107 protein-coding genes (2 of these 107 cut by a window edge) are annotated in these 113,390 nt (G+C 69.1%); 69 read left to right on the plus strand and 38 right to left on the minus strand.

Features of this window, described 5'->3' with window-relative positions:
• Positions 1 to 1,546: the 3' portion of a transglycosylase domain-containing protein gene (locus ACFORO_RS41820; protein WP_377870373.1), read on the plus strand. The gene continues 278 nt to the left of window position 1, outside the view; 1,546 of the gene's 1,824 nt are visible here — the last part of the coding sequence; its start codon lies beyond the left edge, outside the window; its stop codon occupies positions 1,544 to 1,546.
• A 1-nt stretch (position 1,547) separates the two neighbouring features.
• Here ACFORO_RS41820 and ACFORO_RS41825 read toward each other — a convergent pair whose 3' ends face one another.
• Entirely contained in the window at positions 1,548 to 2,357 is an 810-nt protein-coding gene (locus ACFORO_RS41825; protein WP_116206493.1) for an ABC transporter ATP-binding protein, read from the minus strand.
• 116 nt (positions 2,358 to 2,473) lie between these two features.
• Here ACFORO_RS41825 and ACFORO_RS41830 point away from each other — a divergent pair, with 116 nt between their 5' ends.
• Positions 2,474 to 3,802, plus strand: coding sequence for an aminotransferase-like domain-containing protein (locus ACFORO_RS41830; RefSeq protein WP_377870372.1), 1,329 nt, complete (start codon positions 2,474 to 2,476; stop codon positions 3,800 to 3,802).
• 373 nt (positions 3,803 to 4,175) lie between these two features.
• Positions 4,176 to 4,412: a hypothetical protein gene (locus tag ACFORO_RS41835; RefSeq protein WP_377870371.1), complete on the plus strand. Its 237-nt coding sequence runs from the start codon at positions 4,176 to 4,178 to the stop codon at positions 4,410 to 4,412.
• Here ACFORO_RS41835 and ACFORO_RS41840 read toward each other — a convergent pair.
• On the minus strand, positions 4,409 to 6,370 hold the full coding sequence (locus ACFORO_RS41840) for an SDR family oxidoreductase (protein ID WP_377870370.1): 1,962 nt from the start codon (positions 6,368 to 6,370) through the stop codon (positions 4,409 to 4,411). The genes ACFORO_RS41835 and ACFORO_RS41840 overlap by 4 nt on opposite strands.
• 64 nt (positions 6,371 to 6,434) lie before the next feature.
• Complete coding sequence (locus ACFORO_RS41845) at positions 6,435 to 6,671, minus strand: hypothetical protein (protein ID WP_037810157.1); 237 nt, start codon at positions 6,669 to 6,671, stop codon at positions 6,435 to 6,437.
• A 183-nt stretch (positions 6,672 to 6,854) separates the two neighbouring features.
• Here ACFORO_RS41845 and ACFORO_RS41850 point away from each other — a divergent pair, with 183 nt between their 5' ends.
• Positions 6,855 to 8,099, plus strand: coding sequence for an NAD(P)/FAD-dependent oxidoreductase (locus ACFORO_RS41850; RefSeq protein WP_377870369.1), 1,245 nt, complete (start codon positions 6,855 to 6,857; stop codon positions 8,097 to 8,099).
• Here ACFORO_RS41850 and ACFORO_RS41855 read toward each other — a convergent pair.
• A complete protein-coding gene (locus ACFORO_RS41855) occupies positions 8,053 to 9,249 on the minus strand; it encodes a Bcr/CflA family multidrug efflux MFS transporter (protein WP_377870421.1) in 1,197 nt (398 codons plus the stop codon). The genes ACFORO_RS41850 and ACFORO_RS41855 overlap by 47 nt on opposite strands.
• A gap of 856 nt (positions 9,250 to 10,105) precedes the next feature.
• Here ACFORO_RS41855 and ACFORO_RS41860 point away from each other — a divergent pair.
• The 6 genes from ACFORO_RS41860 to ACFORO_RS41885 are packed head-to-tail and all read left to right on the plus strand — an operon-like array spanning position 10,106 to position 16,606.
• Entirely contained in the window at positions 10,106 to 10,960 is an 855-nt protein-coding gene (locus ACFORO_RS41860; protein ID WP_354737386.1) for a fumarylacetoacetate hydrolase family protein, read from the plus strand.
• Position 10,961: 1 nt separating this feature from the next.
• Positions 10,962 to 12,263 (plus strand): enolase C-terminal domain-like protein, encoded by a 1,302-nt coding sequence (locus ACFORO_RS41865; protein ID WP_354737384.1) that lies wholly within the window; start codon positions 10,962 to 10,964, stop codon positions 12,261 to 12,263.
• Positions 12,260 to 13,018 (plus strand): SDR family NAD(P)-dependent oxidoreductase, encoded by a 759-nt coding sequence (locus tag ACFORO_RS41870; protein ID WP_377870368.1) that lies wholly within the window; start codon positions 12,260 to 12,262, stop codon positions 13,016 to 13,018. The genes ACFORO_RS41865 and ACFORO_RS41870 overlap by 4 nt, the downstream gene beginning before the upstream one ends.
• A 39-nt stretch (positions 13,019 to 13,057) precedes the next feature.
• Positions 13,058 to 14,098, plus strand: a complete 1,041-nt coding sequence (locus ACFORO_RS41875) for a sugar ABC transporter substrate-binding protein (RefSeq protein ID WP_162834768.1) — start codon at positions 13,058 to 13,060, stop codon at positions 14,096 to 14,098.
• Entirely contained in the window at positions 14,095 to 15,597 is a 1,503-nt protein-coding gene (locus ACFORO_RS41880; protein WP_377870367.1) for a sugar ABC transporter ATP-binding protein, read from the plus strand. The genes ACFORO_RS41875 and ACFORO_RS41880 overlap by 4 nt, the downstream gene beginning before the upstream one ends.
• Positions 15,590 to 16,606 (plus strand): ABC transporter permease, encoded by a 1,017-nt coding sequence (locus ACFORO_RS41885; RefSeq protein WP_377870366.1) that lies wholly within the window; start codon positions 15,590 to 15,592, stop codon positions 16,604 to 16,606. Before ACFORO_RS41880 ends, ACFORO_RS41885 begins: the two co-directional genes overlap by 8 nt.
• A gap of 1,028 nt (positions 16,607 to 17,634) precedes the next feature.
• On the opposite strand, the gene ACFORO_RS41890 is transcribed toward ACFORO_RS41885, so the two are convergent.
• Positions 17,635 to 18,351: a FadR/GntR family transcriptional regulator gene (locus ACFORO_RS41890; protein ID WP_377870365.1), complete on the minus strand. Its 717-nt coding sequence runs from the start codon at positions 18,349 to 18,351 to the stop codon at positions 17,635 to 17,637.
• A gap of 74 nt (positions 18,352 to 18,425) precedes the next feature.
• Between ACFORO_RS41890 and ACFORO_RS41895 the strand changes: the two genes are divergently transcribed.
• Genes ACFORO_RS41895 through ACFORO_RS41905 form a run of 3 tightly spaced genes read left to right on the plus strand, consistent with a single transcriptional unit; the run spans position 18,426 to position 20,556 of the window.
• Positions 18,426 to 18,758, plus strand: a complete 333-nt coding sequence (locus tag ACFORO_RS41895; RefSeq protein WP_354737375.1) for an L-rhamnose mutarotase — start codon at positions 18,426 to 18,428, stop codon at positions 18,756 to 18,758.
• Complete coding sequence (locus ACFORO_RS41900) at positions 18,755 to 19,729, plus strand: aldo/keto reductase (RefSeq protein ID WP_377870364.1); 975 nt, start codon at positions 18,755 to 18,757, stop codon at positions 19,727 to 19,729. The genes ACFORO_RS41895 and ACFORO_RS41900 overlap by 4 nt, the downstream gene beginning before the upstream one ends.
• On the plus strand, positions 19,726 to 20,556 hold the full coding sequence (locus ACFORO_RS41905; RefSeq protein WP_377870363.1) for an amidohydrolase family protein: 831 nt from the start codon (positions 19,726 to 19,728) through the stop codon (positions 20,554 to 20,556). The genes ACFORO_RS41900 and ACFORO_RS41905 overlap by 4 nt, the downstream gene beginning before the upstream one ends.
• A gap of 101 nt (positions 20,557 to 20,657) precedes the next feature.
• Here ACFORO_RS41905 and shbA read toward each other — a convergent pair whose 3' ends face one another.
• Complete coding sequence (shbA, locus tag ACFORO_RS41910; protein ID WP_354737369.1) at positions 20,658 to 21,314, minus strand: RNA polymerase sigma factor ShbA; 657 nt, start codon at positions 21,312 to 21,314, stop codon at positions 20,658 to 20,660.
• A gap of 325 nt (positions 21,315 to 21,639) precedes the next feature.
• Positions 21,640 to 22,056 (minus strand): GtrA family protein, encoded by a 417-nt coding sequence (locus ACFORO_RS41915; RefSeq protein WP_377870420.1) that lies wholly within the window; start codon positions 22,054 to 22,056, stop codon positions 21,640 to 21,642.
• 1,716 nt (positions 22,057 to 23,772) lie between these two features.
• Here ACFORO_RS41915 and ACFORO_RS41920 point away from each other — a divergent pair.
• Entirely contained in the window at positions 23,773 to 24,078 is a 306-nt protein-coding gene (locus ACFORO_RS41920) for an iron-sulfur cluster biosynthesis protein (RefSeq protein WP_354737367.1), read from the plus strand.
• 218 nt (positions 24,079 to 24,296) lie between these two features.
• Here the strand turns inward: ACFORO_RS41920 and ACFORO_RS41925 are convergent, their stop codons facing one another.
• On the minus strand, positions 24,297 to 25,424 hold the full coding sequence (locus tag ACFORO_RS41925; RefSeq protein ID WP_377870362.1) for a glycerate kinase: 1,128 nt from the start codon (positions 25,422 to 25,424) through the stop codon (positions 24,297 to 24,299).
• Positions 25,421 to 26,368: a 2-hydroxyacid dehydrogenase gene (locus ACFORO_RS41930; RefSeq protein WP_377870361.1), complete on the minus strand. Its 948-nt coding sequence runs from the start codon at positions 26,366 to 26,368 to the stop codon at positions 25,421 to 25,423. Before ACFORO_RS41930 ends, ACFORO_RS41925 begins: the two co-directional genes overlap by 4 nt.
• Before the next feature lie 433 nt (positions 26,369 to 26,801).
• Between ACFORO_RS41930 and ACFORO_RS41935 the strand changes: the two genes are divergently transcribed.
• The 22 genes from ACFORO_RS41935 (at position 26,802) to ACFORO_RS42040 (ending at position 50,643) form a co-directional block, all read left to right on the plus strand.
• Positions 26,802 to 27,611 carry a CoA transferase subunit A gene (locus ACFORO_RS41935; protein ID WP_377870360.1) on the plus strand — a complete coding sequence of 270 codons (810 nt, stop codon included), beginning with the start codon at positions 26,802 to 26,804 and terminating at the stop codon, positions 27,609 to 27,611.
• Positions 27,608 to 28,363 carry a CoA-transferase subunit beta gene (locus ACFORO_RS41940; protein ID WP_377870359.1) on the plus strand — a complete coding sequence of 252 codons (756 nt, stop codon included), beginning with the start codon at positions 27,608 to 27,610 and terminating at the stop codon, positions 28,361 to 28,363. Before ACFORO_RS41935 ends, ACFORO_RS41940 begins: the two co-directional genes overlap by 4 nt.
• Positions 28,360 to 29,541, plus strand: coding sequence for a thiolase family protein (locus ACFORO_RS41945; protein WP_354737357.1), 1,182 nt, complete (start codon positions 28,360 to 28,362; stop codon positions 29,539 to 29,541). The genes ACFORO_RS41940 and ACFORO_RS41945 overlap by 4 nt, the downstream gene beginning before the upstream one ends.
• Positions 29,542 to 29,556: 15 nt before the next feature.
• Complete coding sequence (pcaH, locus tag ACFORO_RS41950) at positions 29,557 to 30,291, plus strand: protocatechuate 3,4-dioxygenase subunit beta (protein WP_377870358.1); 735 nt, start codon at positions 29,557 to 29,559, stop codon at positions 30,289 to 30,291.
• Entirely contained in the window at positions 30,288 to 30,839 is a 552-nt protein-coding gene (gene pcaG / locus ACFORO_RS41955) for a protocatechuate 3,4-dioxygenase subunit alpha (protein ID WP_377870357.1), read from the plus strand. Before pcaH ends, pcaG begins: the two co-directional genes overlap by 4 nt.
• Before the next feature lie 29 nt (positions 30,840 to 30,868).
• The gene (gene pcaD, locus ACFORO_RS41960; RefSeq protein WP_377870356.1) at positions 30,869 to 31,648 is read left to right on the plus strand and encodes a 3-oxoadipate enol-lactonase; all 780 of its coding nucleotides are present in this window, start codon (positions 30,869 to 30,871) and stop codon (positions 31,646 to 31,648) included.
• A complete protein-coding gene (gene pcaC / locus ACFORO_RS41965; protein WP_354737349.1) occupies positions 31,645 to 32,046 on the plus strand; it encodes a 4-carboxymuconolactone decarboxylase in 402 nt (133 codons plus the stop codon). Before pcaD ends, pcaC begins: the two co-directional genes overlap by 4 nt.
• A 10-nt stretch (positions 32,047 to 32,056) precedes the next feature.
• Positions 32,057 to 32,863 (plus strand): IclR family transcriptional regulator domain-containing protein, encoded by an 807-nt coding sequence (locus tag ACFORO_RS41970; protein WP_377870355.1) that lies wholly within the window; start codon positions 32,057 to 32,059, stop codon positions 32,861 to 32,863.
• Between the two features lie 9 nt (positions 32,864 to 32,872).
• Positions 32,873 to 33,463 (plus strand): nucleotidyltransferase family protein, encoded by a 591-nt coding sequence (locus tag ACFORO_RS41975; RefSeq protein WP_377870354.1) that lies wholly within the window; start codon positions 32,873 to 32,875, stop codon positions 33,461 to 33,463.
• A 328-nt stretch (positions 33,464 to 33,791) separates the two neighbouring features.
• A complete protein-coding gene (locus ACFORO_RS41980) occupies positions 33,792 to 34,670 on the plus strand; it encodes an AAA family ATPase (protein ID WP_377870353.1) in 879 nt (292 codons plus the stop codon).
• A 1,012-nt stretch (positions 34,671 to 35,682) separates the two neighbouring features.
• The gene (locus ACFORO_RS41985) at positions 35,683 to 36,798 is read left to right on the plus strand and encodes a vWA domain-containing protein (RefSeq protein WP_377870352.1); all 1,116 of its coding nucleotides are present in this window, start codon (positions 35,683 to 35,685) and stop codon (positions 36,796 to 36,798) included.
• On the plus strand, positions 36,791 to 37,903 hold the full coding sequence (locus ACFORO_RS41990) for an XdhC/CoxI family protein (protein ID WP_354737339.1): 1,113 nt from the start codon (positions 36,791 to 36,793) through the stop codon (positions 37,901 to 37,903). Before ACFORO_RS41985 ends, ACFORO_RS41990 begins: the two co-directional genes overlap by 8 nt.
• Positions 37,904 to 38,378: 475 nt before the next feature.
• Positions 38,379 to 38,903 carry a (2Fe-2S)-binding protein gene (locus tag ACFORO_RS41995; protein WP_354737337.1) on the plus strand — a complete coding sequence of 175 codons (525 nt, stop codon included), beginning with the start codon at positions 38,379 to 38,381 and terminating at the stop codon, positions 38,901 to 38,903.
• Positions 38,903 to 41,341 carry a xanthine dehydrogenase family protein molybdopterin-binding subunit gene (locus ACFORO_RS42000; protein ID WP_377870351.1) on the plus strand — a complete coding sequence of 813 codons (2,439 nt, stop codon included), beginning with the start codon at positions 38,903 to 38,905 and terminating at the stop codon, positions 41,339 to 41,341. Before ACFORO_RS41995 ends, ACFORO_RS42000 begins: the two co-directional genes overlap by 1 nt.
• Positions 41,338 to 42,192, plus strand: a complete 855-nt coding sequence (locus ACFORO_RS42005; protein ID WP_377896757.1) for an FAD binding domain-containing protein — start codon at positions 41,338 to 41,340, stop codon at positions 42,190 to 42,192. The genes ACFORO_RS42000 and ACFORO_RS42005 overlap by 4 nt, the downstream gene beginning before the upstream one ends.
• 133 nt (positions 42,193 to 42,325) lie before the next feature.
• Entirely contained in the window at positions 42,326 to 43,045 is a 720-nt protein-coding gene (locus ACFORO_RS42010) for an SRPBCC family protein (RefSeq protein ID WP_377870349.1), read from the plus strand.
• A 221-nt stretch (positions 43,046 to 43,266) separates the two neighbouring features.
• Complete coding sequence (locus ACFORO_RS42015) at positions 43,267 to 44,481, plus strand: GGDEF domain-containing protein (protein WP_354737749.1); 1,215 nt, start codon at positions 43,267 to 43,269, stop codon at positions 44,479 to 44,481.
• A 38-nt stretch (positions 44,482 to 44,519) separates the two neighbouring features.
• Entirely contained in the window at positions 44,520 to 45,575 is a 1,056-nt protein-coding gene (locus ACFORO_RS42020; protein ID WP_377870347.1) for an NAD(P)-binding domain-containing protein, read from the plus strand.
• Between the two features lie 355 nt (positions 45,576 to 45,930).
• Entirely contained in the window at positions 45,931 to 47,574 is a 1,644-nt protein-coding gene (locus ACFORO_RS42025) for a discoidin domain-containing protein (RefSeq protein WP_377870345.1), read from the plus strand.
• A 9-nt stretch (positions 47,575 to 47,583) separates the two neighbouring features.
• The gene (locus ACFORO_RS42030; RefSeq protein WP_377870343.1) at positions 47,584 to 48,819 is read left to right on the plus strand and encodes an MFS transporter; all 1,236 of its coding nucleotides are present in this window, start codon (positions 47,584 to 47,586) and stop codon (positions 48,817 to 48,819) included.
• Positions 48,816 to 49,760, plus strand: a complete 945-nt coding sequence (locus ACFORO_RS42035) for a hypothetical protein (protein WP_377870341.1) — start codon at positions 48,816 to 48,818, stop codon at positions 49,758 to 49,760. Before ACFORO_RS42030 ends, ACFORO_RS42035 begins: the two co-directional genes overlap by 4 nt.
• A gap of 67 nt (positions 49,761 to 49,827) precedes the next feature.
• Positions 49,828 to 50,643, plus strand: a complete 816-nt coding sequence (locus tag ACFORO_RS42040) for an alpha/beta fold hydrolase (RefSeq protein WP_377870339.1) — start codon at positions 49,828 to 49,830, stop codon at positions 50,641 to 50,643.
• Here the strand turns inward: ACFORO_RS42040 and ACFORO_RS42045 are convergent, their stop codons facing one another.
• Genes ACFORO_RS42045 through ACFORO_RS42060 form a run of 4 tightly spaced genes read right to left on the minus strand, consistent with a single transcriptional unit; the run spans position 50,644 to position 54,327 of the window.
• Positions 50,644 to 51,420 (minus strand): ATP-binding cassette domain-containing protein, encoded by a 777-nt coding sequence (locus tag ACFORO_RS42045; protein ID WP_344285946.1) that lies wholly within the window; start codon positions 51,418 to 51,420, stop codon positions 50,644 to 50,646.
• Positions 51,417 to 52,445 (minus strand): ABC transporter permease, encoded by a 1,029-nt coding sequence (locus ACFORO_RS42050; protein WP_377870337.1) that lies wholly within the window; start codon positions 52,443 to 52,445, stop codon positions 51,417 to 51,419. Before ACFORO_RS42050 ends, ACFORO_RS42045 begins: the two co-directional genes overlap by 4 nt.
• Positions 52,442 to 53,434 carry a sugar ABC transporter substrate-binding protein gene (locus ACFORO_RS42055; protein ID WP_377870335.1) on the minus strand — a complete coding sequence of 331 codons (993 nt, stop codon included), beginning with the start codon at positions 53,432 to 53,434 and terminating at the stop codon, positions 52,442 to 52,444. Before ACFORO_RS42055 ends, ACFORO_RS42050 begins: the two co-directional genes overlap by 4 nt.
• Before the next feature lie 20 nt (positions 53,435 to 53,454).
• Positions 53,455 to 54,327: a sugar phosphate isomerase/epimerase family protein gene (locus ACFORO_RS42060; RefSeq protein WP_377870333.1), complete on the minus strand. Its 873-nt coding sequence runs from the start codon at positions 54,325 to 54,327 to the stop codon at positions 53,455 to 53,457.
• Positions 54,328 to 54,435: 108 nt separating this feature from the next.
• Between ACFORO_RS42060 and ACFORO_RS42065 the strand changes: the two genes are divergently transcribed.
• Both ACFORO_RS42065 and ACFORO_RS42070 read left to right on the plus strand, forming a co-directional pair.
• A complete protein-coding gene (locus ACFORO_RS42065) occupies positions 54,436 to 55,446 on the plus strand; it encodes a LacI family DNA-binding transcriptional regulator (RefSeq protein WP_377870331.1) in 1,011 nt (336 codons plus the stop codon).
• The gene (locus ACFORO_RS42070) at positions 55,443 to 56,444 is read left to right on the plus strand and encodes a Gfo/Idh/MocA family protein (protein ID WP_377870329.1); all 1,002 of its coding nucleotides are present in this window, start codon (positions 55,443 to 55,445) and stop codon (positions 56,442 to 56,444) included. The genes ACFORO_RS42065 and ACFORO_RS42070 overlap by 4 nt, the downstream gene beginning before the upstream one ends.
• Position 56,445: 1 nt before the next feature.
• Here ACFORO_RS42070 and ACFORO_RS42075 read toward each other — a convergent pair whose 3' ends face one another.
• A complete protein-coding gene (locus tag ACFORO_RS42075; protein WP_377870327.1) occupies positions 56,446 to 57,042 on the minus strand; it encodes a TetR/AcrR family transcriptional regulator in 597 nt (198 codons plus the stop codon).
• A gap of 61 nt (positions 57,043 to 57,103) precedes the next feature.
• On the opposite strand from ACFORO_RS42075, the gene ACFORO_RS42080 reads away from it, so the two are divergent.
• The gene (locus ACFORO_RS42080) at positions 57,104 to 57,763 is read left to right on the plus strand and encodes an SDR family NAD(P)-dependent oxidoreductase (protein WP_377870325.1); all 660 of its coding nucleotides are present in this window, start codon (positions 57,104 to 57,106) and stop codon (positions 57,761 to 57,763) included.
• A 53-nt stretch (positions 57,764 to 57,816) separates the two neighbouring features.
• The gene (locus tag ACFORO_RS42085; RefSeq protein ID WP_377870323.1) at positions 57,817 to 58,320 is read left to right on the plus strand and encodes a GNAT family N-acetyltransferase; all 504 of its coding nucleotides are present in this window, start codon (positions 57,817 to 57,819) and stop codon (positions 58,318 to 58,320) included.
• A 357-nt stretch (positions 58,321 to 58,677) separates the two neighbouring features.
• Here ACFORO_RS42085 and asnB read toward each other — a convergent pair whose 3' ends face one another.
• Complete coding sequence (asnB, locus tag ACFORO_RS42090; RefSeq protein WP_377870321.1) at positions 58,678 to 60,519, minus strand: asparagine synthase (glutamine-hydrolyzing); 1,842 nt, start codon at positions 60,517 to 60,519, stop codon at positions 58,678 to 58,680.
• A gap of 424 nt (positions 60,520 to 60,943) precedes the next feature.
• Here asnB and kdpF point away from each other — a divergent pair, with 424 nt between their 5' ends.
• The 6 genes from kdpF to ACFORO_RS42120 are packed head-to-tail and all read left to right on the plus strand — an operon-like array spanning position 60,944 to position 68,669.
• Entirely contained in the window at positions 60,944 to 61,045 is a 102-nt protein-coding gene (gene kdpF, locus ACFORO_RS42095; RefSeq protein WP_037358287.1) for a K(+)-transporting ATPase subunit F, read from the plus strand.
• A 1-nt stretch (position 61,046) separates the two neighbouring features.
• Entirely contained in the window at positions 61,047 to 62,708 is a 1,662-nt protein-coding gene (kdpA, locus tag ACFORO_RS42100) for a potassium-transporting ATPase subunit KdpA (RefSeq protein ID WP_377870319.1), read from the plus strand.
• Positions 62,705 to 64,798: a potassium-transporting ATPase subunit KdpB gene (gene kdpB / locus ACFORO_RS42105; protein WP_377870318.1), complete on the plus strand. Its 2,094-nt coding sequence runs from the start codon at positions 62,705 to 62,707 to the stop codon at positions 64,796 to 64,798. Before kdpA ends, kdpB begins: the two co-directional genes overlap by 4 nt.
• A 1-nt stretch (position 64,799) precedes the next feature.
• Positions 64,800 to 65,411 (plus strand): potassium-transporting ATPase subunit C, encoded by a 612-nt coding sequence (locus ACFORO_RS42110; protein ID WP_377870316.1) that lies wholly within the window; start codon positions 64,800 to 64,802, stop codon positions 65,409 to 65,411.
• Between the two features lie 4 nt (positions 65,412 to 65,415).
• Positions 65,416 to 67,974 carry a sensor histidine kinase KdpD gene (locus tag ACFORO_RS42115; protein WP_354737294.1) on the plus strand — a complete coding sequence of 853 codons (2,559 nt, stop codon included), beginning with the start codon at positions 65,416 to 65,418 and terminating at the stop codon, positions 67,972 to 67,974.
• On the plus strand, positions 67,971 to 68,669 hold the full coding sequence (locus tag ACFORO_RS42120; protein WP_354737292.1) for a response regulator: 699 nt from the start codon (positions 67,971 to 67,973) through the stop codon (positions 68,667 to 68,669). Before ACFORO_RS42115 ends, ACFORO_RS42120 begins: the two co-directional genes overlap by 4 nt.
• A gap of 67 nt (positions 68,670 to 68,736) precedes the next feature.
• Here ACFORO_RS42120 and ACFORO_RS42125 read toward each other — a convergent pair whose 3' ends face one another.
• Positions 68,737 to 69,426, minus strand: a complete 690-nt coding sequence (locus ACFORO_RS42125) for a hypothetical protein (protein WP_377896758.1) — start codon at positions 69,424 to 69,426, stop codon at positions 68,737 to 68,739.
• 159 nt (positions 69,427 to 69,585) lie between these two features.
• Between ACFORO_RS42125 and ACFORO_RS42130 the strand changes: the two genes are divergently transcribed.
• The 5 genes from ACFORO_RS42130 to ACFORO_RS42150 all read left to right on the plus strand — a co-directional run bounded on the left by ACFORO_RS42130 (position 69,586) and on the right by ACFORO_RS42150 (position 75,486).
• Entirely contained in the window at positions 69,586 to 69,882 is a 297-nt protein-coding gene (locus ACFORO_RS42130; protein ID WP_354737288.1) for an acylphosphatase, read from the plus strand.
• Between the two features lie 179 nt (positions 69,883 to 70,061).
• Entirely contained in the window at positions 70,062 to 73,664 is a 3,603-nt protein-coding gene (smc, locus tag ACFORO_RS42135) for a chromosome segregation protein SMC (RefSeq protein WP_377870419.1), read from the plus strand.
• 137 nt (positions 73,665 to 73,801) lie between these two features.
• Positions 73,802 to 74,350 carry a hypothetical protein gene (locus ACFORO_RS42140; RefSeq protein ID WP_377870312.1) on the plus strand — a complete coding sequence of 183 codons (549 nt, stop codon included), beginning with the start codon at positions 73,802 to 73,804 and terminating at the stop codon, positions 74,348 to 74,350.
• Between the two features lie 167 nt (positions 74,351 to 74,517).
• On the plus strand, positions 74,518 to 74,859 hold the full coding sequence (locus ACFORO_RS42145; protein WP_354737284.1) for a beta/gamma crystallin domain-containing protein: 342 nt from the start codon (positions 74,518 to 74,520) through the stop codon (positions 74,857 to 74,859).
• Positions 74,860 to 74,997: 138 nt separating this feature from the next.
• Positions 74,998 to 75,486 carry a hypothetical protein gene (locus ACFORO_RS42150; RefSeq protein ID WP_377870310.1) on the plus strand — a complete coding sequence of 163 codons (489 nt, stop codon included), beginning with the start codon at positions 74,998 to 75,000 and terminating at the stop codon, positions 75,484 to 75,486.
• Positions 75,487 to 75,642: 156 nt separating this feature from the next.
• Here the strand turns inward: ACFORO_RS42150 and ACFORO_RS42155 are convergent, their stop codons facing one another.
• On the minus strand, positions 75,643 to 77,208 hold the full coding sequence (locus ACFORO_RS42155; protein ID WP_377870308.1) for a sodium:solute symporter: 1,566 nt from the start codon (positions 77,206 to 77,208) through the stop codon (positions 75,643 to 75,645).
• Positions 77,209 to 77,217: 9 nt separating this feature from the next.
• A complete protein-coding gene (locus ACFORO_RS42160) occupies positions 77,218 to 78,432 on the minus strand; it encodes an anhydro-N-acetylmuramic acid kinase (protein WP_377896759.1) in 1,215 nt (404 codons plus the stop codon).
• 140 nt (positions 78,433 to 78,572) lie between these two features.
• Here ACFORO_RS42160 and ftsY point away from each other — a divergent pair, with 140 nt between their 5' ends.
• From ftsY to ACFORO_RS42175, 3 genes are all read left to right on the plus strand, one after another.
• Positions 78,573 to 79,928, plus strand: a complete 1,356-nt coding sequence (ftsY, locus tag ACFORO_RS42165; protein WP_377870304.1) for a signal recognition particle-docking protein FtsY — start codon at positions 78,573 to 78,575, stop codon at positions 79,926 to 79,928.
• A gap of 187 nt (positions 79,929 to 80,115) precedes the next feature.
• Positions 80,116 to 80,238, plus strand: coding sequence for a hypothetical protein (locus tag ACFORO_RS42170; protein WP_377870302.1), 123 nt, complete (start codon positions 80,116 to 80,118; stop codon positions 80,236 to 80,238).
• Positions 80,235 to 80,720 (plus strand): GNAT family N-acetyltransferase, encoded by a 486-nt coding sequence (locus tag ACFORO_RS42175; RefSeq protein ID WP_377870300.1) that lies wholly within the window; start codon positions 80,235 to 80,237, stop codon positions 80,718 to 80,720. Before ACFORO_RS42170 ends, ACFORO_RS42175 begins: the two co-directional genes overlap by 4 nt.
• Here ACFORO_RS42175 and ACFORO_RS42180 read toward each other — a convergent pair.
• A complete protein-coding gene (locus tag ACFORO_RS42180; protein ID WP_377870299.1) occupies positions 80,713 to 81,477 on the minus strand; it encodes an IclR family transcriptional regulator in 765 nt (254 codons plus the stop codon). The two genes, ACFORO_RS42175 and ACFORO_RS42180, sit on opposite strands and share 8 nt — an antisense overlap.
• A gap of 108 nt (positions 81,478 to 81,585) precedes the next feature.
• Between ACFORO_RS42180 and aceB the strand changes: the two genes are divergently transcribed.
• Together aceB and ACFORO_RS42190 are read left to right on the plus strand one after the other, a co-directional pair.
• Positions 81,586 to 83,160, plus strand: coding sequence for a malate synthase A (aceB, locus tag ACFORO_RS42185; RefSeq protein ID WP_377870297.1), 1,575 nt, complete (start codon positions 81,586 to 81,588; stop codon positions 83,158 to 83,160).
• The gene (locus ACFORO_RS42190) at positions 83,160 to 84,356 is read left to right on the plus strand and encodes a DUF6986 family protein (RefSeq protein ID WP_377870296.1); all 1,197 of its coding nucleotides are present in this window, start codon (positions 83,160 to 83,162) and stop codon (positions 84,354 to 84,356) included. The genes aceB and ACFORO_RS42190 overlap by 1 nt, the downstream gene beginning before the upstream one ends.
• A 19-nt stretch (positions 84,357 to 84,375) precedes the next feature.
• On the opposite strand, the gene ACFORO_RS42195 is transcribed toward ACFORO_RS42190, so the two are convergent.
• On the minus strand, positions 84,376 to 84,795 hold the full coding sequence (locus tag ACFORO_RS42195; RefSeq protein WP_377870294.1) for a nuclear transport factor 2 family protein: 420 nt from the start codon (positions 84,793 to 84,795) through the stop codon (positions 84,376 to 84,378).
• A 133-nt stretch (positions 84,796 to 84,928) separates the two neighbouring features.
• Here ACFORO_RS42195 and htpG point away from each other — a divergent pair, with 133 nt between their 5' ends.
• Positions 84,929 to 86,827 carry a molecular chaperone HtpG gene (htpG, locus tag ACFORO_RS42200; protein ID WP_377870292.1) on the plus strand — a complete coding sequence of 633 codons (1,899 nt, stop codon included), beginning with the start codon at positions 84,929 to 84,931 and terminating at the stop codon, positions 86,825 to 86,827.
• 61 nt (positions 86,828 to 86,888) lie between these two features.
• Entirely contained in the window at positions 86,889 to 88,229 is a 1,341-nt protein-coding gene (locus tag ACFORO_RS42205) for an 8-oxoguanine deaminase (RefSeq protein ID WP_377870291.1), read from the plus strand.
• Positions 88,230 to 88,262: 33 nt separating this feature from the next.
• Here the strand turns inward: ACFORO_RS42205 and ACFORO_RS42210 are convergent, their stop codons facing one another.
• Together ACFORO_RS42210 and ACFORO_RS42215 are read right to left on the minus strand one after the other, a co-directional pair.
• Entirely contained in the window at positions 88,263 to 88,727 is a 465-nt protein-coding gene (locus ACFORO_RS42210; protein WP_377870290.1) for an RICIN domain-containing protein, read from the minus strand.
• 83 nt (positions 88,728 to 88,810) lie between these two features.
• Positions 88,811 to 90,205 carry an FtsW/RodA/SpoVE family cell cycle protein gene (locus ACFORO_RS42215; protein ID WP_377870289.1) on the minus strand — a complete coding sequence of 465 codons (1,395 nt, stop codon included), beginning with the start codon at positions 90,203 to 90,205 and terminating at the stop codon, positions 88,811 to 88,813.
• 162 nt (positions 90,206 to 90,367) lie between these two features.
• On the opposite strand from ACFORO_RS42215, the gene ACFORO_RS42220 reads away from it, so the two are divergent.
• Positions 90,368 to 91,054, plus strand: coding sequence for a DUF998 domain-containing protein (locus tag ACFORO_RS42220; protein ID WP_377870287.1), 687 nt, complete (start codon positions 90,368 to 90,370; stop codon positions 91,052 to 91,054).
• Here the strand turns inward: ACFORO_RS42220 and tatB are convergent, their stop codons facing one another.
• From tatB to ACFORO_RS42255, 7 genes are all read right to left on the minus strand, one after another.
• A complete protein-coding gene (gene tatB / locus ACFORO_RS42225; RefSeq protein ID WP_377870285.1) occupies positions 91,055 to 91,417 on the minus strand; it encodes a Sec-independent protein translocase protein TatB in 363 nt (120 codons plus the stop codon).
• A gap of 36 nt (positions 91,418 to 91,453) precedes the next feature.
• The gene (locus tag ACFORO_RS42230; protein ID WP_377870284.1) at positions 91,454 to 92,062 is read right to left on the minus strand and encodes a TetR/AcrR family transcriptional regulator; all 609 of its coding nucleotides are present in this window, start codon (positions 92,060 to 92,062) and stop codon (positions 91,454 to 91,456) included.
• On the minus strand, positions 92,059 to 93,405 hold the full coding sequence (locus ACFORO_RS42235) for a nucleobase:cation symporter-2 family protein (RefSeq protein ID WP_377870282.1): 1,347 nt from the start codon (positions 93,403 to 93,405) through the stop codon (positions 92,059 to 92,061). The genes ACFORO_RS42230 and ACFORO_RS42235 overlap by 4 nt, the downstream gene beginning before the upstream one ends.
• 25 nt (positions 93,406 to 93,430) lie before the next feature.
• The gene (gene pucL / locus ACFORO_RS42240) at positions 93,431 to 94,321 is read right to left on the minus strand and encodes a factor-independent urate hydroxylase (protein WP_354737236.1); all 891 of its coding nucleotides are present in this window, start codon (positions 94,319 to 94,321) and stop codon (positions 93,431 to 93,433) included.
• Between the two features lies 1 nt (position 94,322).
• Entirely contained in the window at positions 94,323 to 94,640 is a 318-nt protein-coding gene (uraH, locus tag ACFORO_RS42245) for a hydroxyisourate hydrolase (protein ID WP_377870280.1), read from the minus strand.
• Positions 94,637 to 95,122, minus strand: coding sequence for a 2-oxo-4-hydroxy-4-carboxy-5-ureidoimidazoline decarboxylase (uraD, locus tag ACFORO_RS42250; RefSeq protein ID WP_354737232.1), 486 nt, complete (start codon positions 95,120 to 95,122; stop codon positions 94,637 to 94,639). The genes uraH and uraD overlap by 4 nt, the downstream gene beginning before the upstream one ends.
• Positions 95,123 to 95,214: 92 nt before the next feature.
• A complete protein-coding gene (locus ACFORO_RS42255; protein WP_354737230.1) occupies positions 95,215 to 95,691 on the minus strand; it encodes a helix-turn-helix domain-containing protein in 477 nt (158 codons plus the stop codon).
• Between the two features lie 108 nt (positions 95,692 to 95,799).
• Here ACFORO_RS42255 and allB point away from each other — a divergent pair, with 108 nt between their 5' ends.
• Entirely contained in the window at positions 95,800 to 97,128 is a 1,329-nt protein-coding gene (gene allB, locus ACFORO_RS42260; protein ID WP_377870277.1) for an allantoinase AllB, read from the plus strand.
• 4 nt (positions 97,129 to 97,132) lie between these two features.
• Positions 97,133 to 98,152 carry an allantoicase gene (gene alc, locus ACFORO_RS42265; protein ID WP_377870275.1) on the plus strand — a complete coding sequence of 340 codons (1,020 nt, stop codon included), beginning with the start codon at positions 97,133 to 97,135 and terminating at the stop codon, positions 98,150 to 98,152.
• A gap of 85 nt (positions 98,153 to 98,237) precedes the next feature.
• Here alc and ACFORO_RS42270 read toward each other — a convergent pair whose 3' ends face one another.
• From ACFORO_RS42270 to ACFORO_RS42280, 3 genes are all read right to left on the minus strand, one after another.
• Positions 98,238 to 100,322, minus strand: a complete 2,085-nt coding sequence (locus ACFORO_RS42270; protein WP_377870274.1) for a WXG100 family type VII secretion target — start codon at positions 100,320 to 100,322, stop codon at positions 98,238 to 98,240.
• The gene (locus tag ACFORO_RS42275) at positions 100,319 to 100,651 is read right to left on the minus strand and encodes a type VII secretion target (RefSeq protein WP_354737222.1); all 333 of its coding nucleotides are present in this window, start codon (positions 100,649 to 100,651) and stop codon (positions 100,319 to 100,321) included. The genes ACFORO_RS42270 and ACFORO_RS42275 overlap by 4 nt, the downstream gene beginning before the upstream one ends.
• Before the next feature lie 137 nt (positions 100,652 to 100,788).
• Entirely contained in the window at positions 100,789 to 100,965 is a 177-nt protein-coding gene (locus tag ACFORO_RS42280; RefSeq protein ID WP_167545671.1) for a hypothetical protein, read from the minus strand.
• A gap of 70 nt (positions 100,966 to 101,035) precedes the next feature.
• Between ACFORO_RS42280 and ACFORO_RS42285 the strand changes: the two genes are divergently transcribed.
• From ACFORO_RS42285 to ACFORO_RS42295, 3 genes are read left to right on the plus strand one after another with little or no spacing between them, the layout of a single operon-like run.
• Positions 101,036 to 101,200, plus strand: a complete 165-nt coding sequence (locus ACFORO_RS42285) for a ribbon-helix-helix protein, CopG family (RefSeq protein WP_354737220.1) — start codon at positions 101,036 to 101,038, stop codon at positions 101,198 to 101,200.
• A gap of 1 nt (position 101,201) precedes the next feature.
• The gene (locus ACFORO_RS42290; protein WP_354737218.1) at positions 101,202 to 101,528 is read left to right on the plus strand and encodes a VOC family protein; all 327 of its coding nucleotides are present in this window, start codon (positions 101,202 to 101,204) and stop codon (positions 101,526 to 101,528) included.
• Positions 101,525 to 102,346 (plus strand): class I SAM-dependent methyltransferase, encoded by an 822-nt coding sequence (locus ACFORO_RS42295; RefSeq protein ID WP_377870271.1) that lies wholly within the window; start codon positions 101,525 to 101,527, stop codon positions 102,344 to 102,346. Before ACFORO_RS42290 ends, ACFORO_RS42295 begins: the two co-directional genes overlap by 4 nt.
• Here the strand turns inward: ACFORO_RS42295 and ACFORO_RS42300 are convergent.
• The 4 genes from ACFORO_RS42300 to ACFORO_RS42315 form a co-directional block, all read right to left on the minus strand.
• Positions 102,339 to 102,833 carry a DUF6228 family protein gene (locus ACFORO_RS42300; RefSeq protein WP_377870270.1) on the minus strand — a complete coding sequence of 165 codons (495 nt, stop codon included), beginning with the start codon at positions 102,831 to 102,833 and terminating at the stop codon, positions 102,339 to 102,341. The genes ACFORO_RS42295 and ACFORO_RS42300 overlap by 8 nt on opposite strands.
• A 30-nt stretch (positions 102,834 to 102,863) precedes the next feature.
• A complete protein-coding gene (locus tag ACFORO_RS42305) occupies positions 102,864 to 103,340 on the minus strand; it encodes a CoA-binding protein (protein ID WP_354737212.1) in 477 nt (158 codons plus the stop codon).
• Positions 103,337 to 104,623: an O-acetylhomoserine aminocarboxypropyltransferase/cysteine synthase family protein gene (locus ACFORO_RS42310; RefSeq protein ID WP_377870269.1), complete on the minus strand. Its 1,287-nt coding sequence runs from the start codon at positions 104,621 to 104,623 to the stop codon at positions 103,337 to 103,339. The genes ACFORO_RS42305 and ACFORO_RS42310 overlap by 4 nt, the downstream gene beginning before the upstream one ends.
• An 89-nt stretch (positions 104,624 to 104,712) precedes the next feature.
• A complete protein-coding gene (locus ACFORO_RS42315) occupies positions 104,713 to 105,567 on the minus strand; it encodes a putative RNA methyltransferase (protein WP_377870268.1) in 855 nt (284 codons plus the stop codon).
• Positions 105,568 to 105,741: 174 nt separating this feature from the next.
• Between ACFORO_RS42315 and ACFORO_RS42320 the strand changes: the two genes are divergently transcribed.
• The 4 genes from ACFORO_RS42320 to ACFORO_RS42335 all read left to right on the plus strand — a co-directional run bounded on the left by ACFORO_RS42320 (position 105,742) and on the right by ACFORO_RS42335 (position 110,320).
• Positions 105,742 to 107,109, plus strand: coding sequence for an ammonium transporter (locus ACFORO_RS42320; protein WP_344285998.1), 1,368 nt, complete (start codon positions 105,742 to 105,744; stop codon positions 107,107 to 107,109).
• A complete protein-coding gene (locus ACFORO_RS42325; protein ID WP_043827775.1) occupies positions 107,106 to 107,444 on the plus strand; it encodes a P-II family nitrogen regulator in 339 nt (112 codons plus the stop codon). The genes ACFORO_RS42320 and ACFORO_RS42325 overlap by 4 nt, the downstream gene beginning before the upstream one ends.
• 3 nt (positions 107,445 to 107,447) lie before the next feature.
• On the plus strand, positions 107,448 to 109,757 hold the full coding sequence (locus ACFORO_RS42330; RefSeq protein ID WP_377870267.1) for a [protein-PII] uridylyltransferase: 2,310 nt from the start codon (positions 107,448 to 107,450) through the stop codon (positions 109,755 to 109,757).
• Between the two features lie 185 nt (positions 109,758 to 109,942).
• The gene (locus tag ACFORO_RS42335) at positions 109,943 to 110,320 is read left to right on the plus strand and encodes a hypothetical protein (protein WP_377870418.1); all 378 of its coding nucleotides are present in this window, start codon (positions 109,943 to 109,945) and stop codon (positions 110,318 to 110,320) included.
• Positions 110,321 to 110,519: 199 nt separating this feature from the next.
• Here ACFORO_RS42335 and ACFORO_RS42340 read toward each other — a convergent pair whose 3' ends face one another.
• The gene (locus ACFORO_RS42340) at positions 110,520 to 110,972 is read right to left on the minus strand and encodes a MarR family winged helix-turn-helix transcriptional regulator (RefSeq protein WP_377870266.1); all 453 of its coding nucleotides are present in this window, start codon (positions 110,970 to 110,972) and stop codon (positions 110,520 to 110,522) included.
• A 9-nt stretch (positions 110,973 to 110,981) separates the two neighbouring features.
• Complete coding sequence (locus ACFORO_RS42345; RefSeq protein ID WP_377870265.1) at positions 110,982 to 112,775, minus strand: ABC transporter ATP-binding protein; 1,794 nt, start codon at positions 112,773 to 112,775, stop codon at positions 110,982 to 110,984.
• 208 nt (positions 112,776 to 112,983) lie between these two features.
• Here ACFORO_RS42345 and ffh point away from each other — a divergent pair, with 208 nt between their 5' ends.
• A protein-coding gene (gene ffh, locus ACFORO_RS42350) for a signal recognition particle protein (RefSeq protein ID WP_354737598.1) crosses the window boundary here: on the plus strand, positions 112,984 to 113,390 show its start. The gene runs 1,135 nt beyond the window's last position; 407 of the gene's 1,542 nt are visible here — the first part of the coding sequence; it begins with the start codon at positions 112,984 to 112,986; the stop codon falls past the right edge of the window.

Raw genomic sequence — 113,390 nt, forward strand, 5'->3', positions numbered from 1 at the left:
GCTGCGCGACGCCATCGTCGCCACTGAAGACCCGACTTTCTGGGCCAACTCCGGCTTCGACCCGACCGGGATCGGCCGCGCGTTCCTGACCGGCGTCGGCGGCGGGTCCGGGATCACCCAGCAGTACATCAAGAAATCGACCGGCGACGAGGATTCGACGCTGTCGCGGAAGATGCAGGAACTCGTGCTCGCCACGAAGATCACCCAGCAGCAGAGCAAGGAACAGATCTTCGAGAGCTATGCCAACATCATTTCCTTCGGCCGCGGCACTTTCGGCCCGGCGGCGGCGATGAACGCGTTCTTCGGCCGTCCGCTCGACAACAGCATCACCTGGAGCGAGGCCGCGTTCCTGGCCGGGATGATCCAGTCGCCGTCGGTGCACGATCCGGCGGTGTCCGGCGACGAGCACGCGGCGAAACGCTGGCGATACGTACGCGACAAACTGGTCGAGCGCGGGTATTTGAAGAACGCGGATGGCATGGCCTATCCGGGCGCGGAGATCAAGCCGCCCGCGGAAACGCGAGTGAGCCTGAATTACGACCAGTACCACCTCAAACAGCGAGTGCTCGCCGAACTGGAGACTGCTGGGTTCTCGATTTCCCGGTTGCAGCAAGGGAATCTGACTGTCCAAACCACACTCGACCCAGGGCTGCAGAACGCCGCGCACACCGCGCTGAGCGACCGGCTGAAGGGCGAACCGGCGGAGTTCCGCGGCGCTTTGGTGGCGGTTGATCCGACGAATGGCGCGGTGCGCGCGTACGACGGCGGCAACAACGGCGTCCGGGATTATGCGGCAACTGGGCACGCGCTCGGCTCCGCGTTCTACCCGTTCACCGCGGCGGCCGGGTTGAAGAACGGGATGTCGCTGGAGGAGAAAGTGGCTGCTCCCAGGGAGATTCAGTACCTGGGCGAGAAATTCGAGTATCCGCCGAAGTGCCCGCAGCCCTGCACGTTGCGCAGCGCCTTGACCTCAGGTGCGGACACGCCGTTCATCACGGTGTCCAAGAAGATCGGCGTCGACGAGGTGAGCGCGGCGGCGCGTTCGGCGGGGATCCCGGACGAGGTGGACGGCACACCGACCATGCGCGAGCAGGACGGCGTCACGATCGGCTCGGGCATCGTCGTCGGCCGGTATCCGATGCGGCCGCTCGACGTGGCCGGGGCGTACGCGACCTACGCCGCCAACGGGATGCGCTCGGCGGTGCACCTCGTGGACAAGGTGCTCGACCGGTCGGGGAAAGTCGTGTGGCAGCACGAAAACGAGCCGGTGTCCGCGGTCCCGGCGGAGGTGGCGCAGGACGTGACCTCGGCGTTGCGGACGACGCTGCCGGACGGTCGCGCGGCGGCCCTGCGCACTGGCGAGTTCGAACGCGGCAATTCGCGCGACAACCAGGACGCCTGGGCGGTCGGCTACACGCCGCAGCTGGCGACGGCGGTGTGGCTCGGCTCCGACGACGACCGCAAGCTGCTCGACGCGGAGGGCAAGAAGGTGACGGGTTCGGCAGTGCCCGCCGACGTCTGGCGATCCTTCATGGCCCGCCGGTGAATCAGGCGGCCCGGCGGCTGACCTTCGGAATCACCATCGGACTCCCGCTCTCCGGGCATTCCATCACCCGGCACGGCAGTTCGAAGATCCGCTCGACGTTCTCCGCCGTCACGACCTCCTCCGGCGTCCCGGTGGCCAGCACCTTCCCGTCGCGCATCGCGATCAGGTGGGTCGCGTACCGGGCCGCGTGGTTGAGGTCGTGCAGCACCGCGACCAGCGTGCGGCCCTGCTCGCTGTGCAGCGTCGCGCAGAGGTCGAGGATGTCGAGCTGGTGCGCGATGTCCAGGTACGTCGTCGGCTCGTCGAGCAGCAGCAGGTCGGTCTGCTGAGCGAGCGCCATCGCCATCCAGACGCGCTGGCGCTGCCCGCCGGACAGCTCGTCGACCATCCGCTCGGCGAGGTCGTCGACGCCGGTCGCGCGCATCGAATCGGCGACCACCGTCGCGTCGTCACGGGACCATTGGCGCAGCAGTTTCTGGTGCGGGTACCGGCCGCGCGCGACGAGGTCGGCCACGGTGATCCCGTCCGGCGCGATGGAGCTTTGCGGCAGCAGGCCGAGCCGGCGTGCGACCTCCTTCGCGCCGTAGCTGGTGATCACCTCGCCGTCGAGGTAGACCGAGCCCGCGCGCGGCTTCAGCATGCGGGCGAGCGCGCGCAGCAGGGTCGTCTTGCCGCAGGCGTTGGGACCGACGATGACCGTGAACGACTTGTCCGGGATGACCACGCCGAGCCGTTCGGCGACCGTGCGGCCGTCGTAGGCCAGGGTCAGGTCCTCGGCGTGCAGGCGGGTGTCTTCGCTCGTCAGTGCCACACAGGTAAGGCTAACCTAGTGACCCCCGTTCGGGGAGTTCCGTGGGTCGCATTAGCGATGAGTGACCGGCCGGTGCCATGATGCGTCCGGGAGAATCCCGGCAGAGCGAGGGTGGGATGGACGACTACCGCGTCGTCGCGGACGAACTCGCCGCCGACATCGAAGCCGGCCGGCTGCGCCCCGGTGACCGGCTGCCGCCGCAGCGCCGGTTCGCGCGCGACCGCGGCATCGCCGGCTCCACCGCGGCCCGCGTGTGCGGCGAACTCGTCCGGCGCGGCCTGGCGGTCGGCGAGGTCGGGCGGGGCACTTTCGTGCGCGCCGCGAAGCCCGGACCGGAACCGGCGCTGTCCGAGCCCGGCGACGCGCGCGTCGACCTCGAGCTCAATTTCGCTGTGCTGCCAAGCCAATCGGCAAAGCTCGCGCAAGCACTCGAACCCGTGCTGCGCGCGGACGTCTTCACCGACGCCCTGCATCCGCTCGGCGCGGCCGGCACCAAAGCGGTCCGCGAGGCAGCGGTCGCGATGCTCGCCCGCGGCACTTGGCAGCCGGATCCGGACCAGGTGCTGGTGGCGGGCAACGGACGGCAGGGGATCGCGGCCGCGCTCGCCGCGTTCGTGCCGACCGGCGAGCGGCTCGCGGTCGAATCCCTGACGTACCCGGTGGTCAAAGCCGCCGCGACCCGGCTCGGCATCGAACTGGCGCCGATCGAAACCGACGCGCACGGCCTGGTCCCGGCCGCGCTCGCGGCAAGCGCTCCGGTGCGGGCGCTGTACGTCCAGCCGACCCTGCACAACCCGCTCGGCACCACGATGCCGCCGCAACGCCGCGCCGAACTGGCCGCGACCGTCCGAGGTCTGGACCTGCCGGTGATCGAGGACGGCATCTACACCTTCCTCCGCCCGGACACCGAACCGCTCGCCGCGCTGATGCCGGAGCGGACGGTTTTCGTGGACAGCCTGTCGAAACGCGTCGCGCCCGGCCTCACCGCCGGATTCCTCGTGGTCCCGCCGCGGTGGGTCGCGCGGCTGTCGAGCGCGATCCGGTCCGGCGGCTGGGCGGCGTCGCGCTTCTCCGTGGAAGCGGCGCGGCGATGGATCACCGGCGGCGTGCTGGCAGAGGTCGAAGCAGCGAAGCGCGCGGACGCCGGGGCGCGGGCGAGGATCGTCGCCGACCGCCTGGCGGGCTTCCAGGTGTACGGCGACGCCTCGGCTTACCACCGATGGTGGGTGCTGCCGGACCAGTGGCGCGCCGAGACTTTCGTGGCCGCCGCCGCGCGCCGGGGAATCGCGTTGTCCCCGGCGGCGGCGTTCTCGGTGGTGCCGGGACACGCACCGAACGCGGTGCGGATCGCGGTGTCCGCGCCTGCGGAGGAGACGTTGGGGAGTGCGTTGGAGGTGCTGGCGTCGCTGGCCAGCGGGGTGCCGGAGGACGCGTTGGTGGAGTAGGGCGCGCGGCTGGCATTTCGGTACCGGAAACAGCCCCATGCCGGCGTCGGTTACCGGTACGATCGGCGCGGAACGCAGTCCTGCCGATCCAGAGAGAACTGCTACGTGACTGATGTTCGGCTACTCGGTCGCGATAGTGTCGGCTCCCAGACGGAGTCAGCCTGACGGCAGCGGCTCGTCCCAAGGTCCGCCCGCGTGATCGGCGGCTACGCAGGCGTGCGGCCAGGTACGACGATTAGCTAAGATCAACTGAGGATCCTGTCGGTGACGGGAACCCTAGCCGAGGAGACCTTAGCTCGTTCCAGTGTGATCACTGGTCGAGCTGAGGCACGTCCGAATCGCCTTCTCGACCACGAGGCGAAGGGCGATCGGAGTGTCAATCGGACCAAGCGAAGTCGCGGCCATTGCCGGCGCGGTCGGTTTGGCGCTGTCGCGTGTCGCGCGGCACTACTTCCGGTGGAAGACCGCGAAGGCGTTTGTCGAAAAGGCGAAGCCCGAAGACATAGCCAAGATCGCGGAAGCGATGCACCCCGAGATCCCGATCCGCGCGAGCCGACGTCGGCGAACTCCGCCGGCCGCCTCCCGCGGCACTGAGGAATCGAGCGGCTAAGCCTTCCGCCGCCACACCAGCCGCGCCAGTGTCCCCGCCACTGCTGCCGGAGCGGGCTGCCGGGGCCGCTTTTTGGCTTCTGGCGCGGATTCCGGCATCACCCGGTACACGAGATGCGCCGCGAACCGGGCGAGGTCCGGCGTGGCCAGCGAGGCCAGTTCCGCGGCCCGGCCCTCCGGGAGGCTCAGGATCTGCGGCCGCCGCTCGATCGCCTTCACCACCAGCGCCGCCGCGCGTTCCGGCGAACTCGCGGGCAGCCCGCGGTACGACCCGGTCGGCGCGATCATGTCCGTGCGCACCAACGGCATCCGGATCGACGAGAACGTGACGCCGTCGGACAGCGTCTCGCGCCCGGCGGTCAGGCTGAACTCCTCGAGTGCCGCTTTTGAGGCCAGGTAAGCGGAAAACCGCGGCGTGTCGGTCTGCAGGCCCTGCGTCGTGACGTTCACGACGTGGCCGAACCGGCGTTCGGTCATCGACGGCAGCAGTCCGAGGATCAGCCGAACTGGGCCGAAGTAGTTGATGGCCATGGTGCGTTCGTAGTCGTGGAACCGTTCCGTCGACAGCTGCACCGAGCGTCGGATGGACCGTCCGGCGTTGTTCACCAGAACGTCGACCGCACCGTGGTCGGCGAGGACGGCTTTCACGAGACCGTCGACTGCGTCGCCGTCAGTGAGGTCGCACGGGTACGTCGCTGCTTCGCCGCCTGCTGCGGTGATCTCGCTACGCACGTCTTCGAGTTCTTCGACGCGCCGCGCGACGAGAAGCACCTTCGCGCCGCGACGCGCGACAGCGAGCGCCGAAGCACGACCGATGCCGGACGAAGCACCGGTAATGAGGACAACGCGTCCTTCGAGCCCTGGACGGCGAGCGTGGTCCGGGTCGAGATGCGCGCGCCAGTAGCGGTATAGCGGTTCGGCGTAGTCGCGAAGCTCGGCAAGGTGGACGCCGCTGCCGTACAGCTCCGAAGTAGTGCGCGCGGTGTCGAACTCCACCTCCATGTTCAGATGGGGGAGTACTTCGAGCGGGATTCCCAACTCGGTCAACACTGCTGCGCGCGTGGCACGCCCAGTCGGCAGGCGATCCACAGCGGTCGCGAGGCGGGACGCTGTGCTGCGAAGCAGACCAGACGGCACTGTCGTGCGTACGCGCGGCGCTCCGGCGACGCGGGCGAAGGCGTTGTAAACCTCGTGCAGCTTCTGCGGTCGCGGCGAAGCGAGGTGATACGTACTGCCCGAAGGCGCTTCGCGGTGCATGAGGTTTTCCATCGCGGCGACGACGTAGTCGACCGGGACGAGATTGGTAGCCCCGAAGTCGGGCGCGACGAGCGGCAGTTGCTTCGGCAGCGCGGCGAGGCGCGAGATGGCGGGCAGGAAGTAGTAGGGACCGTCGATCTTGTCCATCTCGCCGGTGCGCGAATCGCCGACGACCGCCGAGGGCCGGTAGACGCGGAACGGCACGCCGGACTGTTCGCGGACCAGCTTCTCGGCCTCGAACTTCGTGGCGTGGTACGGAGAACTGAAGGACTGCCCGAGGTCGAAGTCGGTTTCGGTGAACCGGCCGGAGTGATCGCCCGCGACCGCGATGGACGAAACGTGGTGCAGCAGTCCCGCCCCGGCGGCCGCGGCGAAGGCGAGCAGGTTCCGGGTGCCCTCGACGTTCGCGGCCCGGTTCGCCGCGTCGTCGGCGGTGAAGTCGTAGATCGCGCCGAGGTGGACGACGTGATCGACCCCGTCGTAGCCGGCCGGGTCGAGGCCGAGCAGCGGTTCGGTGAGATCGCCGACGGCGGGGACCAGGCGGTCGGCATGCGGCCAGTCCCGCGCGATCCCGGCGAGGCGGTCGCGCGAGGTGTTGCGGACGAGCACGTGGACGGCGGTCGTGTCCCGCCGCGCGAGCAACCGGGCGACCAGGCGCTTCCCGAGGAAGCCCGTCGCGCCCGTGACGAAGTAGGTGGTCATGGCCGGCACCTTTCGGGGTCTGCGGGTGCCGACTCTACCTACTCATGAGTAGGAACGGTAGTTGTCAGTCGGTTCCGGTGCGTCGCGCCGACGTCGCGGTGGCCACCACGGCGTCGCGCAGGGCCGCGCGCAGCCGCCCGACCTCCAGCGGTCCCAGCACCGCCGCCTCTCCCGGCGGTGCGACCAGCACGACTTTGTCGTCACTGCTCACGAACACCGTCACGTCCCGGCGCCTGCCCGCCAGGTCCCGGCACCCGACCGTCCACTCGTTCCGCACCGCACTGTCGTCCCGCGCTGTCACGACCCTCGCCCTCCGATCACGTAGCACCCGTGTCCTTCGTGCGGGGGTGTGACCGGGCCCTCCGGGGCCTCTTACGCCGGTTCACCCGAATTGCCTACTGGCCGGTTTTCCACGGGGTGTGACCGGCCGGATACCGGAGTAGCGTCGGCGACCGCACGCTGCGGGCACTCCTCAGGAGGACGGATGTCGGAACCTCGGAAGATCGTCGTCGTCGGATCCGGACTGGCCGGTGCCACTGCGGCCGCGACAGTCCGGGAACGCGGTTTCGACGGCGACGTCCTGCTGCTCGGAGCCGACACGCACCGGCCGTACGAGCTGCCGCCGCTGTCGAAGGCCGTGCTGCTCGGCAACGCCGAGGAACCGGACTGGGTGCGCGACGAGGGTTATTGGGACGAGCACGACATCCGGCTGCTCTCCGGCACCACGGCGACCCGAGTCGAACTAGGCGCACGCCTGGTCCTCGACGACGCCGGTGGCGAACACCGCTACGACCGTCTCGTCTTAGCGACCGGCTCGCGCCCGCGGACGTTGAAGGTGCCTGGCGGCGACCTGCCGGGCCTCTACACGCTTCGCACTCTCGACGACGCACTGCGGCTGCGCGCGGCCTTCGAAGCGGCGAAGCGAGTACTGATCGTCGGCGCCGGCTGGATCGGCACTGAAGCCGCCGCTGCCGCGCGTACGCACGGTGCCGAGGTGACTGTGGTCGCTCCGGAGAAGCTGCCACTCGCCAACGTCCTCGGCGACGAGGTGGCCGGAGCGTTCTACCGCCTGCACGAAGAGCACGGCGTCCAGTGGCGTCTCGGCGAAGGAGTCGCAGCGATCACTGGCGACACAGCAGCGACCGGCGTCCGACTGACGAGCGGCGAAGAGCTGTACGCCGACGTTGTCCTCATCGCGGTCGGCGCGGCCCCTCGCGTCGACCTGGCACACGCCGCTGGCCTGGAGCTGGCAGACGACGGTGGCGTCGACGTCGATGCGGGTCTGCGTACAGCGGCACCTGACGTCTACGCGATCGGTGACATCGCTTCGGAGTTCCATCCGCGCTACGGCCGCCGCGTACGCGTCGAGCACTGGGCGACAGCGCGTACGCAGGGCGAGCACGTCGCGGCCAACCTCTTTGGCGCGAATGAGCCGTACTTGAACAGCCCGTACTTCTTCTCCGACCAATACGACCCGGACCGCGGCGGCCCGGCGATCGGCTGCGAGTACCGCGGCCTGCCCGTCTTGGACCGGGACCGCGTCGTGGTGCGCGGCGACCTCGCGGCTTACGACTTCACGGCTTTCTGGGTGACCCCGGACAACGAGGTTTCGGCCGCGATGAACGTCAACCAGTGGGACGACGGGGAGGCGCTGCAGAAGCTGGTCGACGAACGAATCGCGGTCACCGACGACCAGCTGCGGAGCGGGAACCTCGCCGATCTGGGCTGACCGCCAGCGTCGCGAACGACAGCAAGGCGAGCACCCCGAACCCGGCCATCGTGGCGGTCATCGGAACCGCCGTGCCCGACCCGCCGAGCCCGACCAGCGGCGTCGCGATCCCGCCGATCGCGAACTGCAGCACGCCCAGCAGCGCGGACGCCGATCCCGCCGTGCGCGCGTGCCCGGCGAGAGCGAGCGAACTGGCGTTCGGGCTGATGATGCCGATGCAGGAAACCATGAGCAGCAAAGGAATCAGCAACGCTGGCAAGGGGAGTCGCAGGACGGCTGCCGCGAGGGTGATGAGGCCGGAAATCGTCGACACCGTCAGCCCCGCGCGCAGCAGCGTCCGCTCCGGGAGCCGTCCGACGAGCCACCCGTTGAGCTGCCCGGCGAGCACGATGCCGACACCGTTGAGCCCGAAGACGACGCTGTATTCCTGCGGACTCAGGCGGTAAACGTCCTGCAGCGCGAACGACGAACCCGAGATGTACGCGAACAGCGCGGCGAAATTCAGCCCCGCGGTGAGCGCGTAGCCGAGAAACGTGCGATCGGTGAGGAGCCGTCCGTACGTGCGAAGCACCCCGCCCAGCCGCGCCGGATGCCGACGCTCGACCGGCAACGGCTCCGGCAGCGCGAACGCGACCGCGGCGAGCAGCAGCGCACCGAACCCGGTGAGAACGACGAACACGCCGCGCCAGGACGTGAACGTGAGCAACTGCCCGCCGAGCACCGGAGCGAGAATCGGCGCGAGGCCGTTGACGAGCAGGAGCAGCGAGAAGAACTTCGTCATCGCGGTGCCGGTGTAGAGATCACGGACGGCCGCGCGGGCGATCACGATTCCCGCCGCCGCGCCGAGCGCCTGAACACTCCGCGCCGCGATCAGCAGTTCCACGCCCGGACTCGCCGCCGCCGCGACCGACCCGGCGATGTACAGCACGAGCCCGACCAGCAACGGCCGCCGCCGCCCGAAGGAATCCGACAACGGCCCGGCGATGATCTGCCCGACCGCCAGCCCGACGACGAACGCGGTGAGCGTCAGCTGGACGGTGGTGTCGGAGGCCTGGAAGTCGCGCGCCATCCGGGGGAGGGCGGGGAGGTACATGTCGATGGAGAGGGGGCCGAAGGCGGAGAGGCCGCCGAGGATGAGGAGACGTCGGATCTTGCCTTGGCCGGGGTGCTCGGGGAGGGTGGCGGTGTGTTCGACGTGCTCCGTGCTGGACCGGTCCGCGGCGGAGTGATCGGCCGGGGAGTGATCCGGCGTGGTGTGGTCCGCGGTGGAGTGATCCGCCGCGGGACGATCAAGAGCTGCCTGATCGGCCGCCGAATAATCCGCCGCGGAACTCTTCGTCGCGAGCAGCCACCCGCCGTCCGGCAACGGCACTGCCCGCTCAGCGGCACACCGCTCGTCGTCCGCGCTGATCTTCGGGGTGCCAACCGCGCCGGGACTGTCCCGGCGATCTCGCCGAGTCTCGTCGTCGGTCTCGTGCGCCTCGTCCTTGTCGCCGATGTCCTGCCGACCGTCTCGATGTCCGGGCGGGTTTTCGCCGCCGATCTTGCGCATTCCGCTCTCGTCATCGATGTCCTGCCGACTCGCCGCGTCGGGGCTGTCTCGATGTCCGGGCGGGTTTTCGCCGCCGCTCTCGCGCACTCCACTCACGTCACCGATGCCTTGCCGCCCCGCCGAGCCGGATCCGTCTCGGGAACCTCGCCCTTCCGCTTCCCCCGATCCGCCGCTGCCAGCCCTCAGTTCGCCGCTTTCCCCCGCGCCACGCGAAGCCGAACCCCCAGCCGCCCTCCGCTGCGGTCCAGTCGCCTCTTCCGGTCCCATCCGCGCCGCACCGTCTCCCTCGTCGTGGCGGGACCTCCCCGCCAGGACGAGTGTCCGTTATCCACCCGGCGGCCCGGTGATCGGATCAATTTCCGCACCAAATCCCGCTTCCCTCTAGATCTGCCGCCCACCCATGCGCTATACATCGGATGTATCGCGAAGCGGGTGTCGAGAGAGGGGTTCGTCCGTGCGGTTTGTGCGTCTCGGGGCAGCGGGGGCTGAGCGTCCGTTCGTCCGTGCCGGTGACGGCACCCTCCACGACCTCTCCGGGGTCACGCCGGACATCGACGGCGCGTTCCTCGCCGGCGACGGGCCGGCGAAGGCCGCTCAGGCGCTCGAGGCCGGGGAACTGCCGGTCGTCGACGGGGCCGGGCTGCGGGTCGGCGCGCCGATCGCCGCGCCGGGCAAGATCGTCTGCATCGGCATGAACTACCGCCGCCACGCCGAGGAAACCGGCGCTGCCGTGCCGACCGAGCCGGTGCTGTTCATGAAGGCTCCCGACGTGATGGTCGGACCGTTCGACGAGGTGCTCGTCCCGCGCGGTTCCACGGCCACCGACTGGGAGGTCGAACTCGGCGTCGTCATCGGGAAAACCGCGCGCTATCTGGAAAGCGCGGACGAGGCGCTGGCGCACGTCGCCGGGTATGTCGTGTCCAACGACGTCTCCGAGCGCGACTTCCAACTGAACCGCGGCGGCCAGTGGGACAAGGGCAAGAACTGCGAGACCTTCAACCCGCTCGGCCCGGAACTGGTGACCGCCGACGAGGTCCCCGACCCGCAGGCGCTCGGCCTGCGCACCTGGGTCAACGGCGAGAAGGTGCAGGATTCGTCCACAAAGGACATGGTGTTCGGCGTCGCCGAGATCATCCACTACCTGAGCCAGTTCATGGTGCTGCGTCCCGGCGACCTCATCAACACCGGCACTCCGGAGGGCGTCGCGCTCGGGCAGCCCGAGCCGAAGCCGTACCTGCGCGCGGGCGACGTCGTCGAGTTGGAAATCGACGGCCTCGGCAAGCAGCGCCAGACCTTCGGGCAGGCCTGAAATGGCGAAAATCGTGGCCATGGAGGTCCGGGACGTCCGCTTCCCGACGTCGCGCGACCTCGACGGTTCGGACGCGATGAACCCGGATCCCGACTATTCGGCGGCTTACGTCGAACTGCACACCGACGCCGGACCGGACGGTTACGGCCTCGCGTTCACTATCGGCCGCGGCAACGACGTGCAGGCCGCTGCGATTCGCGCGCTGGCGCCGCATGTGGTCGGCCGCGAGGCGCCGGAAGACGCGGAAGCACTCGGCGCACTGTCGCGGGCCCTGGTCGGCGACTCGCAATTTCGTTGGCTGGGCCCGGAAAAAGGCGTGGCACACATGGCGATCGGCGCGATCGTCAACGCCGCGTGGGACCTCGCCGCGCGCCGGGCCGGACTGCCGCTGTGGAAGTTCGCGTCGCGGATGACGCCGGAGGAGCTGGTGTCCCTTGTGGACTTCCGCTATCTCTCGGACGCGCTCACCGAACAGGAAGCGCTCGACATCTTGCGCGCTGCCGAATCGGGTAAAGCCGAACGAATCGCGAAGCTGGAGGCCGACGGATACCGCGCGTACAGCACGTCGGCGGGCTGGCTCGGCTATTCCGACGCGAAACTGGTGCGGCTGGCCGAACAAGCCGTCGCCGACGGTTTCGAAATGATCAAACTGAAGGTCGGCGGGAATCTCGAAGACGATGTCCGGCGGATGAAGCTGGCTCGCGAGACTGTCGGCGCGGACATCCGGATCGCTGTCGACGCCAACCAGCGCTGGGATGTCGCGACGGCGGTGTCGTGGATGACCGCGCTCGCACCGTTCGATCCATATTGGATTGAAGAACCGACCTCGCCGGACGACGTCCTCGGCCACGCGGCCATCGCGAAGGCACTCGCGCCGATCAAGGTCGCCACTGGTGAGCACGTCCAGAACCGCGTGGTGTTCAAACAATTGCTGCAGGCTGGTGCGATCGACGTGCTCCAGTTGGACGCCGCGCGCGTCGGCGGAGTGAACGAGAATCTCGCGATCCTCTTGCTGGCGGCAAAATTCGGTGTTCCGGTGTGCCCGCACGCCGGTGGTGTCGGGCTGTGCGAACTGGTGCGGCATCTGTCCATGTTCGACTTCGTGGCAGTGTCCGGTTCGGACGAAGACCGCAGCATCGAATGGGTCGACCACCTGCACGACCACTTCACCGACCCGGCTGTCGTGCGCGACGGCCGCTATCTCGCTCCGGCCGCACCGGGCTTTTCCGCGCGCATGCACGACGCTACGCTGCGCCGGTTCAGCTTCCCGGACGGTCCTGAATGGACGGAGAACGCGCAGTGAGCGAATTCGACGGCCTGGTCGCCGCGGTCACCGGCGGCGCCTCGGGCATCGGCCTGGCCACGGCGAACCTGCTGGCCCAGCGCGGCGCGCGGGTGGCGGTGCTCGACCTCAAGACCGACGAGGTTCCCGATCCGCTGACCGGATTCCGCTGCGACGTGACGTCCGACGCCGAGGTCCGTGCCGCCGTCGACGCGGTGGCCGAACGCTTCGGCAGGCTCGACATCCTGGTCAACAACGCGGGAATCGGCGCGCAGGGCGACGTCACCGCGAACGACGACGACGAGTGGCACCGCGCGTACGACGTGAACGTCGTCGGCATGGTGCGCACCGCCCGGGCTGCCTTGCCGCACTTGAAAAGCTCGCCCGCGGCGGCGGTCGTGAACACCTGCTCGATCGCCGCTTGGGCCGGGTTGCCCGCGCGGGCGCTGTACTCGGCCACGAAGGGCGCGGTGCTGTCGCTGACCCTCGCGATGGCCACCGACCACCTGCCGGACCGGATCCGCGTCAACTGCGTGTGCCCCGGCACCGCGGACACCCCGTGGGTCGGCAGGCTGCTCGACACCGCCGCGGACCCGTCGGCCGAACGGGAGGCGCTCGCCGCCCGCCAGCCGATGGGGAGGCTGGTGACCGCGGACGAGGTCGCGAACGCGATCGCGTACCTGGCCAGCCCGCTTTCGGCATCGACTACCGGCACCGCGCTCGCGGTGGACGGCGGCATGTACGGCCTGCGCCCGCGCGGACCCGTGCAGAACTGATCTGCTCAGCCAACAAGGCCTGTCATCAAGGAGGATGCGGTGCGTACGAAGGTGATCCGGCTGGCCGCCGCGGTGGCCGCCTGCGGTTTGGTGCTCGGTGCGTGCGGGTCCACTAAGGACAAACCGGCGGCCGCGGCGAGCGGCGGCGGCACCGGCAAGGTCGGGGCGACGCTGCCCCTGCTGACCTCGCCGTTCTGGCAGGCCTACAACAAGTACGTGCCGCAGATGGCGAAAGAGCAAGGGCTCGACGCGCTGCCGACGGTGAACGCCGACAGCGACCCGGCGAAGCTCATCACGGACATCGGCACGCTGCTGAACCAGGGCGTGAAGGGGCTCGTCGTCACGCCGCTCGACTCGGCCGCGGTCGTCGCCGGGTTGAAGCAGGCGGAGAACAAGGGCGTCCCGGTGGTCGCGGTGGACGTCGCGCCGGAGAGCGGCAAGGTCGCGATGGTGGTCCGCGCGGACAACAAGGCGTACGGAACCAAGGCGTGCGACGAAATCGGCAAGCGTGTGAAGAGCGGCAAGGTCGTGCAGGTGATGGGCGACCTCGCGTCGGTCAACGGCCGCGACCGGTCGGCGGCGTTCCGCGAGTGCATGAAGCAGAAGTACCCGGACGTCAAGGTGCTCGAGGTCGCTGCCGAATGGAAGGCGGACAAGGCGTCGTCCGGTTTGGACAGTCTGCTGACCGCGAACCCGGACATCAAGGGCGTCTACATGCAGGCGGGCGGCGTTTACCTCGCGCCGACCGAGCAGGCGCTCAAGCGCAAGAACCTGTTCTTCCCGGTCGGCGACCCGAAGCACGTGGTGCTGGTGAGCAACGACGGCATCCCGCAGGAGCTCACCGCGATCCGCAACGGCGAACTCGACGCGACCGTTTCGCAGCCTGCCGACGCCTACGCCAAGTACGGCATGTACTGGCTCAAGAAGGCGATGGCGGGCGAGACGTTCAAGCCGGGCCCGACCGACCACGACTCCACGATCGTCGAAATCAGCCCCGGCATCCTGGAAGACCAGTTGCCCGCGCCGGTCGTGACCAAGGACAACGTGGACGACAAAGCGCTGTGGGGTAACAACCTGTGAGCGCGCCGGTAGTGCAGGCGGACGGCGTCGGGAAGCGGTACGGGCCAACCGTAGCGCTGCACGATGTCAGCCTCACCGTGCGGCCCGGCGAGTCACACGCACTCGTCGGCCGCAACGGGGCGGGAAAGTCCACGCTGGTGTCCATCCTCACTGGACTGTCCGAAACGGACACTGGCAGTGTTTCCTTCGGTGGCGTCCGGGCTCCTTCGCTGTCCAAACAGGACGACTGGAAGGCGCGCGTGGCGTGTGTGTACCAGCACGCGATGGTGGTGCCGCAGCTGACGGTCGCGGAGAATCTTTTCCTGAACCGGCAGGCGCAGGGCGGGTTCTCGATCGGCTGGAAAAAGCTGCGTCGTCAGGCGCGGGAACTGCTGGACTCGTGGGACGTCCGGGTCGATGTGGACACTCCGGCGGGCGATCTGTCCGTTGAGGACCGTCAGTTCGTCGAAATCGCTCGTGCGTTGAGTTATGGCGCCCGGTTCATCGTGCTGGACGAACCGACCGCGCAACTGGACAGCCAGGCCATCGAACGGCTTTTCGACCGCATGCGGCAGATGCAGGAGAACGGCGTCACGTTCCTGTTCATCTCGCACCACCTGCACGAGGTTTACGAGGTGTGCCAAGCGGTTACCGTCCTGCGCGACGCCCGGCACGTGCTCACCGCGCCCGTCTCAGAGGTCAGCCGTGCGGCGTTGGTCGACGCGATGACGGGGGAGCAGGGCGGCCTCGCCGTGCGCGACGCAGCCACCCGCGACCCGCTGGCGGTGGACGCCGAAGAGGTGCTCACTGTCGACGACCTTTCCGGCGACGGTTTCCACGACGTTTCGCTGAAGGTCCACCGTGGCGAGGTCGTCGGCCTCGCTGGCAGCAACGCGAGCGGCAAACACCAGGTAGCGGAAACGGTATACGGCTTGCGCGCTCCCACCTCCGGAACCATTGCTGTAGATGGAAAGCGTCTGCCGTCCGGCGACATTCCCGCCGCCCTGCGCGCAGGCATCGGCTGTGTCCCACGGGATCGACACCACGAAGGTCTCGTCCTGGAACACTCCATTATGGACAACGCGACGCTGTCCGTGCTCGACCGGATGGGCCGCGGCGGCCTGGCGTCCCCGAAGATCCGCCGGGAACGCGGATCGTGCGCCCTGACCGCTTACGACATCGTGGCCGCCAGCCCGGACCAGCCCGTTTCTGACTTGTCCGGTGGAAATCAGCAAAAGGTAGTGCTCGCCAGGGCTTTGGAGAGCGACCCGCGCGTGGTGGTGCTGATCAATCCCACCGCGGGAGTGGATGTGAAGTCGAAGGAGGCGCTGCTCGCGGTCGTGGACCGGGTGCGGGCCGAGGGGAAGGCGGTGCTGCTCGTGAGCGACGAGCTGGACGATCTGCGCCTGGCCGACCGGGTGCTGGTGCTGCGCGCGGGTGCGGTGGCCGCCGTCCACCAGGCCGGCTGGTCCGACGGGGACCTGGTGGCGGATATCGAAGGAGTCGGGCTCCATGACTGACCTGATGAGCGACCCGCAGACGGCGCTGCCCGCGGTGCGGGCGAAGCGCCGGAAGTCGGCGTGGCTGCGCGAGCTGGCGCTGCTGCCCGCGCTCGTGGTGGTGTTCGTGATCGGCGGGCTGATCAGCGACACGTTCTTCACCTTCGACAACATCATCAGCATCCTCTCCGCGGCGGCCGCGCTGTCGCTGGTCGTGCTCGGCGAGTCGCTGGTGCTGCTGACCGGCAAGTTCGACCTATCGCTGGAATCCACGATGGGCATCGCCCCCGCGATCGGCGCGATGCTGGTCATCCCGGCGGCGTCGTCCGGCTTCGGCACCGAATGGCCGTCGGCGCTCGGCCTGGTGGCGATCCCCGTGGTGGGTGCGTTGATCGGTTTCGTGAACGGCTTCCTGATCGTCAAGCTGAAGCTGAACGCGTTCATCGTGACGCTGGCGATGCTGACGGTCCTGCGTGGTACTCAGATCGGCACGACGAACGGCAAGACGCTGTTCGACCAGCTGGACGCGTTCACCGCGCTGGCGACGACGACGTTCGCCGGACTGCCCATGTCGGTGTGGCTCGCGGCGGTGCTGTTCGTGGTCTTCGGGCTGGGCCTGCGCTACCACCGAGTCGGCCGCTCGCTGTACGCAATCGGCGGCAACCGCGAAGCCGCGCGGGCCGCGGGCATCCGGGTGGACCGCATCTCGTGGGCGGTCTTCGTGGTGGCCGGGGTGCTGGCTGCCATCGGCGGCCTCGCGTACACGGGTTACGTCGGCGCTCTCGGCGCTGACCAGGGCGATGGCCTGATCCTGCAGGTCTTCGCCGCGGCCGTGATCGGCGGTGTTTCGCTGGACGGCGGCCGGGGGACTTTGGTCGGGGCGCTGACTGGGGTGCTGTTGCTGCAGTCGGTGGACAGCCTGCTGCGCATCGCCCAGGTTCCGGCGGAATGGCTGAAGGCGATTTACGGCGGGATCATTTTGATCGCGTTGATCATCAGTCGTTATGCCGGCGGAAAGCCCCAGACCTGATCAGCGGAGGTTCGGTGATCATCCGACCTTCTCGGCGCATCGGCCCGGCGGGCGGTCTGGCGGGCGGTGCGGGAGCCGGTCTGGTGGGCGGTGCGGCAACTGACCCGGTGGGCGGTCTGCGGGATCGCAACCCGGCGGGTGGTCCGGCGGGTGGCCTGGGGAGTGCCCCAGTGGGTGGTCCCTTGGCCGGCACCGTGGGCGGCTCGACGGTTGGTGTGGTGGTTCGCTCAGCGGGGAGGCCGGTGAAGGGCCCCTTCGCGGACTCTGAGTCTCTCGGCTTTTTCTTGACCGCCCGCGCGGCCAGTTCAGCTTCCGCGGCACTCGCCCTCTCCGCCGTGTCTTGGGCGATGAAGGGTCCCTTCACAGCCCAAGAGCCAGAGCCGGTGAAGGGTCCTTTTACTGCCCAAGAGCCGGAGTCGATGAAGGGACCCTTCATCCCGCCGCTTGGAGAACGAGTCCCCGCCGCTTCAGCCGGGCTTGCGCGATGGGTCCCGCCACCCCGGTCGGGTTGGCGCCTGGCGGCCGCTGTCTGGCCAGAGGCGCGAAAGTCCCCCTCGCTCCCGCCGTGCGTGCGTGACGGGTCCATCCGCGTCGCCCGTCATGGGGTGAGGGGTCCCGTCACTCCCGCAGTGCAGGAGCGAAAGTCCCCTTCACTCCAACCGAACGCGAGTGACAGGTCCCTTCACTCCGACCGGCAAGGAACGAAGGGGCCCGTCACTACAACAAACCGCGCAGAGACCGCTGCCATCGCAGTCCAATCAGAAGTCACCGCAGTCCGCGTCCGGTCCGGAACTGCCGCTGTTCCTGCCCGGTCCAGACCGGCCGCCACTTGCGGCCGGTCAGAGAACGCTGCACTCCGCGTCCGGTCCGGAACCGTCGCCGTTCCTGTCCAGTCGGGAACTGCTGCCGTCTCCGGTCGGTTAGAAGTCAGTGCAGTCCGCGTCCGGTCCGGAGCCGCTGCCGTTCCTGCCCAGTCAGGAACCGCCGCCATCTCCGGTCGGTCAGGGAAAGCTGCACTCCCCGTCCGGTCAGGAAGCGGCGGGCTCGGCGTCATCGCCAGCCGCAGCGTCCTCGACCAGGGTGCTGCGCAGCCATTGCTCCACTCCGGCCACGTGCACCGTCGCCCACGAGCGGGCCAGTTCTGGTTCTCGCGCGGCGATCGCGTCGTAGATCGCGGCGTGTTGTTCCCGGGTTCGGGCTACCGCGCCTTCCTGGGTGAGGCCGCGCCAGATCCGGGCGCGTGCCGTCGGGCCGGAAAGGCTTTCGAGCAGCGAGCACAGCACCGGATTGCCCGAGCCGTCCGCGATTTTGCGGTGGAACTGCAAATCGTTGGCCACCAGCGCCTCGACGGTCGGCGAGTCCTCCAGTTCGCCGAGCAGCGCACCGAGTTGGGCGACGTCCTCGTCGCGCATGTGCAGCGCTGCCATCGCGGTGGCCGCGGGCTCCAGAATCCGCCGCACGGCAAGGAAATCGAGCACGGTGTCGTCGCGGTGAAAATCGACGACGAAGGTCATCGCGTCGAGCAGCAGGTTCGGCTCCAGGCTGGTGACGTACGTGCCGTCGCCCTGGCGCACGTCCAGGACCCGGATCAGGCACAGCGCCTTCACCGCTTCCCGCAGCGAACTGCGGGACAGCCCCAGCCGCTGCGCGAGCTCGGCCTCCTTGGGGAGCCGGTCGCCCGGGGCCAGCTCGCCCGAAATGATCATGTCCTTGATCTTGTCGATCGCGACATCGGTGACGGGCATCGGGACCGCCCTCCCTGCAGAGACCTCGGATGTTTACCCCCTACAGCGTGCCACGACTCCCGTCAGGAGGAACGATGACCCACGGCCCGGCGCCGCAAACGGTCGCCTTGCGCACCCGGCTCAAGCCCGGAATGGAGAAAATCTACGAGGAGGTGCACGCGGTGATCCCGGGAGATCTGGACGCCGCACTGCGCCGCGCCGGGGTGCGCTCGTGGCGGATCTGGCGCGACGGGCTCGACCTGTTCCACTTCGTCGAGGTGGACGATTTCGAGCAGATGCGCGCGAAACTCGCCGACGACCCGGCTGACATCGCGTGGCAGAAGCGGATCAACGCACTCCTCGACCTCGACCATTCCGACGTCGCGCACGGCCTCGGGCTGGTGTGGCAACTACCGGCGGAGGCGTGACCGTGGACCTTCCCCCGCTGGGACTCGGCGGCGCGCAGCTGGGCAACCTCTACCACGCGGTGCCGGACGAAATCGCCGCGGCGAGCGTCCGGCGGGCATGGGACGAGGGGATCCGCTACTTCGACACTGCGCCGCACTACGGGCTCGGACTGTCCGAGCGTCGGCTCGGGGCCGCGCTGGCGGCGTATCCGCGCGCCGAATACGTCCTGTCCACGAAAGTCGGACGGGTGCTGGAACCGCGCGCGGTGGCACCCGGGGAACGCGACGACCAGGGCTTCGACGTCCCCGGAACTTACCGCCGCCGCTGGGATTTCAGCCGCGACGGGGTGCTGCGTTCGCTGGAGTCGAGCTTGGACCGGCTGGGTCTCGACCGCATCGATCTCGTGTACGTGCACGATCCGGACGATCATTTCGAGGAAGCGGTTTCCGGCGCGTTCCCGGCATTGCTGGAGTTGCGCGAGCAGGGCGTCGTGGGCGCGATCGGGGCCGGGATGAACCAGGCGCCGATGCTGGCGGAATTCGTGCGCCGGTTCGATCTCGACCATGTCCTGATGGCCGGTCGCTACACCTTGCTGAACCAGCCGGCGTTGGACGAGTTGTTGCCGCTGTGCGTCGAACGCGGCGTTGGCGTCGTGGCGGGCGGGGTGTTCAACGGGGGAATTCTCGCCACTGAACAACCCGGCACTATTTACGATTACACGGCCGCCCCTGCGGATCTCGTGGAGAAAGCGCAGAAAATAGCGGAAATCTGCGCGCGGCATGGCGTTTCGCTGCCCGAGGCCGCGCTCGCGTTGCCGCGCACGCACCCCGCGGTGGTGTCGGTGGTCGTCGGCGCGCACGACGCCGAGCAGGTGTCGCTGAACGTTCGCCGGGCAGCGGCGAATATCCCGGCCGTACTGTGGGACGACCTCGCCGCCGCTGGCCTGCTGCGGTCGGCCGCTCGCCCTGTCGTGTCCGGAGGAACCCAGTGATCGATTCGCACCACCACTTGTGGGATCCGGCGCGCCGCGAGTACCCGTGGATGTCCGGCGACGCGCTGGCTCCGATCCGCAAGCCGTACACAGTCGACGATCTGCGCACGGTGACCACCGCGGCGGGAGTCCACGCCACGGTGCTGGTGCAGACCGTCTCGGACGAGGCGGAAACCGAGGAGTTCCTGGCCACGGCCGCGTCCGAGCCACTGGTGGCAGGCGTGGTCGGCTGGGTCGACCTCGCCGCCCCGGACGTGTCCGACCGGCTCGCCCGGCTGCGCGAACTCGGGCCGCTGGTCGGCATCCGGCACCAGGTCGAGGACGAACCGGACCCGGAGTGGCTGCTGCGTCCGGAAATCCTGCACGGCCTGAGCGCGGTCGGCACCGCAGGCCTGGTCTACGACCTGCTGGTGACACCGGCGCAGCTCGACGCCGCCCGGCAGGTCGCCGAACGCTTGCCGGAGCTGCGACTGGTCCTCGACCATGCCGCGAAACCTGGCATCGCGGCCGGCGAATGGCAGCCGTGGGCAAACGGCGTCGCATCGCTGGCCGCGCACGAGAACGTGCACTGCAAGCTGTCCGGCTTGGTGACGGAAGCCGACTGGCGCGCATGGCAGGTTGGCCATTTACGCCGCTACGCAGACCACGTTTTCGAGTCGTTCGGCGCGAACCGGGTCATGTTCGGCTCCGACTGGCCAGTGTGCGAACTGGCGGCAGCGTACGAAGTCGTACTGGACGCGGCGGTGTCGCTGACCGGAGTGCTGAGCGACCCAGAACGGCTGGACGTCTTCGAACACACGGCGGCACGCGTTTATGAATTGAGCTGAGAGATGCGGCGGGCTAAATCCAGAGTGCCGTGCGGAACAGAGCCTGTCGACCTATTCCGCGGTCCGCGGCGGCGTTCCAGCCGTTCGAGTGACGGAACGGTTCAGAAGTCCTGGCCCTGCACCATCTCGCGCAGCTTGGACAACGCACGGTGCTGCGTGACGCGGACGTTGCCGGCCGATATGCCCAGCGTTTCAGCCGTCTCGTTCGCGCTGAGGCCGACGACGATCCGCAGCGCCAGGATCTCCTGCTGCAACGGGGCGAGGCGGGTGAGCAGCTCCTGCAGGCGGCTGCCGAGGTCGAGGCGCAGCGCGTGCGATTCCGGCTCGTTGCCGCCCGCGAGCGGGTGTTCGGGCAGTTCGGGCACCGGCTCGGAACGGTCGCGCGCGACGGCCCGGTAGGCGTCGGCGACCTTGTTGGCCGCGATCGCGTGCACGAGGTAGAGGAACGAGCCGCCGCGGTCCTGATAGTCGGGAAGGGCCTTGAGCACGGCCATGCAGACGTCCTGCGCGACGTCGTCGGCGGCGAGGTAGGAGAGGTCGCGGCCGCCCATCCGGGCCCGGCAGTAGCGGGCGACAACGGGGCGGAGCACGTGCAGCAGGTCGGCGATCGCGGCTTGATCGCCCTGCCCCGCGGCGCGTACGAGAGGGTCGAGGTCTTCCTTGGTGAGACGTCCGCCGGACCGGGGCAGGGCCGCAGGGCTCACGTAGCCCGCGACGCCGGACACCGCAGTACGGGACGTCTTCGACGGTGCTGTCATGGTCGTCTCCCCGGCAACCCTGCGACCGTCGCTGTCTTGGGGTCAACACTCTGTGATGTTGCGGTCGCAGGTACTCCAATCGAACGGGGGGAGCACTGCGATCGTTGCGACGCTCCGTAACCTTAAGCGGCCGGAGGCCGACCGTCCACATTTCAACTACGAATACCCCGTTAGCAGCAGTGGTCTTGACACAAACGAGACCAGCCGACGCACAGTACGAATCCGGCCTCGCAGCATGTGCGGATGTCCGATTTGATGCGTCACGAAGAGTGATGCCCGGGTAGCACAACAGAGAGTGGTCGCACTGCGGGTAGAACGGGTTCCACTACCGTTGGTGATCTTGTGGCGCGTCCGTTCGCCGCGTCCGGGCGAAAACCCACCAGCGCAGAACGGCGAACCGCACGACCCCGCCGACGAAACTGGCCGCGAGAAGCACGGCGGTTTGCTGCCTGGCGGAGGGATACGCGACGACGGCGTCGAGGGCCGCGAGGACGGCCGATCCGTAGCCGGCGTAGAAGGCGAACGTGACGAGATCCTGGAGATGCCGCTTGCCCGCGCGGCTGCTCCGTTTGGCGAACGTGACGCGCCGGTGGAACTCGGTGTTGCCGACCGTCGTGATCGCGAGCGCGGCGAGATTCGCCCATTGCGCGCCGATCTCCGGGCGGAAGGCGAGGAAGAGGACGGCCTGCAGCCCGGTGGTGACGACACCCGCGGCCAGATACCAGGCCGCATGACCCCCGATCTCGCGGCGGCCGGCGGTGCGGTCGGCGGAGTGGTTTTGCCGATTATCGGCAACGGTCGCGGGTGCTGGATGCGGAGCTGGGATGGCGGACGGATTCGGGTGAGGCCCGTCGGGGTTGGCTCCGGCTACGAGATCCGTTGCGGATCGGGGCGGATGGGTGGCTTCGGCGGCGGTGTTGTTGGCGGACTCTGGCGGATGCAGGTCGACGTCGCCAGTTGCCGCCTTGTGGTGAGCGCCGTTCGGATTAGCCGTTGCGTGGCGACTGGTGCGCTGGGTGCTGACACCCGGGTGTGGTGGTTCGGCGTTGTCGGTTGACGCTTCGCGGTGGGCACTGTCGGGATTAGCCGTTGAGTGGCGACTGGTGCGCTGGGTGGTGCCGGAGCGCTGAGGTTCGGCGTTGTCAGTTGCCGCTTCACCGGGGGCGCTGGCGGGGTTAGCCGCTGGGTGGCGATTGGTGTGTTGGCTGCTGGCGTCCGGCTGCCGTGGTTCGGTGTTGTCGGTCGCTGCTTCACCGTGAGCGCTGTGCGGATTGGCCGCTGAGCGGCGACTGGTGATCGCCGACAACAGTGGTTCGACACCGCCCGTTGCCGGTTGGCGGCGATTCGCGTTCGCGTCGGTCACCTGGTCGTGGCTGTCGAGTTCGTCCCCGGGGCTGGGCGACAGCGAGGATCCAGGGACAGTTGCCGTTGAATGGCGATTCGTGCTTGCGTTCGCCGCTAGGTGGCGACGGGCGCTCACGTCTCCGGACTCTGGCTCGAGTGGACCAGCGTCACCATCGGTTGTCCCGAGATCGTCGGTGCTCGGATTCGCCGTTGAGTGGCGACGGGCGTCGTCTCCTCGACGGTCGGCGTTGGAGTCCGGTGCGGTGCGGTGGTTGAGCTCGTCGGCGAGCGCGGCCGGGTAGAGGTGGTCGGCGGTCTCATCGAGGCTTGAGGACCGGCCTGAGGGCTCGTCGAGCGCGCGGTATTCCGGCATGGCGTCGATCGCGTCGTCGCCCAGCGGGTCGTTGCTGGCGGCGTCCGGGCCGGGGTTGCGCCGGGGGCGGGTTCCGATCCGGCCGCGCGGCATCCACCTTGTGGTGGTCATGGTTCCGACGCTAGCTCCGCTCAGCCCGCTTACGCCCTGGCAGACCGCAGGAACCGCTGTGATTCCGACGACAGCCGTTCGGCCCGTTTCACCGGAAGCCGCCTCGGGTAGCTCACCACGAACAATCCGGACTTTCGGGAGGTGCCCGTGAGCGATTCCGGTGACGACGCTCTCCTCGAGAGTCAAGCACCCGGGGCGGACAGTTCCCGTGTCGACCCGTTCCGCGCGCCTGCGCCCAGAAGCGCGGTGCGTGCTGGGACAGGCTCTGCCGAGGTCCGTCAGAGTCAGTGTGCGGGGCAGCTGCCGGAGGTTCGGCCGCCGGTGGCTGGAGGGGTCGTCGAGGGATCAGTCAACGCTGGCGAGCTGGCCAGAGCGGGCGAGGCCGGGGCTGGCTGGCCCGCGGATCCCAGACCGGGCGAGCGGGTCGACCACGGGGGCTGCACGGTCGCCGACGCGATCCGGTCGGCTATGGCCCGAAGAGCCTGATCTCAAACGTATTTGTGACAGGTTCCACCGTCGCGGCAACGCCTCTCGCGCTCACACTGCGCGACGGTCGTGCCGCCTTTAGCGTGAAAAACCACCCTGCAACCGACCGCGCGCATCCGACTGCGACGAAGGGAAGGCCGAAAGATGCTGACCGTTACCGAAGCCGCCGCCGAGGCGATCACCGCGCTGACCGCTGACCAAGGCACTGGCTCCGAAGAAAGCGGCCTGCGCTTCGCGCTGCAGAGCATGGAAGGCGACGGCGCCCAACTGGCGCTGTCGGTAGCCCCGGCCCCGGAGGACGGCGACCGCATCGTCGGAGCCGACGGCGGGGCGAAGGTCTTCCTCGAGCCGCAGGCAGCCGCGTTGTTGGACGACAAGGTCCTCGACGTTCAGCAGGACGACACCGGCGACGTCGCCTTCGCCGTCCTGCCCCAGCAGCAGTCCGCCTGACGGCTGCGCAAGCGTTCGGCCACGGGGTTCGCGCGGCGGTGTCCGTCGGCTGATCCCGTGTGCCGTTCGCCGGAACTGCCGGATGTCTCGGGGCGTCCGGGTCCGGCGAGTCGATCCATGGCCGATCCCTGGGTGGCACCGCCGTCCAAGACACGGGTTGTCCAAGACGGCTGAGTTGAGTAGAAGCGCTCCTGCGGTTAATCGTGGGAGCGCTTTGCTTACTTAGTGCGCAGCCAGTCCTGAACCAGCACGGCGGCCCGTTCGCGCAGCAGTTCCGCGGCGTGGGCGCGGGCGTGGTCCAGCGACGGCGCGTGGTCGATCAGCGCGCTGCTGCCCACGACTCCCAGGCTGGCCAGCGCGTCCGCGTCCAGCTGGATCCGTCCGGCGAGCACCAGCAGCGGGATGCCTGTCCGCCCGGCGCGAGCCGCGATGCCTGCCGGGGCCTTGCCGGACAATGATTGTTCGTCCAGCGAACCCTCGCCGGTGATCACCAGATCCGCGCCGGTCAGTGCTTCGTCGACGCCGGTCAACGCGGCGATCAGGTCGAAGCCGGACTCGACCGTCGCGCCGAACGCGGCGATCGCGCCCGCCGCGACACCTCCGCCAGCCCCGGCTCCAGACAGGTCGGACACGTCCGGCGTGCCAGCCCGCACAAGCGCCTTCGCCCAGTGCGCCAGTGCTTCGTCGAGCGCTTGGACGTCCTCCGGGTCGGCACCCTTCTGCGGGCCGAACACGGCCGCCGCCCCGTTCGCGCCAAGCAGCGGATTCGTCACGTCTGTCGCGACTGCGACCGGCACCGAGCCCAGCCGTTCCCGCACCGGGCCCAGATCGACGCGCGCGACCTGCGCGAGCGACCCGCCGCCGAGACCGACCGGCGCACTGGACGCGTCGAGGACGGCAGCACCCAGCGCGGCCAGCATCCCGGCGCCACCGTCGGTGCTGGCGGTGCCGCCGACGGTCAGCACGAGCCGCCGCGCTCCGCGGGCGAGGGCGTCGTTCAGCAACTCGCCGACGCCCCACGTGTGCGCGGCGAGCGCGACTTCCCGGCTTGGCGTCACGAACTCGATGCCGCACGCACGCGCCGATTCGACGTAGGCCGTGCCGTCGAGCAGCACGTACCGCGCCTCGACCGGTTCGTCGAGCGGACCGCGCACCGACAGCCGCACCATCGAGCCGCCCGCGTTCTCGAGCACCTCCAGCGTTCCTTCGCCGCCGTCGGCGACCGGGCACGCGGAGATCTCGGCGTCCGGCAACGCATCGCGCACGCCGTGCGCGATCGCTTCCGTCACCTCGACCGCGGTCAGGCTTCCCTTGAACTTGTCCGGTGCGATCACGACCCGGGTCATCGGCCCACCTCCGTCAGCGGCTCGGCTCCGGCGAGCACCGAGACGACGTTGCGCGCGGCCAGCACCGCCATCGCCGTGCGCGTTTCCACCGTCGCTGATCCGAGGTGCGGCGTCAGCACCACGTCGTCGCGCTCCAGCAGCCGTGGCTCGACGTCCGGCTCCTTCTCGAACACGTCCAGCGCCGCGCCCGCGATCTCGCCGGCTTCGAGCGCGTCGGCCAGCGCCGACTCGTCGACCACCGGACCGCGCGTGGTGTTCACGAGGTACGCACTCGGTTTCATCGCCCGCAGCGCGTCCGCGCCGACGAGGTGCCGGGTCTCGGGAGTCAGCGGGCAGTGCAGCGACACGAAGTCGGAACGCCTCAGCAACTCGTCGAACGCCACGAACTCGCCGTCGAAGTCCGGCTTCGCCGACCGTCCGGAGTAGACGACCCGCATCCCGAACGCCGCCGCCCTCGTCGCCACCGCGCGACCGATCTGCCCGAGCCCGACGATGCCGAGCGTCTTGCCCTGCAAGCCGGACCCGAGCAGGAAGCCGAGGTGGAACGACCACGGCTGCCGCGCGCGCAGCAAACGTTCGCCTTCGCCGAGTCGCCGCGAGACGGCCAGCAGCAGTCCGAACGCGAGATCCGCGGTGGCGTCGGTGAGCACGCCTGGCGTGTTGGCGACCACGACCCCGCGGTCCGCCAGTGCACTGACGTCCACGTTGTCGTAGCCCACCGCGACGTTCGCGACGACCTTCAGCTCGGGACCCGCCGCGTCCGCGACCGAGCCGTCGATCCGGTCGTGCAGCATCGACACCACCGCGGCCGAGCCGGCGACGAACTTCCGCAGTTCCTCGGGCGTGAGCGGCCGGTCCTCCGGCGAGATTTCGACTTCGCCTGCCTCGCCGAGCACCTGCACGGCCTCGTCCGGGATCCAGCGGGTGACAGCGATCTTCGGCATGCCGAGCAGCCTAATGCCGACTGTGCCGCCCGAGCGAGGTTCGCGGCGCGCTCACCGCCGGACACCCGCCTGAGCTGCGACGGAGCGTCCAACCGCGACAGAACGCCGCCGAGGTGGACAGTGCCCGAATTCCGCATTGCGGTACCACGCAACGAAATTCCGGTCTGCCGCCGACCGCGCCGCTCGGTGCCGCCGCGAAACCCGTTCGCCGACTCCCAGCGCACCGTGTTGTCTTATCGCATCACCTCATTCCTCTCGAAGCCCGCAAACCTTGCGTTGTCTTGTGCCGTCTGTCCGGACGTCCGCTTCACCCTTTGGCACTCCCGCGGGCGGCCGGACCGTGCTATGTTCATATGAAGAACTTCTGTGCGCTATGCGAACACGCTAGCACGGAAACGGCGGAAGCAGGAAGATCCAGACGGAAGGGCTCGTGATGGCAAGGGTGCTGTCGCTCGGCGAGGCGATCGCCGAGCTGGTGCACGACGGAGACACCGTCGCTCTCGAGGGCTTCACGCACCTCATCCCCGTGGCGGCCGGGCACGAGATCATCCGTCAGGGCAGGCGGAACCTCACGCTCGTGCGGATGACGCCGGACATCGTCTACGACCAGCTCATCGGCGCGGGCTGTGCGAGCAAGCTGATCTTCTCGTGGGGCGGCAACCCCGGGGTCGGCTCGCTGCACCGGTTCCGCGACGCGGTGCAGCACTCGTGGCCGGTGCCGCTCGAGATCGAGGAGCACAGCCACGCGGGCATGGCGAACCGTTATGTCGCAGGCGCTTCCGGGCTGCCGTTCGCCGTGCTGCGCGGCTACACCGGCACCGATCTGCCCGCGCAGACGGACACGATCAAGCCGATCACCTGCCCGTTCACCGGCGAGCAGCTCACCGCGGTGCCCGCGCTGAACCCGGACGTCACGATCGTGCACGCGCAGCGCGCCGACCGGGCGGGCAACGTCCAGCTGTGGGGCATCGCGGGCGTGCAGAAGGAAGCGGTGCTGGCGGCGAAGCGGTCGCTGGTCACCGTGGAAGCGGTCGTCGACGAGCTGGAGCCCCGGCCGGGCGCGCTGGTCCTCCCGTCCTGGGCGGTCACCGCGGTGGCCGAGGCGCCGCGCGGCGCGGCGCCCTCGTACGCCGCCGGGTACTACGAGCGGGACAACGCGGCGTACCAGGCGTGGGACGAGATCGGCCGGGACCGCGAGGAATTCGCCAAGTGGCTGAACGACTTGACCGGGGTGAAGGCATGAGCGAGTACACCGCTGACGAGATGATGAGCGTCGCGGCGGCGCGCGCGCTCGGCGAGGGCATGTCGTGTTTCGTCGGGATCGGATTGCCCAGCACGGCGGCCAATCTGGCCCGCCGCACGCACGCCCCGAACCTCACGCTGATCTACGAATCGGGTTGCCTGGGCGCGAAACCCAGCAGGCTGCCGCTGTCGATCGGCGACGGCGAGCTGGCCGACACCGCCGACGCGGTCGTGAGCGTGCCCGAGGTGTTCAACTACTGGCTGCAGCCGGGCCGGATCGACGTCGGGTTCCTCGGCGCGGCGCAGCTGGACAAGTTCGGCAACATCAACACCACGGTCATCGGTTCCGACTACCACGATCCGAAGGTGCGCCTGCCCGGCGCGGGCGGGGCTCCGGAGATCGCCGCGTCCTGCAAGGAAGTGTTCGTCGTGCTGCGGCAGAGCAAGCGCACCTTTGTGGACAAGGTCGACTTCGTGACGTCGTTCGGCCACGGCTCCGGGCGCGGCGACCGCGAACGGCTCGGCCTGCGCGGAGCCGGGCCGACGCTCGTGGTCACCGACCTCGGTCTGATGCGGCCCGATCCGGAAACCGCGGAGCTCACGCTCACCGAACTGCACCCCGGGATCGAGCTGGACCAGGTCGTGGAAGCGACGGGGTGGACACTGAAGGCGGCCGCGGATCTCAAGACCACCCCCGCGCCCACTGAACGCGAACTGACCCTGCTCCGTGAACTGAAGAAGGCCGGCGAATGAGCGACGCTTACGTACTCGACGCGATCCGCACTCCCTTCGGGCGCTACGGCGGCGCTCTCTCCGGGGTGCGCCCTGACGACCTGGCTGCGGGCGTCCTGCGCGCGCTGGCCGAGCGCAACGGCCTCGATCCGTCCACTGTGGACGAAGTGCTGCTCGGCGACGCCAACGGCGCGGGCGAGGACAACCGGAACGTGGCGCGGATGGCCGCGCTCCTCGCGGGCTGGCCGACGTCGGTTCCCGGTGCGACGGTGAACCGGCTGTGCGGGTCCGGCGTCGAGGCGACCATGCAGGCGAGCCGGGCGATCCAGGTCGGCGACGCCTCGCTGGTGGTCGCGGGCGGCGTCGAGTCGATGAGCCGCTCGCCGCTGGTGATGCCGAAGCCGGACAAGGCTTTCCCGGCGGGCAACCAGACGCTGTACAACACGGCGCTCGGCTGGCGGATGGTCAACCCGGCGATGCCGTCGCAGTGGACCGTTTCCCTCGGCGAGTCCACCGAACTGCTCGCCGAGCGTTACGGCATCAGCCGGGACGAGCAGGACGCGTTCGCCGCGCGCAGCCACGTGAACGCCGCACGGGCGTGGGACGAGGGCTTCTACGACGACCACGTGGTTCCGGTGGAAGGCGTCGAGCTCACCCGGGACGAGGGCATCCGGCCGGACTCCACGCCCGAGAAGCTCGCGAAGCTGAAAACCGTGTTCCGCAAGGAAAACGGGACCGTCACGGCGGGCAACGCGTCGCCGCTCAACGACGGTGCGTCGGCGTTGCTGCTCGGTGACGCGGCGGCGGCCGAGCGGCTCGGCACGACGCCGCTGGCCCGGATCGCCGGTCGCGGTGCCGCGGGAGTCGACCCGGACGTGTTCGGCATCGGTCCGGTGCGGGCGGCGGAGATCGCGCTCGAACGGGCGGGCATCGGCTGGAGCGACCTCGCCGCGGTGGAACTCAACGAGGCGTTCGCGGCACAGTCGTTGGCCTGCCTGAAAGAATGGTCGAAGCTCGACCCGGAGATCGTCAACGGCAACGGCGGGGCCATCGCGATCGGGCACCCGCTCGGTGCTTCCGGCGGCCGGATCATCGGCGCGCTGGCGCATCAGCTCCGCCGCACCGGCGGTCGCTGGGGCCTCGCGGCGATCTGCATCGGGGTCGGCCAGGGTCTCGCTGTAGTGCTCGAGAATCGCTGAGAAAGGGGAGGCATCGTGGCCACACCGACCGACCGGCGCCTGCCGCAGTACCGGCCTGATCCGGACGGCACCCACCCGCCGCTCGACTACGCGCCGTACCGTTCCACCGCGTTGCGGCATCCGACGCAGCCGCTGGTCCTGCTGCCGCAGATGCTCACCGAGGTCACCGGTCCGCTGCTCGGCCCGGGGCGGCTCGGCGAGTTGGACAACGACCTCACCCGCCAGCACGCGGGCGAGCCGCAGGGGCAGCGGATCATCGTCACCGGCAGGCTTCTCGACGGCGACGGGCGCCCGATCCGCGATTCGCTCGTGGAGATCTGGCAGGCCAACGCGGGCGGCCGCTACCGGCACACCGGCGACCGCTGGCCGTCCCCGCTCGACCCGAACTTCGACGGGCTCGGCCGCACGCTGACCGACGGCGACGGGCGCTACGAGTTCACCACCGTCAAGCCCGGCGCGTACCCGTGGAAGAACCACGACAACGCGTGGCGTCCCGCGCACATCCACTTCTCGGTGTTCGGCTCGGCGTTCACCCAGCGGCTCGTCACCCAGATGTACTTCCCGGACGACCCGCTGTTCTCGCAGGACCCGATCTTCAACTCCATTCCGGACGAGAAGGCGCGGCAGCGGATGATCTCCCGGTTCGACCTCGACCGCACCGAGGAGGAATGGGCGCTGGCCTTCCAGTTCGACATCGTGGTGCGCGGACGGGAACAGTCGGTGTTCGAGGACGAGGAGGAGGACGAGTGAGGCTCGAAGGCACGCCCTCGCAGACTGTCGGGCCGTATCTGTCCATCGGGCTGCCGTGGGACGACGGGCCGTTCGTGGTCCCGGAAGGCACCGAAGGCGCGGTGTGGATCCGCGGCGGGGTGTACGACGGCGCGGGCAACCCGGTTCCCGACGCGATGATCGAGACGTGGCAGGCGGATCCGGAGGGCGGGTTCGACCACCCTGACGATCCGCGCGGCAAGCCCGGCGATCCGTTCCGCGGGTTCGGCCGATGTCCCACCGATGCCGAAGGCCAGTACCGGATTCTCACGGTGCTGCCTGGAGTCGTGCCGGACGCGTCCGGGGCTCCCCAGGCACGGCACATCGACGTGTCGGTGTTCGCTCGCGGGCTGCTCAACCGGGTCGTCACGCGCATTTACTTCGAAGACCAGGACAACGCCGGCGACGCCGTGCTGGCGAGTGTTCCCGAGGAACGCCGGGACACGTTGCTGGCCAAGAAAGACGGCGCCGACTATCGGTTCGACGTGCGTTTGCAAGGCGAAGGCGAGACGGTGTTCTTCGCGGTCTGACCGGCCGTGTCCATTGTGGAGGTTCAAGCGTGAGCAGTGTCCGGGTGCACCGGGTCGTCGAGGGCCCGGCGGCGGGTCCGGTGGTGGTGTTCTCCAACTCGATCGGCAGCGACCACCGGATGTGGGAGCCGCAGGTCGCGCCGTTGACCGAACGCGGATTCCGCGTGGTCCGGTACGACACGCGCGGCCACGGGTCGTCGCCGGTGCCGCCCGGGCCGTACGAATTGGCCGATTTGGGCGGCGACGTGCTGGGGCTGCTCGACGACCTCGGCGTCGAGCGCGCGCACTTCGTCGGCCTGTCGCTCGGCGGGATGACCGGGATGTGGCTCGGCGTCCATGCTGCGGAGAGGTTCGCGAGCCTCACGCTCTGCTGCACGTCAGCGCTGCTCGGACCGCCCGAGATGTGGGCCGATCGAGCGCGTCTCGTGCGGGCCGAGGGCACTGGGGCGGTCGCGGAAGCGAGCGTCGGGCGATGGGTGACGCCGGGTTACGCGCAGGCGCATCCGGACCAAGTCGCGTACCTGCGCGAGATGGTCACGGCGCAGCCCGACGAAGGGTACGCAGGCTGCTGCGAGGTGATCGAGCGGATGGACCTCACCGGAGACCTGCCGAAGATCTCCGTCCCGACGCTGGTGATCGCGGGCACCGACGACCCGTCGACGCCCGCCGAGCCGCACGGGCGGGTCATCGCGGACGGCATCCCCGGTGCCCGGCTCGAGGTCGTCGCCTCCGCCGCGCACCTGGGCAGCTACGAACAGCCGGACGAATTCACCCGGCTGATCCTCGAGCGGATCACGGAGGAACAGTGACCGGAGACCGCTACGAGGCGGGCATGCGGGTGCGCCGCGAGGTGCTCGGCGACGAGCATGTCGACCGGGCGGCCGCGCGGACCACCGAGTTCAGCAAGCCGTTCCAGGAGTACATCACCGAAGCGGCGTGGGGTTCGGTCTGGACGCGCGACGGCCTCGACCGGCGGACCCGCAGCTGCATCACGCTGGCCGCGCTCACCGCGCTGCACTGCCACGACGAGCTGGCGATGCACGTCCGTGCGGCGGTGCGGAACGGGCTTACCGCGGACGAGATCCGCGAAGTCCTGCTGCACACCGGCGTATACGCGGGGGTGCCGGCGGCGAACACGGCGATCGGGATCGCCCAGCGCGTCCTCGCCGAGCTGGGAGAGCCCACCGCCCAGCCGCCGGCCGGATAAGGTTCGCCGCATGGAATCCGACGACCAGGCGGAACGCGCCGCGCACCACGTGCAGTCGCTGGAACGCGGGCTGGCGGTGATCAAGGCGTTCAGCGCCGAGGCGCCGCACCCGACGCTCAGCGACGTCGCGCGCGTCACCGGGCTGACCCGCGCGGCTGCCCGCCGGTTCCTGCTGACGCTCGTGGACCTCGGCTACGTCCGCACCGACGGCAAGTATTTCTCGCTCACCGCGCGCGTGCTGGAACTCGGCTACGCCTATCTGTCCAGCCTGAGCCTGGCCGAGATCTCGCAACCGCACCTGGAGCGGCTGTCGGCGGAGGTGCACGAGTCGAGTTCCGTGTCGGTGCTGGAGATCGCCGACATCGTGTATGTCGCGCGCGTCGCGGTGTCGCGGATCATGACGGTGAGCATCAGCGTCGGCACGCGGTTCCCCGCGCACGCCACGTCGATGGGACACGTGCTGCTCGCCGACATGGACCGGATGGAACTCAACGCCTACTTCGTCGTCGCCGATCTCGACCGGCTGACCCCGCACACGCTCACCCACCGCACCGCGCTCGAAGCCGAGCTGGCCAAGGTGCGGGAGCAGGGCTGGGCGATGGTCGACCAGGAACTCGAAGAAGGCCTGCGCTCGGTCGCCGCGCCGATCCGCAACCGGAAGGGGCGCGCGGTCGCCGCGGTGAACATCTCGACGCACGCGAGCCGGACGCCGGTGGACGTCGTCCGGACTCAGTTCGTTCCGCCGTTGATCGAGACCGCGACCGCCATTTCGGCGGATCTCGCCGCGGTCGCGCCCGGCCGAGCGGTCCGGGGCTGAGGAGCGCCGATGCCGGAACCGGTTGCCGGACTGCTGCTCGCCGCTGGGGCGGGGCGGCGGTTCGGCGGGCCCAAGGCCCTGGTCGAGTACGACGGGGAACCGCTGGTTCAGCGGGCGGTCCGGAACCTGGCCGAGGCCGGGTGCGCCTCGGTGCGGGTAGTGGTCGGCGCGTCGGCTGATCAGGTCCGCGAGCTGCTGCCGCCGGACGTCACCCCGGTGCTTGCCGAGCGGTGGCAGGACGGGATGGGGGAGTCGCTGAAGGCCGGGCTCGAATCGCTCGTGGGGGAGTCGTCGGCGGCGGTGCTGGTGCACCTGGTGGATCTGCCGTGGGTGCCTGCCGCGGCGCTCGCGCGGATTGCCGGGGAGGCTTCGGAGGACGCGGTCGTTCGGGCTGCTTACCAGGGGGTTCCTGGGCATCCGGTGTTGTTCGGGCGGCGTTGGTGGGGCGAGATCGCGGGTTCGGCGCGTGGTGACCATGGGGCGCGGGACTGGTTGCGCGGACGGTCTGACGTGCGGCTTGTCGAGTGCGGCGATCTCGGCAGCGGCAGCGACGTCGATCGGCCTGGGGATTTGGCTGGGCCTGGTGCGGAGCGGCGATGAACGGTGCGGTGGTGCGCGGCTGAGTCGGCGGGTGCGGTTCGCCTGGGGTTGATCTGCTGCTCTTCGGGTTGTCTGGTCGGGACGGTGTCGACGCGGGCCTGGGCGATGACCGGCTTGCGGTGGGCGTGCCGATGGAGCTGAGCGAGGGCTGGAGTCCAAGTCGAACTGGCGGTGAATCGTGTCGTGCCGCTGAACCGGCCGGATCCGTCGCGGGCCTGGCCGTGAATGGCACTGGATCCGCGGCGACCCGGCTCGCCGGCTCGCGGGTGAGCCTCGCCGGATGGCGGCGAACGGCGAACCTGGCGGTCGCAGATCTACGATCGGGGGTGTGACAGAGTCCCTCGCCTCGCCCGACGCGCTCGCGGCTGCCCTCGACACCACCGGTTACCTCGCCGACGAGGGGCTGGCCACCGCGGGATTCCTCGCGACGCAGATGCAGCGTCCGCTCTTCTGCGAAGGCGAGCCGGGCACCGGGAAGACGTCGCTGGCCCTGGCGTTGTCCGAGGCGTTGAAGTGGCCGTTGGTGCGGCTTCAATGCCACGAGGGCATCGACGCCGCGCAGGCGCTCTACGAGTGGGACTTTCCCCGTCAGCTGTTGCACCTGCGCGCCCTCGAAGCGGCCGACGGCGGACGGCTCGACGCGGAAACTGCCGAGCGTTCGCTGTACACGGAGCGATTCTTGCTCGCACGTCCGCTGCTGCAGGCGCTCGCTACGACGCCGTGCGTGCTGCTTGTGGACGAGATCGACCGTGCTGATGATGAGTTCGAGGCGTTCCTCCTGCAGTTGCTGGACGAATACACCGTCACGATCCCGGAGTACGGCGAGGTGCGTGCGGAACAGCCGCCGCTGGTCGTGCTGACGTCCAACCGGACGCGCGAGGTGCATGACGCGCTCAAGCGCCGGTGTCTTTACCACTGGCTCGAGCATCCTGATCTTGCTCGCGAGATCAACATCCTGCGCCGCCGGTTGCCGGGGATCGGCGAGACGCTCGCCCGGCAGATCGCCGACGCGGTGCACCGGCTGCGGGCGATGGACCTTCTCAAACCGCCGGGCGTCGCCGAATCCCTTGACTGGGCGCGGGCTTTGCTCGCGCTCCAGCGCGACGAACTGGACGCCGCGACGGCCGCGCGCACCCTCGGCGCGGTGCTGAAGTACAGCGAGGACCTCGACCGGGTGCGGGCGAAGCTGGACACGCTGTTCTCCTGAGTTTTCGTCCACTGTGGACGGTCAGGTAATTCCGTTGCGGCGGGGTGCGGGATCGGGCATGCTTGAAGCATCACTGGATGACTTCGCCGACTTCGCTGATTTTTTGTGACTGTGACTGTGCTTGCGCCGGAAGGAGGGCTCGTGACCGACTTCGCCCGGACTGCCCTCCCGGCCGTCCGCTGAGTTCCCGTTCTTTCCTGAAGGTTCCGCGCGCCCGCCCTGTGCTACCGGGGCTGGCCGCCGCGCGCAACCACGGTCCGCGCACGCTGTCCCGGAGGCGGGACGGCGTGCGCGGCCGCCCTTCGCCGGGTGCCGTGGCGGGCGCGGGGTGCGGGCCTTCGGGGGTTTCGTCGTGGACGCGCGGAGGGTTGCGTGGCGGGCGCGCTTAGTGCGGCTTCGGGCGGAGCATGGCTTGGGGTGCGCAGGGCTGGTTGTTGTCTTGCGGAGCGGCGGTCTGGAACAAGAATGGCGTGCGCCGGAACATCTGCGGGGCCGACGCGGTTCACTCTGAAATGGCGGTGCGGAGGAACACTGGCGAGCTGGAGCAGTTCAAGCCGGAGCCGTCGCGCGCCCAAGAGCCTTGGCTCGGTCGAGAGCCTCCTCGCACCCAAGAGCCTCCGCGCGGTCAAGAATTTTGGCCTGGTCACGAGTCTCGGCTCGGTCAAGAACTTTGGCTCGGTCACGAGCCTTGGCCCGGTCACGAGCCTCGGCGCGCCCAAGAGCCGTCGCGCGGCCAAAGACACCCGCGCCGCCAAAAGCCTCTGCGCACCAAGATCACTGCTGACAACCGGCGGACCGCGGCCGAACAACCGCGACTCGGGGTCGCTGAGTCGCACCAGGTGCGGCACAGGGGAGCCGAGTGGCAATCCCAGCATGCTGAAACACGGCCCGGGCTGCCTGATCGACCGCGTCAGGCTGAGTCAAGGGCGGTCGGCGCACGCGCTGGACACGAGGACAAGCTGCGCCAGACTGTCGCGGCGCGGGTTCTGGTCATGGGGTCACAATGGGGGACATGACCACCGAAGTCGCTGACCCCCTCGCCGGTTACACGGGGTTCGCGGCGGCATTGCGCGAGGCGGGCGTCGCCTGTGACGCGCGGCGGGTGCAGGCGTACCTGTCCGCCGTGGCGAAGGTTGATGTTGCTCGGCCGACGCAGCTCTACTGGGTCGGGCGGCTGACCCTTTGCTCCGACCCCGATGACTTGCCTCGCTACGAGGAAGCCTTCGCCCGGTGGTTCGAGGGAGACGACAGTCCTAGGGCGACCACGGGGACTCCGGTGCGGAAGCAGGCTCGGATCGCACCTCTCGTCGCTGCTGGCGGAGACGGGGACAGCAGCCAGGAATCTCACGACACGCTCCGGGTCGCGGCCAGCGATCATGAGGTTCTCCGGCATCGGGATCTCGCCGAGCTCACCAAGGCTGAGCGGGCGCACCTCCGGGAGTTGCTCGCGACGCTGCGGCCGGTGCTGCCCCGGCGACGCGCGGCGCGGCGGACACCGGCGCATCGCGGTGCGCTTGATCCGGCGCGGACTCTGCGTGCCATGCTCGCGTCCGGGGGCGAGCCTGTGCGGCTGGCGCATCATCGACGGGGGACGCGGGCGCGGAAAGTCGTGTTGCTGATCGACGTTTCCGGCTCGATGAGTCCGTACGCCGACGCGTTGCTGCGGTTCGCGCACGTTGTCGCGCGGGCGGCGCCGATGTCGGTCGAGGTGTTCACGCTGGGTACTCGGATGACGCGGGTGTCCCGTCAGCTCAGGCAGCGCGATCCGGAGCAGGCGATGCTCGCCGCTGGCACCGCGGTGCCCGATTTCGCTGGTGGGACGCGGCTTGGCGAGACGCTCCGGGTGTTTCTCGACCGGTGGGGGCAGCGCGGGTTCGCGCGACGCGCGGTAGTCACCGTGTTCTCCGACGGGTGGGAGCGCGGCGACGTCAGCTTGCTGGCCGAGCAGCTTGGCCGGCTGCGCCGTCTCGCGCACGCCGTATTCTGGGTGAATCCGCACGCGGGGCGCGAGGGTTATACTCCGGTCCAATCCGGCATCGTGGCCGCCCTGCCGCACATCGACCGGTTGCTGGCCGGGCACAGCCTGGCGACGTTGGAACGACTCCTCGGGGAGATTGCCGATGCGTGACGTACTGGACGACGTGTACCGCCGCTGGCAGGCGGGCGAAACGGTCGGGCTCGGCACGGTGGTGGCCACGTTTTCGTCGGCGCCGCGAGCACCGGGCGCGTCGATGATGGTCGCGCCGGACGGCACGGTCGTCGGGAGCGTGTCCGGCGGCTGCGTCGAGGGCGCGGTCTACGAGCTGGCCAACGACGTCGTCGCTGAGCGGAAGCCGGTTTTGCAGCGCTACGGCGTCAGCGACGACGACGCCTTCGCGGTCGGGCTGACCTGCGGCGGGATCATCGACATCTACGTCGAGCCGGTGGACCGGGCATCGATGCCGGAGCTGGAGCGCGTCGTCGAGTCGGTGCGCGGCGGCGAGCCGGTCGCGGTCGTCACGATCGTGGAGCACGAGACGCCCGGACTGGTCGGCGAGCACATGATCGTGTGGCCGGATCGGGTCGAGGGGTCCCTTGGCTCGTCCCGGATGGACGATGCCGTCGCCGACGACGCGCGCGGGCTCCTTGCCGCCGGACGCACCGGGACGCTCCACTACGGACCGGACGGGCAGCGCCGCGGCGAGGGCATGGCGGTTTTCGTGAACTCTTTCGAACCGCCGCCGCGACTGCTGGTGTTCGGTGCCATCGACTTCGCTGCCGCGATGGCACGGATGGGTGCTTATCTCGGGTACCAGGTGACGGTCTGCGACGCACGTCCGGTGTTCGCGACCAGCAGCCGGTTCCCGGAGGCGCACGACGTGGTCGTCGACTGGCCGCACCGCTACCTGAAGGCCGAGGCCGACGCGGGCCGGATCGACGCGCGGACGGCGATCGCGGTCCTCACGCATGATCCGAAGTTCGACGTGCCGCTGCTGGAGGTCGCGTTGCGGCTCGACGTCGGGTACGTCGGCGCGATGGGCTCGCGCAAGACGCACGACGACCGGTTCTCGCGGCTGCGCGAGGCGGGGATCACCGAGGGCGAGCTGGAACGGTTGTCGTCGCCGATCGGCCTCGACTTGGGTGCGCGCACGCCGGAGGAGACGGCCGTGTCGATCGCGGCGGAGATCATCGCACTGCGCTGGAGCGGAACCGGGCGGCGGCTGGCGGCGTTGACCGGGCGGATTCACAGCTGACTCAGCGGATTCGCTGACTTGGCAGGCTGGGGTGGTGCATCGCCAGCAGTTGCGGCGGGGGCTATTAGCCGCCAGGAAGTGCGGCACCAGCCAGAACCGTCCAGTCTGAGATCAGGCAGTCCGGCCGGACCGGCAGGACGGCGTACCTCAGCGACGCAATCCGCCGGGAAAGCCCCTTCCCGCAACGAAACCCGGTGAACCGCCGCCACGAAACCGCGCCCTCTCGGGAAGATCCGCCCACCACCCCGGGCGGCCGAAAAATCACCCGTCCGGCTTCACGCATCTGCGCGGCAAAACCACCGAAAAACCCGCATCTGCGGAACCGTCCCGGCGACGTGCGACATCAGGACTTGTCCGCGCGCGAAAGGCGTAGCACGCTCCCCTGTGAGGCCGATCACGATCGCGCCTTGGCCGTTCCCGAACCGGCCCGCCGCCTCCGCCGGGGCTGGCGGGCATTTGCACTTGGAGGCCTTTGATGCGCATCACCGTCACTGTCGACGGCACGAAATACACCGATGACGTCGAGCCGCGCACCCTGCTCGTCCACCACTTACGGGAACGGGTCGGGAAGGTGGGCACCGTCGTCGGGTGCGACACCAGCAACTGCGGCGCGTGCACCGTCCATCTCGACGGGCACAGCGTGAAATCCTGTTCCGTCCTCGCCGTGCAGGCCGACGGATGCGAGGTCACCACCATCGAGGGGCTGGCCCGCGACGGCCAGTTGCACCCGGTCCAGCAAGCCTTCCACGACAATCACGCGCTGCAGTGCGGGTTCTGCACCCCGGGCATGATCATGCAGTCCATCGACCTGCTGGCCGACAACCCGGACCCGGACGAGCAGGCCGTCCGCGAGGGGCTTGAGGGCAATCTTTGCCGCTGCACCGGTTACCAGAACATCGTGAAGGCGGTTCGCGACGCCGCGCAGCACATGAGTCCTGGTGCAGGGCCGGAAGCCGAGAAGATCGATCAGCCCAACCACGTCGGCGTGGGTGGTGAATGATGACTGCCACTGTCGAACCCGAGGTAGGAAAGTCCCGGCGCCGCAAGGAAGACGAGCGGCTGATCACCGGGCGTACCCGGTGGACGGACAACATCGCGTTGCCGGGGATGCTGCACCTCGCGGTGCTCCGGAGTCCGCTGGCGCACGCCAAGATCGTTTCGATCGACACGTCCGCGGCGAAGGAAGCCGCTGGTGTCGTTGCCGTTTACACCGCCGCTGACCTCGACCCCGAGGGCGCGATCGGCATGCCGTGCGCGTGGCCGATCACGCCGGACATGGCCGCGCCGCGCCGTCCGGTGCTGGCGTCGGATCGGGTGAATTTCGCTGGCGAGGGCGTGGCCGTGGTGGTCGCGCGGTCGTCCGCGGAGGCGCATGACGCGCTCGAGGCGATCGAGGTCGAGTACGAAGACCTGCCGCCAGTTCTCGACCTGGAAGCCGCGCTCGCCGAAGACGCGCCGCTCGTGCACGAGGAGTTGGGCAGCAACAAGAACGCCTTCTGGGTCTTCGATTCGGCCGAGGCAGGCACGGGCGGCAATGTCGAGGAGGCACTGTCCTCTTCGGAGGTCGTGCTCAAGCGGCGGTTCCGCCAGCAGCGCCTGGTGCCCGCGTTCATGGAGCCGCGCGCGTGCGTGGTCGACCCGACCGGCGCGCAGCTGACCATGTGGTCGGCCACCCAGGTGCCGCACATCCTGCGCGTGATGTCCGCGCTGACGCTGGGCATCCCGGAGCACAAGCTGCGCGTGATCGCCCCGGACGTCGGCGGCGGGTTCGGCGGCAAGATCGGCGTGCTGCCCGAGGAAATGATGTCCGTGCTGGTCGCGAACAAGCTCGGCAAACCGGTGAAGTGGAACGAATCCCGGTCCGAGACGATGCTCGCCGCGCACCACGGCCGCGACCAGATCCAGGACATCACGATCTCCGCGAAGGCCGACGGCACGGTCACCGGGCTCAAGGTCGAACTGCTCGCCAACCTCGGCGCGTACAACGGCCTGGTCGGGCCGGGCGTGCCGATCCTCGGCGCGTTCATGTTCAACGCGATCTACAAGATCCCGGCCTACCACTTCGCCTGCACCAACGTGTTCACCACGACCACGCTCACCGACGCCTACCGCGGCGCGGGCCGTCCGGAAGCGACGTTCGCGATCGAGCGGATCATGGACGAGCTGGCCGACGAGCTGGGCATGGACCCGGTGGAGCTGCGCGAAAAGAACTGGATCAAGCACGAGGAATTCCCGTTCACCACGGTCTGCGGGCTCACCTACGACTCCGGCAACTACGAGGCCGCGACCGAGAAGGCGAAGGAACTCTTCGGCTACGACGCGCTGCGCCGCGAGCAGAAGGAACGCCGCGAGGCGAACGATCCGGTGCAGCTCGGCATCGGGATTTCGACGTTCACCGAGATGTGCGGGCTCGCGCCGTCGCGGGTGCTGGGTTCGCTCGATTACGGCGCCGGCGGCTGGGAATACGCGTCACTGCGGATGCTGCCGACCGGCAAGGTCGAGGTGACGACGGGCGCGTCGGCGCACGGCCAGGGGCACGAAACGGCGTGGAGCCAGATCGTCGCCGACCAGCTGGGGGTGTCCTTCGAGGACGTTGAAGTGCTGCACGGCGACACGCAGTCCTCGCACAAGGGCCTCGACACGTATGGCTCGCGTTCGCTGGTCGTCGGCGGTATCGCGATCGTCAAAGCGGCGGAGAAGGTGGTCGCGAAGGCGAAGCCGATCGCCGCGCATCTGCTGGAGTGTTCGGAGGACGACCTCGAGTACTCCGGCGGCAAGTTCACCGTGAAGGGCACGGATTCGTCGACGACGATCCAGGACATCGCGCTCGCGGTGTTCGCCGCGCACAACCTGCCGGACGGCGTCGAACCGTCGCTCGATTCCGACGCCACTTTCGACCCGGAGAACTTCTCCTTCCCGCACGGCACTCATCTGTGCGCGGCCGAAGTGGACACTGAAACGGGCCAGGTGAAACTGCGTTCGTACGTCTGCGTGGACGACGTCGGCAAGGTGGTCAATCCGCTGATCGTGGAAGGCCAGGTGCACGGCGGGCTCGCGCAGGGCATCGCGCAGGCGTTGTTCGAGGAGGCCGTGCACGACGAAAGCGGCACGCTCACCACCGGCACGTTCGCCGACTACCTGCTGCCCTCGGCGGCTGACCTGCCGTCGTTCACCACGGACCGCACGGAAACGCCGTCGACCACGAACCCGTTGGGAGCCAAGGGAGTCGGCGAGGCGGGCACCATCGCTTCGACGCCTGCCGTGGTCAACGCGGTGGTCGACGCGGTGCGCCAGTTCGGGGTGAACGACATCGAAATGCCGCTAACGCCGATGCGCGTGTGGAACGCGGTGCGGGGCGGCGGCGCCAATGCCGGCGGACCCGGCGGCGAGGCCGGCGGCGGTCTCGGTTCGATCGACGCCTCCGGAGGTGCCCAGTGATCCCGGCTCCGTTCGACTACGTCGCTCCGTCCACGGTGGACGAAGCCGTGCAGGCACTCGCCGCGGCGGGCGAGGACGCCAAGGTGCTGGCGGGCGGGCAAAGCCTGCTGCCGGTGCTGCGGATGCGCCTCGCCGCGCCGACCACGCTGGTCGACCTCGGGAAGGTCGCCGAAATGCGCGGAGTGCGCGAGGACGGCGACGCGCTCGTGGTCGGTGCGATGACGACGCATTACGAGGTCCAGCGCGACGCGTTGATCGCCGAGCACGCCGCGTTGGTGAAGGAGGCGACCGACACGGTCGCGGATCCGCAGGTGCGGCACCGCGGCACGTTCGGCGGCGCGATCGCGCACGCGGATCCGGCCGGCGACCTGCTGGCTCCGGTGCTGGCGCTGGACGGCGAGCTGGTGCTGGCCGGTCCGAACGGCCGGCGCACGGTGCCCGCGGCGGAGTTCTTCCAGGACTACTTCACCACCGCGCTGGCCCCGGACGAGCTGCTCGTCGAGGTGCGGCTGCCCAAGCACACCGGCTGGCGGGCGCACTACGAGAAGTTCAACCGGGTCGCCCAGGCCTGGTCGATGTGCGCGGTGGCGGCCGCCGTGCGCACCGAGGGCGGCGTGATCGAGGAAGCCCGGGTGGCGTTGACGAACATGGGCGCGACGCCGGTCCGGGCGACTGGCGTCGAGCAGGCGTTGCTCGGCGCGCGGGCCAACGCGGAGACGATCCGGGCGGCCGCCGCGCACGCGGCCGAGGGCACCAACCCGGTCGCGGACGGCAATTCCGACGTCGAATACCGGCAGCACCTCGCGCGGGTGCTGACTGGGCGTGCTGTCGCGGCGGCGGTGGGCGCCTAGCGGACCGGCCGTGAAGGACTCCTTGGGGGAATCTGATTCCCCCAAGGAGTCCTTCACGACAACGGCGACCGGGAGACGGCCGTAAGGTGGACGGCAACGGCTCGACGCAGTGCGCAGGAGAGGAGGTCGGCCCGTGCGGCTCGACCACGAATTCACCGTCCCCGCCCCGATCGGGGAGGTCTGGCAGGCCGTCATCGACCCGGAGCGGGTCGCCCCGTGCATGCCGGGCGCCTCGCTCACCAAGGTGGAGGGCGACACCTTCGCGGGCACGGTGAAGGTCAAGCTGGGGCCGATTTCGCTGCTGTACAAGGGAACCGGCGAGTTCCTGGAGAAGGACGAGGCGGCCCGCAAGGTCGTCATCAAGGCGTCCGGCAAGGACTCGCGCGGCGGCGGCACCGCGGCCGCGACGGTCACCCTCACGCTCACCGAACGCGACGGCGGCACGCACGGCGCGGTCGCCACCGACCTGGCGATCACCGGACGCCCGGCGCAGTTCGGGCGCGGGCTGATCTCCGAGGTGGGCGGCAAGATCCTGGACACCTTCGCGGGGAACCTCGCGGCCTCGCTGGAGACTCCGGCCGAAGAGGCCCCGGCGGCGGCTCCGGCGGAAAAGGCCGAGGAGAAGCCCGCCGAGAAGCCCGCTGAAGCACCCAAGGCCGAGGAGAAGCCGGTCGCCGAGGAGAAGCCGCGGCTGCGGAGCGTTCCGGCAGGCGGTTCGACCGGCGAGACCGAGGCGATCGACCTGCTCGACTACGCGGGCCAGTCCGTCGTGAAGCGGCTCGCCCCGGTGGCCGCGGGCGCGGTCGTGCTGCTGATCGTCCTGGCGATCGTGCGGAAGCTGCGCCGCCGGTAACCGGCCAGGAGGGTGCCCGCTCGCTCTACTCAGAGCGTGCCCAGCGGGCAGCGAACGGAGTGGTTTTTCCCTCGGTTCGGCTAGATCCGGAGTGGACCCGCTACGCTGGGCAACTTCCGTAGGCCGAATTTCGCGTGGGGGCGCCCGTGACGCAGGCACCTGTCCCCATCGGGGTGCGCGGCGCGGTGACGGCCTGGCGCGGCTGGCCGCCGCGCTGGACGATGTGGGCGGTCGCGCGGCGGCGCTGGATCGGCTACGCCATGGGCTGCGAGGCCGTCGCCGTGGCAGTCACGGTGACGGGTCTCGCGACCGGCTTCGGCGGCCCGGTGCAGTTCAGTTCGTTCGGAGTGCTCGTCGGGCTGGGCATCGCGCAGGCCGAAATGTCGCGGCGGATCGAACGCTTGCGGCGGTGGATGAGCGGCCAGACGCACATCAACGTCACGTCCGTCTGGTACCTCGCCGGTGCGTTCCTGCTGCCGCCGGCGTGGGTCGCGTTGCTGGCTTTGGTGCTGTACCTGCATCTGTGGCTGCGAGTGTGGCGACACGTGCGTACGCGGCCCGCGCATCGCTTCGCGGCGAGTACCGCGTGGGCAATGCTGTCGTGCTTCGCAGCGTCCGCGGTGTTGACCATTGGCGGTCTGGATCAAGCGCGGCTCGACACTGCGTACGGCGTCCTCGCGCTCGTATTGGCGGCAGCTGCCTTTGAACTGGTGAACGTCGTGCTCGTAGCGACGGGCATCTACCTGTACACGAACAGCCGCTCGCCCGCGGACCTCATCGGCACCTGGGAGGACAACGCCTTCGAGATCGCGACGCTCTGCCTCGGCGGTCTCGCGGCGCTGGCGTTCGTCCATCAACCGGTTCTGGTCGTGTTAGTGCTGCCGCCGTTGTTGTTGCTGCATCGCTATCTCCTGGTGAAGCAGCAGTTGCAGGTGGCGGTCGTGACCGACGAGAAAACCGGGCTGCTCAACACCGCGGGCTGGCACGAACTCGCGACCCGTGAGTTCACTCGGGCGAGGCGGCGGGGGACTGGCAGCGGGTTCGCCGTATTGATGATCGATCTTGACCACTTCAAGCGCATCAACGACACGTACGGTCACCTCACCGGCGACGAGGTGCTGGCCGCGGTTGCCGTGGCGATTGAGGCTTCAGTGCGGCAAAGCGACACGGTCGGCCGGTTCGGCGGCGAGGAATTCGTGGTCCTGCTGCCCGCGACTGGCGACACGGACGTGCTCGGAATCGCCGAACGGGTGCGGATCGCGGTGGGGGAGCTGACAGTCGCGGTGGGAGGTCCGCTGCGGATCAGCGGACTCTCCGTGTCCGTCGGCGTCGCGTGCTACCCGCAGGCGGGTGCCACGCTCGACGAGGTGTTGCGATCGGCCGACGCCGCGCTGTACCGGGCGAAAGACGGCGGCCGGAACCGCGTGGCGGTCTGAGCCGGAAATACCGGGCGCGGGCAATTGTTGAACGTTGTATGAGCACTGCGGATCACGAGACCGACGTCGTGGTGATCGGGGCCGGGCAGGCCGGGCTGTCGGCGGCGTATCACCTGCGCCGAGCCGGGTTCGCGAACGAACGCGGGTTCGTCGTGCTCGACCACGGCAAACGCGCGGGCGGCGCGTGGCAGTACCGGTGGCCGTCGCTGGTGGTCGGGAAGGTGCACGGGATCCACGACCTGCCGGGGATGGCGTTCGGGACTCCGGACGCGACGCGGCCCGCCAGCGAGGCCGTGTCGGAGTACTTCGGGCGCTTCGAGAAGACGTATGACTTGCCGGTGCACCGTCCGGTCGACGTGACCGCGGTGCGGCGCGCGGGGGAGCGGCTGGTGGTCGAATCGCCCGCGGAGACGTGGGCGGCGCGTGCGGTGATCAGTGCGACGGGGACGTGGGATCGGCCGTTCTGGCCACGGTATCCCGGCAGTTTCGCCGGACGGCAGCTGCACACGGCGGACTACCGCGGTGCTGAGGAATTTCGTGACCAGCGCGTGGTGGTCGTGGGCGGCGGGACGTCGGCGGTGCAGTTGCTGATGGAGATCGGCCCGGTCGCGCGTTCGACGGTGTGGGTGACGCGGCGTCCGCCGGTCTGGCGGGAGGAGGAGTTCAGCGAGGACTGGGGACGGATGGCGGTGGCGAAGGTCGACGAGCGGGTGCGGGCCGGGCTGCCGCCGGAGAGCGTCGTGAGCGTGACGGATCTGCCGGTGACGCCGCAGGTGCTCGCCGGGCGCGCGGCGGGATATCTGGACCGGCGGCCGATGTTCTCGCGGCTGGTTCCCGACGGGGTCGTCTGGGAGGACGGGAGTTTCGAGCCCGCCGACCTGATCCTGTGGGCGACCGGGTTCCGGGCTTCGATCGATCACCTGGCTCCGCTGCATCTGCGGACGTCCGGCGGCGGGATCCGGATGGACGGGACGCGCGTGGCCGCCGAGCCTCGGCTGCATCTGGTCGGGTACGGGCCGTCGGCGAGCACGGTGGGGGCGAACCGGGCCGGGCGCGCCGCGGTGCAGGAAGTCCGGCGGCTGCTGCAGAGCTGAGGTCCGTGAAGGACTCCTTGAGGGAATCTGATTCCCTCAAGGAGTCCTTCACGGACTTGGGCCCGTTCGTGAGGGCCACCTTCACGTACTTGGGGTCAGTGAGGGCCACCTTCACGGAATCAGAGTCCCTCAGGGTTCCCCTCACGGCACTTTCGCGGGCGGGAGCGGGGCGTTCCGCTGATCGGGCGGTCTTGATCGTTTCACGTCCGTTCCGGGCTTGTCGGGAGAAACCGGGCCCGCTACTCTGCGGTTTTAGTTAGGAAACTTTCTTAACGCAATAACGCAATAACGCAACGAGACGCCGCAGAACCGTAACGCCGCCGCCCTGTTCCCGTCCGGCCCGAAGGAGTGCGACGTGCCCTCGTCCCGTGTCCGAAGTCTCGCCCGGTTCGCGTTACCGGCCGCCGCGGTGGTGTTGCTGCCCGCCGCGGTCTCGCCCGCGCGCGACGCCCATGCCGCTGCCGCCGATGTGCTGCTGTCCCAAGGAAAACCGGTCAGCACCTCGACGCTTGAGACGTCCACGCTCGGCGGCGACAACGCCGTCGACGGGAACCTCAAGACGCGCTGGGCCAGTGCGGTCAGCGCCGACGCCCAGTGGCTGCGCGTCGACCTCGGGCAGGCTGCCACGATCCACCGGGTCAAGCTGAACTGGGAAGACGCCTACGCCAAGAAGTATCGCGTCGAGATCTCCGACGACGGCGAGAACTTCAAGCCGATCGCGACGATCACCAACGGCGACGGCGGAACCGACGACCTCACCGGGTTGTCCGGGCACGGCCGGTTCCTGCGCTTCGTCGGCACCGAGCGCGCCACGAAGTACGGCTACTCCCTCTGGGAACTTCAGGCGTACGGCACTCCGGACTCGTCCGGCGACACCCAGGCGCCCACCACTCCGTCGAACCTCGCCGCGGGCGACATCGGCGCGAACAGCGTCGCGCTGACCTGGGCCGCCGCGACGGACAATGTCGGCGTCAGCGGGTACGACGTGCTCCGGGACGGCAAGTCCGTCGCCACCAGCACGTCCACGTCCTACACCGACAACGGCCTCTCGCCGGACACCGACTACACCTACACCGTCCGCGCGAAGGACGCCGCCGGCAACACCTCGCCGGCCAGCACCTCGGTCAAGGTGCACACGAAGCCGGGGACCGCGGGCAACACGTTCGTCCTCGCTGCGGCCGGAGACATCGCCGAGCAGTGCACCGCCAGCAGCTCCAGCTGCGTGCACCCGAAGACCGCGAAGCTCGTCCAGGGGATGAACCCCGCCGCGGTGATCACCATGGGCGACAACCAGTACGACGCCGAGGACACCGGTCTGACGCTGCAGAACTTCAAGGACTACTACGACAAGACCTGGGGCAAGTTCAAGAGCATCACGCACCCGATCCCGGGCAACCACGAGACCTACGACGACAACAAGCCGTTCCAGGCCTACGAGCAGTACTTCGGCAAGATCGCCACGCCCAACGGAAAGCGGTACTACAGCTGGGAAATGGGCAACTGGCACTTCATCGCGATCGACTCCAACGGCTTCGTCGACGACAAGGACGGCGGCGAGCTCCAGGACACCGACCAGATGAACTGGATCAAGCAGGACCTGGCGAAGAACACCAAGGGCTGCGTCGCGGCGTACTACCACCACCCGCGGTGGAGCTCCGGCGACCACGGCGACCAGCGCGGTTCCAAGCAGCTGTGGGACCTGTTCGCGCAGAACAAGGTCGACCTGGTCCTCAACGGCCACGACCACCACTACGAACGGTTCAACCAGCAGAACGCGAGCGGCAAGGCGGACCCGGCCGGCCCGGTCGAGATCATCGGCGGCATGGGCGGCGCGAACCCGTACCCGGTCCACTCCGCGCACCCGACCACGGCGAAGCTGCTCAAGGACACCTTCGGCGTGCTGAAGCTGACGATGACCGACAACACCTTCTCCGAGCAGTTGATCGGTCTCGACGGCAAGGTCCAGGACAGCAGCCCGACCTACACCTGCCACAACTAGGGGCCGGCCGTGTACATCGCGACAAGCCGTAGTTCGGACGTCGCGGCGGGCACCGAGCGGAAGGCCGGCCTGCGCCGGGTGTCGGCGAACGTCGTCGCACTCGGCGCGGTCAGCCTGGTCACCGACATCTCCTCGGAGATGGTGACCGCGGTGCTCCCGCTGTACCTGGTGCTCGGCCTCGGGCTGAACCCGCTGCAGTTCGGCCTGCTCGACGGGCTTTACGCGGGAGCCACCGCCGTGGTCCGCGTGCTCGGCGGGCATCTGGCCGACCGGTGGCGAAGGCTCAAGGCGGTCGCCGGGTTCGGCTACGGCTTGTCCGCGGTGTGCAAGCTCGGCCTGGTCGCGGCCGGTTCGTCGGTCGCGGCGATCGGCGTGGTGCTCGCCGCCGACCGCACCGGAAAGGGCCTGCGCACGGCCCCGCGCGACGCGTTGATCTCGCTCAGCAGCGAGCCCGACACGCTCGGCCGGTCGTTCGGCGTGCACCGCGCGATGGACACCGTCGGCGCGTTCCTCGGCCCGCTGGTGGCGATGGCCGTGCTCGCGCTGAGTCTCGGCAGCTACACGTCGGTGTTCTTCACCAGCTTCTGCATCGCGGCGATCGCGGTCATGCTGCTGGCGTTGTTCGTCCGCGACCACAAGCAGGACATCGCCGACCGGGCCGCGGTGTCCGTGCGGGCGGCGTTCGGGCTGTTGCGGGACCGGGGTTTCCGCCGCGTGGCGGTGTGGGCGGCGCTGCTCGGGTTCGTGACTCTCGGCGATTCCTTTGTGTACCTGGTGCTTCAGCGGCGCTGGGATGTCGCGGCGACATTCTTTCCGTTGCTGCCGCTCGGCACTGCCGGGATCTATCTGGTGCTGGCGGTTCCGCTGGGCAAGCTGGCCGACCGGATCGGGCGCTGGCCGGTGTTTCTCGGCGGGCACGTCGCGCTCGTCGCCGCATTGATCGCGTTGTGCGGGCCGGTGTCCGGATTCTGGCTCGCGGCTCTCGCGTTGGGGCTGCACGGCGTGTTCTACGCGGCTACCGACGGCGTGCTGATGGCTGCTGCCGGACCGCTGGTGCCTGCTGACCTTCGGGCGACCGGTCTCGCGGTGATCCAAACTGGACAGGCTGCCGCCCGGATGCTTTCCTCTGTCCTCTTCGGACTCGCCTGGACGTTGTGGGACCTTCAGCCCGCAGTTCTCGCGGCGGCCGGAGCGCTCGCTGTCGTGGCGCTCGGCGCCGCTTTCGCAAGGCCGGTGCGCAAATGAAAAAGGTTCTTCTCGCTGTTGTCGGCACCGTGGTGCTCGCGGCTGCCGCGGTGGTCTACACGGTTGCCGCGCGGCCTAGTCCGGCCGAACCCGCGAAGGTGGAGCATCTTTCGCTCGCACCGGGACAGTTGTTCTTCCGCAGCACGAAGACGGGCAATGTCGGCGTTGTCCCGTTGGCGAATCCCGGTGCCGCGCCGAAGTTCAGCGATCTGAAGTGCGACCGGTTCGCGCTGTCCGGTACGACTGGGATGTGTCTTGCGGTGCGCCCCGGCACGTTGCCCGCGGTCAGCGACTTCAGCGTCCTCGACCGGAATCTCAACACCACGCACAAGGACTATCTGCCGGGAACGCCTAGCCGGGCGCGCGTTTCGCCGGACGGCAAACGGGTGTACTGGACGCTCTTCGTCACCGGTGATTCCTACGCTGCCACCGGGTTTTCGACGCGCGCCGGGGTCTACCAGCTGGACAACGGCGAGCTGGAGAAGACGATCGAGGAGCTGCCGGTCCTGGTCGACGGGAAGCGGTACTTCTCCTCCGACGTCAACTACTGGGGCATCACGTTCGCCAAGGACGGCAAGCGCTTCTTCTCGACGCTGGGCTCCAAAGGCAAGACGTACCTGATCGAAGGCGACTACGACACCTACCGCGGCAAGGCGCTGCGGGAAAACGTCGAATGCCCGTCGCTGTCGCCGGACGAAACGCGGATCGCGTTCAAGAAGAAGGTCGGCGAGGGCGTCTGGCGGCTGTCCGTGCTCGACCTCAAGACGATGCGCGAGACCGCGCTCGCCGAGACCCGCAGTGTTGACGACCAGGCGCTGTGGCAGGACGACCACACGATCCTCTACGGCCTCGAGAACGCCGTGTGGTCGGTGCCCGCGGACGGGTCCGGGGCCCCGCGCAAGCTGGTCGACGAGGCCGCGTCGCCTGCCGTCACCAGCTGATTCGACATCTCTTTACGTCGTATAGTATCCTCGCGCTCCGAGATACTTTACGAAGTAAAGAGATGAGATGACTGAAGCTGCTCTGCGCGACGGAACGAGGATCGAAGCGCAGGTACACGGGGACGGGCCGGTGCTGCTGCTCCCGGTCGACCCCCGGCCTGCCGAAGGACCGGAGGCCGAGGCGGCCCGGCAGTGGGGCGCTGATCCGGAGCTGGGCCGTTCGCTGATCGAGGGATTCGCCGGGTTCCGGGTGGTGGCCTTCGACTACCAGGGGCACCGGATGGCGCATCCGGCCGACCTGACGCCGGACGTGGTCGCGGCCGATTTTCTCGCGGTGGCAGACGCGGTCGAGGCGGATCGGTTCTCGTATTACGGCTACTCGTGGCTGGCGTTGTCCGGGTTGCAGCTGGCGTTGCGCACGGATCGGCTGGACGCGTTGGTGATGGGCGGGTATCCGCCGCTGGACGGGCCGTATGCGGCAATGCTCGCGGTGACCCGGGCGACGCACGAGATGGCGCTTGCTGGTCCGTCGGCCGAAACTGGAGCTGAGCCGGGGGACTGGGATTCGGTGGACGTCACGTTGTCGACGGGCCAGACGAAGCAGTTCGTGACGTTGTACGAGGCGTTGCAGGACTTCGACGACCGGGCGGTCGAGCTGTCGTGTCCACGACTGTGTTTCGCGGGGTCGGAGGATCGGATCGTGTACAGCGAGCGGTGGGGCGGGGTGACCGTCGACATCGCTGGGCCGTTGCTGCGGGAACGCGCAGAGCTGGCGGCGCGTGGGTGGACCGTGGAGGTGCTCGACGGGCTGGACCACATGAGCGCGATGCAGGCGGCCGCGGTACTGCCAGTGGTGCGGCCGTGGCTGGAGAAAGCCGTGTAGCTACTCCGCTTGCCGCAGCTCGTGCTCCAGCGCCTCCAGCTCCGCACCGCCCGCCATCTGCCGGGTCAGCTCGGCTAGGTCGATCTCCGACTTCTCGTAGGACCCGAGCGCCGCGCCGCGTTTGAGGAGCAGGAAGCGGTCGGCCACCGGGTACGCGTGGTGCGGATTGTGCGTGATCAGGACGACGCCCAGGCCCCGGTCGCGGGCCTGGGCCACGTACTTCAGCACGACCCCGGCCTGCTTCACGCCCAGCGCGGCCGTCGGCTCGTCCAGGATCAGCACCTTCGCGCCGAAGTGGATGGCCCGGGCGATCGCCACGCACTGCCGTTCGCCGCCGGACAACGTGCCGACTGGCTGTTCGACGTCGCGCAGGTCAATGCCTAGGTCGGCGAGGGCTTTCTTCGTCAGCTCACGGCCTTTGCGCCGGTCCAGCGCGCGGAAGGGGCCGAAGCCGACGGTCGGTTCGGAGCCGAGGAAGAAGTTGCGCCACACGCTCATCAGCGGCACGACGGCGAGATCCTGATACACGGTGGCGATTCCGCGATCCAGAGCTTCCCGGGGCGAGGAGAACCGCACCGGGGAGCCTTCGACCAGGAACTCGCCTTCGTCGTGCTGGTGCACCCCGGCGAGAATCTTGATCAAAGTGGACTTTCCCGCGCCGTTGTCGCCCAGCACGCAGGTGACCTCGCCCGCATTGACCACAGTGGACACTTCACGCAGCGCGACCACGGTGCCGTAACGCTTGCCGACGTCCTTGACCTCGAGGAGAGCGTTCATCGCCGGACCCTTTCCGCGCGCCGCCGCAATGCGTTGTTGACCAGGACCGCCGCCAGCAGCATGATCCCGAGGAACAGCATGAACCAGTCGTTGTCCCAGCCGGCGAACACGATGCCCTGGCGCGCCATGCCGAAGATCAGCGCGCCGATCGCCGCGCCGACGGCCGAGCCGAACCCGCCGGTCAGCAGGCAGCCGCCGATCACCGCCGCGATGATGTACTGGAATTCCAGCCCGATGCCCTGATTCGCCTGGACGCTCGCGAAGCGCAGGATGTTGATCGAACCGACCAGCCAGCCGGCCAGCGCGGTGCCCATGAAGAGCAGGATTTTGGTGCGCACCACCGGAACGCCGACCGAGCGCGCGCTCGCGGCGGAACCGCCGACCGCGAAGATCCAGTTGCCGAACCGCGTCCGGAGGAGCAGCCACGCGGCCACCGCGATCGCGCCGAGCCACCAGACGATGGAGATCTGGAACGGTGTCCCGCCGATGTCCACTGTGGAGGCGAAGACGAACCCGGCGGACGCGTAGCTGTCGGTCGAACGCATGCCCGAGACCTGGACGGTGCCGGTGACCAGTCGCGTTACGCCGAGGTTCAACCCTTGCAGGGCAAGGAATGTGCCGAGCGTGACGATGAAGCTCGGCAGTCCGGTTTTCATCACGAGCCAGCCGTTGAACGCGCCGACCGTCAGCGCGAACACCAGCGAGACGAGCAGCGCGAGCCACACGTTCCAGCCCGCCTGGGTGGCCAGGATCGCGGTGACCAGCGACGTCGACGCGGTCAGCACACCCGCGGACAGGTCGAATTCGCCGCCGACCATCAGCAGTGACACGGCCACCGCCATGATGCCCAGCGTCGCCGCGTCGTCCAGCCAGGTCGCGGCTCCGCTGGCGCTGAAGAACTTGTCGGTGGCGAAGGTGAAGAACAGGAACACCACGACCGCGCCGAGCAGCGCGCCGATCTCCGGGCGCACCACCAGCCGGTCGGTCAGCCGCGGTTTCGCCAGGCGTTCGTCGAGGGTCGTCATCGGGTGCCCCTTTGCACGTACTGGCCGACCTTGTCCACTGTGGATTTGTCGACCAGGTCGGGTCCGGTGAGCACCGGCTTGCCGCCGCCGACGACGTTCGCGTTGTCCCGGTACAGCTTCAGGAACTGCACCGGGAGATAGCCCTGTTCGTACTGCTGCTGGTCGACCGCGAAGAGCACGTCGCCCGCCTTGATCGCGGCCACGACGTCGGAGTTGAGGTCGAACGTGGCGACCTGCGCCTTCGAGTTCACCGCCTTGATCGCGCTCACCGCACGGGCGGCGACCTGCGAGTTCAGCGTGAGGACCGCGTCGATCGAGGAGTCGGTCTGCACCGCGCCGCGGATGCGCGACTCGGCGTCGGTCGGGTTGGAGATGTCCACCTGCAGGGTCTGGACGGTGCCGGCGAATCCGGTCTTCGCGCCGTCGCAACGCTGCGCCTGTCCGACGTTTCCGGCCTCGTGGATCACGCACAGCAGCTTGTGCTTGCCGAGGTCCTTGAACTTCTTCCCGGCTTCCTGACCGGCGATCGACTCGTTCTGCCCGACGTGCGTGAGCGCCCCGTACGCCGCGCTCTTGTCCTCGCCGGAGTTGATGGTGATCACCGGGATCCCGGCGCGCACGGCGGCTTCGATGGACGGGCGCAGCGCTTCCGGGTTCGCCATCGACACCACGAGTCCGCCGGTCTGCTGCGCGACTGCGTTGTCGATCAGCTTCGCCTGTGCGCCTGGGTCGCCGTCTGACGTGTATTCGACTTGTACGCCAAGGTCTTTGCCCGCTTGTTCGGCGCCGTTCTTCACCACGTTCCAGAACGCGTCGCCCGCGGTGCCGTGGGTGATGACCGAAACCTTCAGCGGTCCGGACGGCGTCGGGGCCGCGGCGGGCGCGGTCGTTTTCGGCTCGGCGGCCGGGCCGGTGCACGCCGTCAGCAGCAAGCCCGCGGCCAGCAGGCTCGCCACTGAGCGGCCCGCGCGCTTCCAGCGATGGGACATCGTTGTCTCTCCTCGCTTGGTCAACCGGTGATTTTCCGCAGGTACGAGAGGCTGGCCGCGACGTCCTGGCCGGGCCGGTCGATCGGGCTGTCGTCGCTCAGCGCGGTGTCCTGTTCCAGCACGTACCAGCCGTCGTAGCCCGCCCCGGCGACGGAGCGGACCATGGCCTCGATGTCCACGTCGCCCTCGCCGAGCGGCACGTAGAGACCCTTGCCGACGGCTTCGGTGTACGGGAGCTTTCCGGTGCGGACGGCTTCGGCCAGTTCGCCGCGGACGTCCTTGAGGTGCAGATGACCGACGCGCCCGGGGTGCCGCTGGGCGAGCGCGACCGGGTCAGTGCCGCCGATCAGGAGATGGCCGGTGTCCAGGCAGAGCTGGAGATCGGAGTCGGCGAGGAAGCGTTCGACCTCGGCCTCGGTCTCCACGTGCGTTCCGACGTGCGGGTGCAGAACGGTGCGGAGGCCGTGTTTCTCCGCTGTGTCACGGATCTTGCCTGCCGTGCTGACCAGAGTGGACCACTCGGCCTCGGTGAGGGTGGGCCGTTTGTCGTAACCGTCGAGACCGGTTGCGGCGGCCAGCACGAGCATTCCGCCGCCGCAGGCAGCGAAGAGCGCGGCCGAGTCTTTCGCTTCGGCGACGGCCGCGTCCGGATTTTCGTGCAGCGGCACGGCAAGGAAGCCGCCGACGAGTTCGAGCCGGTGGCTTTCCAGGAGCGTCTTCAACTCGGACGGTTCTCGCGGCAAATAGCCAGGCGGGCCCAATTCCGTTGCGGTGACGCCCAGTTCGGTCATTTCGCTGAGCACGACAGGGGCTTCGAGCACTCGGCCCCAGCCGGGCACCTCGCAGACCCCCCACGAGATCGGGGCGGCGGCGACGCGGATCTTCGCGGTCATGGATCCCTCTCCGGTCGGGGGACAGTGCTTCGGTGCCCTTGATTAGAGCGCTCTAATCTTGTAGCGTCCGACCCGTCGCGTCAAGCGCTTCTCCGGGGAGGTTTTCGGATGGGGAAGCCCACCATGGAGGATGTCGCCGCACGCGCCGGGGTCTCCCGGGCGCTGGTTTCGCTCGTGATGCGCAACGCGCCGAACGTCTCGGCGCAGCGGCGCGCGGCGGTGCGGAAAGCGGCTGACGAGCTGGGTTATTCGCCGCATGTGATGGCACGATCGCTGGCGAGCCGGACGTCGACGGTGCTCGGCGTGATGGTGAACGACCTGCGCAACGCGTTCTTCGCCGATGTCGTGGAGGGTCTGGACGCGGCGGCCCAGGCGGCCGGTTTCGACTTGATCCTCAACACCGGCGGCCGGATCCCCTCGCGGGAAGGTGCTGCACTGCGCAGCCTTTTGTCCTTCCGTCCCGCCGGTGTGGTGCTGTTGTCGCCAGTGGTTCCTGCCGCCGCGATCGAAGCCGCGGCACGGCAGTGTCCGGTAGTGCTGGTGTCGCGGACTTCTCGACTGTCCACTGTGGATACAGTGAACGACGACGGCGAGGCTGGCGCGGCGTTGGCCGTCGAACATCTGGTACAGCTGGGGCATCGCCGGATCGCCCACCTCGACGGCGGGGGAGCGGCTGGTGCCGCGGCTCGGCGTCGAGGCTTCCGGCAGGCGATGCGGGCGCACGGTCTGGAGCCGATCGTGGTGCGCAGCGAACACACCGACACCGCGGGCGAAAAGGCGGTGCAGGAGCTGTTGTCTTCGTATTCCCCGGCACCGACCGCGCTGCTGGCAGGCAACGACTTCAACGCCGTCGGTGCGATCTCGGCGCTCGAAGAACACGGTTTGCGAGTGCCGGAGGACGTTTCGGTGGTCGGCTACGACAACACGTCGCTGGCTTCGTTAAGGCACATCTCACTGACCACAGTGGACCAGCCGCGCACGGAAATGGCACGGCTGGCCTTTGACGCGTTATTGGAACGGGTACGGGGTGAACGCACTGAACCGGTGCGGCATCTGCTTCATCCGTCCCTGGTCGTTCGGGAGACCACGGGGCCGAACTCAGGGGAGGCACAGCGATGAGGTTGGGACTGGCAGGGGCCGGGCGGATCGGCGCCGCGCACGCGGAAACGCTGGCGGGCTTCGACGAGGTCACGTCGGTGGTCGTCGCGGACGTGGATCCCGCGCGAGCGCGGTCGGTCGCCGCTCGGCTCGGGGTCGAGGCGGTTGACGGTATCGACGCGCTGTTCCGGGCTGGTCTCGACGGCCTGGTCATCGCGGCGGCCACGGACGCGCATCCGGAGCTGATCATCCAGGCGGTCGACGCGCGGGTGCCGGTGTTCTGCGAAAAGCCGGTCGCCGCGGACATCCCGGGCACGCTCGCGGTGATCGACCGGATCGCGGACTCGGACGTCCCGGTGCAGATCGGCTTCCAGCGCCGGTTCGACGCGGGCTACCAGGCCGCGCGGGTCGCGGTGGAGAGCGGGGAACTGGGCTGGCTGCACAGCGTCCGGGCGACCACTTTGGACCCGGCCCCGCCGCCCGCGGCCTATATCGCGCATTCCGGCGGCCTGTTCCGGGACTGCGGGGTGCACGACTTCGACATCCTCCGCTGGGTGACCGGCCGGGAGGTCGAGGAGGTATTCGCCGTGGGGCGCAACAAGGGCGAGCAGTTCTTCGCCGACGCCGGAGACGTCGACACGGCGGCGGTCGCGATGACCCTCGACGACGGAACCCTCGCGACGGTCTCCCTGACGCGCTACAACGGCGCGGGCTACGACGTGCGCTTCGAGGCCCTCGGCTCCTTGGGGAATGCCGTAGTGGGCTTGGACGAGCAGGCTCCGCTGCGGTCGGTGGAACCGGGCTTCGGGCCGTTGCCGGGACCGGCTTATCCAGGGTTCATGGAGCGGTTCCGGACGGCTTACGCCGCTGAGCTGCGCGCATTCCTGGACGTGGCGGCCGGGCGTATCGCGTCGCCCGCGGGGGCGGCGGATGCGTTGGAGGCGTTCTACATCGCGGAGGCGTGCGAGGTCTCGAGGCGAGAGAACCGCCCGGTGCGGGTTGCGGAGGTGCGGCGGTAGGTCAAGATCGCGGACGAAGAAGCTTCTCCACCAACGTATCCACCAAATCCCCCGGCACCGCAGTCCCCGTCAGTGCACAGTAGACAATCGGCCCCAGCAGAGCGTCCATTGTGGCTTCCGGATCCAGCACCGGGGAAATCTCGCCCGCCTCGGTGGCCGTCGTCAGCATCTCGCGTTCGGCGATCTGCCGTGGTTCCAGATAACGTTCATGGAACCGCGCCGCAGTCCCGACATCGTGCTGCGCCTCGGCCAGCAGCGTGAGATGACATTTCCCCGCCGGGTCCTCGGTCAGGAAATCCGCGAAATCACGCAGGTACGCGCGAATGCTCCCCGCCGTAGGGAGTTCCGTCGGCACCGGCAGGCGTTTAGCGCTGTCCTCGATCAGCGTGTCCAGCAGGATTTCGACCTTGGACGGCCACCAGCGGTAGATCGTCTGCTTCGCGACCCCGGCGCGGCGCGCGATCGCTTCGACGGTCAGCGCGCCGAAGCCGTGCTCGACCAGGAGGTCGTCGGCGGCGTGGAGCACGGCCAGGCGCGCGGTCTCGTCCCGCCGGTTGCCGGAGCGTGCCCTGCGGGGCTGGGAATTCACTGCGGGCATACCGGACACCTTACCGTGCTACTGTCTAGACGTGACGTCTCGTCTAGACAAGGGAGGGGCCATGGCGGTACGCCGGGCATTGGTGGTCGGAGCTTCGCGGGGGCTGGGATTGGTGCTGGTCACCGAGCTGGACCGGCGCGGGTGGGAGGTCATCGCGACCACTCGCGACGGTGAGGCGCCGCGCGAAGGGATGCGGACTGAACGGCTCGAGATGACTGATGAAGCACAGATCGCGGCGCTCAGCGACAGAGTGGACGGTCCGCTCGATCTGCTTTTCGTGAACGCGGCGATCAACCAAGGGAATCTGCCGATCAGCGAAGTGCCGACGACGATGTTCGCCGAAGTCATGATCACCAACGCATTGAGCCCGTTGCGAGTCCTCGAAGGACTGCACGATCTGGTCGCGCCGGGCGGCACGGTCGCGGTGATGTCGTCCGAGCAGGGCAGCATCTCGATGAACGTCGAACCCGGATACGAGCTGTACAAGGCGAGCAAGGCCGCGCTCAACCAGCTCATGCGCAGCTACGCCACCCGCCAAGAGGGCGACGGACGGACGAAACTGCTCATCGACCCCGGCCACAACCGGACGCGGCTCGGCGGGCCGGACGCGCCGTTGCTGCCCGAGGAAAGCGTTCCGGCGGTCGTCGACGTGTTGGAAGCGCAGGCAGGCGAGCCGGGCCTGCAGTTCCTCGACCGCTTCGGCAAGCCGGTTCCCTGGTAACGACTGGGCCGATCGGGTAGCGCACGGCGGCTTCGCGTGCCAAGCTGCGGGGCGTGCCTGGATCCGGAGAATCCGAGATCGTGCTGATCCCGCTCGACGAGCCGGGGCTCGAGCGGCTTCTGGAAGCCGCGGTGGCCGACGCCGAACCGACCGAGGTCATGCCGCCGGTGGACGGTCCCGCCGGCTGGACCGAAGCCCGCCGCGAAGCGTTTCTCGCGTTTCACCGCCGCCGATCGCTCAACCCGGACACCGCGATCGAGACGACGTGGGTCGTGGAGGTCGACGGCCGGGTCTGCGGGGCGGCCCGGCTGCGGCCGGTGTCCGGGCGGTCGGCGCTGGAGGTCGAGGCCGGGGTGTGGCTCGGCCGTTCGGCGCGCGGACGCGGGATCGGCCGCAAGGTGACCGCGGTGCTGCTGGACGCGGCCCGCGACGGCGGCGCGGCGAAGTTCGTCGCGACGACCACTGTGGACAATGCGGCGGCCCGGCGGCTGCTGAGCGGAACCGGCGCGGAACTGGACGTCCGCGGTGCCGAGATCGACGCGCACCTCGACTTCTGACCGCTCGCCCGGCACCGCTCGCGCAAGCACCCCAATGTGGCATTGGGTGCGTCAGACGCACCGAACGCCGCATTGGGTGCGTTGCCCGCTGCTCCCACTGACGTCTGTGAGGGGAACCCTCAGGGACTCAGAGTCCCTCAGGGTTCCCCTCACGGATCTCCGCAGCGCAGGATCAGGTGCATCGGCCGGGAACCTCGGCGTCGCCGACCCGGAACCCGCTGCTGAAAGAACCCCAATGCCGCATTGGGTGCACAGGACGCACCGAACGCCGCATTGGGTGCATGACACGCAACCAATGCGGCATTGGGTGTGTCAGACGCACCCAATGCCACATTGGGGCGGTCCGGGGCGAGCGGGTCAGTCGAGTTCCAGTTCCGGCGAGTACATGTCGAACCAGTGGTGCAGGTCCAGCGCCCGGTCCATGCCGACCCGTTGCGCCTGGCTGATCGCCGCCGGGTCGGTTTCCGCCGACTGCCGCAGCCACTCCTTGCCGACCATCTGGAACATCGGGTTGTCCTTCTGCGCCAAGGCTTCCTTGAGCTGCTGCTGCAGCGCGATCGCGTACCCCGGGTCCTGAGTGGACGGATACGGGCTCTTCACCCGGTCCCGCACCGACGCGGGCAGCACGTGCTTCGTCGCGTGCCGCAGCAGGCTCTTTTCCCGGCCGTCGTAGGTCTTCAGCGACCACGGCGTGTTGTAGACGTACTCCACGAGCCGGTGGTCGCAGAACGGCACGCGCACTTCCAGGCCCACCGCCATCGACATCCGGTCCTTGCGGTCGAGCAGCTGCCGCACGAAACGGGTCAGGTGCAGGTGGCAGATGACCCGCATCCGGGACTCCCGCTCGGATTCGCCGTCCAGCAAGTCCACTTCGGACACCGCGGTCCGGTACTGGTCGGCGATGTAGGAATCCAGATCCAGCTTCGCAGCGAGGCCCGGTTCGAGCAGCGAACCCCGCTCGTCCATCAGGCTGTTGCGGAACGCCAGCCACGGGAAGGTGTCGGCCTTCACGGCGGCCTCGTCGTGGAACCAGCGGTACCCGCCGAACACCTCGTCGGCCGATTCGCCGGACAGCGCGACCGTCGACTCGCCGCGGATCGCCTTGAACAGCAAGAACAACGACGTGTCCATGTCGCCGAGGCCGGACGGGATGTCGCGGGCGCGCAGCACCTTGCGGCGGACCTCGGGGTCGCTCAGGTCGGCCGGGTTCAGCATCACGTCCTGGTGCGCGGAACCGACGAGCTTGGCGACGTCGCGGATATACGGCGAGTCCGGGGTGTCGCGCATCTCGTCGGGCTGGAAGTTCTCCTCCTGCCCGAAAAAGTCGACCGAGAACGTGCGCAGCTGCTCGCCCTGCTCGGCCAGCCGCGCGGCGGCGAGGCCGGTGACCGCGCTCGAGTCGAGGCCGCCGGACAGCAGCACGCAGCGCGGGACGTCGGCGACCAGCTGCCGGTGGACGATGTCGGTCATCAGCTCGCGCACGCGGGCGACCGTCGTCTCCTGGTCGTCGGTGTGCTGCTTCGCGTCGAGCTTCCAGTAGGTGCGGGTGTTGATGCCCTCGCGGGTCACGGTCACGACGGTGGCCGGGTCGACCTCGTACATGCCCTTCCACAGCGACCAGCCCGGCCGCTTCGTGAAGCCCATCAGCTCGCGCAGTCCGTCGCTGTCGACCACCTTGCGCGCCAACGGGTTCGCCAGGATCGCCTTCGGCTCGGAGCCGAACAGGACGCCGTCGCGGGTGGGGTAGTAGTAGAACGGCTTGATGCCCATCCGGTCGCGGATCATCACGAGCTTCTGGTCGCGCTCGTCCCAGATCGCGAACGCGTACATGCCGTTGAGGTGGTCCACGACCTCGGTGCCCCACTGCAGGTACCCGTGCAGCACGACCTCGGTGTCGCTGTCGGTCTCCCAGCGGTGGCCCAGTTTGGTGAGTTCTTCACGAAGTTCGGAGAAGTTGTACGCCTCGCCGCTGTAGACCATCGCGACCTCGCCGTTCGGCGTCTTGACGCTCATCGGCTGCCGGCCGCCCGGCAGGTCGATGATGGCGAGCCGGCGATGACCCAGCGCGACCGAGCGGCGGACCCACGTCCCCCGGTCGTCGGGTCCTCGGCAGGCCATGGTCTCGGTCATCGCGTCCGCGATCTCTTGGCGCTGCGTGAGATCGGTGTCGTAGGAAACCCAGCCCGCGATTCCGCACATACGAGACCTCCCGGAGTTTAGTTAGTTAGTTGATACAACTATTGGTTACTCAGGTGTAACACGGACCCCCGATTTTTGTCTGCCCGAATTGCACTCTCTGTCCTTGATCCACTACCAGCTGTGCCGCAAGTCACCCACCAACTACGGACAGTCACCCACCCCCGCTGACCCGAATGGCGCTTGACGTAGTGGCGCGGGTCACCGGCCGTCAAGATCGCGTAAACGCCCCCAGGTCACCGCGTCAAGGAGGCGTCAGACGGGGGTGCTCACCCTCCGCTACGACCGCACAGTGGCACTCGACCGACGGTCACCCGTGCCGGGTGACCCTTTCTGAGAGGTGCCTCGTGGCGGATTTGCTGTACGCCCTATTGCTCATCGGCGTTTTCGCGGTGCTCGCCGGTGTCCTGCGCGGGCTGGAGAAGCTGTGAGCGGCGCGGGCACCGTGGCCAACATCGTCGGCGGACTGCTGGCGCTCGGCCTTCTCGGCTACCTGTTCGTCGCCCTCGTGAGGCCGGAGAAATTCTGAGATGAGTGACGTCGCGGCCGGCTTCCTGCAAGCCGGCGTGCTCCTGGTCGCCCTCGCGGTGGTCTACAAACCCCTCGGCGACTACCTCGCCCGCGTCTTCTCCGCCGAGAAGCACCTGCGGGTCGAGAAGGCCCTGTACAAGATCGTCCGGGTCGACCCGAACACCGAACAGCACTGGAAGACCTACGCCTCGGGCGTGCTCGGCTTCTCGTTCGTCTCGGTGATCCTGCTGTACCTGCTGCAGCGCTTGCAGTCGATCCTGCCGTGGAACTTCGGCCGCGGCCCGGTGTCGCCCGCCGTCGCGTTCAACACCGCGGTTTCGTTCGTGACCAACACGAACTGGCAGTCCTACACGCCCGAGACGACCATGGGCCACTTCGTCCAGATGGCCGGGCTCACCGTGCAGAACTTCCTGTCCGCGGGCGTCGGGCTGGCCGTGGCGATCGCGGTGACGCGCGGGTTCGTCCGCTCGCGCACCGACCGGCTCGGCAACTTCTGGGTGGACCTCACGCGCGGCACGATCCGCGTGCTGCTGCCGATGGCGTTCGTGTTCGCGCTCGTCCTCGTGGCGCTCGGCGTGGTGCAGAGCCTGCGTTCCGGCGTCGCGGTGACGAATCCGGACGGCAGCACCAGCACGATCGCGCTGGCCCCGGCGGCGAGCCAGGAAGTGATCAAGGAACTCGGCACGAACGGCGGCGGCATCTTCAACGCCAACTCCGCGCATCCGTTCGAGAACCCGAACGTCTGGACCAACGTCGTCGAGATGTTCCTGATCCTCGTGATCCCGGTCTGCCTGACCCGCGCCTTCGGGCAGCTGGTCGGCAACCGCAAGCAGGGCTACGTCCTGCTGTCGGTCATGACGGTCCTCTGGGGCGCGATGCTCGCGGTGATCTGGACGTCCGAGGCGCGCACGAACAGCCCGTCGGCACTGGCCGCGGGGGCGAATCTCGAAGGCAAGGAACAGCGGTTCGGGATCGGCGGCACGTCGCTGTTCGCCGACACCACCACCGGCACGTCGACCGGCGCGGTCAACGGCGCGCACGACAGCCTGTCCGGCCTCGGCGGTGGGGGCACGATGCTGAACATGCTCTTCGGCGAGATTTCGCCGGGCGGCGTCGGCACCGGGCTGTACGGGATTCTCGTGATGGCCGTGATCGCGATGTTCCTGGCCGGGCTGATGGTCGGGCGCACGCCGGAGTACCTGGGCAAGAAGCTCGGCAAGCGCGAGGTCACCTGCGCGGCGATCTCGATGCTGGCGATGCCCGTCGTGGTGCTGCTCGGCTCCGGCATCGCCTTGATGATCCCGGCCACGCGAGACGCGCTCGGCAACTCGGGCCCGCACGGATTGTCGGAAGTCCTTTACGGCTACACGTCCGCGGGCAACAACAACGGCAGCGCGTTCGGCGGTCTCACCGCGACCAGCGACTGGTTCCAGGCGTCGCTTTCGGTGGCCATGCTGATCGGCCGGTTCGTGCCCATCGTCGCGGTGCTCTGCCTGGCCGGTTCGCTTGCCTCGCAGAAGAAAGTTCCCGAAACCGCGGGCACGCTGCCCACCACCGGGCCGCTGTTCGGGACGTTGCTGACCGGCACCGTCGTCCTCGTCGCGGCCCTCACGTTCATCCCGGCGCTCGCGCTGGGGCCGATTGCAGAGGCATTGGCATGACCATCACCCAGGAGCGGACTCCCGAAGAGGAGACGCAGCACCACGTGGAAAACGCCGGACGCGTCGGAGCGGGCGTCTTCAGCCCGAAGCAGCTGTGGTCGTCCATGCCGGACGCACTGCGCAAACTGCACCCGAAGCATCAGCTCAAAAACCCGGTGATGTTCGTGGTGTGGGCCGGTTCGGTCCTGACCACCGTCTTCGCGGTCACCGACCCGAGCGTGTTCTCGATCCTCATCGCGGTGTGGCTGTGGTTCACCGTCGTGTTCGCGAACCTGGCCGAAGCCGTCGCCGAGGGGCGCGGCAAGGCGCAGGCGGAATCGTTGCGGCGGACCAAGAAGGAGACCGTCGCGCGACGGCTCACCGAGGACGGCTCCGAGGAGCAGGTGCCCGGCGTGGATCTGCGCGTCGGCACCCGGGTGGTGGTCGAGGCCGGACAGGTGATCCCGGGTGACGGCGACGTCGTCGAAGGCATCGCCACGGTGGACGAATCGGCCATCACCGGCGAGTCGGCCCCGGTGATCCGCGAGTCCGGCGGCGACCGGTCCGCGGTGACCGGCGGCACCACGGTGCTGAGCGACCGGATCGTCGTGCGGATCAGCACCAAGCCCGGCGAGTCCTTTGTGGACCGGATGATCGCGTTGGTGGAAGGCGCTTCCCGGCAGAAGACGCCGAACGAGATCGCGCTGACCATCCTGCTGTCGACGCTGACCATCATCTTCCTGCTCGCCGTGGTGGCCCTGCAGCCGATGGCGGCCTACTCCGGCAGCGAGCAGTCGGTGATCGTGCTGACCGCGTTGCTGGTCTGCCTGATCCCGACGACGATCGGCGCGCTGCTGAGCGCGATCGGCATCGCCGGGATGGACCGGTTGGTGCAGCGCAACGTCCTCGCGACTTCCGGCCGGGCGGTCGAGGCCGCCGGAGACGTGTCGACGCTGCTGCTGGACAAGACCGGAACGATCACCTTCGGCAACCGGCGCGCGACCGAACTGATTCCGGTCGGCAAGTCCACTGTGGAGGATCTGGCGCGCGCGGCCCGGCTGTCCAGTCTCGCCGACGGGACGCCGGAAGGCCGCAGCATCGTCGAGTTGATCGCCGAGCAGCACGGGCTGCCCGGTGCCGCGGACGAGAGCGAGAAGCTAGCCGAGTTCGTGCCGTTCACCGCGCAGACCCGGATGAGCGGCGTCGACCTCGACGGCTGCGAAGTCCGCAAGGGCGCGACTTCGGCGGTGCGCCAGTGGGTCCGCGAGCGCGGCGGCGACGTCCCGGACGAGACCGAACGCGTCGTCGACGAGATCAGCCAGCAGGGCGGGACCCCGCTGGTGGTCGCGGAAGCCGCCGGTGGCACGGCGAACGTATGCGGCGTGATCCGGCTGTCGGACGTGGTGAAGCCGGGCATGAAGGAGCGCTTCGAGGAACTGCGCTCGATGGGCATCAAGACGGTGATGATCACCGGCGACAACCCGCTCACCGCGCGCGCGATCGCCGAGGACGCGGGCGTCGACGACTATCTCGCCGAGGCCAAGCCCGAGGACAAGATGGCGCTCATCAAGAAGGAGCAGGAGGGCGGGCGGCTCGTCGCGATGACCGGCGACGGCACGAACGACGCGCCCGCGCTCGCGCAGTCCGACGTCGGCGTGGCGATGAACACCGGGACCATGGCGGCCAAGGAGGCCGGCAACATGGTCGACCTCGACTCGAACCCGACCAAGCTGATCGAGATCGTCGGGATCGGCAAGCAGCTGCTGATCACCCGGGGCGCGCTCACCACGTTCAGCGTGGCGAACGACCTGGCGAAGTACTTCGCCATCCTGCCCGCGATGTTCACCGGCATCTTCGCCCAGCTCGGCGCGCTGAACGTGATGCACCTGGCGACGCCGAAGTCGGCGATCCTCTCCGCGGTGATCTTCAACGCGCTGATCATCGTCGCGCTGATCCCGCTCGCCCTGCGCGGCGTCCGGTACCGGCCGTCGTCGGCGTCCGCGCTGCTGCGCCGCAACCTGCTCGTCTACGGCCTCGGCGGGATCGTCAGCCCGTTCCTCGGGATCTGGGTGATCGACCTGATCGTGCGCCACATTCCAGGGATTGGCTGACATGAACGTGTTGCTCAAGCAGACCTGGGCGGGCCTGCGCCTGCTCATCGCGATGACCGTGCTGCTCGGCGTCGTCTACCCGCTGGGCGTGTGGGCGGTGTCCCGCGTCCCCGGCCTCCAGGGGCACGCCGAGGGCTCGGTGGTGACGCAGAACGGCCAGGCGGTCGGCTCCTCGCTGATCGGGATCGACCCGGTGCCCGCCGACGCCGCGCACGACCCGTGGTTCCACAACCGGCCCTCCGCCGGTTCGAAGGACGTGCTCGGGCCGGGCGACCCGTCGACGTCGGGGCCGTCCAACAAGGGGCCGTACAACGAGGATCTGACCAAGGCCATCGCGCAGCGGCGGGCCCTGATCGCCCAGCGCGAGGGCGTCACCCCGGCGGAGGTGCCCGCGGACGCGGTGACCGCCTCGGGCTCGGGCCTCGACCCGGCGATCAGCGTCGCGTACGCCGATCTGCAGGTGCTTCGCGTGGCCCGCAACACCGGGCTGAGCGAGGAGAAGGTGCGGCAGCTGGTCGCGGACAACACCACCGGCAACGGGATCGGCGTGCCGGGCGTGAATGTGCTCCGGCTCAACCTTGCCGTGCATTCGGCCGCTCCTGGCGCACACTGACACAGTGAGCACCTCTGACACACCCCCGAAGCCGCGCCGAGGCGAACTGCGGATCTACCTCGGCGCGGCTCCGGGCGTCGGCAAGACCTTCGCCATGCTCGGCGAAGCGCGCCGCCGCCTCGACCGCGGCACCGACGTGGTCGTCGGCCTGGTCGAGACGCACGGCCGCAAGAAGACCGCCGACCTGCTCGACGGGCTGGACGTCGTGCCGCGGCGCACGGTCAGCCACCGCGGGCACGAGTTCGCCGAAATGGACCTCGACGCGGTGCTCGCCCGCGCGCCCGAGGTCGTCGTCGTGGACGAGCTGGCGCACACGAACGTGCCCGGCGGGCGGCACGAGAAACGCTGGCAGGACATCGACGAGCTGCTCGAAGCGGGCATCGACGTGCTGTCCACGGTCAACGTCCAGCACCTGCAGAGCCTCAACGACGTCGTCGAGCGGATCACCGGCGTCACCCAGCAGGAAACCGTGCCGGACGAGGTCGTGCGCCGCGCGGAGCAGCTGGAGCTGGTGGACATCACGCCGGAGGCGCTGCGGCGGCGGCTCGCGCACGGCAACGTCTACCCGGCCGAGCGCATCGACGCCGCGCTGGGCAACTACTTCCGGCCCGGCAACCTCACCGCGTTGCGCGAGCTGGCGCTGCTGTGGGTGGCCGATCAGGTCGACGTCGCGCTGCAGCGGTACCGCGCCGAGCAGAAGATCACCGATACGTGGGAGACGCGCGAACGGGTGGTCGTGTCGATCACCGGCGGTCCGGAAAGCGAGACGCTGATCCGGCGCGCCAGCCGGATCGCCAACCGGGCGGGCGCGGAACTGCAGGTCGTGCACATCCTGCGCGGCGACGGTCTCGCCGGGCTCGGGCCGACCGCGATGGCCCGGTGCCGCACGCTGGCCGAGGAGGTCGGCGCGACCTTCCACGCGGTGGTCGGCGACGACGTGCCGACGGCGCTGCTCGATTTCGCGCGCGGGGTCAACGCGACCCAGCTGGTGATCGGCACGTCGCGGCGGTCCCGGGTCGCGCGGCTTTTCGACGAGGGCATCGGCGCGATGGTGATCCAGCAGTCCGGGCCGATCGACGTGCACATGGTCACGCACTCCTACGCCGGCGGACGGCTGCGGGCGCGGCTGGGCACGAGCCCGCTGGCGCCGTCGCGGCTTGTGATGGGCTGGGTGCTGAGCATCCTGCTGCCGGTCGTCGCGACCGGTCTCGGTGTGCTGTTGCGCGACGCGGTCGAGTTCTCCACCGACGTGATCCTCTTCGTGCTCTCGACGGTCATCGTCGCTTTGGTGGGCGGGCTCGGCCCGGCTCTGGTGGCGTCGATTTTCGGTGCTGGGCTGCTGAATTTCTTCTTCACGCCGCCGCTGTACACGCTGGACGTGCACAGTCCGCAGAACGTCGTGACGCTGATCGCGATGATCGTGGTGGCGGTGATGGTGGCTTTGGTCGTCGCTTCCGCCGCTCGGCGGGGGGTGGCGGCGGCTCGGGCGCGGACGGAGGCGTCGCTGCTGGCGTCGTACGCGCGGACCGTGCTGACCAATCCGAACCCGATCGAGCGGCTGCTGGAGAAGGTGCGGGAGAATTTCGGCCTCACTTCCGTGACGCTGCTGGAGAAACGCAACGGCAAGTGGGACAACGTCGCTTTGTCCGGCGGCGAGCCGTGCGCTGATCCGGACGAGGCCGATGTGGACATCGCGGTGACCGCTGACGTGCATCTGACACTGCGCGGTCGCGCCCTCCCTGCGGCAGACCGTCGAGTGCTCGAAGCCGTTGCGGGACAAGCTTTGCTCGCCTTGCGACAACAGCGGATGGCCGCGGCCGCGGCGGCCGCCGAGCGGAAAGCCGAGGCGACCGAACTGCGCACGACGCTGCTGTCCGCGGTCGGGCATGATCTGCGGACACCGCTCACGTCCATCAAGGCCGCGATCGGCAGCCTGCGCGCGCCGGACCTTTCGCTGTCCGATGAGGACACTGAGGAACTGATGGAAGCCGTGGAACTTTCGGCGGACCGGCTCGCCGGGCTGATCGACAACCTGCTCGACTCCTCCCGGCTGGCGACCGGTGCGGTCACCCCGCACCTGCGGCCGGTCGGCTACGACGAGGTCGTCGCACACGCATTGTCCAATGTGGACAACACGCAAGGCGTCCAGGTATTCGTGGACGCCCGATTGCCCTCGGTGCAAGCGGATCCGGGCTTGCTGGAACGGGTGATCGCGAACGTCCTGGACAACGCGCTGCGGCACGGCGGCGGCGACGTTTCGGCCCGGGCGAGCGCGCATTCGGAGTTCGTGGAGCTGCGGATCGTCGACCACGGCAAAGGCCTGCGGAAGGGCGCCGCGGAATCCGCGTTCGCGCCGTTCCAGCGGCTGGGCGGGGACCGCGACTCGACGCCGGGCGTGGGGCTGGGGCTGTCCGTCGCGAAGGGTTTCACCGAGGCGATGGGCGGTACGGTTCGCGCCGAGGACACTCCAGGCGGAGGGTTGACGGTGGTGATCTCGCTGCCGGCCTGTACCGGCCGGGAATTGGTGGAAGCTGAATCGGCTGAGGAGGGCGTGGCGCGATGACTGCCGACCCCATGGCGACGGTGCTGGTCGTCGACGATGAACCGCAGATCGTGCGGGCGCTGCGGATCAACCTCAACGCGCGCGGGTACAAGGTGATCACCGCACACGACGGCACCGCCGCGCTGAAAGCGGTCGCCGAAACGAAACCCGACGTGGTAGTGCTGGACCTCGGCCTGCCTGATCTCGATGGCACCGAAGTGATCGCGGGCCTGCGCGGCTGGACCACGGTGCCGATCATCGTCCTGTCCGCGCGCGGCGATTCGGCGGACAAGGTGCAGGCGCTCGACGCGGGCGCCGACGATTACGTGACGAAACCGTTCGGAATGGACGAACTGCTGGCGCGATTGCGGGCCGCGGTGCGACGTTCGTCGGTGGCGGGCACGGACGGCGCGGAAGCCGTGGTGGACACCGGATCGTTCACGATCGACCTGGCGGCGAAGAAGGTCCTGCGCGAGGGCCGCGAGGTGCACCTGACCAAGACCGAGTGGGGAGTCTTGGAACTGCTGGTGCGCAACCGGGGCCGGTTGGTGGCGCAGAAGCAGCTGCTGCACGAGGTGTGGGGGCCGTCGTATGAGACGGAATCCCATTATCTGCGGGTGTATCTGGCGCAGTTGCGGCGGAAGCTGGAACCGGAACCTTCCCGGCCGCGGCATTTGCTGACGGAGCCGGGGATGGGGTACCGCTTCGAAGCCTGACCTGGCCGAAAAGCCGTGAGGGGAACCCTGAGGGAATCAGATTCCCTCAGGGTTCCCCTCACGACTTTCAGCGGGTTGTGGACCTCGTCGGGCCGGAGTCCGAAGTGGACACGCTCGGCGAGGACGACGGCTCGCCGCCGGTCGAGCTGCTGCCCGGCGGGGGCTTCGGCGACGTGCTGTCCGAGGACGACGGCGGGGTCGGGTCGGACGAGGTCGACGTCGGCGGGGTCACCGTGTGCGTCGGCGGCGACGTCGTTCCGCCGCCCGGGTGGGTCGGCGGGTCGCTGCGTTCGGACGTGGTGCCGCCCGGCGGCGGAACCTGGCCGCCCGGTTGCCCGCCGGGCTGACCGGCGTTCGGCGGCGGAGTGAGCACGCTCGTGGTCGGCTTCCCGTCCGGACCCACGCCCACCACGGTGGTCGGCGTCGGCGAGGCGGTCTGGCCGGGCGTCGGCGAGCCGGGGACGGTCATCGGGCCGCCGGGGACGGCGTTGCCCGGGACGACGACCTGCGAGCTGCCCTGCAGCCCGCCCTGGCCGCCGCCGGTGCTGTTCGTCGCGGTGTCGGTGACCGAGCCGGGGCCGGCCAGTTCGGCGACCGCGGCGAAGGCCGTCGCGACCACGAGGCCGCTGACGCCCAGGATCGCGTAGCCGGAGCGGCTCAGCCGCCCGCTCGCGCCCTTCGGCGGAGCGGTGGGGGCAGCGCTCACCGCGATCTCGGGCGACGCTGAGCTTGGTTCAGGCCCGTCGGGACGGGACATGCAGGCTCCTTAGGAGAGTCAACGCTCAAGTCGAGGGGCGGCACGGGGGAGCGGGGCTCCGGCCCCGGATGCCAGGCGGGAGGTTATCACTGCTCAGGACCCGTTCGCGCGACCGAGGGACCGGGCCGTCACGGTCCGCAGCCGGGGGCGTGCGGCAGGATGGGGCCGGTGAACGAGCAGGAAACGCCCGTCCGGCTGGCAGCCTGGGTGCACGGGCAGGTGCAGGGAGTCGGTTTTCGCTGGTGGACCCGGAGCCGGGCGCTCGAGCTCGGGTTGACCGGATTCGCCAGGAATCTCCCGGACGGGCGTGTTGAGGTCGTCGCTGAGGGTAGCCGGGACCACTGTGGGCAACTGCTGGCCGCGCTGCGCTCGCGAACCTCACCCGGACGAGTGGATCAGGTAGTTGAACGCTGGACCGCCGCGAAGGGCGGGCTCGAAGGATTCCTCGAACGCTGAGCCGGGCGGGGCGGCTGCGGCTGATGGGGTGCTTGGGGTTGCCGGGGCGGTCGGACCTGTGCTAGGCGCGCCCGGGCGGCCTGGCCTCCCGCCGCGCTCGAGAACCCCCGGGTAGCCTGTCCCGAACCGGGGGAACCGGTAGCCATCCAGTACCCGTGGCCAAGAGGGGTCGGCAGCACGTGCACCTGAAAAGCCTGACGCTCAAGGGCTTCAAGTCCTTCGCCTCGGCGACCACGCTGCGCTTCGAACCCGGCATCACCTGCGTGGTCGGCCCGAACGGCTCCGGAAAGTCGAACGTCCTCGACGCGCTGCGCTGGGTCATGGGCACCCAGGGCGCGAAGGACCTGCGCGGCGGCAAGATGGAAGACGTCATCTTCGCCGGCACCGCGGGCCGCGCGCCGCTCGGCCGCGCCGAGGTCACGCTCACCATCGACAACGCCGACGGCGCGCTGCCGATCGAGTACGCCGAGGTCTCCATCACCCGCCGGATGTTCCGCGACGGCGCGAGCGAGTACGAGATCAACGGCGACCGCTGCCGCCTGATGGACGTCCAGGAACTGCTGTCGGACTCCGGCATCGGCCGCGAGATGCACGTCATCGTCGGCCAGGGCCAGCTCTCGGCGATCCTGGAGTCGAAGCCCGAGGAGCGGCGCGCGTTCATCGAGGAGGCCGCCGGCGTCCTCAAGCACCGCAAGCGCAAAGAGCAGACCCTGCGCAAGCTCAACAACATGCAGGGCAACCTCGACCGGCTCACCGACCTCACCACCGAGCTGCGCCGCCAGCTGAAACCGCTGGGCAAGCAGGCCGAGATCGCGCGCAAGGCCCAGTCGGTGCAGTCCGACCTGCGCGACGCCCGGCTCCGGCTGTTCGCCGACGACCTGGTCACCCAGCGCGAATCCATCCAGCGCGACGAGGCTGACGAACGCACCGCCCGGCAGCGTCGCGCCGAAGTCGAGCAGGCACTGGAAATCGTGTCCGCCGAGGAAACCGAGCTGGAGGCGTCGCTCGCCGAGGACGCGCCGCGGCTGCAGATCGCGCAGGAGACTTGGTACAAGCTGTCGGCGCTCACGGAACGGCTGCGCGGCACCGTGCGGCTGGCAGTGGAGCGTCAGCGGCACCTTTCTTCCGACGTCTCCGCGCCCACTGGCGGCCGCGACCCGGAGGAGCTGCTCGCCGAGGCTGAGCAGGCCGCGGAGCGCGAGCAGGAGCTGACCGAGGCGGTCATGGAGGCCCGCGAACTTCTCGCGGAAACCGTGCTGCGCCGGGAAGATCTCGAACAGCGGGTGCAGGCCGCGGAGCGCGCGCACTGGGCCGCGGTCCGGGCGATCGCCGACCGTCGTGAGGGCATGGCGAAGCTGACCGGTCAGGTCGAAGCGCTGCGCAGCAAGAACGGCGCGACCGCGGAAGAAGTCGACCGGCTGACGGTTGGTCTGCAGGAAGCCGCCGAGCGTGCCGAGATCGCGGTCGAGGAGCTGGAAGAAGCCAAAGCCGTTGGCGGCACGGAGGAATCCGACGACGCCGACCTGCAGCAGCGCCACGACCGCGCGGTGGAGGCGAACAACGCCGCCAAGGCCCGCGTCGAAGAGCTGGTGAAGGCAGAGCGCGGTTCGGAGCGCGAGATCGCGTCGGAGAAGGCGCGCGTCGAGGCGCTGTCGATGGGGCTCAAGCGCAAGGACGGCGCGGGCGCATTGCTCGGTGCGTCCGCGGAATTGCCGGGCCTGCTCGGTTCGGTCGCCGCTTTGCTCACTGTGCAGCCGGGCCATGAGGTCGCGCTGGCTGCCGCGCTCGGGCCGGTGGCCGACGCGGTCGCGGTGTCCGGCGGCGAGAACGCGCTGTCGGCGCTGAAGTACTTGAAGGACACCGATTCCGGCCGCGCGGGGATCGTTCCGGTCAGCGCTGGGTCCACTGTGGACACCAGCTCGTGGCCGATGCTGCCCTATGGCGCGCGCTGGGCTCGCGAGGTCGTCAACGCGCCGGAGCAGCTGCGTCCCGCGGTCGAGAAGGCGCTGGACCGGCTCGCGCTGGTGCCGGATCTGGACGTCGCGCGGCAGCTCGTGGCCCAGCACCCGCAGGTGCGAGCGGTCACCGCCGAGGGCGATGTCTTCGGGGCCAACTGGATCGCCGGTGGTTCCGCCGCCCGCGAGAGCGTGATCGAGGTCCAGGCGGCGGTCGACGAGGCGCAGGAACGCTTGCGCACGGCCGAACGTGCGCTGGAGCAGTACTCCGCGGAGCTGGAAGGCGCGCGCGCCGAGCAGCAGTCTCGGCGCGAAGAGGTCGGCCAGGCGAAGGACGCGCTCGGCGACGCCAAGGTGCGCAAGGCCCGTTCGTCCGAGCGGCTCAACCGGTTGCAGCAGGCCGCGCGGTCCGCGCAGGCCGAGGTCGAACGGCTGACCCAGCAGCGCGCGAAGGTCGAGCAGAGCCGCGAGCACGCGCTGGAACAGTTGGCAGAGCTGGAAGAACGGCTCGCCGCGGTCGCCGAGCAGCCGGTCGAGGACGACCCGGACACCGCCGAGCGCGACGAGGCCGCCGAGCAGCTCGCCGTGGTGCGGCAGGAAGAAGTCGAAGCGCGGCTCGCGCAGCGCACCGCAGAGGAGCGCGCGCGCAGCATCGCCGGGCGCGCGGAATCGTTGCGCCGCGCGGCTTACGCCGAGCAGCAGGCTCGCGAGCGCGCGGCCAAGGCCCGGGAAGCGCGCGAGCGCGGCGCGGAAATCGCGAACGCGGTCGTGAACGCCGGTGAGTTCGCGTTGGAGCGCATCGAGATCTCGGTGCAGCGCGCGGCCGCCGAGCGCGACGAAGCCCAGGCACAGCGCCAAACCCGCGAAACCGCGCTCACTGCGGTGCGCGCGAAGGTGCGCGAGCTGTCCGGCGAACTGGAGAAGCTGACCGACGCCGTGCACCGCGACGAGGTGCTGCGCGCGGAGCAGAAGCTGCGGCTGGAGACGCTGGAAGCCAAGATCGCCGAGGACTTCGGCATCGGGCTGGCGGACCTGGTCGAGGAGTACGGCCCGGACGTGCCGGTGCCGCCGAGCGCGGGCGAGATGGCCGAGTACGAGGCGGCCAAGGAGCGCGGCGAGGACGTCACGCAGCCGCCGCCGATGCCGTTCGACCGCGACACCCAGGCCCGCCGCGCCAAGCGCGCGGAGAAGGACCTGACGCTGCTGGGCAAGGTGAACCCGCTGGCGCTGGAGGAATTCGCGGCGCTGGAGGAGCGGTACAAGTTCCTGTCCACCCAGCTGGAAGACCTCAAGGACACCCGCAAGGACCTCGAGGCCGTCATCAAGCAGGTCGACGAGAAGATCCTGGAGGTCTTCGCCTCGGCCTACGCCGACGTGGCGCGCGAGTTCGAGACCGTCTTCGGCGTGCTGTTCCCCGGCGGCGAGGGCCGGATGGTGCTCACCGAGCCGAACGACCTGCTCGCCACCGGCGTGGACGTCGAGGCGCGCCCGCCGGGCAAGAAGGTCAAGCGGCTGTCGCTGCTGTCCGGTGGCGAGAAGTCGCTGGTCGCGGTTGGCATGCTGGTCGCGATCTTCCGTGCCCGCCCATCGCCGTTCTACGTGATGGACGAGGTCGAGGCGGCGCTGGACGACACCAACATGCGCCGGCTGATCGGCCTGCTGGAGCAGCTGCGCGATTCGTCGCAGCTGATCATCATCACGCACCAGAAGCCGACCATGGAGATCGCCGACGCGCTGTACGGCGTGAGCATGCAGGGCGACGGCATCACCAAGGTGATCTCGCAGCGGCTGCGCGCGGCGGACGAGGAACCGGTCCCGGCTTCCTGAACGGGGTTGCGCCGTCCGGGGCGATCCTGCCCGAACGGGCAGGCCTGACCGGACAGCCGTCCGATCGGCCAACTGCCGCCCTGCCCGCACGTCTTCAGGGGTGTTCGAAAGCAACGCATCCTGGAGGGGATTCGACAATGCGCACCATGGTGGCCCGCACCCTGATTTCCGGTTCGATGCTCGGCGTTGCGCTGGCAGTCGCCGCGTGCGGCGGCGGTTCGCAAGCCGGGCAAGCCGCGGCGGTGCAGAGTTCGCTCTCCGCCGCGCCGACCGCTTCGTCGGTGGCAGCACCGAGTTCTTCCGCCACGCCCGCGCCGTCCACTCAGGCGCAGGCGCCGACGCACGCGAGCAAGCCCAAGCCGCACCCGACCCCGGCCAAGCAGCAGCCCAGCGACCGCTTGCCGGGCAAGGGCGAACTCGGCAACGGCGCGGACTGCGGGCCGATCGACGGCCCCGGCGGCAAGGTCGACGTGGTGACCGAGGCGATGCCCGCCGGAACAGTCGGCTGCACCGAGGCGATCGACGTGATGTCCGACTACCTCGCCCAGGCGCCGACCAAGGCGCAGGGCACCGGGCGCTTCCTCGACGTCGACGGCTGGAACTGCGGCTACGACGGCGGAAACGGCGGCAGCAAGCAGATTTTCTGCGGCAGCAAGGGACTTTCGTTCCACGGCAAGGCTGTCTGAGCGAGGTCCGTTTCTCTCGCACCCCGGGTACGAACGGGTAGAAGCGGACGCGACGAGTGTCCAGGCGAGGCCCGCTGCTGGCACGGTCGATCTCGTCCGGCGGCGCGGTTTCCCGCGGGCCGGGCTCACCTTCAAGGCAGCACTGGGAGAAAGGTTCCACAGCGATCATGCCTTCACTCGTCAAGAGACTCGCGATCGGCGGCGCCGCGGCGCTCGCGCTGGCCGTCACCGTTCCGGCCGGTCAGGCGTTCGCCACCGACCGGGTCGCCTGCAACGGCCGCACCGACTTCGTCCAGCTGCGCCTCGCGGGCGGAAACCCGTGGGACGGCAGCGATGTCGCCTGCTTCGCCAATTCCGGCGCGGTGTACGTGGACCTGGGCGGCGTCACCCGGGTCGACTCCGGCAACAACTCGGTCACCCTGTACTGGGACGGCGGCCAGGCCAGTCTCGGCCACTGGCAGGGCGCCGACCTGAACTTCGTGCACGTGCGGCAGGTCGTCATCCGCTGACGGATTTCCCGCGACGGCCCGGCTTCCCTCGGGAAGCCGGGCCGTTTCGCGGAGAATCGCCGCCACACTGCCGTCCCGGGTGTCACCGATTAGGGTGATCTTGGCCGATCGGCGGCTGCCTCAGGGAGGACTGTGTTCATGCGGTTCACGCGCACGATGGTTGCCGCGGCGTCGATTCTCTCGCTGGGCGTGCTGGTCGCGGCGTGCGACGGGAGCGCTGACCAGGCCGGTTCCGTCTCCTCTCCGCCGTCGGTCCCGCTCACTGTCACGTCCGCGCAGTCGAGCGCCCCGGCCGCGTCCCCGGGCAAGACGGCCAGCCCCGACCCGTCCGCGAGCAGCGGCCCGGACACCGGCGAAACGGTCGGCCCGCCGGTCGACTGCGGCCCGATCGACGCGCCGAACGGCAAGGTGGGCCTGATCGCCACCGAGACCAAGGCGGGCCGTCCTGGCTGCACCGAAGCGATCGACGTGATCACCCAGTACTTCCAGGACGCGCCCAAGAAAGCCGAGGGCACCGCGCACGTGTTGAACGTGAGCGGCTGGCGGTGCATGGCCGACACCGGCGCGCAGGGCAGCGGGCGGATCGGCTGCGACAAGGACGGCCTGGTCTTCTACACCCAGCCGTAACGACCTTGTGCGCGCCCCAATGTGGCATTGGGTGCGCTCAACGCACCGAACGCCACATTGGGTGCGTCAGATGCACCCAATGCCACATTGGGGCGCTCGCCACCGCAGGCAGTCAGCACGGTGTCCGCGCTAACCGGCCTAGGTACGCACAAGCCGTCACGCCGCGCTCTCCGCAGGTTCTTCGAGCTTCTCGACGTTCGGGTCCGCCCCACGCCGCCGCAGCGACAGCAGCCCGCCCACCACCAACGTGATCAGCACCCCGGCGAACGTGTACCAGTACGTCGCCAGCGGCACGAGCGTCTTCGTCGCCGCGCCGAAGTGGATGTGCACCTCGGTCGTCGCCTTGTCGAATTTCACGAACAGGATCAGGAACGCCATCCCGACCACCGAGCAGGCGAACGCGATCACCGCGTCGGACTGGCGGGCCTTGCGCACCAGCAGGCCGAGGAAGAACGAGCCGAGCAGCGCGCCGTAGGTGTAGCCGACGATCCCGAGGCCCTGCTGGATCACCGGGTCCTTCGAGTTCGTGAACATCGAGGCGAAGACCGCGAACACCGCCGCCCAGATGAGTGTCCACATGCGACCGTGCCGGAGCAGCTTGGCGTCCTCGATCGACTTGTGCGTGAACCGCTGGTAGAGGTCGGCGATGGTGGAGGTGGACAGCGCGTTGAGCGCGGACGCGAGCGCGCCCATGGTCGAGGCGAGGATGCCGGCGATCAGCAGCCCGGCCAGGCCGACCGGCAGGTCGTTGACGATGAAGTTGGAGAACACGTCGTCGCCGGACATCTTCCCGGCCGCGACCGCGGTGGCCGTCGAGCCGGTCTTGCCGCCGGTGTAGACCCACAGCATCGCGCCGACGAGCAGGAACAGCGCGAACTGGATGAACACCACGATGGACGAGCCGATCAGCGCGCGCTGGCCGTCGCGCAGGTTCCGGCACGACAGCAGCCGTCCGACGATCAGCTGGTCCGCGCCGTGCGAAGCCATCGACAGGAACGCGCCGCCGACCACCGCGCAGAGGAACGCGTACGGGTTGGTCAGCAGGTTCGACGCGAAGTCGGTGAGCTGGAACCGGCCCTGGCTCGAAGCGATCTGCGTCCAGCCGGACGGCAGCTTCGTGGACAGGAAGATCACCGCGCCGATCGCGCCGAGGATGTAGAGCGACCACTGGATGACGTCGACCCAGATCACCGACTTGATGCCGCCGACGAACGCGTAGATCACGGTGAGCAAGGTCAGCAGCACGACGATGTGCCAGTACTCGGTGTGGATGCCGTAGTGGCTGAGGATCGCCTTGATCGGGATCGCCCCGGCGAACAGCCGCAGCCCCTCGGCGAGCAGCCGCGTCACCACGAAGGTGACCGACGCGGTGCCCTGCAGCCCGCGCCCGAAGCGGCGGCCGAGGAATTCGTACGCGCTCACGTAGTTGCCGCGGAAGTAGCGCGGCAGCAGCACGAACGCGGCGATCACGCGGCCGATGATGTAGCCGAAAGCCACTTCCAGGAACAGGAAGGCGCTGCCGAACACGAGCCCGGGCGTGGAGATCACGGTGAGCGTGGACGTCTCGGTGGCCACCACGGAGAGCGTGACCGCCCACCACGGCATGCTGCGCTCGCCGACGAAGTAGTCGTTCGCGGACTTCTGTCTGCGCCCGATCAGCACGCCGATGACCGGCATCGCCGCGAGATACACGATGACGATCACCAGATCGACTGGATTCATGGGGTTCTCCTACCGTGATTGCCCGGATTTCGCGACCCGGAGCCGGGTCGCGGCGCCCCCCAGCGGGGCGGGGAGATTCAGGGGAGCCGCGCCCGGCGTCAGCGCGCCGAGCAGGCGGGGACCGCTCGCGCCGGTGGCAGAGGGCAGCGTCGCGGGGACGCCGCACCAGCTCAGCCAGCCGAGCAACGCGGTCAGGTAAGCCTCTTTGCCGGAGCCGGGGAGGCCGAGGTCGTCGCTGGTGCGGAGCGCGCCGTCGGGCAGAAGCCGGGCCAGCGCGGCCATCGTGGCCGGATTCGCGACGCCGCCGCCGGACGCGATGACGGTCGCGACGCCGTGCCGCCGGCATTCCGCGGCGACCGTCGCGGCAGTCAGTTCGGTGAGCGTGGCCAGCAGATCCTCCGGGGACAACGGCGGCAGTCCGGACAGGGCTGCGTCAAGGTATCCGCCGTGGAAGTGCTCTTTGCCAGTGGATTTCGGGGCAGGGGCGGCGAAATAGGGGTCGGCGAGCAGCCGGTCGAGCAGGTCTTTCCGGACTGAACCGGCGAGCGCGAGCCGTCCGTCGACGTCGGCGGACAGCTTGCCGTCGCTGACATGGGCGGCGGCGAGATCGAGCAACGCGTTGGCCGGGCCGGTGTCGTACGCGAGCACCTTGTCGGTCTGCGTGACCACGGTGATGTTCGCGATGCCGCCGAGGTTGAGCGCGGCCACCGGAGCACCGGTCTCCTCGGCGAGGCCGCGCAGCCACATCGCGTCGAGCGTGCTCGCCAGCGGTGCGCCCTGGCCGCCCGCGGTGATGTCGCGGATGCGGAGGTCGGCGATCACCGGCACCCCCGTGCGCTCGGCGATCCACGCCGGCTGGCCGAGCTGGAGCGTGCCGAGCGCGACGCCGTTCTCGACCCAGTGATAAACGGTCTGGCCGAGCGAGGCGATCACGTCCACCGGCCCGTACGCGGCGATCCCGCGCGCGGCCGCGTCCGCGAACGCCTGGCCGACCCGGGTGTCGAGGATGGTCAGCTGCCGCGCGCTGCTCGGCCGCGGCGGGAGCGCGTCGAGGAGATCCGTGCGGAGGTCGGGGGGATAAGGCACGTCGAGTTCGCCGAGCGGGGTGAGGACGACTGTCCCGTTGTCGTCGCGGATTTCGGCGACCGCGACGTCGATCCCGTCCACGGACGTGCCCGACAGCAGCCCGAGGACGCGGAAACAGTGGCCGGCGGGGGTGGTCATCCGATGTGGTCTAGTCAACGCCGAAGGGGTGGCGCAAGACGCTTCGTGGAGTCTTGGCCGAATCGGAACCGTTCGCGTTACTCGTTGGCCTCCAGGTGGGGTGTCCCGTGGCTTGTGCACGCGGATGACAGGATGGTCGCGTGTCGAGTTCCTGGTTCTGGATCGTTGTCGTCGCCGTCGTCGTCCTGGTCGCCATTCTGGTGTCCGGGCTGCTCATCGCGCGCAAGCGGCGGATCAGCATGGCCGAGCGGCGCGAGGTCGAGGAGAAGCCGAAGGGCGGCGGGTACGCCGCGAGCGGCGGGATCTCCTTCGCTTCCGGCGGGACGGCCGTCGAGGCCGAACCCGAGCCTTCGCCTGAACCCGCTCCCTCCCCGGAGCCGGTGGTCGAGCACCCCGTCGAGGACCGCACCGAAGTCGACGGCCAGCCCGCGGTCGGCGACGACGCCGCAGTCCCGCGCGACTCCGACCAGCGCACGGTGCGCGACGTCAAGCTCCCCGAGCCGGTCGAAGAAGAGGCCCCCGAGGCAGTCGTCCCGGGAACGGTCGAGCCGATCGAGGAGATCGAGTCCCCGGCCGGTCGCCTCGAGCGCCTGCGCGGCCGTCTGGCCAAGTCCCGCTCGGTGTTCGGGCAGAGCCTGCTGGGCCTCCTCGGCGGCGGTGACCTCGACGAAGATTCTTGGCAGGACGTAGAAGACACGCTGCTGCTGGCGGACCTCGGCGCCGCCACGACGACCCAGATCGTGGACCGCCTGCGCGACGAACTGAACCGCCGCGCAGTGCGCACGTCGGACGAGGCGCGCGAACTGCTGCACGAGGTGCTGACCGCGGCGCTGTCCACGGACGCCGAGCGCGCGGTCCGCGCCCTGCCGCACGAGGTGGACGGCAAGAAGCAGCCCGCGGTGGTCCTCGTCGCTGGAGTGAACGGCACCGGCAAGACCACGACGACCGGCAAACTGGCGCGAGTCCTGGTGGCACAGGGCGGAACCGTCGTCCTCGGCGCGGCCGACACCTTCCGCGCCGCCGCCGCCGACCAGCTGCAGACGTGGGGCGAGCGCGTCGGCGCGTCGGTCGTGCGCGGCAAGGAAGGCGCGGACCCGGCGGCGGTCGCGTTCGACGCGGTCAAGCAGGGCATCAGCGAGGGCGTGGACACGGTCCTGATCGACACCGCGGGCCGCCTGCACACGAAGACCGGCCTGATGGACGAACTCGGCAAGGTCAAGCGAGTCGTGGAAAAGCAGGCGAAGGTGGACGAGGTGCTGCTCGTGCTGGACGCCACGACCGGACAGAACGGGCTCGCGCAGGCGCGGGTGTTCGGCGAGGTCATCGACGTGACGGGAATCGTCCTGACGAAGCTCGACGGCACCGCGAAGGGCGGGATCGTGTTCCAGGTCCAGCGGGAGCTCGGGGTGCCGGTGAAGCTGGTCGGACTGGGCGAGGGGCCGGACGACCTGGCGCCGTTCGAGCCGGGTGCGTTCGTGGACGCTTTGCTGGGCTGATTCCCCTGGCCGGGTGAACAAGGGTTAAAGCGGACATTCCTTGGAGCGTGGCCTGCCACGGTGGGTAGCGGCACGGCTACGACCACGAGGGGTGGGCATGTCGGGCGGTTTCCGCTGCCCGCCCTCGACCTGCGCTGCGACCTTCTCGACCGCATCCCGAATTCCGTCTGGCACTAGGAGAAAACCCGTGCACCGCCCGATTTTTCTCGCCGCCGGTGGACAGAAAGTCGGGCGCACGGCCAAAATCGGTGCGGTGAACGGCACCGATGTGAAGTACCAGGTCCAGGTCGATCAGAAACCGATGAATTGACCCGCGTCACGCTCCGTCTGCTCACCGAGGCCGACCGAAGCAGGATCCACGAGATCCTCTCCGCGCCGGAAGTGGCGCAGTGGTGGGGCGAAGCCGACGAGGAAACCGACGGCCTGCTCTCGAAAGAAGGCGACCAGCACGCCTACGCCATCGAGTACGAGGGCCAGACCGTCGGCGTGATCCAGAGCTGGGAGGAGCTCGATCACCGCTACCGGCACGCCGGAATCGACCTCGCGGTGCACCCGGACCACTACGGACTCGGGCTCGGCGCGGAGGCGATCCGGATCCTGGCCCAGCGCCTGTTCGACCAGGGCCACCACCGGCTCACTATCGATCCGGCGGCGGCCAACGTCCGCGCGATTCACGTGTACGAGAAGCTCGGCTTCCGGCGCGTCGGGATCCTTCGCGATTACGAGAAGGGACCCGACGGGACCTGGCACGACGGACTGTTGCTGGACCTCCTCAAGGGCGAACTCAAGTAACCGGCAGCTGCTGCGAAAGCCGGTCCGCGATCTTCTGCACCACCGGCGCGATGTGGCTCACCGCGTCCGCCGTCAGGCGTCCCGACGGGCCGGAGACCGACACCGCCGCGGGAACCGGCGCGCCGGGGATCGCGACGGCGATGCAGCGCACCCCGAGTTCCTGTTCCGCCTCGTCCAGTGCGTAACCCTGTCCGGCGATCTTCTTCAGCTCCACCGCCAGTGCGTCCGCATCCGTGAAGGTGTGCTCGGTGTACGCGGGCATGCCGGTGCGTTCCAGCAGCGACGCGACCTCGTCGGCGGGCAGTTCCGCCAGCATCGCCTTGCCCACCCCGGTGCCGTGCGGCAGCAAACGCCGGCCGACCTCGGTGAACATGCGCATCGAGTGCTTCGACGGCACCTGTGCGACATACACCACCTCGTCGCGTTCCAGCACCGCCAGGTTCGCCGTCTCGCCGACCTCCTCGACCAGCTCCACCAGCAGCGGCCGTGCCCACGCGCCGAACTGCATGCTCGCGTTCTCGCCCAGCCGGATCAGCCGGGCGCCGAGCGCGTAGTGCCGGTTGGTGTTCTGCCGGACGTAGCCCAGCGACACCAGCGTGCGGATCAGCCGGTGGATCGTCGGCATCGGCAGCCCGGACAGGGTCGCCAGCTCCGACAGGCTGGCCTCGCCGCCCGTGTCCGCCAGGTGCTCCAGCAGCTCGAACGCGCGCTGCAGGGACTGGACGCCGCCGTCTCGTCCGCTCTTCTCAGCCGCCACCAGTGGTCCTCCTCACAGACCCGATTGATGTTCCGCTATGCAGAAACTATAGTCCGTCAGGTAAAAACCGTAGGGACGTTATCCAAAGCACTACTCGGGGTGTTGCGCATGTCTGAGGTCCAGGTTCTCGGCGGGTCCGTCGAGCGTGGGGACGAGATTCTGACGCCGGAAGCCCTCGCTTTCGTAGCGGGCTTGCACGACGAGTACGCCGCGCGGCGCGACGAACTCCTCGTCGCGCGGGGCAAGCGGCGCGAGGAGGCCCGTACTACCGGCCGCCTCGATTTCCTCGCCGAGACCAAGGAGGTCCGCGAGAGCGACTGGCAGGTGGCCGGCGCTCCGGCCGCGCTGCGCGACCGCCGCGTGGAGATCACCGGTCCGACCGATCGCAAGATGACCATCAACGCCCTCAACTCCGGCGCCAAGGTGTGGCTCGCCGACTTCGAGGACGCCAACACGCCGCACTGGGCGAACGTCGTGGGCGGCCAGGTCAACCTGTCCGACGCGATCCGCGGCACGATCACGCTCGACCAGAACGGCAAGCACTACGAGCTGAAGCCGGACGTCGAGCACGCCACCATCGTGGTCCGCCCGCGCGGCTGGCACCTCGACGAGCGCAACCTGACCTTCGGCGGCCGCAAGGGCGTCGGCGCGCTGGTCGACTTCGGCCTGTACTTCTTCCACAACGCCCAAGAGCTGCTCAACCGCGGCAAGGGCCCGTACTTCTACCTGCCGAAGATGGAAAGCCACCTCGAAGCGCGGCTGTGGAACGACGTGTTCACCCACGCGGAGAAGGCGCTCGGCATCCCGCACGGCACCGTCCGCGCGACCGTGCTGATCGAGACCATCCCGGCCGCGTTCGAGATGGAAGAGATCCTCTACGAACTGCGCGAGCACGCCTCGGGCCTCAACGCCGGGCGCTGGGACTACCTGTTCAGCGTCATCAAGTACTTCCGCGACGCGGGCGAGAAGTTCGTGCTGCCGGACCGCAACTCGGTCACCATGACCGCGCCGTTCATGCGCGCCTACACCGAACTGCTGGTGCGCACCTGCCACAAGCGCGGCGCGTTCGCGATCGGCGGCATGGCCGCGTTCATCCCGAGCAAGGACCCGGAAGCCAACAAGGGCGCCTTCGACAAGGTGCACGCCGACAAGTCGCGGGAGGCCGGGGACGGCTTCGACGGTTCGTGGGTCGCGCACCCGGGCATGGTCGCACTCTGCAAGGAAGAGTTCGACAAGGTCCTCGGCGACCGGCCGAACCAGCTCGAGCGCACCCGCGACGAGGTGAGCGTGACCGCCGACCAGCTGCTGGACGTCGCCTCGACGCCGGGCAGCGCCACCGCGGCCGGTCTGCGCGCGGCGGTCGACGTCGGCATCCGCTACCTGGCCTCGTGGCTGGGCGGCAACGGCGCGGCGGCGATCCACAACCTGATGGAAGACGCCGCCACGGCCGAGATTTCGCGGTCGCAGGTGTGGCAGTGGGTCAAGAACGGCACGAAGCTGGACAACGGCGAGACGGTCACCGCGGAGCTGGTGCGCGGGGTCGTGGCCGACGTCCGCGGCGAGCTGTCGGCCGAGGTCTCCGACGACCTGCTGAAGCCCGCGGTCGAGCTGTTCGAGCAGGTCGCGCTGGCCGACGAGTTCCCGGACTTCCTGACCCTGCCGGCGTACGAGCACATCCAGTAATGGGCGGCGGACGGCTCGCCGAGGACGTCTACACCGACGCCGACGCGCGGTTGGCCGAGGCCGACGCGCGCGTGGCGGCGCGGTATCCCGGCGAGTCTCCGGGCCGTCGTCCGGTGCACACGGTGTACGTGCCGGCGTCGCAGTACCGCACGCGCCTGGTCGCCGATTGGGGCAAACAGGCGATGCGGGTCTTCGTCGAACACGGCGACCTGCTGAACCTCGACCCGGCGGTGGCCGAGCGCGTCCGCGAGAAGCTCCTCACCGAGCCGATCGAGGACCTCCGCATCGATTTCGAGGACGGCTACGGCCATCCCGGCGACGAAGCGGAGGACGCGGCCGCGGAGGCCGCCGGGCGCACGCTCGCGACCACCGGCGGTACTCCGTTCGTCGGAATCCGGTTCAAGAGCTTCGAAGCCGCGACGCGACGGCGGGGCATCCGGACGCTCGATCTGTTCCTGTCCGGGTTGCTGTCCGAAGGATCGCTGCCGGACGGATTCGTGGTGACGCTGCCGAAGGTCACCGCGGTCGAGCAGGTCGAAGTCGCCGCGGAAGTGTTGGGGCGACTGGAAACCGCGTACGGACTGGCGGACCGCGCGCTGCGGTTCGAGGTGCAGATCGAGACCGCGCAGTCGATCCTTTCGACCGACGGCACGGTCTCGGTGGCGCAGATCATCCAGGCCGCCGACGGCCGGTGCTCCGGGCTGCATTACGGGACCTACGACTACAGCGCGGGTCTCGGCATCAGTGCGGCGTACCAGAGCATGGCGCACCCCGCGGCCGACTTCGCGAAGCAGTTGATGCAGGTCGCGGCTGCCGGAACGGGCGTGCGGCTGTCCGACGGTTCGACCAACCGGCTCCCGGTGGGCGACGACCTGCCGGGCGCGTGGGCGGAGCATCTGCGGCTGGTCCGGCGGTCGTTGGAAAACGGCTTCTACCAGGGCTGGGACCTGCACCCGCACCAGTTGCCGACCCGGTACGCGGCGACGTACGCCTTCTACCGCGAGGGCGCCCCGGCGGCGGCCAAGCGGTTGCAGGACTACGCGTCGAAGACGGCCGGGGGAGTGCTGGACGAACCCGCGACGGCGGAGGCGCTGGCCCGGTATCTGCTCGGCGGCTACAACTGCGGGGCGTTGGCGGAAGCGGAGTTGCCGTTTGAACCGGCGCGGCTGGACGCGTACGCGCGGCGGCAGGCCTGAATGATCGCGAGTGCCCGCGCTACTCGGCGCAGGCACTCGCGATCGCCGCGGTGTCCCAGTAGAACGGGTGCACCTCGGCGATCCGCCCGTCCTCGATCCGGAGCGCCTGCAGGATCGGGAACTCCAGCTCCCGTCCGGTCGCCCGCGCCCGGGCACGGACTTGGGTGCGCACCACCGACGTCGCGCCGAGGGCGAGGAACTCCTGCTCGCCGATCTCGAACGACTCCCAGATCCGGCTCATCTCGAGGAAGAACTTCTCCAGCCCGGCGTGGCCGTGCCAGTCGCCGCCGAACGGCAGTCCGTCAGCCTGGTGAAGTACGACATCCTCGGCGAAATACGGGGCCAGCGGGGCAAAAGAAGCCGAACCGGGGCCACCGGCGGCGAAATACTCAGCTTCGGCTCGGTACATGCCGTTGAGCACGGCAGCGGGATCAGTCACGGTCGCCAGCCTGGCCGGGCTCCGACGGCTCCGCTGGCGGCAATCGGACTTCGCGGTCTCCGCACGTTTTGTCGTACGCGCTCGGTAGACTTCAACCCGGTCTTTTGAGGGCGGGAAAGGAAACACTAAAGCCATGGCTGAGGAAACCGGGACGGTCGAGACGCTGGAGTTCCAGTCCGAGGCGCGCCAGCTGCTGCAGCTGATGATCCACTCGATCTACTCGAACAAGGACATCTTCCTGCGCGAGCTGGTCTCCAACGCCTCCGACGCGCTGGACAAGCTGCGCCTGGAGACGTATCGCGACAAGGATCTGCGGGCCGAGACCGAGAACCTGCACATCGAGATCCTTCTCGACTCCGAGGCGCGCACCCTCACCGTGCGCGACAACGGCATCGGGATGAGCCGGGACGACGTAGTCAACCTGATCGGCACCATCGCGAAATCCGGCACCGCCGACTTCCTGCGCAAGCTGAAGGAGTCGAAGGAATCCGCGGGCCAGGACCTGATCGGGCAGTTCGGCGTCGGCTTCTACTCCAGCTTCATGGTGGCCGACAAGGTCACCCTGGAGACCCGGCGTGCGGGCACCGACGAGGGCGTCCGCTGGGAGTCCAGCGGCGAGGGCACCTACACGATCGAATCCCTCGCCGACGCCCCGCAGGGCACCTCGGTGACGCTGCACCTCAAGCCCGCCGACGACGAGGATCACCTCTACGACTACACGTCGCCGTGGAAGGTCCGCGAGATCGTCAAGCGCTACTCGGACTTCATCACCTGGCCGGTGCAGATGGCCAAGGAAGGCACTGCGACCGAGGAAGAAGACGACGCTGGCGGTCTCGAGACCGTCAACTCGATGAAGGCGCTCTGGGCGCGTTCGAAGGACGAGGTCTCCGACGAGGAGTACCACGAGTTCTACAAGCACATCAGCCACGACTGGACCGATCCGCTCGAGACGGTCCGGATGCAGGCCGAGGGCACCTTCGAGTACCAGGCGCTGCTGTTCCTGCCCTCGCGCGCACCGGTGGACCTGTTCATGCGGGACGCGAAGCGCGGCGTGCAGCTGTACGTCAAGCGCGTGTTCATCATGGACGACTGCGAAGCGCTGATGCCGAACTACCTGCGCTTCGTGAAGGGGGTCGTCGACGCGGCGGACCTGTCGCTGAACGTTTCGCGCGAGATCCTGCAGCAGGACCGGCAGATCCGCGCGATCCGGCGGCGGCTGGAGAAGAAGATCCTCTCGACGGTCAAGACGATGATGACCGAGGAGGCCGAGAAGTACGCGACGTTCTGGCAGGAGTTCGGCCGCGCGGTCAAGGAGGGCCTGATCGACGACCCGGAGAACCGGGAGCAGATCCTCGAGATCTCGTCGTTCGACTCGACCAACCACGCGGACAAGCCGACCTCGCTGCGCGACTACGTGTCGCGGATGAAGGACGGCCAGGAGCACATCTACTACCTGACCGGTGAATCGCGCACCGTCATCGAGAACTCGCCGCACCTGGAAGCGTTCCGCGCCAAGGGGTACGAGGTGCTGATCCTCACCGACCCGGTCGACGAAATGTGGACCGAGTCGGCGAGCGGCTTCGACGGCAAGACGTTCCAGTCGATCGCGAAGGGCGAGGTCGACCTCGGCGACGAGACGTCCGAGGAGAAGAAGGCCGAATACGAGGACCTGCTGAAGTGGATGTCGGCGACGCTGACCGACACCGTCAAGGAGGTCCGGCTGTCCTCGCGGCTGACGACGTCGCCGTCCTGCATCGTCGGCGACGCGGGCGATCTGACGCCGACGCTGGAGAAGATGTACCGCGCGATGGGGCAGGAACTGCCGCCGGTGAAGCGGGTTCTGGAGCTGAACCCGGAGCACGCGCTGGTGACCGGCCTGCGCAAGGCGTTCGCCGAGCACCCGGAGGACACCTCGCTGGCCGAGACGGCGGAGCTGCTGCACGGCATGGCGTTGCTGGCCGAAGGCGGGGAGCTGAAAGACCCGAGCCGCTTCTTGGGGCTGGTGGCGGATCGCGCGGCCAAGGCGTTGTGACTCATGAGTGGCGGCGCCGGTTAGAACCGGCGCCGCCACTCACGAGCTTGAGGAGGTTCGCATGAGGACAGTCGTCGAGAACGCTGCGATCGCCACAGTCAGCGGCCCCGAGCACCGCAACGGCCACGTCCTCATCGAGGACGACCGCATCGCCGCCGTCGGCGACGGCGCCTTCGCAGGGACGGCGGACGAACGCGTAGACGCCGCTGGCTGCCTCGTCACGCCGGGCCTCGTGAACACGCACCACCATCTGTACCAATGGGCCACCCGAGGCCTAGCCGCCGACCACACGCTGTTCGAGTGGCTCGTCGCGCTGTACCCGGTGTGGGCCAAACTGAACGCGGAGATCACGCACGCCGCGGGCTCCGCCGGAATGGCGCGGCTGGCGCTGACCGGCTGCACGACGGTCGCCGACCACCACTACGTCTTCCCGGCCGACGGCGGCGATCAGGTGGCCGCGCTCGTCGCCGCGCGGGAGCGGATCGGCCTGCGGCTGCACCTGGTCCGCGGCTCGATGGACCGCGGCGAATCGGACGGCGGGCTGCCGCCGGACAGCCTCGTCGAGACCGCCGAAGCCGCCCTTCTTGGCACCGAAGCCGCGATCGACCGCTACCACGACGCCTCGCCGGGCGCGCACGTGCAGATCGCGGTGGGCCCGTGCTCGCCGTTCTCCGTCACCGAGCGGCTGATGGCTGAGTCGGCCGAACTGGCTCGCCGCAAGGGCGTCCGGCTGCACACGCACCTGGCCGAAACCCAGGCCGAGGAAAAGCAATGCCTCGCCGAAACCGGCCTCACGCCCGCGGAGTACGCGGACAAACTGGGCTGGCTGGCGTCGGACGTCTGGCTCGCGCACACCGTGCACCTCGCGCCCGACGCGATCCGTCGATTCGGCGCGACTGCTACGGGTTCCGCGCACTGCCCGACGTCGAACGGCCGCCTGGGCACCGGAATCGCTCCCGTGCGGGACTTGCTCGACGCGGGCGCTCCGGTCGGATTGGGCGTCGACGGCGCGGCTTCCAGCGAATCCGGCGGGTTGGCGGAGGAGCTGCACCAGGCGTTGCTGCAGGCCCGGCAACGCGGCGGGCCGACCGGGCTGACCACGCGAGAAGCGTTGTGGCTAGGCACGATGGGCGGCGCGCGCTGCCTCGGCCGGGAGCGTGACATGGGCTCGGTGGAGGTCGGGAAGCTCGCGGATCTGGCGGTGTGGGACCTGAGCGGCCTGAACTACGCGGGGATCGATGACCCGGTCGCGGCGTTGGTGCTGGCCGCGCCGCCGCCGTTGCGGAGGCTGTTCGTGGGCGGGAAAACGGTGGTGGCCGGGGGACAGCTGAAGTCCGCGGACGAGACCGCGATCGCGGGCGAGCTGGCGAAGGCGAGCGCTCGGCTGCGGGAAGACCGGTAGGCCGCCCTCCCGGGCGACCCACCGGTTCCGCGATCAGGCTCGTTCCACGGTCCACAGCGCGGTCGGCGCGTGGCAGATCCGCACCCCGACGGCTTCGGGGCTGCCGCCGCTGTTGTTCAGGCAGAGCCCGGTCTGCACGTTCTTGAAGTACTTGTTCGTGGTGGACGAGGTCGTCCAGTCAGTGGTGTTGGACGAGCAGGACGTGGTGAACACGGCCGTTCTGCTCGCGGCGAGGCAGGCGTTGGTCTCCAGGTTCCGGAACTTGCCCGGGGCGAAGTTGGTCCACACCTGGTTCCGCCCCTCGTTGCACTTGAGCGTGTAGACGTCGCCCTTGGTGTTGCTGTCCAGGCAGACGCTGGTTCCCGCGCGCTGGATGTAGAAGTTCGCGATGGCGGCAGCGGATTGTTCCCCCGCGGAGGCGGTTCCGGACAAGGCGGCAGTCAGCATCGCCGCGGCCGCGCCGGCTCCGGCGAGCCGCAGCATTCCCCTCGATGACATGTCAGTCCTTTCGCAGTAGATGACCGGACGGGAGACACGCTGCCGGGGGTCGTCCCCAAGCCGTCCCCGTCTCGTCATCCAGCTCACTGCGGCCGTCTGACCAGCACCGTTCCCGCCTCCGCCAGCGGCGCCCGCACCGCCTGCACCGGATCGGTCGTGCTCGGCTTGCGCGCCGCGTCGGAGATCCGCAGCAGCAGCGCGACCAGGATGTAGTTCGCGAGCAGCGACGAGCCGCCCTTCGACAGGAACGGCGCGGTGATCCCGGTTTCCGGGATCAGCTTCGTCACCCCGCCCACGACCACGAAAATCTGCATCACGACGGTGAACGCGAGCCCGCCGCCGAGGAGTTTGCCGAAGCTGTCGCGGACGGCCAGCGCGTGCCGCATCCCGCGCAGCGCGATCAGCAGGTACAGCATCAGCACCGCGGCCAGTCCGAGGAAGCCCAGCTCCTCGCCGATGCTGGCGGTGATGAAGTCGGTGTTCGCCTCGGGGACGATGTCCGGCCTGCCCGCGCCGAGGCCCGTTCCGCCCATGCCGCCGGTGCCGAGGCCGAACAACCCTTGCGCGACCTGGTACCCGCCGCCGGCCTGGTCGTAGGTCGCGAGCGGGTCCATCCAGTTCGCGACCCGCTGCCGCACGTGGTTGAACAGGAAGTACGCCAGCACGCACCCGCCGGCGAACACTGTCAGCCCGGCGTACACCCAGATCACCCGCTCGGTCGCGAGGTAGATCATCACCAGCACGATCCCGAAGAACAGCAGCGAGGCGCCGAGTTCCTTCTCGAACGCCAGCACCGCCACACAGCCGAGCGCGGCGAGGATGATCGGCCCGAGGTCGCGCGCCCGCGGCAGTTCGACGCCGAGCACCTTCCGCCCGGCCACGCGGAACAGTTCCCGTTTCGCCACCAGGGTGGTCGCGGCGAAGACGATCAGCAGCAGCTTCGCGAATTCGCCCGGCTGGAGCGACAGCGGGCCGATCCTGATCCACACCTTCGCGCCGCCCGCTTCCGACAGCGACGCCGGCAGCAGCGCGGGCAGCAGCACAGCGACGATCCCGGTTAGCCCGGCGAGATAGCCGTAGCGGGTCAGCACGCGGTGATCGCGCACGAACCCGAGCACGGCCAGGAACAGCACCAGCGCCACGACCGTCCAGAGCACCTGCTGCCCGGCGACGGCCGAGTACACCTTGCCGCGCTGCACCGCCTGTTCGGCGAGCCCGAGGTCGATCCGGTGGATCACCACCAGGCCGAGGCCGTTCAGCAGCACGGTGCACGGCAGGATCAGCGGGTCCGCGTACGGGGCCCAGCGCCGGACCGCGAGGTGCGCCACGGCCGCGACCGCGGTGAACGACGCGCCGTAGCCGACGATCGAGAAGTTGATCTGCCCCAGGGCGTTCGCGTCCACGAGGAGGAACGCGAACCAGACGATCGCCACCGCGAGCAGGAGCAGCCGCAATTCCGTACCGCGCGCGGCAGGCATGAATTTCCCGTCTTTAGCGAGCAGTGAACGGCCGCGAGGGTAGTCACGATTTCTGGCAGGACGCTGAGAATGCACGGCAATTCGGCCAGACTGTCCGAAAGCGGCGAGTTCGCGGCCAGGATATGCTTCGGAAAATCGGACGGGCGGAGCGGAGAACCAGCGGTGGCGACAGAACTGACCCCGGCGCGGGTCCTGGCGCCGGCGCCAGCCCCGTCGGCGACAGGAACGAAACTCGCGCTCGGTGCGGCGGTGGCCGCGGTGCTGGTCGCGGCCGCGTTCCTGGTGGTGCTGCACGTCGACCGCTACTGGGGCCCGATCGACCCGGTCAGCGCGATGCTCAGCGACTACGCCTGGACTCCCGGCTGGTGGATGTGGGCGGCGGCGATGCTGCTGACGTCGGCCGGTTCGGTGGTGGTGGCGCTGGTCCTGCGCCGCCGGGGGATCCTGTACGGGCCGCTGACGGTCTTCGCGACGGCCGCCTGGTGCGCCGGGCTCGCGGCGGTGGCGTTGTTCACGAAGGACCCGCAGGGAAATGCGGTGTCGTGGGTCGGCAAAGTGCATCTGGCCGCGACCGGGATCAGTTGTGTGAGTTTGCCGTTAGCCGGCTGGCTGCTCGGCTGGGCGCACCGGAATTCGCCGCGATGGCGAGGCTTTGCGCGCTGGTCGCGCGTTCTGGCGCTGACCGCGGTGCCGTTCTTTCTGCCGTTTCTCATTCCGTTCGCGGCTAATGTCGCGTTCGGGCAGCATCTGCCGACCGTCGCGACCGGGCTCGTGGAACGGGCGATGGCGGTGCTGGAACTGGTCGAACTGCTCGTGCTGGCCGGATGGGCGTGGCGCGCGGCGGAATGATCAGGTGGCGTCGGGATCGACCGGCGGCCGCTCGTTGGCCCGCAACGGAACCGGAACCGGCGCCGGAGCGGGAGGGGGCGCCGGGCTGGCGGCCGGGGGCGTGTCGTCGAGCAGATACCTCGTCACGGCGGCCCGGGGATTGCCGATCCGCAGGGACTGCAGTTCCTGCAACGGTTTCCGCAGCTCCTGGTACTCCGGGCCGAGTTCCGCTTCGAGCTGGGCCTTGGTGCCCGCGGCGAACCCGCGGGCCCGTTTCACGGTCTGCGCGACCCAGCGCGCGGCCTCGGGCAGCCGTTCCGGGCCGAGGATGAACAACCCGGCGAGCAGCAGAATAACGATGTGGTCGATGCTGAGACCGAACACCGGCCACCTCCCGCGGACCCGGATGTTGGCTCCAGCTTAGCCGCCCCCGGTGCGGCGTTTCCCGTCGTCACCCAGTTCGGTCAGCAGCCGTCGCGCCACGTCGACCACCGCCGCGCCCGCGACCGCCATCGGTTCGGTCGTCCGCATGGAGCGGCACAACACGAACGCGCCCTCCAAGCTGGTCACCAAGGCGAGCGTGAGCGTGCGGGCGTGCTCGTCGGGAAGGCCGAAGGCGGAGAAACCCTTGGTGCCCGCCTTGGTCCACGCCTCGAACACGTCCGCGGTGGCCTTGCGCAGGGGTTCGTTCGTGGTCGCCACTTCGAGCGCGACGGTCGCGATCGGGCAGCCCTCGACGTAGTCCGTGTCGAGCAGCGTGGTGACCGCGCCCGCGAAGAAGCTTTCGAGGCCGGTGATCAGGTCCGGCGCCGGGGAGATGAAGACTTCGAACAGTTGCGCGTACTGCATCCCCGAGGTGCGTACCACTTCTTCGCCCAGCTGTTCCTTGCCGCCGGGGAAGAAGTGGTACACCGACCCGAAGGGCGCGCCGGCCTTCTCGACAATCTGCTTCATGCCGGTGCCCGCGTACCCGCCTTGCCGGAACAACTCCGCCCCGGCGGCGAGGATGCGGTCCTTGGTGCCAGTCACGCCACCGAGGATAGCTCCTTGACAGTAGAGCGTTCTATCAAGCGCGGCCGGAGCGCCAGGTTGAGCACCACCGCGGTCACGCAGCCCGCGCTGATCCCGGAGTTGAGCACGACCTGCAGCGCCGCCGGGAAGCCGGAGTAGAAGTCCGGCATGACGATCGGGATCAGCCCGACGCCGAGCGACGCGGCGACGATCGCGACGTTGATCGGATGCTCGAACGACGCCTTCGCGAGCGTCCGGATGCCGCTCACCGCGACGCTGCCGAACAGCACCAGCCCGGCCCCGCCGAGCACCGGCTGCGGCACCAGCGCGACGATCCCGCCGGCCATCGGGAACACGCCGAGCAGCACGAGCACCACGCCGCTGGCCGCGACCACGTACCGGCTCACCATGCGGGTGAGCGACACGAGCCCGATGTTCTGCGCGAACGCCGTGCAGGCGAACCCGCCGAAGATCGTGCCTACGGCGGTGGAAAGCCCGTCCGCGCGCAGGCCGTCGGCCAGTACGCGGCTGGTGGTCGGCCGGTCCACGATCTCGCCGAGCGCCAGCAGGTCGGCGGTGCTCTCCGCCATCACCACGAGCATCACGATGAGCATCGAGACGATCGCCGCGACGTCGAACGTCGGCGTGCCGAAGTGGAACGGCGTCACGATGCCGAACACCGGGGCCTGCCGGAGCGTCGACGTGTCGACCTGGCCGAGCGGCCACGCCGCGGCGGTGCCCGCGACCAGGCCGAGCAACAGTGCGATCCGGCTCCAGAACCCGGTCAGGAACCGGGTGAAGACGAGCACCGCGACCAGTGTGATCCCGGCCAGCACGAGCCCGCTGGGCTTGGCCGACTTGTGCTGCGCGGCGATCCACTGCACGGCGACCGGCAGCAGGGAGATCCCGATGAGCGTGATGACCGTCCCCGTCACCACCGGCGGGAAAAACCGCGTCAGCTTGGAGAAAAACGGTGCGGCGAGCACTACGAACACGCCGCCGGCGAGCGTGGCGCCGTACACGACGCCCAACGCGTTGCCGTCGCGATGCTGTGCCGCGATGGACAGAATCGGCGCTACGGCGGCGAAAGTGACGCCGTTGACCAGCGGCAGTCTCGCGCCGAAGCGCCAGAAGCCGAGGGTTTGCAACAGGGTGGCCAGTCCCGCGGTGAACAGCGCCGCGCTGATCAACAGCGTGAGCTGGCCGGGGGAGAGGCCGACGGCCGCGCCGATGACGAGCGGTGGCGCCACCACTCCGGCGTACATGGCCGCGACGTGCTGGATTCCTCCGAGGATCAACTGCGGCAGCGGAGGCCGCGCGTCCACGGGGTGCCGAGAGGGTCGTTCCTGTGTAACTGACATGCGCTCTCCCGGAGGGGACTCGGGGCTAGAGCACGGCGTCGGTCCAGGCCGGGCCGGGCTCTTCGGCTTCGTCGCGGACCACCGTGCCTTCGATGAGGCCATACGGTCGGTCTGCGGCGTAGAACACCTCGTTGTGGTTCTCGAGGCCGAAGGGGCTTAGATCGACGAGGAAATGGTGCTTGTTGGGCAGAGAGAACCGGATCTCGGCTACTTCCGGCCGTGCCCGCAGCACGGCTTCGCCCATCGCGTACAGGGTCTGCTGCAGCGAAAGACTGTGCTTGGTGGCGAACGTCTCCAGGAGCGTCTGCCGGATCTCCCGATGGCTCTTGGCCCAGTCGATCCCGGTGAATCCCTCGTAACGCCAGCGCGCGGTGACGGCGGTGGCGAGAATGCGGTCGTCGGTTTCGACGAGCGTGGTGTATTCGTCTTGCGGGTACCCGTGGAATTCGGACCCGGTGGACTTGAGCACCACGAGACCGTCCACTCCGGACACGACCCAGGCGCGGTCGGCGTGCACGGTGACGGTGGTGGTGCGGCGTTCGCCGCCGGAGCTGCTGAACGAGTGGGCGTGCGGCGCGCCGTCCACCGTGATGCGGTCCCACTCCTGCTCTTCGACGGAGACCCGCGCGCCGGTGATCTTTTCCTGCGTGTCCACGAACCGCCTGCCGAGCCGGAGGGCGAAGTCCTCGATCTCGCCGACGTCCTGCTGTTTGGCGAACGCGTACATCGTGTTCTTCTGCGTGTCGGTGGCCAGCACGGCGGAGTTGTCGCCGGTGAGATGCGTGGCCGACAGGTCGCCGCGCAGCGCCGAGGACACCGTGAGGTCGCGCAGGTGGTGCACGCCGCCGGTGCGCCGGACGGTGACGAGGCGGACCTCGGCCTTGCCGTACTGGTTGGGGCCCAACGAGATTCCCATGTCAGCTCCCGCGATAGGTGGAATAGGCGAACGGGCTCAGCAGCACCGGCACGTGGTGGTGCGACGTGCCGTCGACGATCCGGAAAGCGATCGTGACGTCGGGGAAGAACGCCTCCGGGCCGAGGTAGCCCCCGGTGTCGAAGATCAGCCGGTACACCCCGGGGTCGAGCGTGTCCGGGCCGAGGTCGCGGATGCGGCCGTCGTCGTCGGTCGCGCCCTCGGCGAGCAGCGAGCCGTCCTGGCGCTCGAAGCGCACGGCGATCCCGGCTGCGGGTTTGCCCGTGGCGGTGTCGAGGACGTGCGTAGTCACGAGGCTCATGCTGTTACCGCTTTCGCGAGGCGCAGTTGCGCGATCTTGGCCAGCTCCGCGCCAGCGACGTCGAGTTCGATCTCCGGGTCGTTGCCCAGCCGGGACCGGAGGTTCGCGAGCAATTCCTCGCCACTGCGGCCGCTCGCGCATACTAGGAACACGTGGCCGAAACGTTCCTCGTATTCGGCGTTGGCGGCGGCGAATTCGTCCGCATTGTCCACTCCGGACTGCTCCGAACGGGACCAGTCGGCGTCGCTGCCCTTGCTGGTGGGGCGTTCCCCGATTCTCGGGTGTGCGGCGATCGCGTCGCGGATCTCGTTGCGCCGCAACGGAGTCACGCTGTCCGCGCTCTTGCTCAGCGCGGCGAAATCGGCGTACGGGCGGCCGTCGAGCACGGTGTCGACCCAGCGTGGCACGGCCAGGCAGGCGGTGAGCGTCGGCCGGAGTTCGGCGGCGGATGCGGAGTTGAACTCGGCGAGTGCGAGCGGCAACGGAATCTCCTCCGGGGAGGTGGTGTTCCGCTGACCGTACGGCCGGGTCGAGCGTGCGTCAACACTTTGTTGAATCGCGGCTCGCGGCTCTTTCAGTCGGCTTCCCGGTTGAGGTAGTTGTAGACCGTGAACCGCGTGACGCCCAGTTCCTCGGCGACCGCCGAAACCGATTTCCGCAGGTTGAAGGCCCCGCGCTCGCGCAGCAGGCGGACCGCGCGCTGCTTTTCCGGGCGGTCGAGATCGCGGAGTTTCGAGCCGAGTTCGCGTTCCACGTCGGCGATCAATCGCGACAGCGCGCTGTTGAGTTCGACCGCCGGAACGGTGTCGGAATCGTCGGTCCGGCGCAGTTGCAGGGTCACCCGGGTGGCCCCGCCTTCGAGGGCGGCGCGGGCGATCGACGGCAACGCGGCGAACAGTTCGTCGGCGCTCCCGCGGGCCAGGGTGCCGAGCGGGCCGAAGTCGGTGTCGAGCCCGGCCGCGTCGGCGGCGTCGCGGGCGCGGACGGCGTGCTCCGGCGGTGCGCCCTCGCCGCGGAACGGCTCGCTGGTGAACTCGGCTTCCAACTTCACCCGGTGACCGTAACGTGGGAGGGACGGCGTTGACGAGCCGGGAAGGACGTGTCTAATCTCGGTGGGCGAAAGACTATTTCCGTAACGTGGAACTGGAGGGTGCCGTCGATGGACCTCGTGGTGCGGGCCGCGCGTGCGGTGACCCCCGCCGGTCTCGGCCCGGCGACGATCGGTGTTGAGCACGGCCGGATCGTCGCGGTCGAACCCGGTGTCGTCGAGATGGCCGGTGCGCGGGTCGTTGACCTGGGCGAAGACGAGGTGCTGCTGCCCGGTCTCGTGGACACCCACGTACACGTCAACGACCCTGGCCGCGCCGAGTGGGAGGGCTTCGAGACCGCGACGCGCGCGGCCGCGGCCGGCGGTGTCACGACGATCGTGGACATGCCGCTCAACAGCCTGCCGCCGACGGTCGACGTGGCCGCGCTGGAGGTCAAGCGCAAGGCGGCGAGCGGCCGGGTGCACGTGGACGTCGGGTTCTGGGGCGGCGCGATTCCCGGCAATGAAGGCGATCTGCGCGGTCTACACGACGAGGGCGTCTTCGGCTTCAAATGCTTCCTGCTGCACTCCGGCGTCGACGAGTTCCCCCCGCTGGACGCGGCCGGCCTGGAATCCGCGCTGCGCGAGCTGAAGTCGTTCGACGCGCAGATGATCGTGCACGCGGAGGATTCCGAAGCGATCGACGCGGCCCCCGATCCGCACGGCGAGAAGTACCACGACTTCCTCGGTTCCCGCCCGCGCGGCGCGGAAAACCTGGCCATCACGCACGTGATCGAGGCGGCCCGGCGCACCGGTGCCCGCGCGCACGTCCTGCATCTGTCCTCTTCGGACGCTTTGCCGCTGATCGCCAGCGCGCGCCGCGAGGGTGTCGCGCTGTCGGTGGAAACCTGTCCGCATTACCTGTCGTTCATCGCGGAGGAAATCCGGGACGGGGCAACGCAATTCAAGTGCTGCCCGCCGATTCGCGAGGCAGCGAACCGGGAATTGCTGTGGCAGGGTTTGGCCGACGGCACGATCGACACGATCGTCAGCGACCATTCGCCGTGCACGCCGGAGCTGAAACGCTTTGACACCGGTGATTTCGGTCTCGCCTGGGGCGGTATTTCCAGCCTGCAGCTCGGTCTGCCCGCGATCTGGACGCAGGCCCGCCAGCGCGGCTTCGGTCTCGTCGACGTGGTGCGGTGGATGGCCGAGCGCCCGGCCGCGCAGGTGGGGATGACGCGCAAGGGCAAGCTGGAAGTGGGCGGTGACGCCGATTTCTGTGTCTTCGCGCCGGATGAAGCCTTCGTCGTGGACGTCGCGAAGCTCGCGCACCGCAACCCGGTGAGCGCGTACGACCAGCGTCCGCTGGCCGGCGTCGTGCGCGGCACCTGGCTGCGCGGCGAGCCGGTGACCGGCGACGAGCCGAGGGGGACTTTGCTGACCCGGGGCAATTGCTGAAAAGATGGAGGAGCACGTGTCCGACCGTCCGGAGTGGACTACCCAGCCCGATCTGGCCTCGCGCCTGTTCGGGGGCACCGTGATGTGGGCGAGCGACGAACTGTTCGCCGAGAAGGAAAACCTGGTCAACCCGTGGCGGCCGGCGCACCGCGCCGAAACGTTCGGCCCGAAGGGCCAGGTGTACGACGGCTGGGAGACCCGGCGGCACCGCGAACCCGGCGACGACCACGCCCTGGTCCGCCTCGGCCTCGGCGGCGTGGTGTCCGGCGTGGTGGTGGACACGGCGTTCTTCAAGGGCAACTACCCGCCGTTCGTGTCCGTGGCGGCGACGTCCGTCCCCGGCTACCCGAGCGCGGCGGAGTTGCAGGACGCGGACTGGGACGTCCTGGTCGACCACGAACCGGCGATCGGCGACTCGGAGAACTACTACAAGGTGACGTCCCCGCGTCGCTACACCCACGTACGCCTCACCCAGCACCCCGACGGTGGCGTCGCACGACTGCGAGTGCACGGTTCGCCCGTGCCGGACCCCTCGCTGCTTGACCCGCGCTCGCTGGACTTGGCAGCTTTGGAAAACGGCGCGGTCGTCACCGGATGCAGCGACATGTTCTATTCGTCGCCGAACAACATGCTGTCGCCGGGCCTCGCCGCGCACCAGGCGGAAGGCTGGGAAACCGCCCGCCGCCGCGACGACGGCAACGACTGGGCGACAGTGCGGCTGGCGGGCGCGGGCTTGATCCGGTTCGTGGAGCTGGACACCAGCAACCTCAAGGGAAACGCGCCCGGCTGGGCCTCGGTGAGTGGCCGCGTGGACGAGGGCGAGTGGGTGGAACTGTTGCCGCGCACCAGGTTGCAGCCCGACACCCGCCACCGCTTCGCCCTGGCGGACGACGGCCCCGAGGTAACGGAGATCCGCCTGGACATCTACCCGGACGGCGGCCTCGCCCGGCTGCGCCTCTTCGGCGAACTCAGCAAACGCGGCCGGGAAGCCGTGACGGCGCGATTCGCCGAGACGTCCGACTGAGTTCTTGGTCCGTGAAGGGCCCCTTGAAGGAATCAGATTCCTTCAAGGGGCCCTTCACGGCTGTTCCTGCCTCAACGGGGCACGACTACTCCCCGCCGCCCCCGTCAGCCGCGGGGTCCGGGTGCTCCTTGCGCCACTCCTCGTCGGAGATGTTCCAGGCTTCCTGCGCCTGCATCTGGATGTCGGTGATCGACTTGTCGAAGTTGACCGCGTCCTTGCCGACCCAGCCGGCGAAGTTCTTGCTGCTCTTGCCGTCGGCCAGGGTTTTCATGAAGGAGAACAGCCGGGGGTTCTTCTTCCACTGGTCCTCCGGCCACTTCATGACGTCCTTCCAGACGTTCTTGCCGCCGGTGAACTTCTTGATCTCGGGAAGGTCGAAGGCCGTCTGCATCCAGCCTTCGTGCTTCTTCATCCAGCTGAACTCGTAGGGCTTGAACGCGGACTGCGGGCCGGAGGAGCCCCCGCTCCCGCCGCCGCCCTGGTTGCCTTCTTGGTGGTTGTTACCGCCCGCGTTGTCTTCGTGGTGGTTGCCGCCGGTGTTGTTGTCGTGGTTGCTGCCGCCCGCGTTGTCTTCGTGGTTCGTGTTGTTGCCCGGCTGGTCTTCGTGGTGGTTGTTCCCGCCGGGGTTGTCTTCGTGATGGTTGTTGCCGCCCGGCGTGTCTTCGTGCGGGGTGTTGTTGCCGCCGGGGTTGTCCTCGTGGTGGTTGTTGCCACCCGGGGTGTTGTCGTGGCCGGTGTTGTTGCCCGGCGTGTTGTCGTGGTTGCCGCCGCCGGGGGTGTCCTCGTGGTGGTTGTTCCCGCCGGGGGTGTTGTCGTGGCCGCTGCCGCCCGGCGTGTTGTCGTGGTTGCCCCCGCCGCCCGGGGTGTCCTCGTGGTGGTTATTCCCGCCCGGGGTGTCGTGCGGGCGGTTGGGCGGCGGGTTGAAGTGCTGGTCCGCGGCCAGCCAGGTGTCGAACGGATCGTCCTCGTGCGGCTGGTTGTTCGGCCGCTCCTCGTGCGGGTTGTTGTTCCCGCCCGGCGCGTCTTCGTGATGGTTGTTCCCACCAGGGGTGTCTTCGTGGTGGTTATTGCCGCCAGGAGTGTCTTCGTGCGGGGTGTTGTTCCCGCCGGGGGTGTCCTCGTGGTGGTTGTTGCCGCCCGGGGTGTCCTCGTGCGGGTTGTTGTTGCCACCCGGGGTGTCTTCGTGGTGGTTGTTGCCGCCCGGGGTGTCCTCGTGCGGGTTGTTGTTGCCACCGGGAGTGTCTTCGTGGTGGTTGTTGCCGCCAGGAGTGTCCTCATGCGGCGTGTTGTTCCCGCCGTGGCCGCCCTGCCCACCGCCGCCCCCGCCGCCGTGGCCCCCGGAGCCCCCGGGGTTGAGGTCGGTCATCTCGTGGTTGTTGCCCCCACCGTGCGTCCCGCCGCCACCGCCGCGCGAGGGCTTGACCTTCTCCGCCAGCTGGGCCAGCCTGCTCGCGGTCCGCCCGCCGAGGCCGACCACCCGCGCGATCTTGGACGCCATCGTCAGCGCCAGCGAGATCCCCGACCGGATCACGTTGCCCACCCCGACCACGATCGACGCGCCGAACGTGAACGCCGCCATCGCGAGCGCGATCAGCATGGTCGCGATGACGTCGCCGAGGAACGTCGTGATCAGGTCGCGGATCAGCGACCGCACCACGGAGACCAGGGCCATCGTCGTCTTGACCACGTAGCCTGCGGCGTCGACCGCGTGCCCGGCACTGTCGATCTGGCCGCGTCGGTCGCCGATGTTCTTCTTGAACGCCTCGGCGCCGTCGCCCTGCCAGTTGGCGACCGTCTTCTGCAGCGTGGTGTCCAGGTCCTTCGCCGCGTTGCGCAGATTCTCGGCGGTCTTGTGCAGTTCCTCGGCCATCTTGTTGATCGCCTCGGGTTTGCCGGCGAGCTTGTCGAGGCCCTCTTTGAGGAACGAGATGTGCTCGATCAGCCAGCCGAGCCCGGCGGCGATGAGCTTGCCGAACGGGTCCATGACGAACGCGGCGGTGTCCGCGATCGCGCCGACGATCGACACGCCGATCTCGACGCCGACCGCGGCCGCGTCGCCGCCGTGCAGGTTCTGGATCTCCTGGATCGACGAGACGACGCTGTGCCAGCTGTCCGCGACGCCCGCGCCGGTCGTGCTGTTCGAGTCGGTGATGGGAACGACCGCGCTCATTTCACCTGCTCCGGCTTGAACTTGTCGAACGCCTTCGCGAGGTCCTGGTCGCCCTTGCTGTACTGCTCGCTGGCCTGGCGCGTCTTGTCCGCGCTGTCGGTCACGTCCTTCGCGACGCCGTGCAGGTTGTCGGACACGACCTTCAGCGCGATCCGCGCGGGAATGGCGAGCACCTGCGCGAGCACGACGCCGAACGCGTCGATGTCCCCGCCGTTGGCGTCGTCCACCGCCTTCGCGGAGTCGTTCACCGTCGGCACGGTCGTCTTGTCCATGTACTCGCTGAATTTGTGCAACTCGTCCGTGTGGACGGTGAAGCCGTTCCCTGCCACCAACACTCCTTCGCCTGCCGCGATCGGGCCGCGCCGAGTAGAGCAGCGGCGGCTGAACCGCAGGCGACGTCCGTGCGGACGAAGGTTGAACGAGAGTGCTTCCTGCCCGAGCGTCCGGGCCTGGCTGCCCTCGCGGGTCAGCCCCGGGCGCTCGGCCGGTTCAGATAAGCGGAGAAGGACGACAGCAGTGCCGCGACGCCGACGATCGCGGTGACCCACCACGGGCCGCCGCTCACCAGGTTGAACACGAACGCGGCAGCCATCAGGACGGCGGCGATGATGTTCCTGATCTGCAGCCCGGAGGGTTTCGCCATGTCCCCACCTTCTCATGGCGGCGGCGGGCGGGGCTTGTCCGCCGCTGGCTAGATTGCTAGCATCCTAGATATGGCCGGTGAAGAGGTCAAACAATTCAACGTCTACCTGCCGGTCGAGCTGATCAAGCAGGTGAAGTACCGGGCGATCGAGAACGAGCAGTCGCTGTCCGCGCTGGTCACCGCGGCTTTGCGGGCTTACCTCGATACCCCTTCCGCACAACGAGAGGACGGCTGACATGAGCGACGGCATCACCATGCTTTTCCTGGAGACGCACAACTGGGGCAAGACCGCGAAGTTCCTGCAGCGCGTGGGGTTCAGCCTCGATTTCGAGACCGACCACAACTCGGGCCAGCTGTCGAACGGCGACGGCGTGCCGGTGTTCGTCGCCGAGGTCCCCGAAAGCCAGGAGCCGCGCACGAGCGTGGTGGTCGCGGTGCCGGACGAGTCGGCCGACGCGGGGCTCGACGTCGTCACCCCCTTCGAGGACACCCACTACGGCACGCGCGAGATGACCGTGCGGGACCCGGACGGCCGGGCCTGGATCCTGCGGGCCCCGAAGTGAGCGAGCCGGACCACACCGCGGTGCGCGTCGCGTTGTGGCGCGCACTGCACGTGCTCGCCGATCCGCCGCCGCACGCGCTGGTCGACGAGATCGGCCTCCAGCTGGCGGATCCCGGCCCGGGCTGGCGGTCCCGGCCGGACATGGACCTCGGCTTCACCCAGCGGTTCCGCGCGGGAATCGCACTGCGCAGCCGGTTCGTCGAGGATCTGGTCCGCGAACGCGGGGTTTCGCAGTACGTCCTGCTCGGCGCCGGGCTGGACACGTTCGCGCAGCGGGAGCCGGAGCTGGGCGTGCGGGTGTTCGAGATCGACCAGCCGGGCACGCAGGAGTGGAAGCGGGAACGGTTGGCCGCTCTAGGGCTGCCGGCCCCGTACCGGTTCGTGCCGGTCGATTTCGAATCCGGCGAGCAGTGGCCGGAACGCTTGGTCGCCAACGGTTTCGAGCTCGCGAAGCCTGCTGTGGTGGCTTCGACGGGCGTCAGCATGTACCTGACCCGAGAGGCGAACGCCGCGACGTTGCGCGCGCTCGCCGGGTTCGCGCCGGGCACCGTGGTGGCGATGACGTTCCAGATGCCGGAGGAGTACCTGGACGGACCCGACCGCGCGGCCCGGGCAGCGGCGATGAAGGGCGCGAAGGCGGCCGGGACGCCGTTCGTGAGCTTCTTCGCGCCGGACGAGATGCTGGAGTTCGCGCGCGAGTGCGGTTTTCAGGACGTCCAGCACGTCAGTGCGGTTGAGTTGAACAAGCGGTATCTGTCCGGTCGTTCGGACGGGTTGGAGACGGCGGGGGAGGAGTTCCTGGTCGCGACGGTCAGCTGAACTCGGCTTCGCTGTACTCGACCGGAAACCCTTCGGCGGTAAGGAAAGCGTGCATCTGGGCGGCCAGGTCGTCTTTCTCCGCGCCAGCCTCCATCGAGGTCGTGACCGTGGCTTCCCACTCGCCGTACACGGAGTGCCGCCACGGCCGGATCGTCCACGCCAGTTCGACGCGACCGCCGGAGTGATAGGTCGCGGAGACGATCAGGTCGCGGTCGGCATTGACCCAGCGTCGCTCGCCTTCCCAGCCGCGGAAGTCGAGGTTGTCGAGGAAGCGGGCGAGGCCGCGACCCGTCACGAAGTTGGTGACGCCTTCCAGCCGGGCGTCGAGCCCAGGTGCCTGGACGCGTACGGTGAAGAACAGCCGCCGGTCGAGGTGGTGGGTCGCCGCGTGCCGTTCGCCGAAGCGCACCGAGACCGACTCGCCGACGAACACGACTTCGAGGTCGTCCAGGCGGGTCGTCTCGACCTCAGGGCGGTTCACGTTCACTCGCCAACCGTACTCAGGCCAGCACCCGGTTTACGGTGCCGTTTGCCGCCGGGAACTGATCACCCCGGTGTTGAACCCGGCGAGATGCAACCCGCCCGCGAACCGCGCGTGCTCGATCTTCACGCAACGGTTCATCACCACGTCCAACCCCGCCTCGCGGGCGCGGTCCGCCACCGGTTCGTGCCACAACCCCAGCTGAAGCCACAACGTCCGCGCTCCGGCGTCGATGACCTCCTCGGCCACCCCGGGGAGGTCATCGTGCTTGCGGAACACGCTCACCAGATCCAGCTCACCCGGCACCTCCGCCAGCGACGGATACACCGGCCGCCCCAGCAACGTGTCGAGCCGCGGGTTCACGAAGTTGACCTCGTACCGCGTCGAAGACAGCAGATACGTCGCCACGAAGTAGCTCGGCCGCGCGGGATTCGCCGACGCGCCCACGACCGTCACCGATTTCGTGCGCCCCAGGAGCCGCCGCCGTTCGACCGCGCCGACGTCGTAGCTCATGCGTTCACCGCCTTGTCGAGGGCCTGGTCGAGATCCCACAGCAGATCGTCGACGTCCTCCAGTCCGACCGACAGCCGGATCAAGTCCGCGCCCACACCAGCCGCGGCGAGCTGGTCCTCGGACAGTTGCGCGTGCGTCGTCGAGGCGGGATGGATCACCAACGTCCGCGCGTCGCCGACGTTCGCCAAGTGCGACAACAGCTCCACCGACTCCACGAACTTCTCGCCCGCCGCGCGTCCGCCCTTGACCCCGAACGAGAACACCGCGCCCGGACCCTGCGGCAGATACCGCGCGGCCCGCTCGTGATCCGGATGATCCGGCAACCCCGCGTACGACACCCACGCGACCCGCGGATCCGCGTTCAGGTACTCCGCGATCGCCCGCGCGTTGACGACGTGCGCGTCCATCCGCTGCGGCAACGTTTCCACGCCCTGCAGCAGCAAGAACGCCGAATGCGGCGACAGCACCGCGCCGATGTCGCGCAACTGCTCCGCGCGCAGCCGCGTGCAAAACGCGTACTCGCCGAAGTTCTCCCAATACTTGAGCCCGCCGTAGCTGTCGACGGTCTCGGTCATCCGGGGGAAGTTTCCGTTGCCCCAGTTGAAAGTCCCGGCCTCGACGACGACCCCGCCGAGCGTCGTGCCGTGCCCGCCGAGGAACTTCGTCGCCGAGTGCAGGACGATGTCCGCGCCGTGCTCGATCGGGCGGCAGAGGTACGGCGTGGCGAGCGTCGCGTCGACCACGAGCGGGATGTCGTGCGAACGCGCGAGATCGGCCAGCCCGGCGAGGTCCGCGATCGCGCCGCTCGGGTTGCCGATCACCTCGGTGTAGATCAGCTTCGTGCGGTCGGTGACCGCTCTGGCGTACTCCTCGGTGTCGCCGTGCACGAATGTCGTCTCGACGCCGAACCGCGCGAGCGTCCCGGTGAGCTGCGTGACCGTCCCGCCGTACAGCCCGGCCGCCGACACGATGTGGTCACCGGACTCCGCGAGCGCCGAGAACGTGAGGAACTCCGCCGCCTGCCCGCTGGCCGTCGCGACCCCGCCGATGGCCCCTTCGAGACTCGCGACGCGCTCCTCGAACGCCGCGACGGTCGGGTTGCCGATCCGGCTGTAGACGTTCCCGTACTTCTGCAGCGCGAACAGGTTCGCCGCGTCGGCCGCGTCCTCGAACACGAAGCTGGTCGTCTGGTAAATCGGCACCGCACGGGCCCCGGTGGCGGGGTCGGGAGTGCCGCCGGCGTGCAGGGCGCGGGTGCGGAAGCCCCAGGTACGTTCGCTCATCGACCGCCACGCTACCCAGTGCCTCCGCCGCCGACCATCCCTCCCGAAGAGTGATCCGGCCAAGGTTCGTGAGGGGAACCCTGAGGGAATCAGAGTCCCCCAGGGTTCCCCTCACGGACTTCGGCACGCCGCCATACGCTTACTGAGACCGCCAGCGTCACGTCCCGCCCCGCTGCGGCGTCGAGCCGCTCCCGCCGCCCGTCCCGGTCGAGATGGAACCCCGCGGGCCCCATCGCCACGACATCCCGCACCTGCGCCGTGCTGAACGGCTGAGTCCGGACCACCTCGACCTCGGACTCCCGCACGAACAACCCGCCCAGCGCCGCTTCGAGCCGTTCTTCCTTCCGCGAGTCCACCGCGAGCACCAGATCGCCCAGCTCCGCGAGGTGTCCCGGCAACGGCGACGCCACCACCAGCTTCCCGCCCGGCGCGAGCACCCGGCGGAACTCGGCGGCATTCCGCGGCGAGAACACGTCCAGCACCACCGACGCCACCCCGTCGCCTACCGGCCACGGCTCCCACAGGTTCCACACCGCCGCACCGAGTCGCGTGTGCGCCCGCGCGGCCCGCCGCAGCGCGATCGCCGAGACGTCCAGCGCGAGGCCGACCGCGTCCGGAGCGTCGTCCAGCACCCGCGAGAGGTAATAGCCCGGCCCGGCACCGGCGTCGATGATCAACCCAGGAGCAGAACCAGCAGCGGAAGCGACCGCGTCGGCCAGCGGCGCGTAAGCACCGGAGGACAGGAACGCCGCCCGCGCGTCCACCATCGGCGCGGTGTCGGCCGTCCCCGCCGGGATGCGCGCGTGCAGGAGGTTGACGTAACCCTGCCGGGCCAGATCGAACGAATGCCGCCGCCCGCAGCGCAGCGTCCGGCCGGTCAGCGAGACCGGCTCCGCGCACACCGAACAGCGCAGCGCTTCGATCACCCGGTTAGGTAATGACATAGCGTAATTCGACCATGACGTTGCCTAACCGGACACTTCGCCCCCACTCCCCGGAAACGTCCCCGTAACAACCACCACGCCGGAGTTCACGAGCGGGAAACGTGAATCGAAGCCCGGCGAAACACCGGGGGCCAACACTTCCTCAGCAGTTGCCCACGGCACGGGAGGACGATTGTGCTGAACGCCGGAGACACCGCCTGGGTGCTGATCAGCGCCGCGCTGGTCATGCTCATGACCCCGGGCCTCGCGTTCTTTTACGGCGGCATGGTCCGCGCGAAGAGCGTTTTGAACATGTTGATGATGAACTTCATCGCACTCGCGATAGTCGGGGTGCTGTGGGTGCTCTTCGGGTTCTCGCTGTCCTTCGGCAACGACGCTTTCGGCGGCCTGGTAGGGAACTTCGACTACGCCGGCCTGTCGGACGCGTTCGGCAAGCTCGTCGGCCTGGCGAGCGAAGGCCCGCCCGCGGTTCCGTGGCCGGGTCCGGACGCATTGCCGCTGCTCGCGTTCTGCATGTTCCAATTGATGTTCGCGATCATCACCCCGGCGCTGATTTCCGGTGCCATCGCCGATCGCGCGAAGTTCTGGGGCTGGACGCTTTTCGTGACAATCTGGGTGATTGTCGTGTATTTCCCGGTCGCGCACTGGGTGTTCTCGTTCGACGGTTTCACCGGCAAGGACGCGGTGGGCGGCTGGATCGCCAACCAGCTCAAGGCGCTCGACTTCGCGGGCGGCACGGCGGTGCACATCAACGCGGGCGCCGCGGGTCTCGCCCTCGCGCTGGTGCTCGGCAAGCGCAAGGGCTGGCCGAAGGACACCGGCCGTCCGCACAACGTCCCGTTCGTCCTGCTCGGCGCGTCGCTGCTGTGGTTCGGCTGGTACGGCTTCAACGCCGGTTCGGCGCTCGGCGCGAACGACCTCGCGGGCGTCGCGTTCACCAACACCACCGTCGCGACCGCGGCCGCGGTGCTGGGCTGGCTGGTCGTGGAACAGCTGAAATTCGGCAAGCCGACCACGCTCGGCGCGGCTTCCGGCGCGGTCGCCGGTCTGGTCGCCATCACGCCCGCCTGCGGTTTCGTGAGCCCGCTCGGCTCGATCGCGATCGGCCTGATCGCCGGGGTGCTGTGCGCGCTGGCCATCTCGCTGAAGTTCCGCTTCGGCTTCGACGACTCCCTCGACGTCGTCGGCGTGCACCTCGTCGGCGGTCTCGTCGGCACCATCCTGATCGGGTTCTTCGCCACCAAGAGCGTGAACTCGGCGGGCGCGGACGGCCTGTTCTACGGCGGCGGCTTCAAGCAGCTGGGCATCCAGGTGGTCGCCGCGCTTGCGGTATTGGGCTACTCGTTCATCATGACCTTGATCATCGGCTTCGCGATCAAGAAGGCCGGCGGGTTCCGCGTCAGCACCGAGCACGAGGTCAGCGGCATCGACGAGGGCCAGCACGCGGAGAGCGCCTACGACTTCACCGGCATGGGCGGCCTCGGCCACTCGGCGACGTTCCCGGTCAAGCCCGTCACGAAACTCGAGGAGACCAAGGCATGAAGCTCATCACCGCGATCGTCAAGCCGTTCACGCTCGACGACGTCCGCTCCTCGCTGGAGCAGCTGGGCGTGCTCGGGATGACGGTGAGCGAGGTCCAGGGCTACGGCAGGCAGAAGGGCCACACCGAGGTCTACCGGGGTGCCGAGTACTCGGTGGATTTCGTGGCCAAGCTGAAGATCGAGGTCGTGGTGGACGACGTCGTCGTCGAGAAGGTCCTCGACGCGGTCACCACCGCCGCGCACACCGGGAAGATCGGCGACGGGAAGGTCTGGGTGACGCCGGTGGAGACGGTGATCCGCGTCCGCACCGGTGAACGCGGCACGGACGCGCTGTAGCCGATGACCGACGGGGGCGAACTCGCCCGAGCCACTGCGCTGCTGCTCGAAGGACGGCACGGAGCACCCGCACTGCGGGCGTCCCTGGTCGATCTGTACGAGTTCTGGCTCGGGAAAGGAGCGACGGCGGCCGGCGTCGACACCGCGGACCCAGGTGTCGCGCTGGTCGCCGTAGGGGGTTTGGGACGGCGCGAACTGGTGCCGTGCTCCGATCTCGATCTACTGTTGCTGCACAACGGAAACTCCGGGATCGGAGAGATCGCCGACGCACTGTGGTACCCGCTGTGGGACGCCCGGGTCGGCCTCGACCACTCAGTCCGAACCCCCGGCGAGGCCCTGAAAGTCGCCGCCGAAGACCTGCGCACCGCGCTAGGTCTGCTCGACGCCCGGCACCTGGCAGGCGACCCAGGCCTCACCGAACGCCTGGCCTCCGCCGCCCGCGACCAGTGGCGGCGCACCGCCCGCAAACGTTTGCCCGAGCTCGCCGAATCCGTCCACACCCGGTGGCGGCGCAGCGGCGAGATCGCCCAATCCGCCGAACCAGACCTGAAACACGGTCGCGGCGGCCTCCGCGACTTCGGTGTCCTGGAGGCCCTCGCGGCAGGCCAGCTCACCGCCCGCCCGGGCGAAGAACTGTTGGCAGCCAAGCAACTCCTGCTGGACGTCCGCACCGAACTCCGCCGCGAAGCCCGTCGCGAACGAGACATCCTCAACGCCCCCGACGCCGACGTCGTCGCACACGAACTGGAACTCGGCGACCGATTCACCCTGGCCCGCAAGCTTTCCGGCGCGGGACGGACCATCGCCTACGCCGTCGACGTCGCCCTCCGGTCCATTGTGGAACAACCACGCCCACGCTTCGGCCGACGCCCAGTCCGCCGCCCGCTGGCCGAGGGCGTCGTCCTGCACGGCGACGAGGTCGCACTGGCCCGAGACGCACTCCCGGCCCGAGACCCGGCCCTCCTGCTTCGCGCCGCGGCCGCCTCCGCCCGCACCCGAATGCCGATCTCGCCAGGCACTTTGCGCACCCTCGCCGAATCCGCCCCCGAGCTGCGCGAACCTTGGCCCGACGACGCCCGCAACGCGCTCGTCGAGTTGCTGGGCGCGGGGGAGGGCCTAGTCGACGCAGTAGAAGCCCTAGACCGCACCGGCTTATGGTCGCGGCTGTTCCCCGAATGGGGCGCCGTACGCGACCTGCCGCCGCGCTCGCCAGTACACCAGTGGACAGTCGACCGGCACCTGGTCCAGGCATGCGTCGAAGCAGCAAAACTGACCACCACCGTGTCGCGACCAGATCTGCTGCTCATCGGTGCCCTGCTGCACGACATCGGCAAGGGCCGCGACGTCGACCACTCGGAACTGGGCGCGAAGATCTCCGCGTCCGTAGCGCAACGACTGGGCCTCCCGCCCGCGGACGTCGCGACGGTCTCCGCCATGGTCCGCCACCACCTGCTGCTCCCGCACACCGCGACGAGACGCGACATCGGCGACCCGGCGACCATCTCGCGCGTGGTGAAAACCCTGGACGGCGACGTCGTCCTGCTGGAACTCCTGCACGCCCTGACCCGCGCCGACTCGCTGGCGACCGGCCCCGGCGTCTGGACCGACTGGAAGGACCGCCTGCTGGCCGAACTGGTCAGCGGCTGCGAGGAAGCCGTGCACGGCAAGGGTTTCACGCCCCCCGAGCCGTTGGACGACGACCAGCGCGAACTAGTCGCCGAGGCCGCTCGCACCGGCGTCGGCCAAATCCGGATCTCCGCCCACGGCAAGGTCGTCACGGCGCTATTGGCCGTACCCGCGGACCGCGAACTGCTGGCACCCGCAGCCGGAGTCCTGGCACTGAACTCGTTGGAGGTCCATTCCGCGGTCCTGCGAGAACACTCCGGTCGCGGCCGAGCAGGTGTCTTCACCGCGTCACCGAAGTTCGGTTCCCTGCCGGATCCCGCGCTGCTGCGGGAACAGTTCGCTCGCGCAGTCGCCGGAACGATGCCGCTCACCCAACGCCTGGCCGCGAAGGAACGCGACTACGCCACCGCGTCACCCGTCGTGGTCAAGCCAGTAGTCAGATGGTTCGACGACGAAACAAGCGGCCCCGACGCAGTAGTGCTGGAACTGCGCGCCGCCGACCGAATCGGCCTGCTGTTCCGCGTAGCAAGCGCCCTGCGCCGTGCCGAAGCAGACGTCCACTGGGCAAAAGCCGCAACCCTGGGCGGCGCGGTAGTGGACTCCTTCGCCCTCTCGCCACGCTCCGGCCACGTCACTCCACAGTGGCGAACCACCATCACCGACGCCGTCCTGACCGCCGTCTCCTGAAGGTCCGTGAAGGGCTCCTCGAAGGAATCTGATTCCTTCAAGGAGCCCTTCACGGACAGCTGGCCAGGGCAAGCAGACGCGGCCGGATTGCGCCATCCGGGCTCACCCATCCGGGGTGTCGGCATCGACAACCCCCATCCCGATGGCAGGATGGCAGGTCCGGGCAAGGGGGCGAGGTGAACGAGATGCGAGGCCAAGAGAACCTCCCAGAACTCTCCCTGCCCCCCACGGTCGTAGCCGGACACCTCCGCACCTGCGCGGAAGAGCTCTCCGCCCTCCTCCGCGGCGACGGATCAGCCGCCACCCTCGGCGAACTGTCCGAAGTGGTCACCCAGCTAGTCGCAGGCCAACACGCGCTCTCCCACGCACTGGCAGGCCTCGCGGGCCGCATGGACGTCCGCAACCCCGCGCTGGCCACCGTCTCGCCGTCCGAAGTGGAAGTCCTCACCGAAGTCCTCCAAGCCGCCGCCTGCGCGGTGAGCTGCTCCGCCGAGGAACTCGCCGACGCGGAACCGCTCTTCGAGTTCGCCAGCGACTCCGCGGGACCCGACACCCGAGTTTGAGTAGTCCTACTCAGCCCGGATTGAGGGACTTCACGCTGCCGCGCGCGTGTCCCGGGACGGCAGACTTCTCCCCAACGCCGGGTGGTCGAGGGGGAACCGCTCCGCGTGCCCGCGGCGGAAGGCCTCCTGGGGAGGTGAGCTCTTCCGCCACAGTTCCGGGGACGGCCGTGGGGAGCGGCCGCCCCGGAACTCCCGGGCCTCAGGAATCCGCGATCCGCGCCAGCAGCCCGGCCGCGAGCCGGAGCAGCTCCTGTTCGGTGGGGCTCAGCGTCCGCTCGAGGGCCGCGGCCAGCCAGGTCTCCCGTGCGATCGAGTACTGGCGCAGCTCCCGCAGCCCGGCCGGGGTGATGTCGATCAGCGACCGCCGCCCGTCCGCCGGGTCCGGGGTGCGCGTGATCAGCTCGCGTTCGGCCAGCGAGGCCAGGATCCGCGTCAGCGACTGCGGATGGATCCGCTCGGCGTCGGCCAGCTCGCCCGGCGTGTGCGTGCCGCCCCGGTACAGCCGCGAAAGCACCGCCAGCACGGCCGGTCCCGGAGCGGGCGGGCCCGCCTCGAAGCGCATCCGCCAGTTCAGCCGCCCGACGCCCTCGCGCACCGTCCGGGCCAGCGTCGCCAGCTCATCGGCCCGGTCCACGTCGGGTTCGGTCTCCATACCGCCAGATTAGGCGGTTTCCCCTCGCACCAACGCGGCATACCTCCCGTCCGCGGCCAGCAACTCCGCGTGCGTGCCCCGTTCGACGACCCTCCCCGCGTCCAGCACCGCGATCTGATCCGCGTGCTCCACAGTGGACAGACGGTGCGCGATGGCGATCGTCGTGCGCCCGGCGGCGAGCCGGTCCAGCTCCGCCTGCACCGCCCGCTCCGTGCGGTTGTCCAGCGAACTCGTCGCCTCGTCCAGGATCAGCACCGGCGGATTGCGCAACAGAATCCGCGCGATCGCCATCCGCTGCTTCTCCCCGCCGGAAAACCGGTACCCGCGTTCCCCGACGACGGTGTCGTACCCCTCCGGCAGCGCGGCCAGAGTGTCGTGGATGTGCGCGGCCTTCGCGGCGTTCTCCAGCTCCTCGTCGGTTGCGTCCGGCTTCGCGAACCGCAGGTTCTCCCGCACTGACGCGTGAAACAGATAGGTCTCCTGCGACACCAGCCCAACCCCGGCGGCTAGCGACGCGAGCGTCACGTCCCGCACATCGGTCCCGTCCACGCACACCTTCCCCTCGGTCACCTCGTACAACCGAGCGACCAGATAGGCGAGCGTCGTCTTCCCCGAACCCGTCGTCCCGACCAGCGCCGTCGTGGTCCCGGCGGGCACGTCGAGATCGATGTCGCGCAACGTCCACGGACCGTCATCGTCGTAGCGGAACGACACCCCGCGCATCGAAACCGTCCCGCCGTTCAGGACCAGCTCACGCGCGCCCGGCCGGTCGCCGATCTCCACCGGCAGATCGAGCACCTCGAAGATCCGCCCGAACAACGCCTTCGCCGACGCGACGTTCTGTCCCACGGTCTGCATCGCCGTCGCAGGCGCGAGCAGCCGGTTCAACATGCTGGTGAACGCGACGACGGTGCCCAGCGAGACCGGTGCCGCACCGCCCGCGATTTCAAGCCCGGCCGCCCAGTAGACCAGCGCCGGGACGATCGTCAGGCTCATCGACCGCGCCGCCCGCTGCCACCGCCCGGCCAGCGCGGCGCTGCGCTCCAGCGCCGCGACCTCGTGCGATTCCTCGGCGAACCGGTCGCGCATGAGCTTCGCGTTGCCCATCGTCTTGGCCAGCAGCACGCCGGTGACCGAAAGCGATTCCTCGACGATCGTGGTCAGCCGGGCCATCCGCCGGGTCCGGCCGCGGGCGAGCCTCCGCTGCTTGCCGCCGAGCCGCAGCGTGAACAGCAGGAACAACGGCACGACGACCAGCGACAACAGCGCCAGTTGCCAGTCCATGACCAGAATCGCCACCGCGATCGCCAGCGCCGTCGTGCCGTTCTGCACGATCGACGCGGCGGTCCCGGTCACGACGTTGTCCACGCCGCCGATGTCGTTGAAGACCCGCGACAGCACCTCGCCGGTCTTGGTCCGGGTGTAGAAGCCCAGCGACATCCGCTGCAGATGGCTGTAGACGGACACGCGCAGCTCGTTCATCACCCGCTGGCCGATGGTGTTGGACAGCCCGGTGGTCCGCACGCTCAGCGCCCCGGACCCGAGCGCGGCGGCGATCATCCCCATCGCCAGCAGGCTCACCAGCAGGGCGTCGCGGTGCGGAAGCGCGGTGTCCAGCATCTCCCGCAGCAGGAACGGCGAGGTGACGCCCAGCCCGGCCTGCACGACCAGCAGCGCGCACAGCCCGGCCAGCGCCCGCCGGTGCGGCCGGAACAGGCCCGCGATGCGGCGGAACGGCGCCTGCTCTTCCTCGTCTCCTGCCGGTTCGGCGAGCGTCGGACGCCGGGCAGTAGCTGATGTCATACGCCTATGTTTACTTAATTCCCGAGCCGGTGCGAGCGGTTTTCGCGTGGTTGACCTGTTGTCGCCCGGCCGGTTAATACGTGCACGCGTAGTACCCTTCCCGTACCCGTGAAGGCCGGGCGGCCGGGGCGGCTACCCTCGGAAGATGCCGGGGGTGCCGAGCACGCCCGGCACGCGAACTTTCGACCCAGCTGGAGCGTGCACCCCCGTGTTCGACACCCTCTCCGATCGGCTCACCTCGGCCCTGCAGTCGCTCTCGCGCAAGGGCCGGCTGTCCGACGCCGACATCGACGCCACCGCGCGCGAGATCCGCATCGCGCTGCTGGAAGCGGACGTCGCGCTCCCGGTGGTCAAGGCGTTCATCGCGAAGATCAAGGACCGGGCGAAGGGCGCCGAGGTCTCCCAGGCGCTGAACCCGGCGCAGCAGGTCGTCAAGATCGTCAACGAGGAGCTCGTCGGCATCCTCGGCGGCGAGACGCGGCGGCTGAACCTGGCCAAGAACCCGCCTTCGGTGATCATGCTCGCCGGTCTCCAGGGCGCCGGCAAGACGACGCTGGCCGGCAAGCTGGCGATGTGGCTGAAGAAGCAGGGCCACGCGCCGATGCTGGTCGCCTG

Origin of the sequence: Amycolatopsis halotolerans (genome assembly GCF_042647905.1) — a bacterium.
GTDB classification, from domain to species: domain Bacteria; phylum Actinomycetota; class Actinomycetes; order Mycobacteriales; family Pseudonocardiaceae; genus Amycolatopsis; species Amycolatopsis halotolerans.

Bases quoted from the DNA above. Each gene is read 5' to 3' on its own strand.
- ACFORO_RS41925 (WP_377870362.1), bottom strand. From the start codon at position 25,424: ATGACCCGGGTCGTGATCGCACCGGACAAGTTCAAGGGAAGCCTGACC.
- ACFORO_RS42120 (WP_354737292.1), top strand. From the start codon at position 67,971: ATGACTGCCGACCCCATGGCGACGGTGCTGGTCGTCGACGATGAACCG.
- ACFORO_RS41830 (WP_377870372.1), top strand. From the start codon at position 2,474: ATGGACGACTACCGCGTCGTCGCGGACGAACTCGCCGCCGACATCGAA.
- ACFORO_RS42310 (WP_377870269.1), bottom strand. From the start codon at position 104,623: ATGAGCGAACGTACCTGGGGCTTCCGCACCCGCGCCCTGCACGCCGGC.
- ACFORO_RS42305 (WP_354737212.1), bottom strand. From the start codon at position 103,340: ATGAGCTACGACGTCGGCGCGGTCGAACGGCGGCGGCTCCTGGGGCGC.
- ACFORO_RS42190 (WP_377870296.1), top strand. From the start codon at position 83,160: ATGGGCGGCGGACGGCTCGCCGAGGACGTCTACACCGACGCCGACGCG.
- ACFORO_RS41930 (WP_377870361.1), bottom strand. From the start codon at position 26,368: ATGCCGAAGATCGCTGTCACCCGCTGGATCCCGGACGAGGCCGTGCAG.
- ACFORO_RS42215 (WP_377870289.1), bottom strand. From the start codon at position 90,205: ATGCCTGCCGCGCGCGGTACGGAATTGCGGCTGCTCCTGCTCGCGGTG.
- ACFORO_RS42055 (WP_377870335.1), bottom strand. From the start codon at position 53,434: ATGTCCCATCGCTGGAAGCGCGCGGGCCGCTCAGTGGCGAGCCTGCTG.
- ACFORO_RS42035 (WP_377870341.1), top strand. From the start codon at position 48,816: ATGAAAAAGGTTCTTCTCGCTGTTGTCGGCACCGTGGTGCTCGCGGCT.
- ACFORO_RS41895 (WP_354737375.1), top strand. From the start codon at position 18,426: ATGACCCACGGCCCGGCGCCGCAAACGGTCGCCTTGCGCACCCGGCTC.
- ACFORO_RS42110 (WP_377870316.1), top strand. From the start codon at position 64,800: ATGAACGTGTTGCTCAAGCAGACCTGGGCGGGCCTGCGCCTGCTCATC.
- ACFORO_RS42140 (WP_377870312.1), top strand. From the start codon at position 73,802: ATGCGCACCATGGTGGCCCGCACCCTGATTTCCGGTTCGATGCTCGGC.
- kdpA (WP_377870319.1), top strand. From the start codon at position 61,047: ATGAGTGACGTCGCGGCCGGCTTCCTGCAAGCCGGCGTGCTCCTGGTC.
- pucL (WP_354737236.1), bottom strand. From the start codon at position 94,321: ATGGGAATCTCGTTGGGCCCCAACCAGTACGGCAAGGCCGAGGTCCGC.
- ACFORO_RS41850 (WP_377870369.1), top strand. From the start codon at position 6,855: ATGTCGGAACCTCGGAAGATCGTCGTCGTCGGATCCGGACTGGCCGGT.
- ACFORO_RS42145 (WP_354737284.1), top strand. From the start codon at position 74,518: ATGCCTTCACTCGTCAAGAGACTCGCGATCGGCGGCGCCGCGGCGCTC.
- ACFORO_RS41940 (WP_377870359.1), top strand. From the start codon at position 27,608: ATGAGCGAGTACACCGCTGACGAGATGATGAGCGTCGCGGCGGCGCGC.
- ACFORO_RS41970 (WP_377870355.1), top strand. From the start codon at position 32,057: ATGGAATCCGACGACCAGGCGGAACGCGCCGCGCACCACGTGCAGTCG.
- ACFORO_RS42130 (WP_354737288.1), top strand. From the start codon at position 69,586: ATGGGGCCGGTGAACGAGCAGGAAACGCCCGTCCGGCTGGCAGCCTGG.
- ACFORO_RS42210 (WP_377870290.1), bottom strand. From the start codon at position 88,727: ATGTCATCGAGGGGAATGCTGCGGCTCGCCGGAGCCGGCGCGGCCGCG.
- ACFORO_RS41985 (WP_377870352.1), top strand. From the start codon at position 35,683: ATGACCACCGAAGTCGCTGACCCCCTCGCCGGTTACACGGGGTTCGCG.
- ACFORO_RS42125 (WP_377896758.1), bottom strand. From the start codon at position 69,426: ATGTCCCGTCCCGACGGGCCTGAACCAAGCTCAGCGTCGCCCGAGATC.
- ACFORO_RS42080 (WP_377870325.1), top strand. From the start codon at position 57,104: ATGGCGGTACGCCGGGCATTGGTGGTCGGAGCTTCGCGGGGGCTGGGA.
- ACFORO_RS41935 (WP_377870360.1), top strand. From the start codon at position 26,802: ATGGCAAGGGTGCTGTCGCTCGGCGAGGCGATCGCCGAGCTGGTGCAC.
- ACFORO_RS42020 (WP_377870347.1), top strand. From the start codon at position 44,520: ATGAGCACTGCGGATCACGAGACCGACGTCGTGGTGATCGGGGCCGGG.
- asnB (WP_377870321.1), bottom strand. From the start codon at position 60,519: ATGTGCGGAATCGCGGGCTGGGTTTCCTACGACACCGATCTCACGCAG.
- allB (WP_377870277.1), top strand. From the start codon at position 95,800: ATGGACCTCGTGGTGCGGGCCGCGCGTGCGGTGACCCCCGCCGGTCTC.
- ACFORO_RS42000 (WP_377870351.1), top strand. From the start codon at position 38,903: ATGACTGCCACTGTCGAACCCGAGGTAGGAAAGTCCCGGCGCCGCAAG.
- ACFORO_RS41865 (WP_354737384.1), top strand. From the start codon at position 10,962: ATGGCGAAAATCGTGGCCATGGAGGTCCGGGACGTCCGCTTCCCGACG.
- ACFORO_RS42065 (WP_377870331.1), top strand. From the start codon at position 54,436: ATGGGGAAGCCCACCATGGAGGATGTCGCCGCACGCGCCGGGGTCTCC.
- ACFORO_RS42045 (WP_344285946.1), bottom strand. From the start codon at position 51,420: ATGAACGCTCTCCTCGAGGTCAAGGACGTCGGCAAGCGTTACGGCACC.
- ACFORO_RS42040 (WP_377870339.1), top strand. From the start codon at position 49,828: ATGACTGAAGCTGCTCTGCGCGACGGAACGAGGATCGAAGCGCAGGTA.
- ACFORO_RS42285 (WP_354737220.1), top strand. From the start codon at position 101,036: ATGGCCGGTGAAGAGGTCAAACAATTCAACGTCTACCTGCCGGTCGAG.
- ACFORO_RS42050 (WP_377870337.1), bottom strand. From the start codon at position 52,445: ATGACGACCCTCGACGAACGCCTGGCGAAACCGCGGCTGACCGACCGG.
- ACFORO_RS42325 (WP_043827775.1), top strand. From the start codon at position 107,106: ATGAAGCTCATCACCGCGATCGTCAAGCCGTTCACGCTCGACGACGTC.
- ACFORO_RS42270 (WP_377870274.1), bottom strand. From the start codon at position 100,322: ATGAGCGCGGTCGTTCCCATCACCGACTCGAACAGCACGACCGGCGCG.
- alc (WP_377870275.1), top strand. From the start codon at position 97,133: ATGGAGGAGCACGTGTCCGACCGTCCGGAGTGGACTACCCAGCCCGAT.
- ACFORO_RS42075 (WP_377870327.1), bottom strand. From the start codon at position 57,042: ATGCCCGCAGTGAATTCCCAGCCCCGCAGGGCACGCTCCGGCAACCGG.
- ACFORO_RS42280 (WP_167545671.1), bottom strand. From the start codon at position 100,965: ATGGCGAAACCCTCCGGGCTGCAGATCAGGAACATCATCGCCGCCGTC.
- ACFORO_RS41995 (WP_354737337.1), top strand. From the start codon at position 38,379: ATGCGCATCACCGTCACTGTCGACGGCACGAAATACACCGATGACGTC.
- ACFORO_RS41840 (WP_377870370.1), bottom strand. From the start codon at position 6,370: ATGACCACCTACTTCGTCACGGGCGCGACGGGCTTCCTCGGGAAGCGC.
- ACFORO_RS41990 (WP_354737339.1), top strand. From the start codon at position 36,791: ATGCGTGACGTACTGGACGACGTGTACCGCCGCTGGCAGGCGGGCGAA.
- ACFORO_RS42155 (WP_377870308.1), bottom strand. From the start codon at position 77,208: ATGAATCCAGTCGATCTGGTGATCGTCATCGTGTATCTCGCGGCGATG.
- ACFORO_RS42330 (WP_377870267.1), top strand. From the start codon at position 107,448: ATGACCGACGGGGGCGAACTCGCCCGAGCCACTGCGCTGCTGCTCGAA.
- ACFORO_RS42345 (WP_377870265.1), bottom strand. From the start codon at position 112,775: ATGACATCAGCTACTGCCCGGCGTCCGACGCTCGCCGAACCGGCAGGA.
- ACFORO_RS42150 (WP_377870310.1), top strand. From the start codon at position 74,998: ATGCGGTTCACGCGCACGATGGTTGCCGCGGCGTCGATTCTCTCGCTG.
- ACFORO_RS42290 (WP_354737218.1), top strand. From the start codon at position 101,202: ATGAGCGACGGCATCACCATGCTTTTCCTGGAGACGCACAACTGGGGC.
- ACFORO_RS42070 (WP_377870329.1), top strand. From the start codon at position 55,443: ATGAGGTTGGGACTGGCAGGGGCCGGGCGGATCGGCGCCGCGCACGCG.
- ACFORO_RS42015 (WP_354737749.1), top strand. From the start codon at position 43,267: ATGTGGGCGGTCGCGCGGCGGCGCTGGATCGGCTACGCCATGGGCTGC.
- kdpB (WP_377870318.1), top strand. From the start codon at position 62,705: ATGACCATCACCCAGGAGCGGACTCCCGAAGAGGAGACGCAGCACCAC.
- aceB (WP_377870297.1), top strand. From the start codon at position 81,586: ATGTCTGAGGTCCAGGTTCTCGGCGGGTCCGTCGAGCGTGGGGACGAG.
- ACFORO_RS41920 (WP_354737367.1), top strand. From the start codon at position 23,773: ATGCTGACCGTTACCGAAGCCGCCGCCGAGGCGATCACCGCGCTGACC.
- ACFORO_RS41945 (WP_354737357.1), top strand. From the start codon at position 28,360: ATGAGCGACGCTTACGTACTCGACGCGATCCGCACTCCCTTCGGGCGC.
- uraH (WP_377870280.1), bottom strand. From the start codon at position 94,640: ATGAGCCTCGTGACTACGCACGTCCTCGACACCGCCACGGGCAAACCC.
- ACFORO_RS42160 (WP_377896759.1), bottom strand. From the start codon at position 78,432: ATGACCACCCCCGCCGGCCACTGTTTCCGCGTCCTCGGGCTGCTGTCG.
- ACFORO_RS42235 (WP_377870282.1), bottom strand. From the start codon at position 93,405: ATGTCAGTTACACAGGAACGACCCTCTCGGCACCCCGTGGACGCGCGG.
- ACFORO_RS42335 (WP_377870418.1), top strand. From the start codon at position 109,943: ATGCGAGGCCAAGAGAACCTCCCAGAACTCTCCCTGCCCCCCACGGTC.
- ACFORO_RS41885 (WP_377870366.1), top strand. From the start codon at position 15,590: ATGACTGACCTGATGAGCGACCCGCAGACGGCGCTGCCCGCGGTGCGG.
- ACFORO_RS41975 (WP_377870354.1), top strand. From the start codon at position 32,873: ATGCCGGAACCGGTTGCCGGACTGCTGCTCGCCGCTGGGGCGGGGCGG.
- ACFORO_RS42060 (WP_377870333.1), bottom strand. From the start codon at position 54,327: ATGACCGCGAAGATCCGCGTCGCCGCCGCCCCGATCTCGTGGGGGGTC.
- ACFORO_RS41890 (WP_377870365.1), bottom strand. From the start codon at position 18,351: ATGCCCGTCACCGATGTCGCGATCGACAAGATCAAGGACATGATCATT.
- ACFORO_RS42205 (WP_377870291.1), top strand. From the start codon at position 86,889: ATGAGGACAGTCGTCGAGAACGCTGCGATCGCCACAGTCAGCGGCCCC.
- shbA (WP_354737369.1), bottom strand. From the start codon at position 21,314: ATGACAGCACCGTCGAAGACGTCCCGTACTGCGGTGTCCGGCGTCGCG.
- ACFORO_RS42340 (WP_377870266.1), bottom strand. From the start codon at position 110,972: ATGGAGACCGAACCCGACGTGGACCGGGCCGATGAGCTGGCGACGCTG.
- htpG (WP_377870292.1), top strand. From the start codon at position 84,929: ATGGCTGAGGAAACCGGGACGGTCGAGACGCTGGAGTTCCAGTCCGAG.
- ACFORO_RS42315 (WP_377870268.1), bottom strand. From the start codon at position 105,567: ATGTCATTACCTAACCGGGTGATCGAAGCGCTGCGCTGTTCGGTGTGC.